The following is an 86422-nucleotide window of genomic DNA, read 5'->3' on the forward strand; positions in this document are numbered from 1 at the left end:
CGGCGTTCACAGTCGTAGCCCTAATCCTGGGCGCAGTCACACTCCGTCGGCGTACTGGTTAGCCCAGGGGGGCGACCCCCTGGAACCCCCGCCAGCGACGCAGGCGATCCTCACGCCGCCGTTGCGGTCGCTGTGCCCGTTGCGTTTTGCGTGGCGTCGCTGCGGTCGCCTGCGTCGCCGGGCATGCCCGCTCCGGGCGCTAGAGCGCCCTCCGCGTGCCTGCCCGTGGCCGCCGCTTCGGTCTGCGCGCCGGCTCGGGTCTGGTCCAAGAGGGTGTGAATTGTGCTCGTCCAAGAGGTGTCGGGGGTGTGGCACTGGTGTTGGGTGCGGTGGCGCTCCGCCGGCGTATTGCGTGTATCTAGGGGGCGACCCGTGAAGGGGGGTTCTGGTTTACCTGGGTGGGGGTGTTGCGCCTTAATCGGACAGGTGGGTTGAAGTGGGCCATCCCTGGTCGATCGTGCTGGTAGCTTCTGCGCCATGACCGCGCCAGATCATCCCGGACCGCGGCCGCCGCAGCGGGCCGACCAGGGCCCGCAGGCACCGGCGGCCGCTCAGGCCACCGAGGCCCCCGCGGGGCCCGACAACTCCGGCGGCGACGCCGGCGACGCGTTCTGGGCGGCTGCCGACGGTGCGGAGCGCAAGCGCAAGCGGCGGTGGCCGCGCGTCCTGATCGCGATCGGGGTGTTCGTCGCGCTGCTCGTGGCCGGCGTCGGCGGGCTGCTGTGGCAGCGCCAGTCGTCCTACAACGGCAACATCGACCGGATCAAGGGCGTGATGCCGACCGACCAGGCGAACCGCCCGGGGCCGAACGTGGAGGGCACCGAGAACTGGCTGCTCGTCGGGTCGGACTCGCGGGCCGACGCGCCGACGACCGGGGAGGGCAACCAGGTCTGGAAGCCGGGGCAGCAGCGCACCGACACGATCATGCTGCTGCACCTGCCGGCGGACCGGAAGAAGGCGTACATCATCTCGTTCCCGCGCGACTCGTGGGTCGAGATCCCCGGCTACGGCAACCAGAAGATCAACGCGGCGTTCTCGTTCGGCGGGCCGAAGCTGCTGATCGAGACGATGGAGAACCTCACCGGCATCCGGATCGACCACTACGGCGCGATCGACTTCGAGGGGTTCAAGGCGATGACGGACGCGCTCGGCGGCGTCACCGTCAACATCAAGCAGAGCGTGTACGACCCGGCGCGCAAGAAGCAGTGGACGGCCGGCAAGCAGAAGCTGAACGGCGAGGAGGCGCTCCTGTTCGTCCGGCAGCGCTACAACCTGCCCAACGGCGACTTCGACCGGATCAAGCGCCAGCAGGCGTTCCTCAGCGCGCTCGCCAAGCAGGCCGCCGCCCGCGGCACGCTCACCAACCCGCTGAAGCTCGACCGGTTCCTGTCCGCGCTGTCCAAGTCGATCAGCGTGGACGAGGGCGTGTCGGCGGGCGACCTCCGCTCGCTGGCGCTGAGCATGCGCAGCGTCCGGGTGTCGGACGTGACGTTCATGACGCTCCCGCACAAGGGCACCGGCATGCGCGGCAAGCAGAGCGTGGTGTTCGTGGACGGCGCGAAGGCGAAGCAGCTGTTCGACGCCGTCAAGACCGCGCAGATGCAGGACTACGTCAAGCAGCACGGAGGCGGCGACAACCTCGGCACCGTTTCGTGATCGCCGGGCTTAACCTGGGACGAGGAGGTCCAGGGAGCAAGGGGTGCGCACAGTGCTTCGACAGGCGTTGCTCGTCGCGTCGCGCAGTGACGGCGCGCGCAAGGTCGTGGAGACCGCGCCGTTCACCGGCGACGTCGTCCGCCGCTTCATCGCGGGCGAGACGATCGAGGACGCGGCGCGCGTCACCGACCGGCTGACCGGCGAAGGGCTGCTCGTCACCCTGGACATCCTCGGCGAGGACACGCACGACAAGGGACGCGCCGAGGCGAACGTCGCCCAGTACATCGAGCTGCTGGAGCGGCTCGGCGCCGCCGGGCTCGGCACGCGCGCCGAGGTGTCGCTGAAGCTCTCGGCCGTCGGGCAGACCTTCGACGAAGACCTCGCCATGGAGAACGCGAGGCGGGTGTGCGAGGCCGCCAGGTCCGCCGGTACGACGGTCACGCTCGACATGGAAGAGCACACGACCGTCGACTCGACCCTGCGGATCGTCCACGAGCTGCGGCGCGACTTCCCCGATGTGGGCGCTGTCGTCCAGGCGTACCTGCGGAGGGCGGAGGAGCACTGCGCGGAACTGGCCTATGAGGGGTCGCGGGTGAGGCTGTGCAAGGGCGCGTACTCGGCGCCCGCGGCGGTGGCCTTCACCGACCGGGAAGAGGTCGACAAGTCGTTCGTCCGCTGTATGAAGGTCCTGATGACGGGCAAGGGCTACCCGATGCTCGCCACGCACGACCCCCGGCTCATCGACATCGCCGGAGCGCTGTCGGTCCTGCACGAGCGCGACGCCGACACGTTCGAGTACCAGATGCTCTACGGCGTCCGCCCGCAGGAGCAGCGCCGGCTGGCCGCGCAGGGCGCGCAGGTCCGCGTCTACGTCGCCTTCGGGCGCGAGTGGTACCCGTACCTCATGCGGCGCCTGGCCGAACGCCCCGCCAACCTCCGCTTCTTCGTGCGCTCCCTCGCCGGACGGTCGTGACCCGCCCGGCACTAAGCTGGACCGGTCGTTGAAGCCGCACGTCAAGGTAAGCCGATGATCGCGATTCTGGGTGCCGGGAAGATGGGCGAGGCGCTGCTGTCCGGGGTGCTCCGGGCCGGCCGCCGCCCGTCCGAGCTGATGGCGACCGCGCGCCGGGAGGAGCGGGCCGCGCTGCTGCGCGAGCGGTACGGCATCGAGATCGTGCCGAACGCGGAGGCCGCGGCGAAGGCCGAGACGCTGGTCCTCGCGGTCAAGCCGCAGGACATGGGCGCCCTGCTGGACGAGATCGGCGCGCACGTCCCGCCCGGGCGGCTGGTGATCTCGATGGCGGCGGGCATCACGACCGGGTTCATCGAGGCGCGGCTGCCGGAGGGCGTGCCCGTCGTCCGCGTCATGTCGAACACGCCCGTGCACGTGGACGAGGCGATGAGCGTGATCTCGCCCGGCTCGCACGCGGCGGAGGAGCACCTGAAGCTGGCCGAGGAGCTGCTCTCCCCGGTCGGGAAGGTGCTGCGCATCCCCGAGTCGCTGCAGGACGGCGCGACGGCCCTGTCCGGCAGCGGCCCGGCGTACTTCTACTACCTGGTCGAGGCGATGGTGGACGCGGGCATCCTGCTCGGCATGCCGCGCGCCGCCGCGCTGGAGATGGTGATCCAGTCGGCCGTCGGCGCGGCGATCATGCTCCGCGACTCCGGCGAGCACCCGGTGCTGCTGCGCGAGGCGGTCACCTCCCCGGGCGGGACGACGATCTCGGCGATCCGCGAGCTGGAGCGGCACGGCGTCCGCGCGGCCGTCCTGGAGGCCATCGAGGCCGCCCGCAACCGGGGGCGCGAACTCGCGAGCGGCTGAACCGGTTCCCACGAAAAGTTCATCTTTGAACTGAGCCGGTGCGGGGGGTCCGTTCGTGTTAGGGGTATGGGACTCATACTCCGCCTGATCGTCGCCGCCGGGCTGGCGGCGGACGCCATCGTGCACTGGATGTTCGCGCCCGACATGGCCTATGTCGAGGGCGGGTCCATCGGCGGCGACGATCTCTTCCGGATCCAGGCGGCGGTCGCCGGGGTGGTCGCCGTCGTCGTCCTCACCTACGGCACCCGGTGGGCGTACGCGCTGGCGCTCCTGGTGGCGGGGAGCGCGGCCGGCGCCGTCGTCCTCTACTACTACGCCGACCCCGGGGTGCTCGGGCCGCTGCCCGACATGCACGAGCCCGTCTGGTACCTCGACAAGACGATCAGCCTCGTCGGCGAGGGCGGCGCCGCGCTGGCCGCCCTCGCCGGGTTCTTCGTCGCGGGCGGCCGGCGCCGCGAGGAGGAGGACGAGATGTTCGAGCGCGAGCCCGCCGGCCGGTTCTGACCGCACCCGCCTTCGACAGGGGCAGGGCGGGTGCGGGCGGGATCAGGCCGCCTCGGTCCGGCCGGGGGAGGTGTGGTGCGTGACCGAGCAGATGAACTCGGCCGCCTCGCGCATCGCCTCGCCGGCCTCGGGCAGCACGCGGTTCAGGATCTGGAAGACGTGCATCTGGCCGTCCCAGACCTGGAGGTCGCAGTCGGCGCCGGCGCTGCGCAGCGCGTCCGCGAACGCCTCGGCCTCGGTGCGCAGCACCTCGGCGCCGCCGACCTGGATGAGGACGGGCGGCACGTCCGTCCAGGCGCAGGTGAGCAGGGCCAGCCGCGGGTCGTCGAATCCGGCCGGCCCCACCACGAGGCGGGCGACCCGGCGCGCCGACGCGGCGCTGATGTACGGGTCGCGGGCGCCGTCCTGCGCCTGAGCGGAGAGCTCGCAGGTCAGGTCGACCCACGGGGAGAACAGGGCGAGCCCGGCCGGGGCCGGCAGGTCCAGCCGGCAGATCTCCCCGGCGAGCACGGCGGCGAGGTGCCCGCCGGCCGAGTCGCCCGCGATCACGATGCCGGACGCGGGGACGCCGCGCGCGAGCAGCCAGCGGTAGGCGGTGACGGCGTCCTCCAGCGGCGCCGGGAACGGGTGCTCGGGCGCCAGCCGGTACCGGGGGGCGAGGACCGGCAGGCCCGTGTCGTGCGCGAGCCGCGACGTGATCGGCCGGTGGGTGCGCGGCGAGCAGGCCACGTATCCGCCGCCGTGCAGGTAGAGGACGGCGCCGCCGGGCGGTCCCTCGGGGGCGTCCCGGGGGAAGAGCCACTCGCCTTTGACCGGGCGTTCGCCGAGGTCCCCGCCGGGCCGCTCGTTCAGCCCCTCGATCCGCACCCCTCCGCAGGGCCGCATCAGTAAGGAGGCCGCGTCCACCGTGGAGCGGGCCGTCCGGATCCCGGTGGCATGGCCCGGGAGGTAGTGCAGGAGAGGCCGGACGCCCAGCCGCAGAGCGCTGCTGATCGCACGGCTGCGCACGCTCGGGCTGTCCATGTACCCCCCTTTGGTATTTTGACGTCGTGCGGTCGGTATGCCCGTTTTTGGGCAGTAATTCACGTCACAGTCCGGATCGGCGGCCCGCGTGAGCCGGGTCACGTGACGCTCGCGATACCGTGAGGCCATGAGCAGTACCGATTCGTCCCGGTCCTCCCCGCCCGAGAACTGCGGACTCGAGATCTTCTGGGACGAGCGGCTCATCTCCTACGACTTCGGCCCCGGCCACCCCATGAACCCCGTCCGGGTCGAGCTGACGATGGCGCTGGCCCGCGAGCTCGGCGTGCTGGACCGTCCCAACGTGCGCGTGTCGCCGTTCGAGGCGGCCGGCGACAAGCTGCTCGGGCTCGTCCACGAGGAGTCCTACATCGCGGCGGTCAAGCACGCCGGCGCGACCGGGCTGCCCGACGCCCGGCACGGCCTCGGCACCACCGACAACCCGATCTTCCTCGGCATGCACGAGGCGTCGGCGCTGGTCGCGGGCGCGTCGGTGGCCGCGGCCGAGGCGGTGTGGAACGGCGGGGCCGAGCACGCCGCCAACATCTCCGGCGGCCTGCACCACGCGCTCAGCGGCGCAGCCAGCGGGTTCTGCGTCTACAACGACCCGGCCATCGCGATCGCGTGGCTGCTGGAGAACGGCGCCGAGCGCGTCGCGTACGTCGACATCGACGTCCACCACGGCGACGGCGTCCAGGCCGCGTTCTACGACGACCCGCGCGTGCTGACGATCAGCCTCCACGAGACGCCGCGCACCCTGTTCCCCGGCACCGGCTTCCCCGACGAGACGGGCGCGGAGGGCACGTCCGTCAACATCTCGCTGCCGCCCGGCACCGGAGACCGGCCGTGGCTGCGCGCGTTCGACGCGATCATCCCGCCGCTGCTGCGCCGGTTCCGCCCCGACGTCCTCGTGACGCAGCAGGGCGCCGACGGGCACGCGCTCGACCCGCTCGCGCACCTCATCCTCAGCGTGGACGGGCAGCGCACGGCGTACTCGCTGCTGCACCGGCTGGCGCACGAGACCGCGGGCGGCCGGTGGGTGCTCACCGGAGGCGGCGGCTACGAGCTGGTCCAAGTGGTGCCGCGCGCCTGGACGCACCTGCTCGCCGAGGCGGCGGGCGGGCCGATCCCGCCGGGCACGGCGACCCCGGAGGAGTGGCGCGACTTCGTCCGGGAGCGGACCGAGGAGATCGCCCCGCGCCGGATGACGGACGGCACGGACGTGGTGGAGGTCAACCGCTGGGGGGACGGCTACGATCCGGCGAGCCCGATCGACCAGGCGATCCTGGCGACGCGCCGGGCGGTGTTCCCCGAGCACGGCCTCGACCCGATGACCGACGAGTGAGGCACGCACCCGTGGAACCCGCCCCCGTGAAGCCCGCGCCGACCCGTGACGAGCTGCGCGCCCACCTCGTCCGGACGATGATCGCCGGCGACGTGGCGACGCCGCGCCAGAACAACCTGCTGCACTACCGGCGGATGGCCGCCGGGCACCCGTACTACCAGTTCGGCCTGGAGCTGAAGCCGACGTGGACGGAGCGGACCGTCCTGGAGATGATGGTCGAGCGCTGCGGCGTCAACCCCGACCCCAGGCACCTGTACGGGGACGACACCATCGACCCCGACATCACGCTCGACACCCTTGAGGCGATGGGCGACCGCATCGGCCTCGCGGCCCGCCGCAAGGAGAACGTGGTCCTCGCGACCGGCCATCCGGCGACGCTGACGCCCCTGTACCGGGCGATAGCGCGGGCGCTGGACGAGGCCGGCTGCCGGGTGCTGGCGCCCGCGGCGGGCTGGACGTACGAGATCGAGACCGGCTACGGCGGTGCGGACCTGCGCCGCATCGTCTACGCCGAGCCGGGCGTCGCGATGCTGGAGGGCGACGACTACCGGACCCACCACACGCACGACCCGCACCCGATGGAGGCCATGCTCCGGGAGCTGGCTTCTAGCGCCTCTGACGGATCTCCGGAGGCTAAACCTGATATTTGGCCGGATCTGGCCATCGCCGATCACGGCTGGGCCGGAGCCGCCGGCCAGGCGGGCATCGACACCGTGGGGTTCGCGGACTGTAACGACCCGGCGCTGTTCGCCGGCGCCGCCGAGGGCAAGATCGACGTGGTCGTGCCGCTCGACGACGGCATCTCCGCGCAGCACTACGCGCCGCTGACCGCCTACATCCTTGATCGTGCCGGTCTGTCCACTTTCGACTGACTTCCCTTACCTGCGGGCCGGGCCGCTCTGGCGCCCGGCCGTCCTGTCACTGCGTGTGACAGGGCTGCCGTAACGGGGCGCATGGGCTTGCGCAGCGCCATCGAGAACGGCGGAACCGCAGGTCAGCGCGGGGTTGTGGTTGACAACCGTTCGCCCTGGCACGCGTAGTGCCGTCACGTTCGCGCTGCGTACGGGCTCAGCACTGTCACCCGCGAGTCAGGTCAGGATACGGAAATGTGCGGAACTCCCCTCTTGCGACTGCCGATACGCGATTTACGCTGGAGGAAGTACACGTGCGTGATCAAAGTCACCCGAAGGGCCGGTGCGCGGCACGTGTGGAAGAGGGCGTCCGATGACCTCAGGCGAGCGACCTCTGAGTGAGGTCAGGTTCCTGACCGTGGCCGAAGTGGCGGCGGTCATGCGGGTGTCCAAGATGACCGTCTACCGCCTCGTCCACTCGGGCGAGCTCCCCGCGATCCGCGTGGGGCGCTCGTTCCGGGTTCCCGAGCAGGCCGTTCACGACTACCTGCGCGACGCGTACATCGAAGCCGGATAGCGGGTAAGGGCGGGGCATGAGCAACGACCCCGCCGCATACTCACCACCCGGCCGTGCAGGGGGCGTCGGAGCGATCCCCCCGGACCGCTCCGAAGCTGGGGATGCAGGACGAGGACCGGCCGGCGGCCGCCGAGCCGCCGGAGCCGGCGTCGGGGGAACGGGGGCTGCGCCTCCGCCCGCCCCGATCCGGCGAGTCGGTCCGGACACCGAGCGGGACGGGCAGCCGACGCGGGTGCCCGCCCCGGTGCGACGGTGCCCGGCGCCGTACGACGCGCGGTGCCGGACGCCGCGTCGCGAACGCGCCGTGCGCCGGTACGGGACGGGCCGCGGCGTGATCTCCGTTCGTTCGGCGGTAGTCTTGGGCGGCGGACCGTGCGCGCTCACCGAGCCCTGCTCTTCTGCGGGCTTCTCCGCGGCACGTTCGTCTCCTGCACATCACCCGATTCGCCGAGCGAGGTCCCGTGGGCTCTGTCATCAAGAAGCGCCGCAAGAGGATGGCCAAGAAGAAGCACCGCAAGCTGCTGAAGAAGACGCGTATCCAGCGCCGCAACAAGAAGTGATCACGCCGGCAACTCAGCCGTGAAGGGGTGGGGCGCACAGTGTCCTCCATGCCCGCCGCCGCGGCCCGTGTCGTCCTCGTCACGGGCGTCTCCCGTTTCCTGGGGGCGCGGGTCGCGAACGCCCTGCAGGCGGACCCGGGCATCGAGCGGGTCATCGGCGTGGACACGGTGCCGCCCGTGGAGTCCCTGGGGCGCACCGAGTTCGTCCGCGTGGACATCCGCACGCCCGGCATCGCGAAGATCATCGCGTCGGCCGGGGTGGACACGGTGGTCCACCTCAACCTGGTGACCTCTTCGAGCGCCCCTCGGGCGAAGGTGAAAGAGCTCAACATCATCGGCACGATGCAGCTGCTCGCGGCCTGCCAGCGCTCGCCCGACATGCGCAAGCTCGTCGTGCGGTCCTCGGCCGCCGTGTACGGGTCGTCGCCGATGGACCCGGCCGTCTTCACCGAGCGGGACGAGCCCGTCGAGCCGCCGAGGACGGGCTACGGCAAGGACGCCGTCGAGGTGGAGGGCTACGTCCGCGGGCTGATGCGGCGCCGCTCCGACCTCACCGTGTCGGTGCTGCGGTTCGCGAACTTCCTCGGCCCGGGCGTCGACTCCCCGTTCACCCGGTACCTGCACCTGCCGGTCGTCCCGACCGTGCTGGGCTTCGACCCGCGGCTGCAGTTCGTCCACGAGGACGACGGGGTCGAGGTGCTGCACCGCATGACCACCGAGGACCACCCCGGCTGCTACAACGTCGCCGGGGACGGCGTGCTGCTGCTCTCCCAGGCGCTGCGGCGCGCCGGACGGCCCTACGTGCCCGTCCCGGCGCCGTCGCTCTCGGTGCTCGGCGACATGGGCCGCCGGTTCGCGGGCCTGTCCGGGTTCTCGCCCGAGCTGCTGCGGTGGCTGACGTACGGCCGGGTCATCGACACCACCGCGCTGGAGAACGAGCTGTCGTGGCGTCCCAAGTACAGCTCCGAGGCGGCCTTCGCCGACTTCGCCGCGGCCCAGGGCCTCGGCCGCGGCCGGCTGACGGGCCTGCTCGGACGCACCTGAAGGGGGACCGCGGATGATGAACGCCCACCACGCCGACGACGGGGACGAGGGCGCGCAGGTCATCCGGCTGGCCACCGGCCACCACCGGGAGGAGTCCGCCGACTCCGAGCCGGAGCAGAGCCCGCTGGAGCGGACCCTCGCGTCCGGGCTCGCGTTCCTGCGCCGCCGGCTGGCCGGCGAGTACGAGGTGGACGAGTTCGGCTTCGACCCCGAGTTCAACTCCACGATCCTGCTGCCGTTCGCCCGCGCCCTGTACGAGCACTGGTTCCGCGTCGAGCTCGCCGGGCTGGAGAACGTCCCGGAGGGCGGCGCGCTGCTCGTCGCGAACCACTCGGGCACCATCCCGCTCGACGCGCTGATGCTGACGGTCGCGCTGCACGACAACGCCGACCGGTGCGTCCGGCTGCTCGGCGCCGACCTCGTCTACCAGATCCCGGTGCTCGGCCACCTCGCCCGCAAGGCCGGCCACACCCTCGCCTGCCAGGCCGACGCCGCCCGCCTCCTCGGCAAGGGCGAGCTGGTCGGCGTCTTCCCGGAGGGCTTCAAGGGAATCGGCAAGCCGTTCGCCGAGCGGTACAAGCTGCAGCGCTTCGGCCGCGGCGGCTTCGTCGGCACCGCGCTGCGCGCCGGCGTCCCCATCGTCCCCTGCGCCATCGTCGGCGCCGAGGAGATCTACCCCAAGATCGCCGACCTGCGCCCGCTGGCCCGGCTGCTCGGCCTCCCGTACTTCCCGATCACGCCGACGTTCCCGCTGCTGGGCCTCGGCGGCCTCGTCCCGCTGCCGTCCCGCTGGGTGATCCAGTTCGGCGAGCCCATGACGCTGGACGAGTACGACCCCGGCGACGCCGACGACCCGATGACGGTGTTCGAGATCACCGACCACGTCCGCGAGAACATCCAGCACATGCTGTACGAGGCGCTGCTGCGCCGCGGCCCCGCGTTCCTGTGAACCGGCCCGAGAGCCGGCGCAGCGGGAGGACGCGACCGATCGGTCAGCTGGCGCGGTAGTGGCGGCGGAGGGCGATTCCGGCCGCCACGCCGCCCGCGAGGGCGCCCGCTCCGGCGGCGGCCGGGAGCGCGACCATCGTGACCTTGCGGCCGGTGCGGAAGTCGTGGATCGGCCAGCCGTTCTCCTTGGCGTGGGCGCGCAGCTCGGCGTCGGGGTTGACGGCGTGCGGGTGCCCGACGGCCGTCAGCATCGGCAGGTCGTTGATCGAGTCGCTGTAGGCGGAGCAGCGGGCGAGGTCGAGGCCCTCGCGGTGGGCGAGCGCGCGGACGGCCTCCGCCTTCGCCGGCCCGTGCAGCAGGTTCCCGACGAGCCGCCCGGTGTAGACGCCCTCGCGGGTCTCGGCGACGGTGCCGAGCGCGCCGGTCAGGCCGAGGCGGTGCGCGATCGTCCGGGCGACCTCGACGGGCGTGGCGGTGACGAGCCACACCTGCTGGCCGGCGTCGAGGTGCTGGAGGGCGAGGGTGCGGGTGCCGTGCCAGATGCGGTCGGCCATGACCTCGTCGTAGATCTCCTCGCTGAGCGTGACGATCTGGTCGACCCGCTGCCCGGCGACGAACGCGAGCGCGGCCTCCTTGGCGCTGCCGATGTGCTCGGAGTTCTCGGTGCCGCGCATCCGGAACAGGGCCTGCCCCCACGCGAACATCGCGAGGTCGCGCATGGTGAACAGCTTGCGGGCGGCGAGCCCGCGCGCGAAGTAGTAGATGGACGCGCCGCGCATCATCGTGTTGTCGACGTCGAAGAACGCGGCCGCCGCGGGGTCGGGCGCGGGGAGCGGGCCCGGAGGGGCCGCGGCCGCGGCGGCGGCCTCCCCGGCGCTCTTGTGGTCCACGTCGCGCTGCCAGAATCGCCGCATGAGGCGAACTCTAGTCAACCGCCTCCCCGCGGCCGCCGTCCCGGCGGTGATTGCGACACTCTTCACTTCTGTCGTTCGCGGCCGCCATCAGCCGTTCGCGCAGCACTTCACGGAACCGCGGATCCGGCCCCGTCCCGCCGACCCGCAGCCGGGCCAGCGCGTTCCCCCGCTCGACGCCTCTTCCTCGCCTCGTCTTCACAGCCCGGTTCTCATCGGCCGCTCCCTTGCGGAATCCGGGCGCAACGCGCCCCTGCCCGCACAAACGAGCGGGCGGCGCGGCGGGTTACGGCCCGGCAATCAATTGGTAGATAGTCTAATAAGGTTCCGCCGCCGCGCGTCAACGGCGCAGGTCGTCGGGGAGCATGCGGCCGAGCGACCGGACCGCGCGGTACTGCAGCGCCTTGATCGCGCCCGGCTTCTTGCCCATGATCAGCGCGGTCTCGGCGACCGACAGGCCGTGCAGGAAGCGCAGCACGACGCACTCCTGCTGCTCGGACCCGAGCCGCCGGACGGCCAGCAGCAGCGTCCGGTTGGTCATGGCGTCCAGGACGGCCCGCTCCGGCCCCTCCTGGTGGCGGTCCCCGTTCCGGCGTTCCGGCTCGATCAGCTCGGCGGTGCAGACCTCCAGCCGGTAGCGGCCGGACTTGAAGTGGTCGGCGACCAGGTTCCGGGCGATCGTCACCAGCCAGGCGCCGAAGTCCTTGCCCTGCCAGTGGAAGTCGCAGATCCGGCGGAGCGCGCGCAGGAACGTCTCGCTCGTCAGGTCCTCGGTGAGGGAGTGCGTTCCGACCCGGTAGTAGATGTACCGGTAGACGAGTTCGACGTAGTGGTCGTACAGGGAGCCGAAGGCGTCGGCGTCGCCGTCCCGGGCGCGGAGCACCAGCGCCTTGAGGACCTCCGCCCGGTCGGCCCCGGGCTCGCCGGGGCGGGCGTCGCGGGGCCGGGTACGCCAAAGAAGCGGGACGACCCCGGCGTCGAGGGTCAAGCTGCTCATGCAGTTCTCCTCGGGGCGTACGCGACCTCCGGCGTGATCTGCCACTCTAGATACCGGAAGGTACGGGAGGCAATGGCCGTTCCACGGCCCGACCCCCCGCCCCGCGCGCCTCTTCGGCGGCGCGGTTACCCGTCGGCCCCCGCCATCGGGCACCATTAGGCGCGATGGTCGATGCTCTTCTCGCGCTTCTGGCGACCCTTGGTGCCCTGGCGGCCACCGGGTTGCTGATCCAGCGCGCCCAAAAGGACCGGCTGCTCTACCTCATCGCCTGGTCGTTCACCCAGGTCGGGCTGACGCTCGCGCTGCTGTGCATGGCGGTCGGCTTCATGGCGGGGTTCAATGGCGCGCTGTTCCGCGTCATGGAGCTCGGCGCCGCGCTGATCGGGCCGGTCTGGCTCGCGCTCGGCATGATCGAGCTGATCGCGCGGTACGTGCAGGTGCGGTTCGCCGCCTGGCTGTTCGCGATCTCCTACACGGTCGTCGCGATCGTCATCCTGATCCTGGACCCGCTCAAGGGCTCGCTGTCCAAGAGCCTGCCCAAGCCGAGCGCCACCTACGACGCGCTGCCGCTGCTGCTGATCGACGGCGCGCACGTCGTCGCGGTGATCTCGCTGGCCGCGTGCACCGGGGTCACCGCGTGGCTGGCGAGCAAGCAGGACCAGGAGGCCGCCGAGCTGCTCATCCCGGTCGCGCTGGTCGCGCTCGCGGGCGTCCTCATGGTCAGCGGCACCCGCGGGTTCCTGCCCGCGCCGCTCGCGGTGATCGCCGTCGGCGCCGCCGCGGGCCTGGTCTGGTACGGCGCGATGCGCACGATCCCCGTCTACGACGAGGACGAGGGCTACGACGACTACGCCGGCCAGGGCGGCTACGCCGACGAGCCCGCGACCGGCTACGAGGAGCAGGCGTACGCGGGCAAGGCCGAGCCCGTCCCCGCGCCGACGCCGTCCCCGGAGCCGCGGCGCGGGGAGCTGCGGTTCCCCGAGCCGGCCGCCGAGGAGCTGCGCTTCCCGTCCGGCAACCCGGCCGGGCCCACCGCCGTCGACGGCCTGGGCGCCGCCGGGGCACCCGCCGGCGCGCCGCCGGTGGGCGGGGAGCTGGCGAACGCGTGCGGCCAGATCACCGTCTACACGCTGCTGGACGGGCGCGAGGAGGCCTTCGACCGGCTCGCCGCCGACCTGGTGAAGGCGGCGCTCGCCACCGAGCCGGACACGGTGATCTTCGCCTGCCACGAGGTGGTCGGCGGCCCCACGCAGCGGATCTTCTACCAGCTGTTCCGGGACGAGGCGGCGTTCGCCGCGCACCGCGGGCAGGCGCACCTGCGCCGATTCCTCGCCGAGTCGCGCACCCACGTGCTGGCCACGAACGTGATCGAGCTGAGGCTCGGCGCCGCCAAGGTGCCGCTGCCGGCGCCCGACTTCCCGGGGCGGTGACATGGCGGACGAGATCGTGATCACACTGCTCGGCAAGCCGGGCTGCCACCTGTGCGACGAGGCCCGCGCGGTGATCGAGCGCGTCGCGGCCGACATGGGCGTGGCGTGGGAGGAGCGCGACATCACCCGGTCGGAGGCCGACTACGAGCGCTACTGGGAGCAGATCCCGGTCACGCTGGTCAACGGCGTCCAGCACGACTTCTGGCGCGTCGACGAAGCCCGCCTCCGCGGCGCCGTCGCCGCGCTCCGCTGAGCCGCGGGTGTCGCGTCGGTCACATCCGAACGACATTCGGATTGCCTGCGCCTACGCTGTAAGTCCCTAGTGGGCGGCCGTTCCGCGGTGCCGTCCGGGCCCTGCGACCGGGGGGTGACTTTGTGCGCGTGTTCACAAAGGCTTAACCTGGTGGGCAGCCCTGGGGCGGGCGGGCCGCGGTCGTCCGGCCGCGTCGAGCCGCGCGAGCCGGGGCGAGGGGTGCGCCGATCACCCCGTCCCCAGCGTCGAGCCCGAAGAGCAGGCCGTGACACCTCGACAGAACCGGCACCGCGACCGAGCGGGCCGCGGCATCCCCGAAGCCACCGTGGCGCGGCTCCCCGTGTACCTGCGCGCCCTCACCGGGCTGCAGGAGCGCGGCGTCGCCACCGTCTCCTCCGAGGAGCTGGCGGCGGCGGCCGGGGTCAACTCCGCCAAGCTGCGCAAGGACCTGTCCCACCTCGGCTCCTACGGGACGCGGGGCGTCGGCTACGAGGTCGAGTACCTCGTCTACCAGATCTCCCGGGAGCTGGGCCTCACGCAGGACTGGGTGGTCGCGATCATCGGGGTCGGTAACCTGGGCCGTGCGCTGGCCGGCTACGGCGGTTTCGCGTCCCGCGGCTTCCGCGTGGCGGGCCTGCTCGACGCGGACGACGCCATCGTCGGCCAGGAGATCGCCGGAATGACGGTGCAGCACACGGACCGGCTGGAGGACATCATCGCGACCCACGGCGTGTCCATCGCCGTGATCGCGACCCCCGCGAGCGCTGCCCAGGGGGTGTGCGATCGCGTGGTCGCCGCGGGCGTGACCAGCGTGCTGAACTTCGCCCCCGTCGTCCTGTCGGTGCCGGACGGCGTCGACGTGCGCAAGGTCGACCTGTCCATCGAGCTGCAGATCCTCGCGTTCCACGAGCAGCGCAAGGCGGGCGGGCCGGACGGGCTCGCCCCGCTGGCCGCGGGCGACGCGCCGCCGGGCACGTCCCAGTACGTAGAGACGGTCGAGGCATGAATCGGACGATCCTGAGCGAGGACGCGGCATGAGCATTCTGGTGGTGGGGCTCAGTCACCGCAGCGCGCCCGTGGCGGTGCTGGAGCAGGCCTCGGTGGCCGGAGACGACCTGGTCAAGTTGCTGCACGCGGTCCACGACTCCGCCAACATCGCGGAGGCCGCGATCGTCTCGACGTGCAACCGGGTCGAGATCTACGCGGTGGTCGACAAGTTCCACGGCGGCGTCTCGGCGATCTCCGAGCTGCTGGCGCTGCACTCCGGCGTCCCGCTGGACGACCTGGCGCGGCACCTGTACGTCCACTACGAGGAGCGGGCCGTCCAGCACGTGTTCGCGGTGGCGTGCGGGCTGGAGTCCATGGTCGTCGGCGAGGGGCAGATCCTCGGCCAGATCCGGCAGGCGTTCAAGCTCGCGAAGGACGAGGGCACGCTCGGCCGCGACCTGCACGACGTCCTGCAGCAGTCGCTGCGGGTGGGCAAGCGCGCCCACCACGAGACCGGCATAGACAAGGCCGGCGCGTCGCTGGTCAGCGTGGGGCTGGACGTCGCCGCCCGGCACCTCGGCCCGCTGGACGGCGTCCGCGCGCTGGTCGTCGGCGCCGGTTCGATGAGCTCGCTGGCCGCGGCCACGCTGTCCCGCGCGGGAGCGCGGGAGGTGGTGGTGGCCAACCGCACCCACGGGCGGGCGGTCCGCCTCGCCGAGTCGCTGGACGTCCCGTCCCGCGCGATCGAGCTGTCCGCGCTGGACGTCGCCCTGGCGGACGCCGACCTCGTGGTGTCGTGTACCGGCGCCACCGGCCTGGTGGTGACGGCCGGGCAGCTGACCGCGCGCGGCGTCGGGGACGACGGGCGACGCCGCTTCTTCCTCGACCTGGCGCTGCCGCACGACGTCGAGCGCGCCGTCCGCGACCTGGACGGCGTGGAGCTGGCCGGGCTGGACGACCTGCGCACCGAGCAGGAGGCGGCGAAGGCGATCGGCCCGGCGGCCGTGGACGCGGTCCGGCGGATCGTGTGCGAGGAGGTCGAGGCGTTCCTCAGCGCGGCCCGCGCCGCGGCGGTCGCGCCGACCGTCGTCGCGCTGCGCAGCATGGCCGCCGAGGTGGTGGACGCGGAGCTGTCCCGGCTGGCGGGCCGGCTGCCCGACCTCGGCGACCGGGCCCGCGGGGAGATCGAGCAGACCGTGCGGCGCGTGGTGGACAAGCTGCTGCACGCGCCGACCGTCCGGGTCAAGGAGCTGGCGTCGGCGCCGGGCGGCGACTCCTACGCCGACGCGCTGCGCGAGCTGTTCGACCTGGACCCGAAGGCGCCCGAGGCCGTGGCCCGCGCCGATGTGAACGTGGAGACGGTGAACGCCAGTGCCGCCGGCGTCCGGGCGGTCAGCGCCCGGGACACGGCCCCGGCGCGCGAAGGAGACGAGACGTGACTACAGGCAAGGGCCCGCTGCGGCTCGGCACCCGCAAGAGCCTGATGGCGACGACGCAGTCGCAGGGCGTCGCGGACGCGTTGACGCGGCTGACCGGGCATGCCGTGGAACTGGTCGGGGTGACCACGCAGGGTGACGTCTCCAAGGCCCTGCTCGCCCAGATCGGCGGGACGGGCGTGTTCGTCAACGCGCTGCGCGACAAGGTCCTCTCCGGTGAGGTGGACTTCGCCGTGCACTCGCTGAAGGACCTGCCGACCACGGAGACGCCGGGCATCGCGCTCGCCGCCACCCCCCTGCGCGACGACCCCCGCGACGCGCTGTGCGGCCCCTGCAAGCTCGCCGACCTGCCGCGCGGCGCCCGCGTCGGCACCGGCTCGCCGCGCCGGGTGGCGCAGCTGCGCGCGCTCCGCCCCGACCTGGAGATCGTCCCGATCCGCGGCAACGCCGACACCCGGCTGCGCAAGATCACCGACGGCGAGCTGGACGCGGTCGTGCTGGCCCACGCGGGCCTGAAGCGGATCGGCCGGCTGGCGGAGGTCGGCGAGGTCTTCGACCCCGGCCAGATGCTGCCCGCGCCCGGGCAGGGCGCGCTCGCCCTCGAATGCCGCGCCGACCGGGACGACCTCCGCGAGCTGCTTGGAACGGTCGACGACGTCGCGACCCGGCGCGCCGTCACCGCCGAGCGGACGATCCTCTCGGTGCTGGAGGCGGGTTGCTCCGCGCCCGTGGGAACGTACGCTGCCGAGATAGATGAAGAGCTGCATCTGACCGCCACCGTCGCGGCGATCGACGGGAGCAGGCAGATCAGGCTGTCCGCAAGCGGCCACCCGGACGCCGCCGAGCAGATCGGACGCGACCTCGCGGACCGGCTGTTCGCCCAGGGGGCCGACCAGTTGATGGGGGAGCGCGAGTGAGCCCCGCCGCGAAGACCACCGCCAAGAGCACCACCGCCGAGAAGACCACCGCCGAGAAGACCACCGCCGCCGGCAGGGCCGCCGCGGCCAGGAGCAGGAGCACGGCGCCCGCCCCGGCGCCGAGCCGCACCACCGACCCGGGCACGGTCGCCATCGTCGGCATGGGGCCGGGCGACCCGGGGCTGCTGACGCTGCGCGCCGCCGCCGAGCTGGAGCGAGCCGACACCGTCATCGTCAGCCGGGCGCACTGCCCCGCCGACGTCCTCGCGCACTGCCGCGCGGACGCGGAGATCCTCGACACCGCCGAGGGCGACGCGGTCAGGCTCGCCGTCCGCGCCGCGAAGGCCGGGCGCCGCGTCGTCCGGATGTTCGCCGGCGACCCGGGCGTCGCCTGCGGCCTGGCCGCCGAGGGCGCCGCGCTGCACAAGGCGGGCGTGCCGTTCGAGGTCGTCCCGGGCGTGTCCGCCGTGACCGGTGTGCCGGGGTACGCGGGCATCCCGCTCACCGACCCCGAGCACCGCGAGGTCCGGTTCGTGGACGCGTCCGCGGGCGGCGTCGACTGGGAGGAGTTCGCCGGGTCCGGCGCCACGCTCGTCATCGCGGGCGCGGAGGGCGCGGTCGCCGAGGTCGCCAAGGGCCTCGTCGCGGCCGGGCGCGCCGACTCCACCCCCGCCGCCATGACGAGCCTCGGCACCACCACCGAGCAGGAGACCGTCGTCTCCACGCTGGGCAAGCTCGCGTCCGACACCAAGGGCATGGAGTCGCCCGCCCTGATCATCGTCGGGGACGTGGTCAAGTGGCGCGACAAGCTGTCCTGGTTCGAGACGAAGCCGCTGTTCGGGTGGCGGGTGCTGGTGCCGCGCACCAAGGAGCAGGCCGCGTCCCTGTCGGACCAGCTGCGCGGGTACGGGGCCGTCCCGGACGAGGTGCCGACGATCTCCGTCGAGCCGCCGCGCACCCCGCAGCAGATGGAGCGGGCCGTGAAGGGCCTCGTCACCGGACGCTACGAGTGGGTGGTGTTCACCTCCACCAACGCGGTGAAGGCCGTCCGGGAGAAGTTCACCGACTACGGCCTCGACGCCCGCGCGTTCGCCGGGCTGAAGGTCGCCGCCGTCGGCGAGCAGACCGCCGCCGCGCTCGTCGAGTTCGGCGTGCAGCCCGACCTCGTCCCGTCCGGGGAGCAGTCCGGCGAGGGCCTGGCCCGCGAGTGGCCGCCCTACGACGAGGACCTCGACCCGATCAACCGGGTGCTGCTGCCGCGCGCCGACATCGCCACCGACGTGCTCATCGCCCGGCTGACCGAGCTGGGCTGGGAGTGCGAGGACGTGACCGCCTACCGGACGGTCCGGGCCGCGCCGCCGCCCGCGCCGATCCGCGAGGCGATCAAGGGCGGCGGGTTCGACGCCGTGCTGTTCACCTCCTCGTCCACGGTGAAGAACCTGATCGGCATCGCCGGCAAGCCGCACAACGTGACGGTGATCGCCGTGATCGGGCCGCAGACCGCGAAGACCGCGCAGGAATACGGGCTGCGCGTCGACGTCATGGCGGAGAAGCCGTCGGTATCGGCCCTCGCCGAGGCGCTGGCGGAGTACGGTGCGAAGCGGAGGGCGGCCCAGATCGAGGCGGGAGACCCGCTCCGCAAGCCCAGCCAGATGCGCCGGGGGGCCCGGCGCCGGAAGTAGAGCCGTACAGAGGGATTCCATGTCCGCACAGTTCCCCGTCGCGCGCCCGCGGCGGCTGCGCCGCACGCCCGCGCTTCGCCGGATGGTCGCCGAGACGCGGCTCGCGCCCGCCGATCTCGTCCTGCCGCTGTTCGTCAAGGAGGGCATCACCGAGCCGCAGCCCGTCGCGTCGATGCCGGGCGTGTTCCAGCACACCCGCGACAGCCTGCGCAAGGCGGCGCACGAGGCGGCCGAGGCCGGCGTCGGCGGCCTCATCCTGTTCGGCGTCCCGGCGGTGAAGGACGGCACCGGGTCCGCCGCCGACGACCCCGACGGCATCGTCCAGGTCGCGCTGCGCGACCTGGTGTCCGACCTCGGCGACGCGACCGTCGTCATGACGGACCTGTGCCTCGACGAGTACACCGACCACGGCCACTGCGGCATCGTCACCGACTCCGGTGAGATCGACAACGACGCCACGCTGGAGCGGTACGCCTCCATCGCGGTCGCGCAGGCCGAGGCGGGCTCCGCCGTGGTCGGCCCGTCCGGCATGATGGACGGCCAGGTCGGCGTGATCCGCCGGGCCCTCGACGAGGCGGGCTTCACCGACACCGCGATCCTGGCGTACTCGGTGAAGTACGCGTCCGCCTACTACGGCCCGTTCCGCGACGCCGCCGAGTGCGCTCCGCAGTTCGGCGACCGCTCCACCCACCAGCAGGACCCGGCGAACGCCGAGGAGTCGCTGCGCGAAGTCCTCCTCGACCTGGAGGAGGGCGCCGACATGGTCATGGTGAAGCCCGCCGGCGCCTACCTCGACATCCTCCGCCGCGTCCGCGACACCGTGGACGTGCCCGTCGCCGCCTACCAGGTGAGCGGCGAGTACGCGATGATCGAGGCCGCCGCCGAGAAGGGCTGGATCGACCGCGAGCGCACCATCATGGAGTCGCTGACCGCCATCCGCCGCGCCGGCGCCGACATCACGCTCACCTACTGGGCCACGGAGGTGGCCCGCCGCCTGTCCTAGGGGCTCTTAGGACGCCCTCTAGTCACTTAGGGTCGTTTCCCGGGGGTCGCCGTGTCTGGGCGTGAGCTCGGCGGGCATCATCGATAACCGAGGAACCCACGCGCGACCTTGGGCTATTGGGGGGCGAGATGCTGGCGGTCACGGGGCACAGGCGGCAGAAGGCGGCACGGAACCGGATGGCCGCGGCGGCGCGGGAGTACGCCGATCTCGGGTGGCCGTGCTTTCCGGGCGCGCACGTCGGCGGTGACAGGGCGTGTTCGTGCGACCGGATCGGGTGTCCCGACCCGGGCGCGCACCCGGTCTCGGCGGCGTGGGCGCACCAGGCCACCGTCGACGCCGAGGTGATCGAGCGCTGGTGGGCGAAACGCCCGGAGGCGAACATCATCCTGCCGACGGGGCGGGTGTTCGACGTGTTCGACGTGCCGGCCGCCGCCGGCGCCGCCGCCCTCGACCGGATCGAGCGGGAGGACCTCCCCGTCGGTCCGGTCGCGTCGTTCGGGGACGAGCGGCACCTGTTCTTCGTCGCGACCCGCGGCGCGCCCGCCGACGAGGACGAGTGGTGGTCGTGCCACCTCGACACGCTGCCGGAGGACGTCGCCGAGACGCCCGGCATGCGGTGGCACTGCCGGGACAGCTACGTGGTCGCCCCGCCGTCCGTCCTGCCGTACGGGCGCGAGGTGGTCTGGCTGCGGGCTCCGGGCCGGGGCCGGGGCCGGGACGCGCTGCCCGACCCGCTGCGGCTCCTGGAGGTCCTGGCGGACGCCTGCGAGGACGCCTAGCGGCTCGGCGCCTTCACGGCGGGCTTCGCGCCCCACTTGGAGTAGGAGCCGCGCTGGATCTGGTTGCGGCCCTTCTCCGGCCCGGCGCGGACCCAGAACTTCACGGGCCGGTGGCCCGCGTCGAGCTTGATGGCGAAGGCGATCTGCTGGGCGCCGGTCGCCTGCGCCATCCGCGCGTACATGGGGCCGACGCCGGGGGCCTGCGCCAGCGCCGCGGCGGGCGCCTCGCCCTCGTAGATCGCGCCCGACCGGGTCAGCCGCGTCGCCGCCCGCAGCAGCGCCGTGAGGTTCGCGACCGAGCTGCCCTGCCGGACCTGGTCGGCCGCCGCCGGGTAGCCGCGCCCGCCGAGCGCCGAGGACTTCCACTTCTTGCCCACGCGCACGTACAGCCGGTCCTGGACGACGAGGGCGCGCACCGGCTTGCGGGCCGCCCCGGAGCCGGCCAGCGTCATCGAGTAGGACGCCTGCCCGCCCTGCAGCCCGAACGTGCCGCGGCTGCTCACCGGGAAGCCGCAGCAGCCCGTCTGCCGGTAGGTGAACGCGGCGCCGGGCGCCCGCGCGACGGCCCCGTCGATCTGCGCGATGAGCGGCGCCGGGTCGACGCCGCCGGCGGGCAGCGTCGGCTGCGGGGTGCTGCTCTGCGCCGGGCTCGGCTCCGGCGGCGGCTTCTTGTCGTCCTTCCGCAGCAGCGTGGCCGCGCCCGCGCCGGCCCCGGCGAGCACCAGGACGGCGACGGCCGCGACCACCCAGGGCGTCCGGGACCGGCCGCCGGGCTGCTTGCCGGCGACGATCGGGTTGCGGCCGCTGCTGCGGGCGGGCTTGGGCTTCGGGGGCTCCGGCTGCAGCGCGGCCTGCGCGGCGAGCTCGGTGAGGCGGCCGCGGCCCTGCGCCTCCCACGACGGCCCGTAGGCGGAGACGGCCGCGTCCTCCAGCGCGCCGAGGAAGTCGGCGGCGGACTTGGGGCGCTTCGCCGGCTCCTTCGCCAGGCCCTGGTGGACGAGCTCGCGCAGCGGCCCCGGGACCTCCTCGGCGGGGATCGCCGCCTCGCGGTGCAGCCGCGCCATGTTGCGGCCCGCGTACGGGGGGCGCCCGGTGAGGCACTCGAAGAAGATCGCCGTCGCGGCGTACAGGTCGGTGGCGACGGTGGCGGGCTCGCCGTCCCACAGCTCCGGCGCCGCGTACTGCGCGCCGAACCGCACCTCGGTGCCGGCGGGCGCGGTCGCGAAGTCGGTGAGCTGCGCGTTGCCGTCGGCGTCCACGAGGATGTTCGCGGGCCGCAGCGCGCCGTGCACGACGCCGCGGTCGTGCGCGGCGGCGAGGCCGAGCAGGATGCCGCCCAGCATCGACAGCGCCGCGAGCGGGCCGGTGGGGCCCTGCGCGGCCAGCACCCGCCGCAGGCTGACGCCCTCCACCCACTGCATCACGATGGCGGCGCCGTCCGCCGACTCCACGAAGTCGTAGAAGTCGACCACGTTGGGGTCTTCGAGTTGGGACAGGGGGCGCGCCGCCGTGCGGAAGCGCGCGAGGAAGGCCTCGTCGGCCGCGAGCGCGCCGTCGAGGTACTTGATCGCGACCTTCGTGCCGGTCTGGTCGTCGACCGCCAGCATCACCCGGCCCGAGGCTCCCCCGCCCAGCTCCCGCTCGTGGGTGAAGCCCGGGACCGTCCAGCCGTCAACCACGTTGAAAGCCCATCCCTCCGATGTCGTACTTGGTGGAATATCGGCCCGTACGCCGCGAGGTCAAGGCAAGTCGCCGAACTGCAACTGAGAGACTGAAAACGTGACAGGTATCGATCACTCCCAGCAGTTGTTCGACCGTGCCTCCGGGGTCGTCCCCGGCGGGGTCAACTCACCGGTGCGGGCCTTCGGCGCCGTCGGCGGGACGCCCCGCTTCATGGCGTCCGGGCGCGGCCCGTACCTGACGGACGCCGACGGGAACACCTACGTCGACCTGGTGTGCTCCTGGGGCCCGCTGATCCTCGGGCACGCGCACCCGGCCGTGGTCGAGGCCGTGCGGGACGCGGCAGGGCGCGGCACGTCCTACGGGGCGCCGACGCAGGGCGAGGTGGAGCTCGCCGAGGAGATCGTGTCGCGGACGCCGGTGGGCAAGGTCCGGCTGGTCAACTCCGGGACCGAGGCGACGATGTCGGCGATCCGGCTGGCGCGCGGCTTCACCGGCCGCACCAAGATCGTGAAGTTCGCGGGCTGCTACCACGGGCACGTCGACTCGCTGCTCGCCGCGGCCGGGTCCGGCGTCGCGACGTTCGGGCTGCCCGACACGCCGGGCGTGACCGGCGCGACCACCGCGGACACGCTGATCCTCCCGTACAACGACGTCACGGCCGTGGAGACCGCGTTCGACGAGCACGGCGCCGACATCGCGTGCGTCATCACCGAGGCCGTCCCGTGCAACATGGGCGTGGTGCCGCCGCTGGCCGGGTTCAACGCCCTGCTGAAGCGGCTGTGCGAGCGGTACGGGGCGCTGCTCGTCGTCGACGAGGTCCTCACCGGGTTCCGCGCGTCCCGGTCCGGCTGGTTCGGGATCGAGGGCGTCGCGGGCGACCTGATGACGTTCGGGAAGGTGATGGGCGGCGGGCTGCCCGCCGCCGCGTTCGGCGGGCGCGCCGACGTCATGGACCACCTCGCCCCGGCCGGTCCCGTCTACCAGGCGGGCACGCTGTCGGGGAACCCGCTCGCGACGGCCGCCGGGCTCGCCACGCTGCGCAACGCCACCGACGAGGTGTACGCGGCGATCGACCGGTCCGCGGAGACCGTGTCGAAGGCCGCGTCGGAGGCGCTGGAGCGCGAGGGCGTCCCGCACTCGGTGCAGCGCGCCGGCAACCTGTTCTCGGTCTTCTTCAGCGAGGCGCCGGTGGGCGACTTCGCCGCCGCGCAGCGCCAGGACTCCAAGGCGTACGCGGCGTTCTTCCACGCCGCGCTGGAGCGCGGCGTGTACCTGCCGCCGTCCGCGTACGAGGTGTGGTTCCTGTCGGCCGCGCACGACGAGGAGGCGCTCGGGCGGGTCCTGGACGCCCTCCCGCACGCCGCCCGCGCCGCGGCCAGGGCGTCCTAGCCCCGGGCGTCCCGGCCGGGCGTCCTAGACCGCCTGGAAGGCCGCCATCGCGGCGGCGACCGACTCGGGACGCGGTGCGCGCAGGGGGGCGCGCACCGCCGGGTCGTCGATCAGCCCGGCCTCGGCCAGGCACGCCTTGAGGACGGCCGGGGAGGGCTCGCCGAACAGCGCCTCCGTCATCGGCAGCAGCCGGTTGTGCACGGCCAGCGCGCCTTCCGCGTCGCCCCGGCGGGCAGCGTCGAACATCGACGCGAAGGCGGCGGGCGCGAGGCACGCGCACGCGGCGACGCCGCCGGCCGCGCCGAGCTGCAGCATCGGGTAGATGTACGCGTCGTCCCCGCACAGCACCGCCTTGCCGGGGTTGGACGCCAGCATCGCCAGAGTGTCGTGGTCGATGCCGCCCGCGCAGTGCTTCATGCCGGCGACGCAGTCGAGCGCGAGGATGTCGAGGAGCGCGCGGGCGGACAGCTCCCTCCCCGTCCGGTACGGGATGTTGTACGGGACGAGCGGGACGTCCACGGCCGCGCCGACCGCGGCGAAGTGCTCGACGACGGCCTCCTCCGACGGGCGCAGGTAGTACGGGACGACGACGAGCAGCGCGTCGGCGAACGCGGCGCGCTCGCGGGCCTGCCGGATCGAGTCGGCGGTGCCCATCGTCCCGGCGCCGACGGTCAGCGGCGTCCCGTGCTCGGCGGAGACGGCGCGGCACACCTCCAGCACCGCGCGCTGCTCGTCCGGGGCCAGCAGGGCGGCCTCGCCCGTCGTGCCGAGCGCGACCAGCCCGTCCGCGCCGTTCGCCAGGCAGTGGGCGGCGAGCCGCTCCAGCGACTTGGCGTCCACCTCGCCGGACGCGGTGAACGGGGTGACGAGCGAAGCGTGGATTCCGTGCATGTCAGCTCACCTCGTTGGTCGGGGCGGGGGCGATGCGCAGGCGGGCCGGCAGCCGGACGCTCCCGGCGGCGACGCCCGCGATGATCAGGGCGGCGCCGGTCAGCCGCGTCGCGTTCACGTGCTCGCCGAGCAGGACGGCCGCCGACAGCAGCCCGAACGGCGGGACGAGAAGCGAGTACATGGCGACCGTGCCCGCCTCGTAGCGGCGCAGGAGCCATCCCCACGCGCCGAAGCAGAGCAGCGTGGCGACGTAGGCGATGAACGCGAGCGAGGCGACCCCGGCGACCGTCAGGTGGCGCGCGGAGCCCGGCAGCGCCCCCGGCCCCTCGAAGACCAGCGACAGCGCGAACAGCGGGACGGGCGGCACCAGCGACATCCAGACCATGAACCCGAACGCGTCGACCGGCTCGCCGGCGACCTGGTTCATCCGCCGCATCCCGACGTTGGCGAGGCCCCAGCCGGCCGCGCCGCCGAGGCAGACCAGGAACGCCGCCACCGGGCTGCCGCCCTCGGCCTGCGCCACGCCGAGCAGCGCGACGCCGGCGAACGCGACGACCATCCCGGCGATCTGCCGGGCGCCGAGCCGCTCGCCCAGCAGCACGCCCGCGAACAGCGCCGTGAAGATCGCCTGGACCTGCAGCACCACGGACGCGAGGCCCGCCGGCATGCCCATGTTCATCCCGATGAACAGCAGGCCGAACTGCCCGACGCCGAGCGGGACGCCGACCAGCACGAACCAGCGCGCGGCGACGGGCGGCCGGCGGACGAGGAACACCGCCGGCACCGCGGCGGCGGTGAACCGCAGCGCGGCCATCAGCAGCGGCGGGAAGTCCTCCAGCGCCACCTTGATGGGCACGAAGTTGAACCCCCACAGCGCCGCGATCAGGGTGGCCAGCAGGACATGGCGCGATCTCATCCCTCGATCGTCGCCGCGCATTTTCTTAAGGACAAGCGAGAAATACTTGACACCTCGTTTTAGTATTACTTCATGCTTGATCTGGAACGGCTGCGCGCCCTCCACTCGGTCGCGACCTACGGCTCGGTCAGCGCCGCCGCCGACGTCCTGCACGTCACCACCTCGGCGGTCTCCCAGCAGCTGGCGAAGCTGGAGCGGGAGACCGGGCAGAAGCTCCTCGAACGCAACGGCCGCGGCGTCCGGCTCACCGACGCCGCCGAACTCCTCGTCGCGCACGCCGAGCGGATCCTGTCCCTCGTCGAGCAGGCGCAGGCCGACCTGGAGGCGCACCGCGGCTCGGTCGTCGGCCAGCTCACCGTCGCCGCGTTCCCGACCGCCGTTCGCGGGCTGATGCCCGCGGCGCTGCGCTCCCTCCGCGCCGACCACCCCGACCTGCGCGTCCAGCTCCGCGAGGAGGACCCGCTGCGCAGCATGCCGCTCGTGTCCCGCGGCGACATCGACATGGCGATCGTCCAGGACTGGAACAACGAGCCGCTGCCCTTCCACGAGGGCCTGCACAAGGGCGTCATCTGCGACGACGTCGCCGACGTGGCGCTGCCCGCCGGCCACCCGCTCGCCGGGCGCGAGACGATCGACCTCAAGGAGCTGGCCGGCGACCCCTGGATCAGCTCCGTGCCGGACAGCATCTGCTGCGACTGGCTGCTGCGCACGCTCCGCGCCGTCGACAGCGAGCCCCGCATCGACCACATGGCCTACGAGTTCGCCACGCAGCTGGCCCTGGTCGCCGCCGGGCTCGGCAACGCGATCCTGCCGCGCCTCGGCCGCTGCGACGTCCCGCCCGGCGTGGTGATCGTGCCGCTGTCGGCGCCGCTGTCGCGCCGGGTGTACGCGGTGTGGCGGGAGGAGGCCGCCCGCCGTCCCGCGATCCGCGCCGCCGTCGACGCGCTGCGCGCGGCCGTGCCCGCCGACGTCCCGTCGGTCGCGCCCGTGCTGAGCTGACCCGTGCTGAGCTGACCCGTGCTGAGCTGACCCGTGCCGAGCTGACCCGTGCCGAGCTGCCGCGTGCCGGGGCTGCCGCGTTTCGTCCGGCTCGCCGTTGATGAACGCCGTTCGGTAGGTTGTCGCGATCATGGAGTCGCGGAGGGCTCATGGACGGTGCGTGGCGGGTCGGCGGGTACACCGAGGTGCGCGAGCTCGGCGCGGGCGCCCAGGGGCGGGTCGTCCTCGCCCGGCACGACGCGTCCGGCACGCCGGTGGCGATCAAGTACCTCGCCGTCCGGGCGGACGAGGCCGACCGGGAGCGGCTCCGCCACGAGGCGCTGATGCTCGGCCGGGCCGGCAGCCCGCACGTGGCGCGGCTGTTCCGGCTCGTCGAGGGCCCGGAGACGGCCGCGATCATCATGGAGGCCGTCGACGGCGTCTCCCTGAAGGAGCTGCTGGAGCGGCACGGCGCGCTCGGCCCCGAGGCGTCGCTGGCCGTCCTCAAGGGCTCGCTGCTGGGCCTCGCCGCCGCCCACGCGGTCGGCGTCGTCCACCGCGACTACAAGCCCGCGAACGTCGTCGTCCCGGCGGACGGGCGCAGCCGCCTCGTCGACTTCGGCATCGCGACCCCCGCCGGGCAGGAGGCGGGCGGCGCCGGAACCCCCTACTACGCGGCGCCCGAGCAGTGGAGCCGGCACGTCGCCACGCCCGCGTCCGACGTCTACTCGGCGACCTGCGTGTTCGTGGAGTGCGTGACCGGGCGGCGGCCCTACGCGGGCGGCCGCGCGGAGCTGATGAACGCCCACCTCACCGGTGAGATCCCGGTCGAAGGCGTGCCGGAGCCGCTGCGCCCGCTGGTCCTGCGCGGCATGGCGAAGGCGCCCGGGGAGCGTCCCGCGGGCGCCGCCGCCTTCGTGGACGAGCTGGAACGCACCGCCCGCGCGGCCTACGGCCGGGACTGGGAGGCGCGCGGCGTGCACGCCCTCGCCGCCGGGGCCGTGGCGCTCGCCGCGCTGTTCCCGCTGGCGGCCTGGCTGGCGCCCGGCGCCGCGGGCGCGGCGTCCGCGGCCGGAGCGGCGGCCGGAACGGGTGCGGGGGCGTCCGCGGCCGGTGCGGCCTCCACCGCCGGGAAGGCCGCCGGAGCCTCGGCGATCAAGGCGTTCTTCGCCGGTGGCGCCGGGCTCGCCGCCGTCGCGGTCGGGACGGTCGCCGCCGTCGGAGCGGGCGCCGTCGCCGTCCACCAGGCCACGAAGCAGGACCCGGCGCCGAAGCCGACCCGGAAGGCCGCGGCCGCCGTCGCGGACGTGCGGCCGTGCGTCGTCGAGGCGCCGGGCGCGGTGACCACGCCGTCCGGCATCCCCGCCAAGGTGACGCTCCCCGCCCGCGTCGAGCCGCCGCCGGGCACCGCCGTGTACGGGTCCGGCCAGGGCATGCTGATCGGTCCCGCGGGCGCCGAGTGCAAGGGGTCCGTCGGCGCGAACGGCGGTTCCAGCACGGTCGGCGGCGCGACCGCGCTCGTCGAGGAGCACTGGCAGGGCTCGGTCGGCGGCATCCGGATCGCGCTCTGCGAGTACTTCCCCGACTCCGAGCAGGCGCGGCGGGAACGCGCGCAGGGCAACGAGTGCACGTCCGCGCAGAGCACGAGGGCGGATCTGCCGACCGGCGTGCCCGGTTACCAGGCGGTGCTCACCCGCGGCCTCGGCACCGACGACCTGCCCTATCCGTCACCCCTCGTGAAGGCCGAGCTGGCGGTCCTGACACCGCGCGCCCAGGTCGTGCCGATCACCTGCACGGCCCCGGCCGCGAACGCCGACATCTGCAAATCGGCGCTGATGTACTGGTTCGTCCAGCACCTGGGGAACGCGAAGCCGTCCGAAGCCGACCTCGACCGCGCCGCCGAACGCATATCCCGGTTCGTCGACTCCACGCGCATCTGACCGGCGATCCGCGCACGCGCCGGCCCCGGGGGCTGCCGGACGGGACGGCCGCGGGGCGCGGGTAATCTGACCGCGATGACTGACACGACGATCGTTCACCTGCTGCGGCACGGTGAGGTGCACAATCCCGAGGGCATCCTCTACGGGCGGCTGCCCGGTTACCGCCTGAGCGAGGACGGCGTCCTCATGGCGAAGGCCGCCGCCAAGTGGTTCGCCGACCGGGACGTGACCGCCCTCTTCTCCTCGCCGCTGCAGCGCGCGCTGGAGACGGCGGCGCCGCTCGCGGACGCGCTCGACCTCCCGGTGACCGTGGACGACCGTCTGATCGAGGCCGACAACCACTTCGAGGGGCTGACGTTCGGGGCCGGGGCCGGCTCGCTGCGCCGCCCCGAGCACTGGCGCCACCTGGTCAACCCCTTCAAGCCGTCGTGGGGCGAGCCGTACAAGGAGCTCGCCGCGCGGATGCGGGCCGCCGTGATCCGGGCGCGGGAGGCGGCGCGCGGCCACGAGGCCGTGTGCGTCAGCCACCAGCTGCCGATCTGGATCCTGCGGCTGCACGCCGAGCGCCGCCGGCTGTGGCACCACCCGAACCGCCGCGAGTGCGCGCTGGCCAGCGTCACGAGCCTGACGTTCGCGGGCAGCCGGCTGGTGGAGGTGGCCTACCGCGAGCCCGCCGCCGGCATCGCGAAGGGACCCAGTGTCGCCGGTGCCTGACCGCACCGCTAAGTTGTGTACTACGTCCTGTAGTAGTAGGAGGGTCCGTTGAGCCCCCGAATCTCCCCGCTGCGGATCGCCGCGGCCGCCGCCGCGCTGTGCGGGCTCCTCGCCGGCTGCGCCGGGACGGGCGCCGCCGGCAGCGGGCCGGACGGCGGCGACAACCGCTTCATCAGCGGCGACGGGAACGTGACGCGGTACGCGCCCGCCGACCGCAAGAGCGTGCAGGACGTCACCGGGGAGCGCCTCGACGGCGAGCCGTTCAAGCTGTCCGACCTCACGGGCAAGGTCGTCGTCGTCAACTTCTGGGCCTCGTGGTGCGCGCCGTGCCGCGGCGAGGCGCCGTCGCTGGAGCAGGTCTACGCCGAGAACAAGGGCAAGGGCGTCGAGTTCGTCGGCGTCAACTTCAAGGACTCCAAGGCCAACGCGAAGGCGTTCGAACGCAAGTTCAAGGTCACCTACCCGAGCCTGTTCGACGCGGACGGCCGGGTCACGCTGGCGTTCCGGGAGGTCCCGCCGAGCGCGATCCCGAGCACGCTCGTCCTCGACCGGCGGGGCCGCGTCGCCGCCCGCGTGATCGGCGCGACGACGTACTCCAAGCTGAACCCCCTCGTCGCCAAGGTCGTCCAGGAGAAGTGAGCGTCAACGAGACGGTCGTCAGCGGGTCGCTGGTGGCGGCGGCGCCGCTGGCGGCCCTCGCCGGGCTCGTCTCGTTCGCCTCCCCGTGCGTGCTGCCGCTGGTCCCCGGCTACCTGTCGTACGTGACCGGGATGACCGGCGCCGACCTCGCCGAGCAGCGGCGCGGCCGGCTCGTCGCCGGCGCGCTGCTGTTCATCGCGGGCTTCAGCGCCGTGTTCGTCAGCTACGGGGTGGTCTTCGGCGGCCTCGGCCGGTGGCTGCTGGAGTACCAGGACACGATCACCCGGGTCCTCGGCGCCGTCACGATCGTGTTCGGGCTCGCGTTCATGGGCTTCGTCCCCGGCCTGCAGCGGACGGTGAAATCGGGGCGGCTGCCGGCGGCGGGGCTCGCCGGCGCGCCGCTCCTCGGCGTGCTGTTCGGGCTCGGCTGGACCCCCTGCATCGGGCCGACCCTCGGCGCCGTGCAGGGCCTCGCGATCACCGAGGCGAGCGCGGAGCGGGGCGCGCTGCTGTCGCTGGCGTACTGTGTCGGACTCGGCCTCCCGTTCGTGCTCACCGCGATCGCCTACCGCAGGGCGCTCGGCGCGTTCGGCGCCGTGAAGCGCCACTACCCCCTGGTCATGCGGGTCGGCGGGGGGATGCTCGTCCTCATCGGGGTGCTGCTCGTGAGCGGCCTGTGGGGGAACCTGACGATCGAGCTGAAGTCGTGGATCAGCGGCTTCGAACCGGTGATTTGAGATGACTGAGACAACGGAAACCGGCACCGAGGCGCCCGCCGCGCGGCAGGCGCCCGAAGAGGTGCCGCGTCCCCGGGGCATCGGGCCGCTCGGCTGGCTGCGCTGGGCCTGGCGCCAGCTGACCACGATGCGCACGGCGCTGATCCTGCTGTTCCTCGTCGCGCTGGGCGCGGTGCCCGGGTCGGTCCTGCCGCAGCGGGGCCAGGCGCCGGAGAAGGTCGTCGCCTACCTGGACGAGCACCGGACGCTGGGCCCCTGGCTCGACAAGCTCTCCATGTTCGACGTGTTCGCCGCGCCCTGGTTCGCGGCGATCTACATCCTGCTGTTCGTCTCGCTGGCCGGCTGCGTGCTGCCGCGCGCGGTCAAGCACTACAGGTCGATGCGGGCCCGCCCGCCGGCGGCGCCCCGCAACCTGGGCCGGCTGCCGCAGCACGCGGAGTACGAGACCGACGCGCCGCCCGAGGACGTCCTCGCCGAGGCCCGCGCGGTGCTGCGCGGGCGCCGGTTCCGGGTGGACGTCTCCGGCGGCGCCGCGTCCGCCGAGAAGGGCTACCTGGGCGAGTCCGGCAACCTGCTGTTCCACCTGGCGCTGCTGGCGCTGCTGTTCGCGCTCGGGCTCGGCAACCTGTTCGGCTACCGGGGGAACGTCCTGCTGATGGAGGGCAAGACGTTCGCCAACTCGCTGAGCCTGTACGACCAGTTCCAGCCGGGGCGGGCGTTCCGGGGCGGGGAGCTGGCCCCGTTCACCATCACGCTCGACGACTTCAAGGCGAAGTACGAGACCCGGGGCGAGAAGCGCGGCATGGGCACCGACTTCGACGCCCGCATCCGCTACCGCACCGCCCCGGACGCCGCGGAGCGGCGCTACGACCTCAAGATCAACCATCCGCTGAAGGTCGGCGGCGCGAAGGTGTACCTGCTCGGCCACGGGTACGCGCCGGTGTTCACCGTCCGCGACGCCAAGGGCAACGTCGCCTTCCAGGACTCCGTGCCGTTCCTGGAGATGGAGCGGCGCAACCTGACGTCCGAGGGCGTCATCAAGGTGCCCGACGCGCAGCCGGACCAGCTCGCCTTCTACGCGATCCTGTGGCCGACCGCGACCGCCAGCGAGGACGGCAGGCAGATCGTCTCGGCGTTCCCCGCGCCGCTCCGCCCGGTCGTCACGATCACCGCGTTCAAGGGCGACATCGGCCTCGACTCCGGCACCCCCCAGTCGGTCTACAAGCTGGAGGGGATCGGCAAGACGCTCCAGCCCGTCAAGGGCGGCCAGAAGCTGCTGGAGCCGGGGGAGACGTTCGAGCTGCCGGGCGGCGCCGGCTCGATCACGTTCGACGGGCTCAAGGAGTGGACGAGCCTGTCGGTCAACCACGACCCCGGGCGCATGCCCGCGCTGATCGCGGCCATCCTCGCCGTCCTCGGCGTGGCGACGTCGTTCATGGTGCGGCGGCGCAGGGTGTGGGTCCGTGCGAGCACCGGAGAGGGCGGGCGTACGGTGGTGGAGGTCGGCGGCCTCACGCTGGGGAACCCGACCTCGGAGTTCGACGACATCGTGGCCGCGCTGCGCGGTCCGGAGGACGAGCCGGACCCGGAGGACGGGCCCGGCCCTGAGCCCGGTCCAGAGCCCGGCCCCGAACCAGGCGAGAGCGATCCCGACGCCGATCAGGAAGACGGGTCGGCCCCCGAACCGAAGGAGTGACGAGGTGAGCACTGCCGACCTCGCGAACCTGAGCGACAAGCTCATGCTGACCACCGTCGTGCTGTACATCGTCGCGATGGTCGCCTACGCCGCCGACCTCGGCTTCGGCCGCCGCCGCGAGGCGGCCGTGGCGGAGAAGGCGGAGGAGAAGGCGGAGGCGAAGGTCTTGGTGGGCGCCGCCGGCGCCGAGACCGCCGCGGCCGGCGCCGGCGCCGGCGAGGCGGAGGAGGACGAGAGCGAGCGCCCCCGGATCGACTGGGCCAACCTCGCCGTCCTGCTGAACGTGCTGGGCTGGGGCGCGCACCTCGGCGTCCTGGCGACCCGCGGGCTCGCCGCCGACCGGTGGCCGTGGGGGAACATGTACGAGTTCCTCACCGCCATCTCGTTCGCGGCCGTCACCGCGTTCATGGTCGTGATGCTCCGGTACCGGGCGCGGTTCCTCGGCGCGTTCGTCATGCTGGCCGCGGTCATCGCGCTCGGCGTCGCCAACATCTGGCTCTACGACTCGGTCGGCCCGGTCACCGCCGCGCTCAACTCCTACTGGATCGCCCTGCACGTCACCGCCGCGATCATCGCGACCGGCTCGTTCACGGTCGCGGGCGCCGCCACGATCCTCTACCTGGTGAAGGACCGCGCCGAGTCGCGCGGCGGCGTCGCGGAGGGCGGCGTCCTGGCCCGGCTGCCGGGCATCGAGAGCCTCGACCGGCTGTCCATGCGGGTCACCACGTTCGCCTTCCCGATCTGGACGGCCGCGATCATCATGGGCGCCATCTGGGCCGACCAGGCGTGGGGCCGCTACTGGGGCTGGGACCCCAAGGAGATCTGGTCCTTCATCACGTGGGTGATCTACGCCTCGTACCTGCACGCCCGCGCCACCGCCGGCTGGAAGGGCCGCAAGGCGGCGGTCCTGTCGCTGATCGCGTTCGCCGCGCTGATGTTCAACTTCTTCGGGGTGAACTACATGTTCTCGGGGCTGCACTCCTATGCGTGAGCGGCGCGAGCCGAGGGGCGCGGGGGTTCGCCCTCCCTTGGACGAGCACGCCTGAGGGGGCGAGCGTTACCACGGGGGATGACGGCGTGTCGGGTTCCGGCTTACCCTGCCTCCGGGGGCCCGGTCCGGCGTGTGCGCCGCTCGACGTCCACGGGGCCCGCAGACAGAGGAGCCCGATGCGCTTCAAAGGCGTCCACCGCAAGTCCCGGGAGCAGCGGACCCGGGAGGCGCCGCGCGGCGGCCGGTTCAGGGCCGACGCGGTCCGCGACGAGATCGCCTACGCCCCGTCCCCGCCCGACTCGGGGCAGGTGCGGCCGCGCAGCAACCAGCCGCGCGACCGGTTCGGCCGGTTCCGCAAGGCGGGCCGCGACGACGACTTCGCGGTGAACGGCCCGGACGCGGTGGACGCCGCCGGGAACGGCCGCTTCGCCGGCAGGTTCCGGCCGCGCGGCCCCGGGCGGCCGCGCGCCGGCGACTACTCGTGGCGCGACTTCGAGCTGGACGACGACCGGGTCCGCGTCGAGCCGTACCCGCCGGGCACGCCGCACGCCGCCGACGGGCGGCGCAACTGCGGGGTGCTGGAGAGCGTCCTGTACCGGCAGTGGGACGTGCGGGACGGGCCGCCGACGCCCGAGGTCATCGGCGCCGTGGACAGCCTCGCGTCGCTGCCGGAGCCGCTGAAGGAGAAGCTCGCGGCCGGGCTGGACGGCATCTACGTGGGGCCCGGCGGCGTCCCGCAGCTGGACGACATGGGGCACCTGCGCGACCGCCCGCTGCCGTCCGGCCGCGCCACCTGGGACATCTGCGCCGGCGCGTACGGCGACCGCAAGATCGTCGTGGGGGACCGGCCGTCCCCGACGCCGGACGTGATGCTGCACGAGGTCGGGCACGCCCTCGACGACATCGACGGCGACGACGGCGAGTGGACGTCCGACAGCCCCGCGTTCCGCAAGCTCTACGAGGAGTGCCGGCCGCACCTGGCGAGCGCGTTCCACCGGCAGCCGGACGCGCTCGGCCGCCGCGAGTTCTTCGCCGACGCGTTCGCCGCGATCTCGTCCCGGCAGCGGCCCGCGCTCGTGGATATGCTCGCCGGCAACATCAGGACGGCCCTCGAGGTCATGCTCTTCTTCAACCGCAGGTACGGGATCTAGGACACCGCGATGGCAGACGGCGAGGGTGATCGACGATGTACGTGATCCGGCTCCCCGACGGCACGCTCCGGGTTCCGCACAGCGTCGTCTCCGCGGCGGACGAGTCCGGGCCGGAGGCGCGCGAGGGACGGATCATCGCCGACGCCTACGTCGAGATCGGCCCCGGCGATCCCGACTACGACCGGCTCCTCCGCGAGTCGCTCACCGAGGAGGAACTGGAGGACAGGCGGCGCCGCTGGCGGGACGAGGACGCGGACCTGCTCCGCCGGTTCGAGGAGTGGAAGGGGGACGCGGAGGGCTGAGCGCGGGAACGTCCCCGGTCAGGTGGCCGTTCAGGGAGGCCGGCCGGAATGGCGGTGGTCGGGTGCGATGCCCCGGCCGCCCGGCTGGAGGGACCGGTCCGTGGCGCGGCGGTCCGGGCGGCCAGAGCCTCGTCAGCGGGCCGAATGCTCGGCGACGGGCTCCTCGCCGCGCAGCAGCGCGTGCACCTCGGACTCGCGGAAGCGCCGGTGGCCCCCAGGAGTGCGGATGCTGCTGATCCGGCCCGCGGCGGCCCACCGGGTGACCGTCTTCGGGTCGACCCGGAAGAGGGCGGCGACCTCTCCTGGGGTCAGCAGGCGCTCGCTCGTGCTCTCCACGTTTTCTCTCCCCCTTTGTCCCGCTCTCGGCGCGGGTGGACTGTTTAACAGTGTGGCGGGTCAAGACCGATTTCTCCCTTGTTTTCGGAAAAGATCACTGACCGTAGTTTCCCGAGCAGGAGCGATCGCGCTCAGTGTTCGCAACCCGCGGCACAGCGGGCACGCTGACCCCGTTTGACCTGCCATGTCACGGCGGAAACGCGCTCCCGCGCGCCCCTCCGCGGCGCCCGAAGTAGTCTTCGAGACCATGTCCGATCTAGTTTCGCTGCCGGAGATCGAGCGGGCCGCCGAGCGCATCGCGGGCGTCGCCGTGCGGACCCCGCTCGTCCCGTTCCCCCGCGACCCCGTCCCCCCGTCCGGCGGCGAGGGCGAGCCCGCGCTGCTGGTGAAGGCCGAGTCGCTGCAGCCGATCGGCGCGTTCAAGGTGCGCGGCGCCTACGCCGCCATCTCCTCGCTCACCGAGGCCGAGCGCGCGGCCGGGGTGGTGACGCACTCCAGCGGCAACCACGCGCAGGCCGTCGCCTACGCGGCCCGCGCCCTCGGCATCAAGGCCGTCCTGGTCATGCCGCACACGACGCCCGGCGTGAAGGTCGAGCGGTGCATCGCGCTCGGCGCCGAGGTCGTCTACGTCGAGCCGACCGCGCAGGCCCGCGCCGAGACCGCCGGCAAGCTCGCCGCCGCGCACGGCTTCACGATGATCCCGCCCTACGACGACGCGCGGGTGATCGCCGGGCAGGGCACCGCCGGGCTGGAGATCGTCCGGGACCGCCCGGACGTCGACGTCGTGCTCGTCCCGATCAGCGGCGGCGGCCTCATCGCCGGCGTCTCCGCCGCCGTCAAGGCGCTGCGCCCCGAGGCGAAGGTGATCGGCGTCGAACCCGAGCTCGCCGCCGACGCCCGCGACTCGATGGCCGCGGGGCGCCCCGTCTCCTGGGACGCGGAGAAGACCGGCCGCACCATCGCCGACGCGCTCCGCGTCCAGCGGGTCGGCGACCTCCCGTTCGCGCACATGCGGGCGCACGTGGACGGCGTCGTCACCGTCACCGAGGACGAGATCCGCCTGACGATGCGCCGGCTCGCCCGCGAGGCCCGCCTGATCGCCGAACCGGGCGGCGCCGTCGCCACCGCCGCCTACCTCTACCGCCGCGGCGAGCTGCCGGAGGGCGCCGCGTACGTCTCGATCCTCTCCGGCGGCAACGTGGACCCGGCCCTCTTCCTGGACGTCCTGAAGTAGCACCCCGGGGAGAGGCCGCGCGGGACCGGGGTTAACCTCGAAGTGCCATGCGTTCCGTCATCCTCTACACCGTCGCGCGGCTCGCGATCTTCGCGGCGACCGCAGGCGTTCTCGCGCTGTTCGGCGCCCGCGGCTTCCTGCTCGTGCTGCTGGCCCTGCTGATCAGCGGCATCGTGAGCTACGTCCTGCTGTCCGCGCAGCGCGACCGCATGTCCGCCGCCGTGACCCGCGGCTTCCGCGCCCAGCGGGAGAGGTTCGAGAAGGCCGTCACCAAGGAGGACGGGGTCCGCCCCGGCGCCGAGTAGCCCCGGCGGCGAGGGCGGTGCGCGCGGCGGACCGCGCCTCCTTCTAGGGTGGAGGCATGACCCGCGCCTCACTCGACAAGCAGCCCGCCGACGTCGCGGCGATGTTCGACGGCACCGCCGAGCGGTACGACCTGCTGAACACGCTGATGACCGGCGGGCGGGACCGGCGGTGGCGCCGGGAGGTCGTCCGGGCGCTGGAGGTGAAACCGGGCGAGCGCGTCCTCGATCTCGCGGCCGGGACGGGCACGTCCTCGGTGCCGTTCGCGGAGATCGGCGCCGACACGGTCGCCTGCGACTTCTCCCTGGGCATGCTGCGCGTCGGGGTGCGCCGGCAGGCGGGCGTGCGGCGGCTGCGCTTCGTGGCGGGCGACGCGCTGCGGCTGCCGTTCGCGGACGGCTCGTTCGACGCCGTCACCATCTCCTTCGGGCTGCGCAACGTCGCCGACACCGGGAAGGCGCTGCGCGAGCTGCGCAGGGTCGCCAGGCCGGGCGGCCGGCTGCTCGTCTGCGAGGTGAGCCACCCGCCGAACGCGCTGCTCGCGCTCGGCCACCGGGCGCACCTGCGGTACGGGCTGCCGCTGCTGGCGCGGGTCAGTTCCAATCCCGACTCCTACCGCTACCTCGCCGAGTCGACGCTGGCCTGGCCCGACCAGGCCGCGCTGGCGCGGCTCATCCAGGACGCGGGGTGGAGCGGTGTGCGCTGGCGCGACCTCACGTTCGGCGTCGCCGCGCTGCACCACGCCGTCAACCCCGGCTGACCGCCGCGGCCGGTGGCCGGACCGGTCCAAACTCAGACCGACCCGGAAGTACCCACCAGTCGTGATAAAGGAATAGACTCCCCTGTCGGATCCTTGTGAAGTGCTTCACAAGCGAACGAGCTTAAAGAGGAACGCCGTGACCGACTCCACCCGACACGCGGACGTGATCGTCGTCGGGGCAGGCCCCGCCGGATCGTCGACCGCCTACTGGCTCGCGCAGGCGGGCCTGGACGTGTTCCTGCTGGAGAAGGCCACCTTCCCGCGGGAAAAGATCTGCGGCGACGGGCTCACCCCGCGCGCCGTCCGCGCGCTCATCGGCATGGGCGTCGACCTCAACGACCCGGGCTGGGGGCGCAACAGGGGGCTGCGCATCTACGGCGGCGGCGTCAAGGTCGAGCTGCCCTGGCCGGAACTGGCGTCGTTCCCCGACTTCGGGCTCGTCCGCAAGCGCACCGACCTCGACCAGCTGCTCGCGGAGCACGCCGCGAAGGCCGGCGCGCAGCTCCTGCAGGGCTGCAACGTGACCGGTCCCATCCTGGACGAGCGCACCGACCGCATCGTCGGCGTCACCGCGCGGCTCGACGGCGAGGAGGTCGAGTTCCGCGCGCCGCTGGTCGTCGCCGCCGACGGCAACTCGACCCGGCTGTCGCTCGCGATGGGGCTGCGGCGCCGCGAGGACCGCCCGATGGGCGTCGCGGTCCGCCGCTACTTCCAGACGCCGCGCCACGACGACGACTTCATGGAGGCGTGGCTCGAACTGTGGGACGGCAAGCGCCTCCTGCCCGGCTACGGCTGGGTGTTCGGCGTCGGCGACGGGACGTCCAACGTCGGGCTCGGCCTCCTCAACACCAGCAAGGCGTTCCAGAGCGTCGACTACCGCGGCATGCTGAAGCGCTGGTGCGCGCAGATGCCGGAGGACTGGCAGTTCGACGAGGAGCACGCGACCTCCAAGATCCGCGGCGCGGCGCTGCCGATGGGCTTCAACCGGCAGCCGCACTACACCCGCGGGATGCTGCTCGTCGGCGACGCCGGCGGCATGATCAACCCGTTCAACGGGGAGGGCATCGACTACGCGCTGGAGTCCGGCCGGCTGGCCGCCGACATCACGGTGCAGGCGCTCGCCCGCCGCACCCCCGCGCAGCGCGAGCGGACGCTCTACGAGTACCCGCGCATCCTGAAGGACGAGCACGGCGGCTACTTCACCCTCGCCCGCCTGTTCGTGCAGGCGATCGGCGACCCGCGCGTCATGAAGTTCCTCACGTCGCACGGCCTGCCGCACCCGACGCTGATGCGCTTCACCCTCAAGCTCCTGGCCAACCTGACCGACCCCAAGGGCGGGGACGCGATGGACCGGGTCATCAACGCGATGCGGAAGGCGGCGCCGGCGGCATGAACGGACGGGCGGCGCGGCCGATCGGATTCAAGCTTCCGCAGGTGAGCGGACTACAGTGCATTACCCGAGCCCCTGAGGGGAGCGCTATTGATCACCTTGGTTAGGGTGGCGGGCCGCGGCCGGCCCGTCCCGTACAGCGTCGTACGTCCCGAGGAGAGGTCGTAGGGATATGGATCTCTATATTCCGATCATCGTGCTCGGTGTGCTCGCTTTCGCCTTCGCCGCGGGCTCGGTGCTGATGGCCGCGTTCACCGGCCCGAAGCGGTGGAACCGCGCCAGGCTGGACTCCTACGAGTGCGGCATCGAGCCGACCCCCCAGCCCGTCGGCGGCGGACGATTTCCGATCAAGTACTACCTGACGGCGATGCTGTTCATCGTCTTCGACATTGAGATCATCTTCCTTTATCCCTGGGCGGTCGCCTTCGACCGGATGGGGCTCTTCGGCCTTGTCGAGATGGTTCTTTTCATCGTCACCGTGCTCGTCGCATACGCCTACATCTGGCGGCGCGGCGGTCTGGAGTGGGACTGACATGGGTCTAGAGGAGAAACTCCCGAGCGGATTCCTGCTGACCACGGTCGAGCAGGTCGCGGGATGGGCGCGCAAGAGCTCGGTGTGGCCGGCGACGTTCGGGCTCGCCTGCTGCGCGATCGAGATGATGGCGACCGGCGACCCCCGGCACGACTTCTCCCGGTGGGGGATGGAGCGCGCCTCGGCGACGCCGCGGCAGGCCGACCTGATGATCGTCGCGGGCCGGGTGAGCCAGAAGATGGCGCCGGTGCTGCGGCAGATCTACGACCAGATGACCGAGCCCAAGTGGGTCATCGCGATGGGCGTGTGCGCCTCGTCCGGCGGCATGTTCAACAACTACGCGATCGTGCAGGGCGTGGACCACATCGTCCCGGTCGACATCTACCTGCCCGGCTGCCCGCCGCGGCCGGAGATGCTGCTGGACGCGATCCTGAAGCTGCACGACAAGATCCAGAACACCAAGCTCGGCGCGCAGCGCGAGAAGCAGATCGCCGAGCTGGAAGAGGCGAAGCGCCGCCGGCTGCCGCTGCTCGGACAGGGGGCCTGACATGAGTTCGCAGCACCCCGAGCAGCAGGCCGAGCAGGCCGCCGACCAGCTCCCGGCGCACGCCGAGGAGGACCGCCGCGAGCAGCCGATCGTCCGCAAGGGCATGTTCGGCGCGAAGACGACCGGCGACACCTCCGGCTACGGCGGCCTCGTCGTCCGGCAGAGCCCGAAGGTGTCGGCGCAGCGCCCGTACGGCGGGCCCGGCGGCGCCGCCGAGCCCGGCGAGTTCGACGAGATCGCCGACGAGCTGGAGCGTGCCTACCCCGACTTCGGGGACGCGATCGAGCGGGTTGTCGTGCACCGCGGCGAGCTGACCTTCCACGTCAAGCGCGAGCGCCTGCGCGAGGTCGCCAAGACCCTGCGGGACGAGCCGTCGCTGCGCTTCGAGCTCTGCTCCGGCGTGTCGGGCGTCCACTACCCGAAGGACGAGGGCGCCGAGCTGCACGCCGTCGTCCACCTGCTGTCGATCACGCACAACCGGCGGGTCCGGCTGGAGGCGAGCTGCCCCGACGCCGACCCGCACGTCCCGTCGCTGGTCCCGGTCTACCCGACGGCCGACTGGCACGAGCGCGAGACGTACGACTTCTTCGGGATCGTCTTCGACGGCCACCCCGCGCTGACCCGCATCGAGATGCCCGACGACTGGGTGGGGCACCCGCAGCGCAAGGACTACCCGCTCGGCGGCATCCCCGTCGAGTACCGAGGAGCGGAGATTCCGCCGCCGGACGAAAGGCGGTCGTACGTATGAGTTCGACGAAGTACACCGAGTACGACGCGTACGCCGCCGAGGAGGCGGCCGAGGGCAAGGTCTTCGACGTCGGCGGGCAGGACTGGGACAAGGTCGTCTCCGCCGCCGAGGACCTGGGCGACGAGCGGCTCGTCGTCAACATGGGTCCGCAGCACCCGTCCACGCACGGCGTGCTCCGGCTGATCCTCACGCTCGACGGTGAGACGGTGAACGAGGCCCGGGTGGGCATCGGCTACCTGCACACCGGCATCGAGAAGAACATGGAGTTCCGCACCTGGACGCAGGGCACCACGTTCTGCACCCGGATGGACTACCTGGCGCCGCTGTTCAACGAGACGGCGTACTGCCTGAGCGTGGAGCGGCTCCTCGGCATCGAGGACAGGATCCCCGAGCGGGCCCAGATCATCCGCGTGATGATGATGGAGCTGAACCGGATCTCCTCGCACCTGGTCGCGATCGCCACGTTCGGGCTGGAGCTCGGCGCGACGACCGTGATGCTGAACGGGTTCATCGAGCGCGAGTACACCCTCGACCTGTTCGAGGAGATCACCGGGCTGCGGATGAACCACGCCTACGTCCGGCCGGGCGGGGTCGCGCAGGACCTGCCGAGCGGCGCCACCAGCAAGATCCGTGACTACCTCGACCGGATGCCGAAGCGGATCCAGGCGCTCCGCAAGCTGCTGGACGAGAACCCGGTCTTCAAGGCGCGCACGCAGGACATCGCGTACCTCGACCTCACCGGGTGCATGGCGCTCGGCGTCACCGGCCCGGTGCTGCGCTCGACCGGCCTCCCGTGGGACCTGCGCAAGTCGCAGCCCTACTGCGGCTACGAGACCTACGAGTTCGACGTCTCGACGCAGGACACCTGCGACGTGTACGGCCGCTACCTCGTCCGGATGGACGAGATGGAGGAGTCGCTGAAGATCGTCGAGCAGTGCCTGGAGCGGCTGCAGGCGGTCAAGGGCCCGGTCATGATCGAGGACAAGAAGATCGGCTGGCCCGCGCAGCTCGCCATCGGCGCGGACGGCATGGGCAACTCGCCCCGGCACATCGCGCACATCATGGGCACCTCGATGGAGGCGCTGATCCACCACTTCAAGCTGGTCACCGAGGGCTTCCGGGTGCCGGCGGGGCAGGCGTACGTGCCGATCGAGTCGCCGCGCGGCGAACTCGGCGCCCACGTGGTCAGCGACGGCGGCACCCGCCCGTACCGGGTGCACTTCCGCGAGCCGTCCTTCGTCAATCTGCAGGCGACCCCGGCGATGAGCGAAGGCGGCATGGTCGCCGACATCATCGCAGCCGTGGCCAGCATCGATCCGGTCATGGGGGGAGTGGACCGATGACGTACGAGCCCGACGTACGCCAGCGGCTGGAGCGGGACGCCAAGGAGATCATCGGCCGGTACCCGCGGCCGCGGTCGGCGCTCCTGCCGATGCTGCACCTGGTGCAGTCGGAGGACGGATACGTCACCCAGCGGGGCGTGGAGTTCTGCGCCGAGATGCTCGGCATCACCCCCGCGCAGGTCATGGGCGTCGTCACCTTCTACACGCAGTACAAGCGGGAGCCGGTCGGCGAGTACCACGTCGGCGTCTGCACCAACACGCTGTGCGCGGTCATGGGCGGCGACCAGATCTGGGACGAGCTGAGCGCGCACTGCGGGGTCGGCCACGACGAGACCACCCCGGACGGCAAGGTCAGCCTGGAGCGCGTCGAGTGCAACGCGGCCTGCGACTTCGCCCCCGTCGTGATGGTCAACTGGGAGTTCTTCGACAACATGACTCCCGAGAAGGCCAAGCAGCTCGTCGACGACCTCCGGGTCGGCAAGGACGTGCTGCCCTCCCGCGGCCCGAACCGCCTCGCCACCTGGAAGGAGGCGTCGCGCGTGCTGGCCGGCTTCCCGGACGGGCTCGCCGGCGAGGGCGTCCAGGCCGGGCCGCAGTCGCTGGTCGGCCTGAAGATCGCGCAGGAGCGCGGCTGGACGGCGCCGCCCGCCGGCGCCGACCGAGAGCGGCCCGACGAGCCGGTCAAGCCGGGCGAGGTCACCGACCCGCCCCCGAACGAGCCCGGAAAGCCCATCGGCGGCGACGTCAAGCCGGGCAGCCAGGAGGGACGGAACAAGTGACCACGCTGACCCCCGTCCTCACCAGGAACTGGGACAAGGCCGACTCGTTCACCCGCGCCGGCTACGAGCGCGACGGCGGCTACCGGGCGCTGCGCAAGGCGCTGCGGATGGAGCCGGACGAGATCGTCCAGGCCGTCAAGGACTCCGGGCTCCGCGGGCGCGGCGGCGCCGGGTTCCCCACCGGCATGAAGTGGGGCTTCCTGCCGCCGTCCAGCCCGAACCCGCGGTACCTCGTCGTCAACGCCGACGAGTCCGAGCCGGGCACGTGCAAGGACATCCCGCTGATGATGGCGAACCCGCACGTCCTCATCGAGGGCGTCATCATCAGCGCGTACGCCATCAAGTCGAACCAGGCGTTCATCTACGTGCGCGGCGAGGTCCTGCACGTGATCCGCCGCCTGCAGCAGGCGGTCGCCGAGGCGTACGAGGCCGGGTACATCGGCAAGGACATCCTCGGCTCCGGCTACGACCTGGACGTGGTCGTGCACTGCGGCGCCGGCGCCTACATCTGCGGCGAGGAGACGGCGCTGCTGGACTCCCTGGAGGGGTTCCGCGGCCAGCCCAGGCTGAAGCCCCCCTTCCCCGCCGTCGCGGGCCTCTACGGCGGACCCACCGTCATCAACAACGTCGAGTCGATCTCCTCGGTTCCCTCGATCGTCGAGAACGGGCCCGAGTGGTTCGCCTCGATGGGCACCGAGAAGTCGCAGGGCTTCGGGATCTTCTCGCTGTCCGGGCACGTCAAGCGGCCCGGCCAGTACGAGGCGCCGCTCGGCATCACGCTGCGGGAGCTGCTCGACATGGCGGGCGGCATCCGCGAGGGGCACCGGCTGAAGTTCTGGACGCCCGGCGGGTCGTCCACCCCGATCTTCACCGACGAGCACCTGGACGTCCCGCTGGACTTCGAGTCCGTCGGCGCCGCCGGGTCCATGCTCGGCACCCGGGCGCTGCAGATCTTCGACGAGACGACCTGCGTGGTGCGGGCCGTCCAGCGCTGGTCGGAGTTCTACGCGCACGAGTCGTGCGGCAAGTGCACGCCGTGCCGCGAGGGCACCTACTGGTACAAGCAGATGTTCGCGCGGCTGGAAGCGGGCGAGGGCACCGACGAGGACCTGGAGACCCTGCTGGACATCTCCGACAACATCCTCGGCCGCGCGTTCTGCGCCCTCGGCGACGGCGCCACCAGCCCGGTCGTGTCGTCCATCAAGCTGTTCCGGGACGAGTACCTCCAGCACTTCGAGCAGGGCGGCTGCCCGTTCGACCCGGCCAAGTCCACCCTCTGGGGAGGTGCCAAGTGACCGTCACCGACGACAAGTCGGCGGTGGAGAAGCGTGAGGAGATGGTCTCCTGCACCATCGACGGCTTCGAGATCGAAGTGCCCAAGGGCACGCTGATCATCCGGGCCGCCGAGCTGCTCGGCATCCAGATCCCCCGGTTCTGCGAGCACCCGCTGCTCGACCCGATCGGCGCGTGCCGGCAGTGCCTGGTGGAGATCCCGGACGCGGGCAACGGCCGCGGGATGCCGAAGCCGCAGGCGTCCTGCACCACCGCCGTGATGCCGGGCATGGTCGTGAAGACCCAGCTCACCTCGCCGGTGGCCGACAAGGCCCAGCACGGCATCATGGAGTTCCTGCTCATCAACCACCCGCTGGACTGCCCGATCTGCGACAAGGGCGGCGAGTGCCCGCTGCAGAACCAGGCCATGTCCAACGGGCGCGGCGAGACCCGCTTCACCGGGACCAAGCGGACCTGGCCGAAGCCGATCCCGCTGTCCAGCCAGGTGCTCCTCGACCGGGAGCGGTGCATCCAGTGCACCCGCTGCACCCGGTTCTCCGAGCAGATCGCCGGCGACCCGTTCATCGACCTGTTCGCGCGCGGCGCGAAGGAGGAGGTCGGGACCGCCGACGGCAACCCGTTCCACTCCTACTTCTCCGGCAACACGGTGCAGATCTGCCCGGTGGGAGCGCTCACCGGCACCGCCTACCGGTTCCGGTCCCGGCCGTTCGACCTGGTGTCGCAGCCGAGCGTCTGCGAGCACTGCGCGTCCGGCTGCGGGCTGCGCACCGACCACCGGCGCGGGAAGGTCACCCGCCGGCTGGCCGGGGACGAGCCGCAGGTCAACGAGGAGTGGAACTGCGACAAGGGCCGCTGGGCGTTCACCTACGCCACGCAGCCGGACCGGCTCACCACCCCGCTCGTCCGCAACGAGGACGGGGCGCTGGAGCCTGCGTCGTGGCCCGAGGCGCTGACCATCGCGGCGCGGGGCCTCGCCGCGGCGCGCGGCTCGGCCGGGGTGCTCACCGGCGGCCGCGTCACCCTTGAGGACGCCTACGCCTACGCCAAGTTCGCCCGGGTCGCGCTCGGCACCAACGACGTCGACTTCCGGGCCCGGCCGCTGTCGGACGAGGAGTCGCAGTTCCTCGCCTCGTCGGTCGCGGGACGCTCCATCGAGGTCTCCTACGCCGACCTGGAGAAGGCGCCCGTCGTCGTCCTCGCCGGCTTCGAGCCGGAGGAGGAGTCGCCGATCGTGTTCCTGCGGCTCCGCAAGGCGTTCCGCAAGAACGGGCTGCCGGTGTACGCCGCCGCCCCGTTCGCGACCCGCGGGCTGACCAAGGTCGGCGGCACGCTGCTGCCGACCCCGCCCGGCGCGGAGGCCGAGACGCTCGGCTCCCTCATCGGGGACGCCGACCGCGCCGACGTCCGGGCGCTGCTGGAGACGCCCGGCGCCGTCATCCTCGTCGGCGAGCGGCTCGCCACCAGCCCCGGGGCGCTGACCGCGGCGGTCCGGCTCGCGCAGGTCACCGGCGCCCGGCTGGCGTGGGTGCCGCGCCGGGCCGGGGAGCGCGGCGCGCTCGAGGCCGGGGCGCTGCCCGGCCTGCTGCCGATCGGCCGCCCGGTCACCGACCCCGCCGCGCGCGCCGAGGTCGCCCGCACCTGGGGCGTCGCGGAGCTGCCCGCCGGGCCCGGCGAGGACACCGCCGGCATCATCGCGGCGGCGGCGCAGGGCCGGCGCGGCGCGCTGCTCGTCGGCGGCGTCGACCCCTACGACCTGCCCGACCCGGAGGCGATGCTGCGGGCGCTGGAGGCGACCCCGTTCGTGGTGAGCCTGGAGCAGCGCCCGTCCGCGGTCACCGACCGCGCCGACGTGGTGCTCCCCGTCGCGGCCGTCGCGGAGAAGTCCGGGACGTTCGTCGACTGGGAGGGCCGCGGCCGCCCGTTCGACATCGCGCTGAAGTCGGCCGGGAAGCTGCCGGACCTGCGGGTCCTGGACGCGCTCGCCGACGAGATGGACGTCCACCTGGGCCTGCCCGGCCCGGAGGCGGCCCGCCGCGAGCTCACCGAGCTCGGCGCCTACCGCGGCGAGCGCCCGGAGCCGCCCAACGTGGCGCAGGAGCTGCCGCCGCACCCCGAGCAGGGCGAGGCGCTGCTCGCGACGTGGCGGCTGCTGCTGGACCGGGGCCGCCTGCAGGACGGGGAGCCGTTCCTCGCGGGCACCGCCAAGCCGGCGGTCGCCCGGCTGTCGCCCGCGACGGCCGCGGAGATCGGCGCGACCGACGCGGTGACCGTGTCGGGGGCGCGCGGCGAGGTGACGCTCCCGCTGGAGATCACCCCGGACATGCCCGACCGGGTGGTGTGGCTGCCGACGAACTCGGCCGGCTGCGCCCTCTACCGGGATCTGGGCACGGCCGCGGGCGACGTCGTCAAGATCGCGAGCGGGGTGCTCGCGACCGCGACCGAGATCGCTGGAGGCACCGAATGAGTCCCCTCGCCGCGGCCCCGGCGGCCGACCCGTCGCTGCAGGACTTCGGCAAAGACCCGTGGTGGCTGATCGGCGGCAAGGTCGTCGTCATCTTCGCGTTCCTCGTCGTGACCGTGCTGCTCACGATGTGGATCGAGCGCCGCGTCATCGGGCGGATGCAGCTGCGCGTCGGCCCGAACCGCGCCGGGCCCTTCGGCCTGCTGCAGGGCCTCGCCGACGGCGTCAAGCTGGCGCTGAAGGAGGACATCATCCCCCGCCAGGTGGACAAGGTGGTGTTCATCCTGGCGCCGGTGATGGCGGCGGTGCCGGCGTTCATCTCGTTCATCATCATCCCGTTCGGGCCGACGGTGTCGATCTTCGGGCACCAGACGGCGCTGCAGGGCACCGACCTGCCGGTCGCGGTCCTGCTGGTCCTCGCGATGTCGTCGATGGGGATCTACGGGGTGGTGCTGGCCGGCTGGTCGTCGATGTCGCCGTACTCGCTGCTCGGCGGGCTCCGCTCGTCCGCGCAGATGATCTCCTACGAGATCGCGATGGGGCTGTCGTTCGTCGCGGTGTTCATGTTCGCCGGCTCGATGTCCACCTCGGAGATCGTCGCCAAGCAGCACGACACCTGGTTCGTGGTGCTGCTGGCCCCGTCCTTCGTGATCTACGTGATCACGATGATGGGCGAGTCGAACCGCATCCCGTTCGACCTGCCCGAGGGCGAGGGCGAGATCGTCGGCGGCTTCCACACCGAGTACTCGTCGCTGAAGTTCGCGATGTTCTTCCTCGCCGAGTACATCAACCTCACCACCCTGTCGGCGCTCGCCACCACGCTGTTCCTCGGCGGCTGGCGCGCGCCCGCGCCGATCTCCACCGTCTGGGCGGGGGCCAACTCCGGCTGGTGGCCGGTGCTGTGGTTCCTGATCAAGATCTTCCTGTTCATCTTCTTCTTCATCTGGCTGCGCGGCACGCTGCCGCGGGTCCGCTACGACCAGCTGATGCGCCTCGGCTGGAAGGTGCTGATCCCGGTGTCGCTCGGCTGGATCCTGCTGGTCGCGGCGATCCGCGCCCTCCGCGGCGAGGGCTACGACACCCGGGAGATCGCCATCGCCACCGCGGTGGTGGCGGCGGTCGTGCTGGTCGCGACGGTGCTGTGGGAGATGCTCCGGGGCGGCGAGGACGAGAAGGAGATCGTCCCCGGCGCGGCCCAGGGCGAGGGGACCGACCCGGCCGCGGGCGGGTTCCCGGTGCCGCCGCTGGACGCGCCGCACTACCACGGCCGCGCCCGCGAGCCGGCCGCCCGGCCCGCCACGATCGAAACGTCCTCCGAGGAGGTCACCAGTGGGTCTCACTGATTTCCTGAACCCGGTCAAGGGGTTCGGGGTCTCGTTCCACCAGATGTTCATGAAGAGCGAGACCGTCCAGTACCCGGAGGTGAAGAAGCCGACCGCCCCGCGCTTCCACGGCCGGCACCAGCTGAACCGCTGGCCGGACGGCCTGGAGAAGTGCATCGGCTGCGAGCTGTGCGCGTGGGCCTGCCCGGCGGACGCCATCTTCGTCGAGGGCGCCGACAACACCGAGGACGAGCGGTACTCGCCCGGTGAGCGGTACGGCCGCACCTACCAGATCAACTACCTGCGCTGCATCCTCTGCGGGCTCTGCATCGAGGCGTGCCCCACCCGGGCGCTCACGATGACGAACGAGTACGAGCTCGCCGACGACAGCCGGGAGAGCCTGATCTACACCAAGGAGATGCTGCTGGCGCCGCTGCGCGAGGGCATGGAGGCGCCGCCGCACGAGATGCGGCTCGGCGACACCGAGGAGGACTACTACCGCCTCGGCCTCCAGTCCGACGAGGCGGCGGGCTCCGCCGAGACGCCCTCGGCCCCGAGAGTGCCGTCCGAGGGCGGCGGCCGGGCGAGCGCCGACAACGCGGTGAAGGCGGAGAAGCGCCGCAAGGGCGGTGAGGGCGAATGAACACCGCCGTCATCGCCGCCGAGGTCGCGGACAAGCAGTCCGGGGAGCCGTTCTTCTTCTGGCTGCTCGCCGTCGTCTCGGTGCTCGGCGCGCTCGGAATGATCTTCATGCGGAAGGCGGTGCACTCGGCGCTGCTGCTGGCGACCGTGATGCTCTCCCTCGCCGCGCTGTACGCGATCCAGAACGCGCCGTTCCTGGCGTTCGTCCAGGTGATCGTGTACACCGGCGCCGTGCTGATGCTGTTCCTGTTCGTGATGATGGTCGTCGGGGTCAGCTCCACCGACTCGCTGGTGGAGACGATCCGGGGGCAGCGCTTCTGGGGTGTGATCGCCGCGATCGGGTTCATCGCCCTGCTGACCGCGGGCATCGGCAACGCCGCCCTCGACGACTCGGCGGGCCTCGCCCAGGCCAACGCCGAGGGCAACGTGTTCGGCCTGGCGCAGCTGCTGTTCTCCAAGTACGTGTTCGCGTTCGAGGCGACCAGCGCGCTGCTGATCACCGCGGCGCTCGGCGCGATGGTGCTGGCGCACCGGGAGCGCACCGAGCCGAAGAAGACGCAGAAGGACCTGTCCAAGGGCCGCTTCCTCACCGGCGAGCACCCGGGCCCGCTGCCGGGCCCCGGCACCTACGCCCGGCACAACGCCGTCGACATGCCGGCGCTGCTGCCGGACGGCACGCCGTCGGAGCTGTCGGTCAACCCGGTCATCGCGGCCCGCACCGACACCGCCGAGCGGCACGCCGACCTGTACGGCGGCACCGAGGAGGAGGCGCTCGAACGGGACGTGGCCGCGGTCAAGGCGGTCACCGCAGAGGCCGAAGAGGCCGACGCCGAGTCGCGCTCCGTGAAGTCGGGGACGCCGGCCGCGGGCGGCGGCGCGAACGAAGGCGAGGCTGGTCAATGAGTCCGGGGCACTACCTGGCGCTCTCGGCGATCCTGTTCACCATCGGAGCGCTCGGCGTCCTCGTGCGCCGCAACGCGATCGTGGTGTTCATGTGCATCGAGCTGATGCTGAACGCGGCGAACCTGGCGTTCATCTCGTTCTCCCGCATGCACGGCAACCTCGACGGCCAGATCATCGCGTTCTTCGTGATGGTGGTGGCCGCCGCGGAGGTCGTGGTGGGCCTGGCGATCATCATGACCATCTTCCGGACCCGCAGGTCCTCGTCGGTCGACGACGCGAACCTGCTGAAGTACTGAGAGGTCGGGAATGCAAGCGGAAGGCATCCAGGCCGCGTCCTGGCTTCTCATCGCGCTCCCGCTCGCGGGCGCCGCGATCCTCCTGCTCGGGGGGAGGCGCACCGACCGGTGGGGCCACCTGCTCGGCTGCGCCACGGCGGTCGCCGCGTTCGGCGTGGGCGTCGCGATGCTCGTGCAGATGCTCGGCTACGACGCCGCGGAGCGCGGCCGGACCGTGCACCTGTGGGACTTCATCGACGTCGGCTCGTTCAAGGTCGGCATGAACCTGCTGGTGGACCCGCTGTCCATCAGCTTCGTCCTGCTGATCACCGGGGTCGGCTCGCTGATCCACATCTACTCCATCGGCTACATGGCCGAGGACCCAGAGCGCCGCAAGTTCTTCGCGTACCTGAACCTGTTCGTCGCGGCGATGCTGCTGCTGGTGCTCGGTGACAACTACCTGGTCATGTTCCTCGGCTGGGAGGGCGTGGGTCTCGCGTCCTACCTGCTGATCGGGTTCTGGCAGCACAAGCCGACCGCGGCGACCGCGGCGAAGAAGGCGTTCGTCGTCAACCGCGTCGGCGACATGGGGATCATCATCGCGATCGCGCTGATGTTCGCCACGTTCGGCACGATCGACTACGGGCCGATCCTCGGCGGCGAGCAGGCGGGCATGGCGTCCCGGCTGAGCACCGGCACCGCGACCGCGATCGGGCTGCTCCTCCTGCTCGGCGCGTGCGGCAAGTCGGCGCAGCTGCCGCTGCAGTCGTGGCTGCTGGACGCGATGGAGGGCCCGACCCCGGTGTCGGCGCTCATCCACGCGGCGACGATGGTGACCGCCGGCGTCTACCTGATCGTCCGGTCCGGGCCGATCTTCGAGATGTCGGAGACCGCGCAGCTGGTCGTCACGATCGTCGGCGCGGCCACGCTGCTGTTCGGTGCGATCATCGGGTGCGCGAAGGACGACATCAAGAAGGCCCTGGCGGGCTCGACGATGTCGCAGATCGGCTACATGACGCTGGCCGCCGGGCTCGGCAAGGCCGGGTACGTGTTCGCCATCGCGCACCTCATCGCGCACGGCTTCTTCAAGGCCGGGCTGTTCCTCGGCGCCGGGTCCGTCATGCACGGCATGAAGGACGACGTGAACATGCGCCACTACGGCGCGCTCCGCGCGGTCATGGTGACCACGACGGTCACGTTCGGGCTCGGGTACCTCGCGATCATCGGGTTCCCGCTGCTGTCCGGCTGGTTCACCAAGGACGCGATCATCGAGGCGGCGTTCGACAAGGGCGGCACGTCCGGGGCGGTCCTCGGCGCCTGCGCGGTCATCGGCGCGGCCGTCACCGCCTACTACATGTCGCGCGTGATGTTCATGACGTTCTTCGGCGAGAAGCGCTGGGCGGACGACGTCCACCCGCACGAGTCGCCGAAGGTCATGACGGTGCCGCTGATGCTGCTCGCGGTCGGCTCGGTCGCCGCCGGCGGGCTGCTGATCCTCGGCGGGTTCTCCGGCTTCCTCGAACCGGTCGTCGGGGCCCCCGAGCACGAGCACGAGTTCAAGTGGCTCACCGCCCCGGGCGCGGCCGTCTTCGTCCTGATGATCATCGGTGCGGCGATCGCGTGGCGGCAGTACGGCGCCCGCAAGGTGCCGCGTGAGGCGCCCAAGGGCTCGTTCGTCACGGTCGCGGCCCGCAAGGACCTCTACGGCGACGCGTTCAACGAGTCGCTGCTCATGCGTCCCGGGCAGTGGCTGACCCGGCTCGCGGTCTGGTTCGACGGACGCGGCGTCGACGGCCTCGTCAACGGCACCGCCGCCGGCGTCGGCGGCAGTTCCGGCCGCCTCCGCCGTGTGCAGACCGGCTTCGCCCGTTCCTACGCTCTCTCGATGCTGGGCGGCGCGGCCCTCGTGGTCGCGGCGCTCCTGGTGGTGAACGTTTCATGAGCGACTTTCCCTGGCTGAGCGTCCTCATCGGACTGCCACTGGTGGGCGCGCTGCTGCTCATCGCCGTCCCGCGCGAGCGGGAGACGCTGGTCAAGCAGTTCGCGCTCGGCGTCTCCCTCGTCGTCGCGGCGCTCACCGGCGCCGTCGCGGCGGGCTTCGACGCGGGCGGGGCGCGCTTCCAGTTCGAAGAGAAGTACTGGTGGATCAAGGAGTTCGGGGTCCACTGGGCGCTCGGCGTCGACGGCGTCGCGCTGACGCTGATCCTGATGTCGGTGATCCTCGTCCCGCTGGTCATCCTCGCGTCCTGGCACGAGGCCGACCGCTCCGGCGGGTCGGACGTCCCGGCGAAGCGGTCGGTGAAGACGTACTTCGCGCTGCTGCTGACGCTGGAAGCGGCCATGATCGGCGTCTTCGCGGCGACCGACGTGTTCCTCTTCTACGTCTTCTTCGAGGCGATGCTGGTCCCGGTGTACTTCATCATCGGGTCCTACGGCGGCGCCCAGCGCTCCTACGCCGCGGTGAAGTTCCTGCTGTACTCGCTGTTCGGCGGGCTGCTGATGCTGGTCGCCGTCATCTGGCTGTACCCGCTGTCGGCCAAGTCCGCCGCGGACGGCGGCGTCGGGCACGGGACGTTCATGTTCGACGAGCTGTCGAAGATGAACATCGACCCGACGACGGCGAAGTGGCTGTTCCTCGGCTTCTTCGTCGCGTTCGCGATCAAGGCGCCGATGTTCCCGGTGCACACCTGGCTGCCGGACGCCGCGCAGCAGTCCCCGGCGGGCGCGCTGGTGCTGATCGTCGGCGTGCTGGACAAGGTCGGCACCTACGGGATGCTCCGGTTCTGCCTGGAGCTGTTCCCCGGCGCGTCCAAGTGGGCGACGCCCGCGGTGCTCGCGTTCGCGGTGGTCAGCATCATCTACGGCGCCATCCTCGCGATCGGGCAGGTCGACATGAAGCGGCTGATCGCCTACACGTCGATCTCCCACTTCGGGTTCATCGTGCTCGGCGTCTTCGCGATGACGTCGCAGGCGCAGTCGGGCGCGGCGCTGTACATGGTGAACCACGGGTTCTCGACCGGCGCGCTGTTCCTGATCGTCGGGTTCATGATCGTCCGGCGGCGGTCGGCGAAGATCTCCGACTTCGGCGGCATGCAGAAGGTGGCGCCCGTGCTGGCCGGGACGTTCCTCGTCGCCGGCCTGTCGAGCCTGTCGCTGCCCGGCCTGTCGCCGTTCGTGTCCGAGTTCCTGGTCGTGGTCGGCACGTTCAGCCGCTACGAGTGGGCCGCCGTCGCGTCCATCATCGCCATCGTGCTCGCCGCCATCTACATCCTGTGGATGTACCAGCGGACGATGGGCGGCCCCACGGTCCCCGCGGTCGAGGGCATGAAGGACCTGTCCGCCAGGGAGAAGTGGGTCATCGCCCCGATCATCGCGATCATCGTGGCGATGGGCTTCTTCCCGCAGCCGGTGCTGCACGTGATCAACCCGTCGGTGGACCACACGCTGGCCCGGGTCGACCGGCACGATCCGGCGCCGGACATCACCGGTAACGTCGCCGAGAACGGAGCCCGTCCATGAGCACCCCTGACCAGGTGATCGCGGTCCTCGCGCAGCAGGACGACATCACCGCGCCGCACATCGAGTACGGCCAGATCATGCCGCTGCTCCTGGTGCTCGGCATGGCCGTGGTGGGCGTGCTCGTCGAGGCGTTCGTCGGCCGCGACTCGCGCTACTACGTGCAGGTGCCGCTCGCGTTCCTCGGGCTCGCCGGCGCGTTCGCGTGGACGGTCGCGCTCGGGTGGAGCGAGGACCCGCACCACGTCGCCGCCGAGGGCGCCCTCGGCGTGGACGGCCCCACGCTGTTCATCCAGGGCACCATCCTGGTGCTGGCGCTGGTCAGCCTGCTGCTGATCGCCGAGCGCGGCGGCGCCCGCGCCGACGGCGCGTTCACCGCGCAGGCGTCCGCGCTGCCCGGCAGCGAGGCCGAGCAGCGCACCGCGGAGGCCGGGGTCGTGCAGACCGAGGTCTTCCCGCTGATGATGTTCGCCGTCGGCGGCATGATCATGTTCCCGGCGGCCAACGACCTGCTCACGATGTTCGTGGCGCTGGAGGTCCTGTCGCTGCCGCTGTACCTGCTGTGCGGGCTCGCCCGCCGGCGCCGCCTGCTCTCCCAGGAGGCGGCGGTCAAGTACTTCCTGCTCGGCGCGTTCTCGTCGGCGTTCTTCCTGTACGGGATCGCGCTGCTGTACGGGTACGCCGGGTCGGTGCGGCTGTCGGACATCTCCGCGCAGATCAGCAAGGACACCGGCAGCGAGACCCTGCTCCTCGCGGGCGTCGCGCTGCTGTCGGTGGGGCTGCTGTTCAAGCTCGGCGGCGTCCCCTTCCACATGTGGAAGCCGGACGTGTACCAGGGCGCCCCCACCCCGATCACGGCGCTGATGGCGTCCTGCACGGTCGTCGCCGCGTTCGGCGGGATCCTGCGCGTCTACTACGTCGCGTTCGAGACGCTCCGGTGGGACTGGCGGCCCTTCATGTGGGGCGTGGCGATTCTCACGATGGTCGCCGGGTCGATCATCGCGATCACGCAGACCGACATCAAGCGGATGCTGGCATACTCGTCGATCGCGCACGCGGGCTTCCTGCTCATGGGCGTGATCGCCAGCTCCCCGCACGGCCTGTCGAGCACCCTGTTCTACCTGCTCGCGTACGGTTTCACCTCGGTCGGCGCGTTCGCGGTCGTGACGATGGTGCGGGACGCGGCCGGCGAGGCCGGGCACCTGTCCCGGTGGGCGGGGCTCGGCAAGCGGTCCCCGGTCGTCGCCGGCGTGATGGCCTTCTTCCTGCTGGCGTTCGCCGGCATCCCGCTCACCAGCGGGTTCACCGGGAAGTTCGCGCTGTTCAAGGCGGCCGTGGAGGAGGGCGCGACGCCGCTGGTGATCGTCGCGGTCGTGTCGTCCGCCGTCGCCGCGTTCTTCTACGTCCGTGTGATCGTCGTCATGTTCTTCAGCGAGCCGGACGTGGACGGGCCGGTCGTGGTGGCCGGGCCGGCGACCGCGGTCGCGGTCGCCCTCGGCGTGACGGCTACTGTGGTACTCGGCGTGCTCCCGCAGCCGGTTCTGGACCTCGCGGGACAGGCCACGACCCACATGTTCGTCCGGTAGGGAGTCTTGGGTGAGCAACCCATCCGCTGAGAGGTCCGGCGGGCCGGCCATCGAGGAGACCGGCCCGTTCGGGCTTCCCATCGACGCCGCGCTCGCGTCCAGCGCCAAGGCGCGGCTGGCCGAGGTCGAGGCCCTGCTGCTCGACTGCGTGCGCGGCGAGGACCCGCTGCTCACCGAGGCGTCGGAGCATCTCGTCGAGGCGGGCGGCAAGCGGTTCCGGCCGATGCTGGTGCTGCTCGCCTCCCACTTCGGCGACCCGGCCGCGTCCGGCGTGGTCCCCGCCGCCGTCGTCGTCGAGCTGACCCACCTCGGCACCCTCTACCACGACGACGTGATGGACGAGGCGACCGTCCGGCGCGGCCAGGAGTCGGCGAACTCCCGCTGGACGAACACGGTCGCGATCCTCACCGGCGACTACCTGTTCGCCCGCGCGTCCGACCTGCTCGCCGACCTCGGCCCGGAGGCCGTCCGGATCCAGGCCCGCGCGTTCGCCCGGCTCGTCCGCGGCCAGATCCAGGAGACCGTCGGCCCCGGCGCGGGCGCCGACCCCCTCAAGCACTACCTGGGCGTCGTGGCCGACAAGACCGCGTCCCTCATCGCGGTGTCCGGCCAGTTCGGCGCGCTGCTGTCCGGCGCCCCGTCCCACGTCGTCGACACGGTCACCTCCGCCTGCGAGAAGATCGGCATCGCGTTCCAGCTGTCCGACGACATCCTCGACATCGACTCCGAGACGGAGGAGTCGGGCAAGACCCCCGGCACCGACCTCCGCGAGGGCATCCGCACCCTCCCGATGCACCACGTCCTCGCCGGGACGGGGTCGGGCCCCGACGACGCCCGCCTCCGCGAGCTGCTCGTCCAGGACCTCACCGACGACGCCCTGCACGCCGAGGCGCTCGCCCTGCTGCGCGCCCACCCGGCCATGGACCGCGCCCGCGCCGACCTCCGCCGGTGGGCGGAGGACGCCCGCGCCGAACTCCTCACCCTCCCCGACATCCCCGCCCGCGACGCCTTCACCAACCTCTGCGACTACGTCGTCTCCCGCACAGGCTGACCCTCCTCCACCGCCGCGCATTGGCAAGCCGGCAGCGGCCGCCGGCGCTTGCGGCGTGGTGCGCCTGTCCGTGCGCCGGAGGAGACCCGGCCCCCGGCGCACGGGGTGCTTCAGGCGTTCTGGGGTTCGGCTTTCTCGGCCAGGCCGCGGTACTTCATCGCGTGCAGGACGAGGTCGATGAGGACCTCCTTGCAGGATTCGAGGCTGCGCGCGTCGCAGAGCATGACGGGGACCTTGGGGCCCAGGTTGAGGGCCATCTGGATCTCCCCGAGGTCGTACTGCTTGGCGCCCTCGAAGCAGTTGACCGCGACGATGAAGGGTGTGCCGCGGCGCTCGAAGTAGTCGACCGACGGGAAGCAGTCGGACAGGCGGCGGGTGTCGGCGAGCACGACGGCGCCGAGGGCGCCGAGGGAGACCTCGTCCCACATGAACCAGAAGCGCTCCTGGCCGGGGGTGCCGAACAGGTAGAGGACGTACCCGTTCCGCATCGTGATGCGGCCGAAGTCCATCGCGACCGTGGTGGTGTCCTTGCGCTCCACGCCGGAGATGTCGTCGACGCCGACGCCCTGGTCGGTGAGGAGTTCCTCGGTGCGCAGCGGCTGCGTCTCGGAGACGGTGCCCACCATGGTGGTCTTGCCGACCCCGAAGCCGCCCGCGATCACGATCTTGACCGCGGTGGGGAGCCGGCGGGCGCGCACGCCCCTAGAGGGCCCGGAGACCATCGATCACCGCCTTGTAGAGCCTGATGTCGTGCATGTCCGCCTCCGGTTCGGGTTCCTGCATGGAGACGAACCCCTTGTCGAGCAGGTCGCCGAGCATGACCCGCACCGTGGCGACCGGCAGGTCGAGGTGCCCGGTGAGCTCGGCGACCGACATGACGTTCTGGCAGAGCCGGATGATGGCGAGGTGCTCGGGGCCGAGGCCGATCGCGCCCTCGGGCTCCGGGCCGTCCGCGACCACCAGGGTGATCAGGTCGAACTTGCCGCGGGTGGGCTCGATCCGGCCGCTGGTCATCACGTACGGCCGCACCATCGGGCCGGCCTGCTCGTCGAGGTACCGGTCGTGGTGGGCGGGCGGCGGCGCCGGGTCGTCCGTCCAGGGCTCCGGCGCGGGATCCTCGGGGGGCATCATGCCTGCCGTCCCTCCCCGGCGGACTCGGACCGCGCGGGCGAGGTCAGGTGGTGGCCCATGGCGGTGACGAGCATCGCCATCTCGTAGGCGATCAGGCCGACGTCGGCGTCCTCCTCGGCGAGGACGGCGAGGCAGGCGCCCTTGCCGGCGACCGTCACCAGCAGGAACGCCGACGCCATCTCGACGATCGTCTGCCGGACGGGCCCGCCGCCGAACCGGGTCCCGGCGCCCTTGGCGAGGCTCTGGATGCCGGCGGCGACGGCGGCGAGGTGCTCCCCGTCGTCCTGGGACATGCCCTCCGAGGACGCCATGAGCAGGCCGTCCGCCGACAGCACCACCGCGTTGCGGGCGTGCGGCAACCGGTGGACCAGGTCGTCCAGCAACCAGCCCAGATCGGATGCGGAACCGGTCTTCTGCGTCACTGCTCTTCCTCGCCTTTCGCTGCGTTGTGGCCGGCGTCGGCGCCGCCCTCGTCGGCGCGCGCCGCCTCGGTGCGGGCCGCGTCGGAGCGGCCCTGGCGGGTGCCGCGCTGGTAGGAGCCCATGATCCGCTGGATTTCTTCGGGGGAGCGGCCCAGGTCCTCCGGCTCGTCCGGCTCCTCGGCGGCGGCGGGCTCGTCGGCCCGCAGGGGTTCGGCAAGGTTCGCCTGCGGCACCCGGACGGGCAGGCCGGACGGTGTGGTGGAGATCTCGGGCACGGGTGGCTGGTCCTCCGGCTCGGTGGGGTGGGGACGCTCGCCGTCCGCGGGCACGTCGTCGTGCGGCGCGGGCGGTTCGGTCCTCGGGGCCTCGGGGTCCGGCTGGGGTGCGGCGTCGCCGCCTGGAGTCGGCGCGGTCGGCGCGGCCGGTTCGGACACGGGTGGGGGCACCGCCACGAGCGCGGGCCCGGCGGCCGGCCGGCCGGTGCTCGCGGGGGGCAGCGTCGCGGTGGCGGCGGCCGCGCGCCCGGGGGCCGGGGCGCCGGCGCCGACGGCGGTCGGGCGGCGCACCTCCAGCCCGTTCTGCGTGGTGGCGCCGGCGGGCACGGGCGCCGGGCCCTGCTCGACGATCAGCTCGCGCGGGATGACGACGACGGCGGTGGTGCCGCCGTACGCGGACCGCTTCAGCGAGACCTGGAGGCCGTACCGCTCGGCGAGCTTGCTGACCACGAACAGGCCGAGCTGCACCGAGCTCTGCAGGTTGAAGTCGGGCGGGTTCGCGATCCGCTCGTTGATCTCGGCGAGCTTGTCGTCGGTCATGCCGAGCCCGCGGTCCTCGATGTCGATCGCGAAGCCGCTGGCGACGAGGTGCCCACCGACCTGCACGACGGTGTCGGGCGGGGAGAACGACACCGCGTTCTCGATCAGCTCGGCGAGCAGGTGGGTGACGTCGCCGACGGCGCGCCCGGCCAGCTCCACCGGGCCGAACGGCAGCACGGTGACGCGGGTGTAGTCCTCGACCTCGCCGACCGCGGCGCGGACGACGTCCACCATCGGGACCGAGTTGCGCCAGCCGCGGGCCGGGAGGGCGCCCGACAGGACGATCAGGTTCTCGGCGTTGCGCCGCATGCGGGTCGCGAGGTGGTCGAGCCGGAACAGCTCCTCCAGCTCCTTGGTCTCGATGTCGCGGCGGCGCTCCATGGTGTCCAGCATGGTGAGCTGCCGGTGCACCAGCGTCTGGGTGCGCCGCGCCAGGCTCAGCAGGACGTCCCGGATGCCGCGGCGCAGCTCGGCCTGCTCGACGGCGGTGCGGATCGCGGTCTCCTGGACGGCGTTGAACGCGCGCCCCACCTGGCCGATCTCGTCGGTGCCGAACTCCAGCGGCGGCGCCTCCAGGGCGACGTCCACCTTCTCGCCGTGGCCGAGCCGCTCGACGACGCCGGGCAGCCGCTGCTCGGCCAGCTCCCAGGCGGCGTTGCGCAGCCGCTCCAGCTGGCGGACGAGGGCGCGGGCGGTGGTGATCGACACGATGATGGACGCGATGACCGCGATGAGCCCGAGACCGCCGGCCAGCAGCAGCCGGATGATCACGCCCGCGGCGATCGGGGTGGCGCGGTCGACCAGCCGGTCACCGGACGACTGGATCTGGTGGCGCATCTCCGCGAGGGCGGGCTCGGTCGCGGAGTTCCACTGGTCGGCGGTCACCGGGGGCCGGTAGGCGCCGCGGGCCTGCTGCGCGGTGAAGGTCCGGCGGTTCTGCATGATCTCGTCTTCGAGCGGCTGGACCTTGGTGATCCGCGCGTTCTTCGTCAGGCCGGTGTACAGCGTGGGGTCCGAGTCCTGAATGGTGATGAGCGCCTGCGCGGTGTTGTGCCGGCGGGTGCCGACCGTCTGGGTGAAGGTGACGAGTTCCTGCGGGGTGATGCGGCCCGCGGCGAGCGAGCCCGCCATCAATGCGTCTTCCTGGGAAAGCTGTTCCCACATGCGGTTCAGTTCGAGGAGCGTCCGGGTGTCGCGGGCGAAATCCTTGTCGTCCAGCGTGGCCAGCGAATCGTAGACGCGGAAAATTGACTCGACGACCTCGGAATACCCGGCGGCGACCCGGGCGCGGTCGGTGCTCCCGGCGTCGACCGCGCGGCGGGTGCCGTCCACCGCCTTCAGCCGGTCGAGCATCTGGTCGACGCGCCGTTCGAGGGTGCCGCCGCCGAACCGCCCGACGTTCCCGCCGCGGGCGAGGCGGACCGCCTCCGCGCGCGTCTTGTCGGTCTGCTCGCGCTGCGCGTTCAACGCCGCCCGCGCGGTGGCGCTCGGCCTCGCCATCTGCACCATGGTGAGCCGGCGCTCACGCTGCAGGTCGGCGAGGAGCGGGTCGGTCGGCTGTGCGAGGGCCTTGTCCAGCGTGCTGACGGTGAGCAGGTTGACGCCCTCGCGCAGGGTGACCCACGCGGCGAAAACCCAGAGTGCCACGAGGGAGAGCAACAGGGCCGTGATCTTGGTCCTCAGGCGCGAGTTGCGGAAACGCATTACTATCGCCCCAACAATATGTGAAATGGCTCGCAACCCGCTTCGGCCAGGATTAAGCCGGGCGGGTGGCGCGTGTGGTGGGTGCAAGGGCGACGGTGGTCCGCCGTTCCATACGGCCTAGAAGACTAGCAACATGACCATAACGCCTCAAGGTGAATCGTCAACGCCGAACACTTTGTCGTATTTGACGGACGTGTCGGGTTGCGCGGGTGTGGCCGATTTCACTTCACCGAAACATTGCGTCCGAGGCGGAAACCGTGCGCGCGAGGTGCAGCGCCGCCAGCACCCCGGCCCGGACGATCGCCGCGGGCCTGTAGAGGTCCTTGTCATGCCACAGCGCGGGCTCGTCCGCGTCGCCGCCGTCCGCCCTGTTCAGCGAGCGGAGCAGGTGCGGGACGGCGCGCGCGACGGCGTCCCGCACGTCCGCGCCGGGCGACGGGTCCGTCAACAGCAGGAGTTGGACCGCGTACGAGGTCTCCTCGGGCGTCCCGCCCCAGCGGCCCCAGGAGCCGTCTTCGCGCTGCGAGCCGAGGACCCACGCGCGCGCCGCGCCGACCGCGGCGGCCGAGCCCGTCCCGCCGAAGCCCGCCAGCGCGATCGCGGCGCACGCCGTCGCGTAGAAGGGGGAGGCGTGCCAGCGGTCGTCCCAGCTGCCGTCCGGCCGCTGCTGCCCGCGGAGCCAGCCCGCGACCTTCGCGACGGCCGCGGCGTGCCGGGCGATGTCCGCGCCGGGCTCGGCGGCGGTGCGGCCGCGGGCGGCGATGTACTGGCCGATCGCCTCCAGCACGTGCGCGTTCGTCGTGACCGACGCGCCCTCCTCGCCGCGCCACGTGCAGAAATGGGTGTCGGTCTCGTAGGCGTAGAGGGGGTCCGGGCGGTGCTGCGCGCCGAGCAGCGCCAGCGCGTACAGGGCGCCGGCGGTGGTGTCGGCGTCCGCCGGCAGGCCCTCCGCCGCCGGGGTGCCCGCCGGGCCGAGCGGCGCGGTCAGGCTGAGGACCAGCTCCGGCGGGACGGCGACCGGGATGCCCGCGCGGACCAGCCACGCCAGCACCCAGCCGCGCTCGAACACCGTCAGCGGGAAGCCGCACGGCACGGGCCCGCCGTGCTGCGCCACCACGGTCTCCAGATACCAGCGGGCGGGGCTGCTCGGGTCGCCGGCCGCCCGCGCGCCCAGCCACACGGCGGTCGCCGCGGGCGACGCGCCGATCGTGCCGGTCGGCTCGGGGCGCAGCCGCGGCGGCCCGGCCGTCCCGTCGCCGACCTCCAGGGCGTGCAGCAGCTTCTGCGGCACGTCCGCGCCGGAGGCGAGCAGCCCCCGGACGAGCGCCAGCTTCGCCCCGTCCAGCCCCGCCGGCGGGCCGAGCTCGCGTCCCGCCCACTCGGCCAGCCCGGGGACGGGGCGCTCGCGCAGCCGCGCCAGCGAGGCGTTGATCCGCTCGGTCAGGGCCGGCGCGATCAGCTCGATCGCGGGCAGGTCGGGCAGCTCCATGTCCGCGGCGGACGGGCCGCACATCCGGGCGGCGATCGCGCGCAGCCCGGCGGCCGCCGACCGCACCAGCAGGCCGGTGTGCACCGCCCCGCCGTCGCTCGCCGCGCGCCGCTCGCCGGTCAGCTCGGCGAGGAGGGCCTCGACCGCGCTCAGGGTCGGGACGAGCGCGTACCCGTCGACCGGCGCCCCCCAGGCGCCGTCCGGCCGCTGCGACTCCACGAGGTAGGCGAGGCGCCGGTCGTGGTCGCGCAGCCAGGGGGCCAGCGTGACGATCCTGCCGGTCTCGTACACCGACGGGGAGACCTGCCCCCACGGGTGCGCGACGAGCCCGCCGATCAGCTCGCGCGCGGCGCCGGCCACGTCGACGCCGCCGGTGGACGGGGACCGGGGGGACGGGACGGTTCGCGGAACAGGACGGTCGTCGACGCTCACAACGTGCCCCAGAAGTCGGTCACTCCGTAGAAGCCCGCGCAGAAGTCCATCTGCCGCTCCATGTAGCGCGCCAGCTCCGGGACGCCTTCGGCGGCGTCCTTGAGCAGCGTCCGGGCCTCGGTGGTCAACTCCCCGATGCGTTCCTCGACCTCTGCGCGCGTCTTGTCGAGCAGCAGGCCGTTCAGGTCGCCCCACTGGACGTCCCGCTCGTACGTGCCGAGGTCGTTCAGCAGCCGGATGACCCGCTGGACGGCCCGGCTCGCCTCGCGCACCAGCGGAACGTTCCCACCGCCGCCCGACGCGATCCAGTGCGAGGCGAACACGAAGGAGAAGCCCAGGTTGTCGGCGTTCGCGAGGTAGCCGTCGAACGACGGGCCGGGCTCGCCCTTCTCCCGCGCGCTCTTCCAGTCCCATTCGAGGGCCATCGCCTCGAGCACGCGCTGCAGCTCGTCGCGCCACACGTCGCGCAGCTCCGGGTAGGCGGGCTCGGCCGCCAGCTCGTCGCGGACGTCGGCGAGGAACCGCGCCAGCTCGTCCTCCGCGGTGGTCCCGTCTCCGGGAGGGGCGCCGTCGGCGACGGCCGCGCACCGGCGCACCAGGCCCGCGACCTCGGCGCGGGACGACGCGGCGTAGTCGATCAGCCAGTCGAGGCCGAAGCACCACAGGCAGACGCGGTTGGCCATGCGCAGCCGGTCGGCGGTGAGCCCGGGGCCGCTGAACGCCGCCGCGAGCGCGAGCGTGCTGAACAGCGCCGGATCGAACGCCTTCGCGTCGTACAGCGCGGGGTGCTCGGCGGCCCAGGCGCGCATCTGCCGCTGCGCCTGGCCCGCGACGGCGCAGACCGTCCCGGCCTGGAGAGCCGTCAGGGGCGCCTCCGCCGTCCGGTGGCCCGGATGCGGAGGCTCGGTCACTTCGCCGGGAACGGCCTCCGTCATCGCGCCGGCTCCAGCTTCAGGTAGAGCGGCTGGTCGGGCCGGAGGGTCGCGCCGATCCGCGCCTCCACGGGGCCGTCCGTCGGCAGCAGCGACGGGCGGTACCGGCTCAGGATGGCGGTGAGGATCAGCTCGGCCTCCATGTGGAACACGTGCCGCCCGATGCACTGGTGCGGGCCGCCGCCGAAGGGGTAGTAGGCGTAGCGGTGCCGGGTGCGGTTCGCCTCGGGGGTGAACCGCCCGGGGTCGAACTCGAGCGGCCGGTCCCAGACCGATTCGAGGCGGTGCGTGAGGAACGGGCTGGTCAGCACCGTCTGCCCGGCCTTGATGGGAACGCCTTCGATGTCGGTGTCGGCGAGCGCGATCCGCGGGAAGATCCAGCCGACCGGGTACAGCCGCAACAGCTCCTGGATGACCTGCTTCACGTAGGGCAGCCGGTGCAGATGGTCGGGCCGGACCTCCTCGTCCCCCACGACCTCGGTGACCTCCGCACGGAGCCGGTCGATCACGTCGGGGTGCTGGGCGAGCATCGGCCACAGCCAGGTCAGCGCCACGGTCGTCGTCTCGGTGCTGGTGGCCCACATGGCGAGCAGGTTGTCGCGGACCCACTCGTCGCCGAGGCCGCTGCCCTCGGTCATCCGGGCCTGGCACAGCACGGTGAAGATGTCGTAGCCCTCGCCGGCGTCGTAGCGGAACCGCTCGACGAGCTCGTAGAGGGTCTCGTCCATGACGCGGAGCCCCTCGGCGAACGCGCGGTCCCCGGGCAGCGGGATCGACTTCGGGACGAACGGCAGCAGGAAGCGGAACGCGATCGAGGTGGCCAGCCGCTCCATCGCCGGGATCATCCGGTCGGCCTCCGCCTGCCGGATCTTGTTGCCGAACAGCACCTTGATCACGGTGTCGTGGACGATGCGCCCCATCTCCGGCAGCACCTCGATGGGCCGGTCCGCGCGGGCCGGCTCGTCCAGCTGCCGGACGGCCTCGTTGATCGCCTGCGCCATGTGGTCGCTGAGGGACCTGATGGTGCGGGTCGAGAACGCGGGCTGCAGGATGCGCTTGCTCAGCTCCCACTCGTCGTACTCGGACATGATGCTGTCGCCGAAGAGGCCGTGCAGGGGGCGCCAGAACGTCCCGTCCCGGACGAAGTTCTGCGACTGCTTCCGGAGCACCTGCTGGACGTGGTCCGGGTGGGTCACCAGGTAGGGATGGGACGCACCGAGGTCCAGCCGCGCGATCTCGCCTCCGGCGGCGGTGCTGATACGGAGGATCTCCCGCAGCGGGTCTCGCACGAGCCTGGAGACCGTGCGGTAGAGCGGGAAGTTCTTGGCTCTCTTGACGGGAACGGCGGCACCAACGTCGACGGACACTTCCGACTGCCCCCCATGTGGGTGAAAGCAAATCGACCCTCCACCGTGACCGCCGCACCGGGTGTGCGGCAGGGGAGCAGAGGGCGATACGAGTTCTCTGTAGACGTCTGCGAAACTTGGGCGATTTGGTTAATTTGGGGGAATTATCACATGATCAATTAACGCGATCAAGGGGGCCGGCGTAAGAAATGTCAGCCTGTTTCGAGTGACGTCTATCACTTGCTGGACGCGTTGTCTCATTTGTTGAGACGTTCTGACAGTGTCCGCGCAGGTGGCAGGGGTAAAAGTCCGTTATGTCAGGACCTCAATACGTATGGTGACGATCACCGAGCGTGGTGATCGGTGGGCAGAATGTCCGGCCATGCCAGCCGACCCGCCACCCGCACCTCGCCGGTCGCCTTCCTCGCCCCGCAGCGCGCCACGACCGAGTAGGTGCTCGGCGCGGCGTCCGCCTTCACGGTCGCGGTCCCGCCCGCGGGCCGCCCGTCCAACACCTCGGACGTCACGCGCGCCCTGCCCCGGCACCCCGGCATCGAGACCCGGACCTGCTCGCCCGGCCGCGCCACGCCCGGCTCCACCACGACGTCCCCGTGCCCGGTCGCCTCACCCGGCGCGGGCGCGAGCATCCCCGCCACGACCAGTGCCGTTCCCAACACACTGACGGTGACCAGACGCAACAGGACTCCTCCGAATCCGGCATTTGACGTCCCGGCACTTTAGCCCTTCAGCGCGGCTCCGGACACCGCTTCCCGCCGTCCCGGGCGCAGCCCCTCCCGCGTCAGCATCATCAACGCCAGCCACACCAGCAGGAACCCGGCCCAGCGGCTCGGCGGCATCTCCTCGTGCTGCACGAAGTACCCGATGAGGAACTGCAGCACGGGCGTCAGGTACTGCAGCATCCCGATGACGCTCAGCGGCAGCCGGATGGCCGCGGCGTTGAACAGCATCAGCGGCACCGCGGTCACGACCCCCGCCCCGACCAGCAGGGCCGCGTGGCCCATCCCGTGGTGCCCGAACGCAGCCTCGCCCCTCCCGTCCAGCACCAGCACGAACGCCAGGGCGGGCACGAACAGCACCGCCGTCTCGACCGCCAGGCTCTCCGCGGACGGCATGCCGGCGAACTTCTTGAGCAGCCCGTACGTGCCGAACGCCAGGGCCAGCACGAGCGCGATCCAGGGAGGCCGCCCGTAGTCGACCGTGAGCACCGCCACCGCCGCGGCCCCCATCCCGACCGCGCCCCACTGCCACGGCCGCAACCGCTCCCGGAAGACGGCGACGCCGAGCACCACGCTGATCAGCGGGTTGATGAAGTAGCCGAGCGCGCACTCGATCGTCCGCCCCGTGTTGACGGCGTAGATGTACGTCCCCCAGTTGACGCTGATGACGATCGCGGCCAGGGCCAGCAGCAGCGCCTGCCGCGCCCCCAGCCGCCGGATCCACCCCCGGCTCCGCCTCGCCGCGAGCACCGCCGCGACGGCGACCAGCGACCACATGATCCGGTGCGCGAGGATCTCGCCGGCCCCCGCCGGCTTCAGCAGCGGCCAGTACAGCGGGAACAGCCCCCAGATCGCATAGGCCGCGACCCCGTACGCCATCCCCCGCTTCGCCACGACGAGCAACCTACCAGCCCGTAATCAGCCATCCACAAGCACGCTCATGACGCCATCGAGTTAACCTAAAGCCATGTTCGGCTTTGCGAAGACCCAGATGGTCTCTCCGGAGAAGGCACTCCCCGGCAGGGACGAGCCCATCCCGGTGCCGCCGCGCCACGAGGTCCTCGACGCCCCGCTGGCCCCGCCCTACCCGGACGGCGCCGAGATCGCGGAGTTCGCCCTCGGCTGCTTCTGGGGCGCCGAACGCAAGTTCTGGCAGACCCCGGGCGTCATCTCCACGGCGTCCGGCTACGAGGGCGGCTACACCCCCAACCCCACCTACGAAGAGGTCTGCAGCGGCCTGACCGGCCACGCCGAGACCGTCCGCGTCGTCTACGACCCCGCCAAGGTCGCCTACGACGACCTGCTCCGCGTCTTCTGGGAGTCCCACGACCCGACCCAGGGCATGCGCCAGGGCAACGACGTGGGCACCCAGTACCGCTCGGTGATCTTCGCCCGCTCCGACGTCCAGCAGAAGGCCGCCGAAGCCTCCCGCGACGCCTACCAGAAGGTCCTCACGAACGCCGGCTACGGCCCCATCACGACCGAGATGACAAGGGCCGCCGACTTCTACTACGCCGAGGACTACCACCAGCAGTACCTGGCCAAGAACCCCGACGGCTACTGCGGCCTAGGCGGCACCGGCCTCACCTGCCCCGTAGGCGTAGCCTCCGCTGAGTGACCTCGCGCGGCGTCCTCTATCACGTCGTCTGCGCCGCTCCAGCGGCGTCCGACGCCGAGACCTTCGTCGACTTGGCCCAGGCTGCGGGGTGGCGTGTCTACGTGATCGCCACCCCCATGGGCCTGCGCTTCATCGACGCCCCCCGCCTCGCCGAATTGACGGGCACACGGGTGCGGAGCGAGTTCCGCATGCCCGACGAGCCGGACGAGTTGCCGACCGCCGACGCCGTGGTGGTCGCTCCGGCGACGTTCAACACGATCAACAAGTGGGCGGCGGGCCTCTCTCCCAAGTAGTGGTGGCCGGTCTGGTCGGACGCTCGGAGAGCCGGCTCAGTCGGGTCGAACGCGGGCGGCGCTCGATCGACAGCCACTCGGTTCTCCTCCGCCTGGCCGAGGTGATCGTAGGTCGTGATGGCCGCCTACGACGGGATCGGCGGGGGTTGAGTCGGTGACGTGCAGGAGGACGGTAAGGCGGCGGCGCGGGGGCGATCTACGTTGCCCATGGAGGGCGGTTCAAGGAGGGCCAGGATGCCTCTTGACCGGCCGGCGCAGAGTTTCATGCGACTCGCGGCTTGAGCGGCAGGTGTGACCTCGGGCGTGTACTCATGGACGCATGGAACTCAAGGCGGGGCTGCGCGGCCAGGTGTCCATCGTCGTCGGGGACGACGACACGGCGATCGCCATGGGAAGCGGCGACGTGCCCGTTCTGGGGACTCCCCGGCTGCTGGCGCTCGCGGAGGCGGCGACGCTTGAGGCGCTCTCGGGGCGTCTCCCGGGCGGCAGGACGTCCGTGGGGACGCGGGCGGAGGTGGAGCACCGCGCCGCGAGCCCGGTCGGCGCGCGGGTGACCGTGGAGGCCGAGCTCGGCGAGGTCGACGGGAAGCGGCTGGTGTTCGGGTTCAGGGCGGTCGACGAGCGCGGTTCCGTGGTGGGGGCCGGACGCGTCGAGCGGGTCGTCGTCGAGCGGGAGCGGTTCCTGGCGCGGCTTCAGTAGGGGAGCAGGCGGCCCGAGGGGGTCCTCAGGTCGGGTTGGCTCGGGGGACGCGGGGGCTTGGGGCGTTTGATGAGCTGCTGCCGTGCCATGGTGATCATCTCCCCCCAACGGGGCGGGCTTAATCGTCGTCACCCCGTACGACGTGGCGGACGCGTCCGAGGTTCGCTGAGCTTATGCGACGAACACCGCCGTTTCGACCGATTTTTAGGAACGGTACATCAGCGGAGAGTTACTTTACGATTGCAGAATGTCGTCGAATTTCAGGAGACAATGTCGCGGGTTCGGAAGCGGCGGAACGCCGCGGCGAACAGAATCAGCGCGTAGGAAACGGATATCGCGGCGCCCTTCGCCATGCCCGTCCATTGGATCTGGGGCTGCAGGGCGTCCATCCAGGAGTACATCCAGTGCGTCGGGAGGAAGTCGCGCCAGGAGCCGAGGGCGGTGACCGCGTCCAGGATGTTGCTGACGATGACGAGGCCGACCGCGCCGCCGACCGCGCCGAGGGGCGAGTCGGTGGTGACGGAGAGCAGGAACGCCAGGGCGGCGACGACGAGCTGGGCGATCAGCGAGTAGCCGATGATGATCGCCATCCGGCCGAGCGCGGTGCCCACCGGGACGGTGCCGCCGGTGGGGAGTTCCACGTCGCCCCAGCCGAAGCCCACCGCCCCGGCCGCCAGCGACATCAGCGGCAGGCCGACGACGGCCACCACCGCGTAGGAGAGCGCGACGATCAGTTTCTGGCGGAGCAGGCGGGCGCGCGGCACCGGCGCGGCCAGCAGGTACCGCAGCGACGACCAGCCCGCCTCGCTCGCGACCGTGTCGCCGCAGAACAGGGCCACCGCGACCACCAGCAGGAAGCCCGTCGAGACGAACAGGGCGAAGAGGGCGAAGTTGAGCGCGGACGACGTGGCGACGTCGACCAGGCTGGGGACGCCGTCCGGGCCGGGGTCGCCGCCCAGCTTGAACGCGAGCACCAGCACCCACGGGAGGACGAGCAGGATCCCGAACGCGATGAGCGTCCGGCGGCGCCGGAACTGGCGGACGGCCTCGACGCGCAGCGGCAGCGTCCGCCGGACGCGGTAGGTCGTCATGACCCCTCCCCGATGATCTCCAGGAACGCGTCCTCCAGGCGGCGGCCGGAGCCGGTGATCTCGCTGACCGGCCCGGCGGCGACGCGGCGCCCGCCCGCCATGACGACCGCGTGCGTGCAGGTCTGCTCGACCTCCGCCAGCAGGTGGCTGGACACGATCACCGTCCGCCCGGCCGCGGCGTACCGGACGAGCACCTCCCGCATCTCGCGGATCTGCGGCGGGTCGAGGCCGTTGGTCGGCTCGTCCAGGACGAGGAGGTCCGGCAGCCCGAGCATGGCCTGCGCTATGGCGAGCCGCTGCCTCATCCCCTGCGAGTAGGTGCGCACAGGTCTGTCCAGAGCGGGGCCCAGGGCGGCTATCTGCAGCGCCTCGTCCAAGTGGGCTTCGTCCAAGGGGCGCCCGGTGGCGCGCCAGTACAGGTCCAGATTGTCGCGCCCGGACAGATGAGGCAGGAACCCGGGCCCCTCCACGAAGGACCCCAGGCGGGAGAGGACGGGTGCTCCGGGAGTGACGCGCTGCCCGAAGATGCGGATCTCGCCCGAGTCGGGGTGGATCAGGCCCATGAGCATGCGCAGGGTCGTCGTCTTGCCTGCGCCGTTTGGCCCCAGCAGCCCCAGCACCTGCCCCTTCTCGACACGGAACGACAGGTCGGCCACGGCCAGATGGCCGTTCTTGTAAGCCTTCGTCAGTCCCGTTATCTCCAGGGGGACGTCGCTCTCCGTGGACGCCCCGCGCCTACGGCGTCCAGAGATGAGGATGCCGACGGCGACGACCGACGCCGCCGGAGGCAGAGCCCACACCCAGGCGGGCAGCGGGGCGGAGGCGGTGGCCAGTGAGGGCACCGTGGGCACGCTCAGCGGCGAGACCACCTGCACCTTGTAGGACGAGGGCGAAGCCGGCGTCGCGAACCCCATGTCGGTCGTCGCGATGACGAGGCGCAGGCGATGGCCGCGGTCGAAGCGGTAGTCCATCGCCGGGAGCGTCACCGTGACCTCGCCGTCCGACACCCGGAACGGCGCCGCGAGCCGCCGCGCCGGAGCGGCGCGTCCGCCGGGCGCGACGTCGTAGAGCTTCGCGAACAGCGGGCCGTCCCCCCGCACCTTCAACCGGACCGTCGCCGCACCGGTGAGCCGCACCGGATGCTCCAGCGGAGCCGTGTCGAATGCGGCGGCCTGCCCCGGCATGTCGGACGGCGCCGACCCGCCGAGCGCGCCGAGGGACCCCAGCGCGCCCAGCCCCGGCATCGCCGAGACCGAGGCCGGCGACCCGCCCGCCGGGTTGAAGATCGTCTGCTCGCCGCCGGTGAGCCGCATCGCCGCCGGGTCAGCGGAGAGCCCCGGATACCGGGACGTGGTCGCCTCCTCTACGACGACCTCCTGCGTGGACGAGTCGAGCCCGCCCGCCCGCGTCACCGTGAACCCGTCCAGGGCGGGGCCGGATCCGCGGAGCCGCGCGTCGAAGAAGTCGCGCACCAGCCCCTCGACTCGCTCCGTCTCCTGGTCGCCGCCGTCGTGCCCGCCCTGGAACCACACCACCGACACCGGCGCGCCGTTCCGGGCGATGGCGCGCGCGTTGGCGTCCGCCTGGTCCAGCGGGAACAGCGAGTCGGCCTGCCCTTGGACGAGCAGCGTCGGCACCGTGATCCGGTCGGCGACCGAGGCCGGGCTCGACCGCCGCAGCGTCTCGATCGCCGCGTCGGTCGGGCGGCCCTTCTCCGCCACCTCCTGGTACATCTCGCACAGCGACGGCAGGAAGCGCCCGCACGCCGTCCGCCCGGCGCCGCTCGTGAAGAACAGCCCCGCCCACAGCTTCTTGAACACGCCCTCCGCCGGCCCGGCGCCCGCGGCGGCGGTCGGGAACAGCGCGTCCGCGAGGCTGTTCCACGTGATCCGCGGCGCGATGGCGTCCACCCGCCGGTCGTACGCGGCGGTCATCAGCGCGATCGCGCCGCCGTACGACTCGCCCGCCATGCCGACGCGCGGGTCGCCCGGCCCGTCGAGGACGACCTCGGGGCGCTTCGCGAGCCAGTCGATGAGCTGCCGGACGTCCTTGACCTCGTAGTCGGGGGAGTTGAGCGCGATCTCCCCGGTCGACCGCCCGAACCCGCGCGCCGACCACGCCAGCACCGCGTACCCGGCGCGGGCCAGGTCGCGCGCCTCGCCCGCGACGTCCCGCTTGGAGCCGCCGAAGCCGTGCCCCAGCAGGACCGCCGGGCCCTTGGAGCGCCCGACGGGCCGGTAGAACGTCGTGTCGAGCGTGACGTGCCGGTCGTCCTTCGGGCCGTCCACCACCGCGATGCGCTGCTCGGACGTCCGGACGCCGGGCGCGTCGCCGGCCCCGGCGCCCCAGGCCGCGCCGCCGCCCGCCAGCACGAGCGCCGCGCCCGCCGCCGTCCAGCGGGCCGTCCGCCCCGTCCTGCCCCAGCGCGCCCGGACGGCGCCCCCCAGCCTCATGGTCAGCAACCCTATGCGCGGCGCGCGGCGCATCGCTCCGACCGGAAGACGATCCCGGCCGCGCCCGCTACGCCTCCCGGCGTACGGGCGCCTCCCGGTGGACGGGCGCCTCCCGGCGGACGGGCGGGGCGAGCGCGGCGGTGAACATGGCGGTGAGCCGGTCGGTGACCTCGGCCGGGTCGGCGGCGCGCAGGTCCTCCAGGCCGAACAGCCGCCGGACCGGGCCGCCGCCCATGATGATCGTGGACGCGAGCAGCGCGCGGGCGCGGGCGTCCGGCCCCTCCAGCTGCGCGATCATCGGCTGGACGATCACTTCCTCCAGGTACCGGAGCAGGATCTCCTTGACCTCGGGGTGGCCCGCCGACCGGTCCAGCATGCGGGACATGGCGGTGACGGGGCGCTGGTCGATCTGCCGGACGAAGTGCTCGGCGAGCCGCCGCGGCAGCCCCTCCGGGTCGCCCGCGATGACGCCGCGGATCACCGACTCCCCGGCCAGGACCTCGCCGAACAGCGCCGCCTTCGACCCGAAGTACCGGTTGACCAGGGCGACGTTCGCCTCCGCCCGCGCCGCGATCATGCGGACGGTGACGCCGTCGTAGCCGTGCTCGCCGAACAGGTCGCGGGCGGCCTCCAGGATGCGGCGCTCGGTCGCCTCGCGGTCCCGTTTGGGCCGGCGGTCCGCGCCCGCGCCGGCGGGCCCCGCGCGCTCGTCCTCGACCCGCATTCCCATCCCCGGCCTGTCGGTAACGGTCAGTGTCCAGTATCCAACGAGTTGCAAGTAAACAAGCGTCTACCTACGATACGTGCACGGCACAGGTAATACCCGTACGTATGGGGGCAGGGTGGCACAGACCAGCGTGACGTCGCACGACCCGGCGGCGTCCGGGCCGGCGAGGCCGCAGTACACGCACCGTCAGATCCTGGAGATCCTCGCCGGCCTGATGATGGCGATGCTGACGTCGATGATCTCGACGTCGGTCGTCGCCACCGCGCTGCCGACGATCGTCGGCGACCTCGGCGGCCAGGACCAGCTCGCCTGGGTCGCGAGCGCGTCGCTGCTCACGATGACCGCGTCCACCCCGCTGTGGGGGAAGCTGTCGGACATCGCCGGGCGCAAGCTGATGTTCCAGACCGCCCTGCTGATCTTCGTGCTCGCCTCGGTGGGCGCCGGGCTGTCGCAGAACATCGGCCAGCTCATCGCGGCCCGCGCGTTCCAGGGCCTCGGCGTCGGCGGCCTGTCCGCGCTCGCCCAGGTCATCCTCGGGGACGTCGTCGAACCCCGCCAGCGCGGCCGCTACGCCGGCTTCATGGGCGCGGTGTTCGGCGTCTCGACGGTCGCCGGGCCGCTGCTCGGCGGGTTCATCGTGGACGCCGACGGCCTCGGCTGGCGCTGGTGCTTCTACGTGTGCGTCCCGCTCGCCGTGGTCGCGTTCCTCGTCATCCAGCGGGTGCTGAAGCTCCCGAAGGTGCGCCGCGACACCCGCGTGGACGTGTTCGGCGCGTTCACCATCACCGGCAGCGCCGCGCTGCTGATGCTCGTGCTGTCCATGGGCGGGACGGAGTTCGCGTGGAGCTCCCGGTGGACCTACCTCCTGCTCGGCGGCGCGGCCGTCCTGCTCGTCCTCGCGGTCGTCGCCGAGCGCGCCGCGCACGACCCGATCCTGCCGCCCCGGCTGTTCCGGAACCGGATGTTCCTGCTGACGTCGTTCATCTCCATCTGCGTCGGCATGGCGATGTTCGGCGCGATGATCTACATGCCGCAGTACCTGCAGATCGCGAAGGGGATGAGCCCCACCGCATCCGGCCTGATGACGCTGCCGCTCGTCCTCGGCATGCTGGTCACCTCGACCGGCTCCGGGCAGGTCGTGACGCGGACGGGCCGCTACAAGCTCTTCCCCGTGATCGGCATGCTGTGCGTCGCGGTCGCGATGTACCTGCTGTCGCGGCTGCACACCGACTCCTCGGACCTGATCGTCGGCGCCGACCTCGCGCTCCTCGGCATCGGGATGGGCCTGACGCTGCAGATCCTGATCCTCGCCGCGCAGAACGCCGCCGCGCCCGCCGACCTGGCCTCGACGACGTCCGGTGTCTCGTTCTTCCGCAACCTCGGCGGCGCGATGGGCGTCGCCGCGTTCGGCGCGATCCTCACCAACCGGGTGGCGCACGAGATCACGGCGGGCTTCCGCGCGGCCGGCATCCCGCTGCCGTCCGGCAAGTCCGGCGGCCTCGGGTCGCCGGAGGAGATCCAGAAGCTGCCCGAGCCGGTGCACGGGATCGTCCAGGACGCGTTCACCAACGCGATGGAGGCCGTGTTCCTGGTCGGCGTCCCGGTCGCGGTGATCGGCTTCATCGCGGTCCTCGCGCTGAAGGAGCTGCCGCTGCGCGGGTCGGCGGGCCGCGGCAAGCCCGCCGCGCAGCCGCCGGACGGCACGCGCGCGGCGACGGCCACGTCCCCGACGCCGGGCTGACCGCCGTCGCCGCGCCCGACCGGGCGGCGCACGCGCGGGACGCGGAGACGCCGCCCCGGGGTGAGCCCTACCGGCCCTTGAGGTCGCGCACGAGCTGGTTCGCCGCCGCCTTGGTCGGCGACCCCGTCACCACGACCTTCCCGTCCGTGATCGCCATGTCGACGCGGGGCAGGGTGACGAGCTTGTCGCGGACGACGAACGCGAGGTCGCGGCCGACCGTCGCGCGGGTCAGGTCGGCGAACGCCTGCCGGTCCACCGGCCGCAGCGTCACCGCCACGTCGTACCCGCCTGGCTTCACCCGCGACTTCTGCACCCGCAGGTCGGCGACCTTGTGGATGGCGATGCCCTGGGTGAGGTGGTAGCACGTCGGGCCGGTCGCGGCCTGCCCGGTGATCCCCTTCGTCCCGGTCGGGCACGGCCCCGGCGTCGCCTGCGCGACGGGGTAGATGTGCAGCGGCGCGGCCAGCGTCACCGGCCGCGTCCGCATCGAGGACGCGATCAGCCCGCCGGTCACCGCGACGGCCGCGATCAGCAGCCCCAGCGTGAGCACCATGACCAGCAGCGCGGACCGGTGCTGGTCGGCGGCCCTGGCCGGCGCCGGCGCCCGCTGCACCCGCGGCCTGCGCCGCCCCGCCCGGCTCCGCTTGACCTCCTGGGCCCGCCGGTGCCGCTCCGCCGCCCGCGCCCGCCGCCGCGCGGCCTCGCCGCCCGCGACCGGCAGCACGGCCGTGGTCGCCTCGGGCCTCGCCCCGCCGCGGAAGCTCTCCTGCCCGAGCGCCTCCGCCGGGTCCCGCCCCGCCGGCATGGGCCGGGTATCGCCCTCCGCGGGGACGTCCCCGCCCGGCCGGCCCGCTCCGCCGGGCACCGCCGGCGGCGTCCTGCCACCGCCCGCACCGGCCGGGGCGCCGAGCCCAGCGGTGGCGCCGGGCTGGCCGGTGGCGCCGGGTTCAGTGGGGCCGCCGGGCTGAGCGGCGGCGCCGGGCTCGGCGGGGGTGCCTGGGTCTGCGGCGGCGCCGGGTTCAGTGGTGGCGCCGGGTTCAGCGGGGGTGCCGGGCTGAGCGGGGGTGCCGGGCTCGGTGGCGCCGGCGGGCCGGGTGCCCGCGCCGCCCTCAGTGCGGGCACCGGGCTGTGCGGCGGCCCCGGGCTCGGCGGGCGCGCCGGGCTCGGCGGCGCCGGGCTCGGCCGGGGCGCCGGGGTCTGCGGGGGAGGGGGTGGGCGCGGGTGCCTCGTCGCGCGGACGATCCTTGCTGCGGCGCGGAATGACCCGCATCGTCACCTCCCCGGCTTCGTGATCACCGTCAGTCTTTCAGGATGAGACGCCGCCCCGCATGGCGTCTCGTCCGAAGACCGCCGCGAATCCGGCCCCTTGGTCATCATGTCCAACCGTGCCCCGTTCGCGGGCGTTCAATACGCGCGAAAAGGCCCGGCCCCGGGCGGACCGGGGCCGGGCCTGCGCGAAGGCGATTAATCGATTCGCCAGGTGTCTCCGGAGGCGAGCAGCGCGGCGAGGTCGCCCTCGCCCTGCTTCTCGACGGCCTCGTCGAGCTGGGCCCGCATCAGCTCGTCGTAGGACGGGCGGTCCACGTCCCGGAAGATGCCGATCGGGGTGTGCTCGAACGCCGGCTGGTCCAGCCGCGACAGCGCGAACGCCTGCGACGGGTCCGGGTTGTGGGCGTCGTGCACGGCGATCTCGGACGGGTCGACGTCCGCGACGCCGACCACCTCGAACGCGCCCGTCGGGGTGCGGCGCAGCGCCTTGTCACGGTCCGCCCCGAAGACGATCGGCTCACCGTGCTCCAGCCGGATGGTGACGTCGTCGCGCACGGACGCGTCCTTCAGCGGCTCGAACGCGCCGTCGTTGAAGATGTTGCAGTTCTGGTAGATCTCCACGAGCGCGGTGCCGCGGTGGTGCGCCGCCGCCCGCAGCACCGACTGCAGGTGCTTGCGGTCGGAGTCGATCGTGCGGGCGACGAACGTGCCCTCCGCGCCGATCGCGAGCGACAGCGGGTTGAACGGCGCGTCCAGCGACCCCATAGGCGTCGACTTGGTGATCTTGCCGAGCTCGGACGTCGGCGAGTACTGCCCCTTCGTCAGCCCGTAGATCCGGTTGTTGAACAGCAGGATCTTCAGGTTGACGTTGCGGCGCAGCGCGTGGATCAGGTGGTTGCCGCCGATCGACAGCGAGTCGCCGTCGCCGGTCACCACCCACACCGACAGGTCCGGGCGGGACGTGGCGAGGCCCGTCGCGATCGCGGGCGCGCGGCCGTGGATCGAGTGGAACCCGTAGGTGTTCATGTAGTACGGGAACCGCGACGAGCAGCCGATGCCGGAGATGAACGTGATGTTCTCCCGGCGCAGCCCGAGCTCCGGCAGGAAGGACTGGACGGCCGCGAGGATCGCGTAGTCACCGCACCCGGGGCACCAGCGCACCTCCTGGTCGGTCTTGAAGTCCTTCAGCGTCTGCCTCTGGTCGGTCTTCGGGACGAGGGACAGCAGCGACTTCCCGTTCCCGTTGACGGCGCCGTTCCCGTTGGAGGAGCCGTTCTCACTCACTGTCGATCACATCCTGGATGACGCCCTGCAGCTCGTCCGCCTTGAAGGGCAGGCCGCGGACCTGGTTGTAGCCGATCACGTCGATGAGGAGCCGGCCGCGCAGCAGCAGGGCGAGCTGCCCGAGGTTGATCTCAGGGACGATGACCTTGTCGTAGGAGCGCAGCACCTCGGGCAGGTTCGCGGGGAACGGGTTGAGGTGGCGCAGGTGCGCCTGCGCGACGTTCCGGCCGGTCGAGCGGACCAGCCGGGCCGCCGCGGAGATCGCGCCGTACGTGCCGCCCCAGCCGAGCACGAGGACGCGGGCCGCGCCGGACGGGTCGTCCACCGCGAGCGGCTCGATGTCGTTCGCGATGCCGTCCACCTTGGCCTGGCGCAGCCGGGTCATGGTGTCGTGGTTGGCCGGGTCGTAGGAGATGTTGCCGGACCCGTCGGCCTTCTCCAGCCCGCCGATCCGGTGCTCCAGCCCCGCCGTGCCCGGGATCGCCCAGGGGCGGGCGAGGGTCTCCGGGTCGCGCTTGAACGGCTGGAACCCGTCCTGCTGCGCTTCCGCGAAGTTCGGCTCGATCGTCGGCAGCTTCGCCACGTCCGGCAGCTTCCACGGCTCGGAGCCGTTCGCGAGGTAGCCGTCCGACAGCAGGATGACCGGCGTGCGGTATTTGACCGCGATGCGGGCCGCCTCGATCGCCGCGTAGAAGCAGTCCGACGGGGACTGCGGCGCGATCACCGGGACGGGCGCCTCGCCGTTGCGGCCGTACATGACCTGCAGCAGGTCGGCCTGCTCGGTCTTGGTCGGCATGCCGGTGGACGGGCCGGCCCGCTGCACGTCGATGACCAGCAGCGGAAGCTCCGTCGCGACGCCGAGGCCGATCGTCTCGCTCTTCAGCGCGATCCCCGGGCCGGACGTCGTGGTGACGCCGAGGGACCCGCCGAACGAGGCGCCGAGCGCCGCGCCGACCGCGGCGATCTCGTCCTCGGCCTGGAACGTCCGCACGCCGAACCGCTTGTGCTTGGACATCTCGTGCAGGATGTCGGACGCCGGGGTGATCGGGTAGGAGCCGAGGAAGATCGGCAGCCCGCTCTGCACACCCGCGGCGACCAGCCCGTAGGCGAGCGCGAGGTTCCCGGTGATGTTGCGGTACAGGCCGGGCTCGTGGTCGGCCGGCTTGACCTCGTACTGCACCGAGAACGCCTCGGTGGTCTCGCCGTAGGACCAGCCCGCCTGGAAGGCGGCGATGTTCGCCTTCATGATCTCGGGCTTGCTGGCGAACTTCTTCTCCAGGAAGCCGAGCGTCCCCTCGGTGGGACGGTGATACAGCCAGGACAGCAGCCCGAGCGCGAACATGTTCTTCGCGCGCTCGGCGTCCTTCTTGGAGATGTCGAAGTCCTCGAGGGCCTTCACCGTCATCGAGGTCAGCGGCAGCGCGTGCACGCGGTACTCGGCGAGCGAGTCGTCCTCGACCGGGTTGGCGTCGTAGCCGACCTTGGCGAGGTTGCGCTTGGTGAACTCGTCGGTGTTGACGATGACGTCGGCGCCGCGCGGCAGGTCCGCGAGGTTCGCCTTGAGTGCGGCCGGGTTCATCGCGACCAGCACGTTGGGCGCGTCCCCGGGGGTCAGGATGTCGTGGTCGGCGAAGTGCAGCTGGAAGCTGGACACGCCGGGCAGCGTCCCGGCGGGGGCGCGGATCTCGGCAGGGAAGTTCGGCAGCGTCGACAAGTCGTTGCCGAACGCCGCGGTCTCCTGGGTGAAGCGGTCACCGGTCAGCTGCATGCCGTCGCCGGAGTCGCCGGCGAAGCGGATGATGACGCGGTCGAGTCGCTGGACCTGTTTGGTCACAGAGGAAGACCTCCTCGACGGGCAGCACCGTCCCGGGGGAGGCACCCGGGATCGTGATGCTACTTAGGCTTGCCTTCATGGTATGTCCGGGATCGGGTGGTGTTATCGGGACGACCGCTCACCGGAAGGTACGACCTGGGGCGGTGCCCTAGTTCATCCCGGAACACAGGCTGCTGCGCTGCCGGCACAGGTCGACGTGCAGGCGCCGGACCAGCCGCGCGGCGCTCGTCGACGAGCCGCGGCTCCCCAGGGGCGTGGAGTTCACGACCCGAAGTGTAGACAGCGTAGGTTTCCGCCGCTGGCACCGCCCCTGGAACGCGCCCGTCACGATCTCCCAGGTGACCGGGACGCGGCGACCTCGGGGCCGTCCGTCCGCTCCGCCGAAGGCCCCTGCGTGCCGGACGGCGCGGACGTCGCCGGATCCGGCTTGAGCACCGCCTTGCGCTCCCGGTCGAGCCGCGCGAGCAGCTCCGGGACGTCCGCCGGGTCGAGCGCCTCGCCGTTGACGCGGGCCGCCGCCTCGTACGGGTAGGAGCCGGGGTGGTCGAGCGCCTTCTGCATCCAGTCGCGCCAGAGCCTGCTGGTGACGGTGCAGCGCAGCACCACCGACCGGTCGGCCTGCACCGGCGCCGACGCCCTGCACGAGCCGAGCGGCTCGCCGCGGGACGAGATGGACGCCCGCAGCGCCGCCCGCGCGCCGTCCGGCACCGAGCCCTGCGGCGCGGTCAGCGTGGCGGGCAGGCTCACGGTGCAGCCGTTGGTGTTCTGGTCGCAGTTCCTGAACGTCAGCGTCCCCGGCCGGAAGGCCAGGTTGGGGTCGGGCGCGCCGCCCAGCGCGGCCACCCTCGGCCGCAGCTCGGTGAACAGCGTCGCGGGCGCGGCGACGGGCGCGGCGGTGAGGCGCGGCGCGTTCTGCCCGGCGACCCGCACCGCCAGCAGCCGGTACGGCGCGGCCGCCGCGACCAGGTAGTCGGCGGCGGACGTCCTGACCCGGTAGGCGCGGATGCCGTTCACGTTCTCGGTCGGCGGCTCCCCGGACGTCTTGCGGAGCGCCGCGGCGATGGCGTCGGGCCCGAGGACGTCCGGCACGTCGAAGCCCGGCACCGACGCGGGCGCCTTCGACCAGCGGTCCGCGTAGTACTCGGGGTGCGCGATCTCCCCGGCGAAGTCGCGCCAGAACGCGAGGCCCGCCTTGAGGTAGGTGGTGCCGTCGATCGCGACGACGTCCGCGGCGAGGGCGCCCGCGACGATCCGCCCGCTCGCCGCCCCCGCCGGCGTCACCCGGATGTGCGCCTGGACGGGCCGCCCCTTCAGCGTCATCGCGCCGTCGTAGCGCAGGCCGGTCCCGGACTTGAGCCGGCGCCCGAGCGCGACCGTCCACGCGGGCGGCGGCGCCGACACGGTGGGCGTGGGCTTCTTCTTCGCCGGCTCGCCCTCCCCGCCGAGCGCGACCGCGGCCACCGCCCCGGCGGCGACCACGGCGACGGCCGCCGCCCCGGCGACGGCCACGGCCCGGGCCTTGCGGCCCTTCCGCTGCCGCCCGCCCTTCCCCGGCGCGACCGGCCCACCCGGCGGCATACCCGGCGGCATCGCGGCACCCGGCGGCATGGCGGCACCTGGCGAGACGGTGCCGCCCGGTGGAGTGGAGCCATGCGGCGGGGCGCCGCCGTTCGCCGAGCTGGGGCCGCCCGGCTGGGCGGGACCGTTCTGCCGGGCGGGACCGTTCTGCCGGGCGGGACCGTTCTGCGGGGCGGGGGGTGTTCCGCCGGTCGCCTGGCGTGGCGGGCCCGAGGCGACCTCGACGTCTCCGGTGTGCGGGCCGGGCCGCGGCTGGGCGGCGCCCGGCCCGGGTGGGAACGCTCCCGGGTCTGCCGGGGTGCCGTGCGGGGTGGAGGACGCCGGTGACGGATCGTCCTGTTCAGCGCTCACTGGGGGCTCACTCTGCTCACTTCCGGGGCCCTGTCTCGGCCCGACCGTCAGACACAAAGCAAGGGTTCGGGAGGCGTCCCCAGAGGGTGCCGGCGAGGCTCGGGACCGGTCCGGGAGGTGAGGGGCGGCCGCCGGGGCCCTGGAGGGCGTCTCCACAGAGCATAAGGGTGCCCGGCGGCACTTTCCCCGGACGGGGAGGAGCGCCACCGGGCACCCGGGCGGCCGAGGGCCGGCGCGCGGGACCGCGCGCCGGGCGCCTCACCTGCGCGTCATTCGCTGTCCAGGCCGTTCTGCAGGGCCTGGACCTCGGCGGACGTGGCGCCGATCACCTTGTACTGGGCGTGCTTGTAGAACGTGCCGCCGGTGGACTTGGCCCAGCTGCGCCAGGCGCTGGTGCTGACCCGGCAGCTCGCCCACTCCGAGGCGGAGGTCCGGATCGTGACCTTGGTCGTGCAGTTGCCCAGGTCGCGACCGGTCAGCGTGCCGGCGGTGAGCCGGTATCGCACCTCGATCGTGACGGGCTTCTCCACGCCGAACGGCGGGCGGATCTTCGCCTGGACGGTGCAGCCGGAGTCGCTGTTGCAGCCGCCCTTCTTCCACTCGTCGACCGAGGGCCGGGCGGAGCTGTTGAAGGAGTCGGTCAGCTCGCCCATGCTCTTGCGCATGTCCGAGATGAGGGTCGAGGCGTCACCGGAGTCCTTCGGGGTGACGTCCAGCGCGACGCGCGGCGTGGTCGCCTCGTAGCGCAGCAGCTTCGCGTCGTCCTCGTCGGTGATGTAGATCGTGGAGGAGAAGGTGCTGAACTTGAGGGCCTTCTTGCCCTGCCACGTGGTCTCGGCCGGCTTGACCCGCAACGTCCGGGCCGAGCGGATCTTGGACGCCAGCGCGGAGGGCGACAGCTGCGTCTTGAAGTCGAGGTTCAGCTCGTCGTCGTCCAGCCGGCCCCACTGCTCACCCGACTTGAGGTAGTACGGGTCGTCGATACTGATCTCCTTCTCCCAGTACGACTTGTCGGCCTTCACGAACAGCTTGCCGTCCGCCGCGAGGACGGTGACGTTGTCGCCGCCCCAGGTGACGGGCCCCATCGCGCGGCCGCCCTTGGTGACGTTCAACTCGCCGCGCAGCGTCTGCGCGCCGCCGAAGGTGCCCTTCAGCTCCACGGCGCGAGCCGTGTCCATGTTCGACGCGGCGGCGGTCAGCTTCTCCTCGGGGGACTTGCCGCCGCTCACGGTCACCGCGTACACGACGACCGCGATGATGATGAGGAAGACGAGGCCGCCGCCGATCAGCCCGATGATGAGGCCGCCGCCTCCGCCGCGCCTCGGCGGCGGCATGGGCGGCCCCATCGGGGCGCCGGGGGGCGGGGGGAAGAAGGGCGGTGGGGTTCCCGGGCCGCCGGGGCCGGGTCCGGTGCCTCCAGGTCCGCTCGGACCGGGGCCGCCCGGCCCCGCTGGCGGCGGCGGAGGCGGCCAGGAGGCGCCGCCCGGGGATTCCCAGCCCGGGGGAGGCGGGGGGTTGCTCATCCGGTCACGTCCTTCCAGGTCAACTTGACCCAATGAAAACCTAGTGTGCAGTAAAACCATGACATTGTGATCCTCCGGGGTGGAGGTACAAGGTCACACTCCCCTGACTCCGCGGCCGGGGATACTGGATCAGACGCACGCGAGGAGGACATGGTGCATAACTATTTCGACACGTATGTCGTTGTGGTCGTGCTGCTCCTCGTGGGCGCGGGGATCGTCGCCGGAGCGCTCGCCGCCAACCGGATGCTGCGTCCGGATCGTCCCACGGCAGAGAAACTGACCACGTACGAATGCGGCGTCGACCCGGTCGGCGAAGGCTGGGCCCACTCCTACGTGCGCTATTACGTCTTCGCCTACCTGTACGTCGTGTTCGCCGTGGACGCGGTGTTCCTGTTCCCCTGGGCGACGATCTTCTCCGCGCCGGGCTACGGGCTCACGACGCTCGTGGAGATGTTCGTGTTCCTCGCGTTCCTCGCGACCGGGCTCGCGTACGCGGGGAAGAAGGGCGTCCTCTCCTGGGTGTGAGCCGCCCGCCGCTGTAACAATGGCGCTGTGGGCACCATCGATCTACCGCCGCCGAGCGTGGGACCGCTGTCGCGGCTCGCGCCCAAGCCGATCAAGTTCGTGCTCAACTGGGGCCGCCGCTACTCGCTGTGGGTCTTCAACTTCGGCCTGGCCTGCTGCGCCATCGAGTTCATCGCGACGTCGATGAGCCGGCACGACTTCATCCGGCTCGGCGTCATCCCGTTCGCGCCCGGCCCCCGGCAGGCGGACCTGATGGTCGTGTCCGGCACCGTCAGCGACAAGATGGCGCCCGCCGTGCGGCGCCTCTACGAGCAGATGCCCGAGCCGAAGTACGTCATCTCGTTCGGCGCCTGCTCCAACTGCGGCGGGCCCTACTGGGACTCCTACTGCGTCACCAAGGGCGTCGACCAGATCATCCCGGTGGACGTGTACGTGCCCGGCTGCCCGCCCCGTCCCGAGGCGCTGCTGCACGGCATCGTCCACCTGCAGGAGAAGATCGCCGCCGAGTCGCTCGGCGACCGCTACGACGGCGGCGACGCGCTCAGCCCGCCGCCCGCGCCGCGCCCGCTGTCGGCGACGGTGCTGCGCCGCCCGCTCCAGCCGCCCCCGCCCCCGCCGGACGAGGACGAGACGTTCGAGCACTGGGACGTCATGGGCGAGGAGGCCCGCCGGGAGGGCGCGGGCGCCGACGACGAGACGAAGCCCGTCCGGCACCTCGGCGACGCCCCCGCCGGATCCGCCGAGCCGGAACCCGCGCCCGTCCGGCCCGACGACGAGACGCGCCCCGTCCAGGCGGTGCCGGACGCCGAGGAGACCCGTCCCGTTCCCGCGGCCGGGGACGAGGAGGCCACGCGCCCGGTCCCGGCCGTGGAGGACCGGACGGCGACGCGGCCCGTCCGGCACGTCGAGCACGATCCGTCGATCATCCCCGGGCTGGTCGACGACGACGAGGACGACGAGCACGACTCCGACGACCACGACTCCGGAAATCACGACCACGGCCACCACGACCCCGACGACCACGACGACCGGATCGGGCGCGACCGGTGAGCGCCGAGCTGGCGGACGCCTGGACGGGCCGGTTCGGCGACGAGGTCACCACCGAGGAGACGTTCGGCGGCCTCGCCGTCGGCGTCCCGCCCGACCGCTGGGTGGAGGCGCTCACCTTCGCGCGCGACGACCTGGCCTGCGGCTTCTTCGACTGGCTGACCGGCGTGGACGAGCTGGAGGACGGGTTCGCCGTCGTCGTCCACGTGTACTCGCTGGAGCGCCGCCACCACCTGCTGGTCCGCACGCGCGTCCCGAAGCGGGCCCCGGTGCTGGCGACGGCCACGGGCGTCTACCGGGGCGCGGCGTGGCACGAGCGCGAGACGTCGGAGATGTTCGGGATCCTGTTCGAGGGCCATCCGAACCTCGTCCCGCTGCTCCTGCCGGACGGATTCGAGGGCCATCCGCTGCGCAAGGACTTCGTGCTCGCCGCCCGCGTCGCCAAACCGTGGCCGGGCGCCAAGGAACCGGGCGAATCGGGCCACGGCGCCCCGAGCCGCCGCCGCGTCCGCCCGCCGGGCGTCCCGGAGGAGGGGCCGTGGGCCGCCGCGGCGGAGCGCCGCCGGCCCCCCGGCGCCCCGGAAGGGCGGGCGCCCGATGCTTGAGGTCGCGGTCAAGCTGGCCCTCGTCGCGGCGGCGTTCGCGCTGCTGCCGCTGCTGGTGGGGCAGGCCGAGCACAAGGTGATGGCGCACATGCAGGGCCGCCTCGGCCCCATGTACGCGGGCGGGTTCCACGGCTGGGCGCAGCTCGTCGCCGACGGGGTGAAGTTCGCGCAGAAGGAGGACGTGGTCCCGCGCGACGCCGACCGGTGGGTGTTCAAGCTCGCGCCGGGCGTGGCGCTCGTCCCGTACCTGCTGGTCCTGCTGGTGGTCCCGGTCGGGCCGGGCGGGCAGGTCGCGCTCGACCTCGGGCCCGGCGTGTTCTTCGCGCTCGCCGTCATGGGCGTCGGCGTGATCGGCGCGATCATGGCGGGCTGGGCGTCGGCGAACAAGTACTCGCTGCTCGGCGGGATGCGGGTCGCGGCGCAGCTGATGTCCTACGAGCTGCCGATGGTGTTCGCGGCGTCGTCGGTGGCGATGGCGGCGGGGACGCTGTCCCTGCAGGGCGTCGTGGAGGAGTGGCGCTGGTGGTGGCTGCCCTGGCAGGCGGTCGGCGGAGTGGTGTTCTTCGTCGCGGGCCTCGCCGAGCTGCGCCGGCCGCCGTTCGACATGCCGGTCGCCGACTCCGAGATCATCTTCGGCCCGTACACCGAGTACGGCGGGCTGCGGTTCGCGCTGTTCCTGCTCGCCGAGTACGCCGGGATCGTGGTGCTGTGCGCGCTCACGACCGTGCTGTTCCTCGGCGGCTGGAAGGGCCCGTTCCTGAACACCGAGCTGGGCTGGCTGTGGACGCTCATCAAGATCGGCGTGCTGGCGTTCTGCGTGATCTGGCTGCGGGTCAGCTACCCGCGCATGCGCGAGGACCAGCTGCAGAAGCTCGCCTGGGCGTGGCTCGTCCCGCTGTCGCTCGCCCAGCTCGCGCTGACGGGCGTCGTCAGGGTCGCGCTCTGAGCGCCCGCGGCGTCTCAGGAAGCCCGTGTCACTTCAGGAAGATGGTGAAGTCGGCCATCAGCGGGAGGACGTCGGGCGGGATGTCGGCGTCCACGGCCATCTCCTCGGCGGACACGAACCCGCCCGTCTCCGCGCGGCGCCGCAGGACGCGGTCGGCCATCTCCGGCGTCATGCCGGGCAGCGCCTCGATGATCTCGCGCGGCGCGTGGTTGACGTCCACCAGGCCGCCGTCGTCGTAGGTGCGGGGCGCGTCGGGCCGCCCGATCCGCAGCTCGCGGGCGAGCGCCGGGTCCTCGGCGGCGAGCGCGCGGGCCTGCTCGCGCAGCGTCCGCCGGTACTTGGCGTACTCGACGGCGCGCTCGTTCTGCCGGTTGCGGGGGGTCTCGCGGGGGAAGACGGTCGTCCGGACGGCGAACGCGTGCCCGGTGCCGGCGAGCCACAGCATCGTCCCCGCGAACATCCCGAGCACGGTGAGGACCGGGTTGCCGGACTGCATCAGCGCCACGACGGCGGCCGTCGCGGCGCCGTATCCCGCGGCGGTGGCGCCGAGGCCCCACGATCCGCGCTTGATCGCCGCGTAGAGGAACGAGAACGGCGTGCCGTAGCCGAGTGTGATGAACGGCACGAAGGCCCACAGGACGCCGCTGGTGGCGTCCGCGGCCGGCATCGGCGCGGGCGGCGGCACCGGAGGCGGCGGGACGGGCGGCCCCGGAAGGTAGGGCGGGCGCCATCCGGCCGTCCCGTACGGGCGCGGCGCCGAGTGCCGGCCCGGCTGCGTGCGGCCGGGTTGCGGGCGGCCCGGCGGCAGGTGGCCGGGCGATATGCGGCCCGGCTGGGCGTGGCCCGGGGAGGGGTGCGGCGGGCGGCCCGGCTCGGGCTCGTGCGGGCGCTCTGCGTGATGACTCACATGCCCTCCCTGCCCGTAAGCGCGCCACATACCACACGGCCTACTCCTGGTAGGACGAATGCCGGGCCCATCGCGTTCCCCCGGGGCGCAACGTGCGCAATCATGGGGCGCGTGGGACGGCTACCAGGAGGCGGGCTGGCCAAGGGGCTGGCGGTCACGTTGCGGACGATGACGCGGCGGTCCATAACGCGTCAGTACCCCGAAGTGAAGCCCGATCTGCCACCGCGCAGCAGGGGCGTCATCGCCCTGTTCGAGGAGAACTGCACCGTCTGCATGTTGTGCGCCCGCGAATGCCCCGACTGGTGCATCTACATCGACTCCCACAAGGAGACCCTCCCGGCGGAGGGCGGCGGGCGCCCCCGCACCCGCAACGTCCTCGACCGGTTCGCGATCGACTTCGCGCTGTGCATGTACTGCGGGATCTGCATCGAGGTGTGCCCGTTCGACGCGCTGTTCTGGTCGCCGGAGTTCGAGTACGCCGAGTACGACATCGCGGAGCTGACGCACGAGAAGGAGCGGCTGCGCGAGTGGATGTGGACCGTCCCGCCGCCGCAGGCCCACGACCCCGGCGCCGAGCCGCCGAAGGAGATCGCCGCGGCGGAGAAGGCGGCGGCGCGGGCCGCGCGCCGGTCCCCGGGGACGCCCGGATGAGCGGCCAGGAGATCGTGTTCACGCTGCTCGGCGTGGCCGCGGTCGGGTCGGCGGTCCTGGTGGTGACGACGCGGCGGCTCGTCCACGCGGCGCTGTGGCTGGTGGTGTCGTTCGGGGCGCTCGCGGGCGGCTACCTGGTGCTGACCGCGGAGTTCGTCGCCTGGGTGCAGGTCCTGATCTACGTCGGCGCGGTCATCGTGCTGCTGCTGTTCGGGATCATGCTGACCCGGGCGCCGATCGGCGAGTCCGCCGACCTCGACTCCGGCAACCGGTGGGCGGCGCTGGCCGTCTCCGCGGCCACCGCCGCCGTCCTGGTCACCGTGATGGTCATGGGGTTCCGGGACGAGCGGATGCCGCTGCGGGCGGGCGGCGGGTCGGCGGAGGAGCTGGGCGCCGCCGTGTTCCGGACGTGGGTGCTCCCGTTCGAGGTGCTGTCGGTGCTGCTGCTGGCCTCGCTGGTCGGCGCCATCGTCCTGTCGCGCTCCGACATCGGGCCGGGCG

General features: G+C 72.5%; 81 protein-coding genes and 2 pseudogenes. 58 read left to right on the top strand and 25 right to left on the bottom strand.

What is annotated here, in order from left to right:
• The first annotated feature begins 477 nt into the window (after nucleotides 1-477).
• The 4 genes and pseudogenes from ACIWVC_RS08395 to ACIWVC_RS08410 all read left to right on the top strand — a co-directional run bounded on the left by ACIWVC_RS08395 (nucleotide 478) and on the right by ACIWVC_RS08410 (nucleotide 3982).
• Nucleotides 478-1656, top strand: coding sequence for an LCP family protein (locus ACIWVC_RS08395; RefSeq protein ID WP_396446258.1), 1179 nt, complete (start codon nucleotides 478-480; stop codon nucleotides 1654-1656).
• A gap of 52 nt (nucleotides 1657-1708) precedes the next feature.
• Nucleotides 1709-2629 carry a proline dehydrogenase family protein gene (locus ACIWVC_RS08400; RefSeq protein ID WP_396446351.1) on the top strand — a complete coding sequence of 307 codons (921 nt, stop codon included), beginning with the start codon at nucleotides 1709-1711 and terminating at the stop codon, nucleotides 2627-2629.
• Nucleotides 2630-2680: 51 nt separating this feature from the next.
• Nucleotides 2681-3478 (top strand): annotated as a pseudogene (gene proC / locus ACIWVC_RS08405) (pyrroline-5-carboxylate reductase); the annotation flags it as partial.
• A 66-nt stretch (nucleotides 3479-3544) separates the two neighbouring features.
• Nucleotides 3545-3982: a hypothetical protein gene (locus ACIWVC_RS08410; RefSeq protein WP_396446259.1), complete on the top strand. Its 438-nt coding sequence runs from the start codon at nucleotides 3545-3547 to the stop codon at nucleotides 3980-3982.
• A 42-nt stretch (nucleotides 3983-4024) separates the two neighbouring features.
• On the opposite strand, the gene ACIWVC_RS08415 is transcribed toward ACIWVC_RS08410, so the two are convergent.
• Complete coding sequence (locus ACIWVC_RS08415) at nucleotides 4025-5005, bottom strand: alpha/beta hydrolase (protein WP_396446260.1); 981 nt, start codon at nucleotides 5003-5005, stop codon at nucleotides 4025-4027.
• Nucleotides 5006-5132: 127 nt separating this feature from the next.
• On the opposite strand from ACIWVC_RS08415, the gene ACIWVC_RS08420 reads away from it, so the two are divergent.
• From ACIWVC_RS08420 to ACIWVC_RS08445, 6 genes are all read left to right on the top strand, one after another.
• Complete coding sequence (locus tag ACIWVC_RS08420) at nucleotides 5133-6347, top strand: acetoin utilization protein AcuC (protein WP_396446261.1); 1215 nt, start codon at nucleotides 5133-5135, stop codon at nucleotides 6345-6347.
• Between the two features lie 11 nt (nucleotides 6348-6358).
• Nucleotides 6359-7219, top strand: coding sequence for a phosphatase (locus ACIWVC_RS08425; protein WP_396446262.1), 861 nt, complete (start codon nucleotides 6359-6361; stop codon nucleotides 7217-7219).
• Between the two features lie 352 nt (nucleotides 7220-7571).
• Nucleotides 7572-7775 (top strand): helix-turn-helix domain-containing protein, encoded by a 204-nt coding sequence (locus ACIWVC_RS08430; protein ID WP_021591693.1) that lies wholly within the window; start codon nucleotides 7572-7574, stop codon nucleotides 7773-7775.
• A 461-nt stretch (nucleotides 7776-8236) separates the two neighbouring features.
• A complete protein-coding gene (locus ACIWVC_RS08435) occupies nucleotides 8237-8335 on the top strand; it encodes a 30S ribosomal protein bS22 (protein ID WP_018654693.1) in 99 nt (32 codons plus the stop codon).
• Nucleotides 8336-8383: 48 nt separating this feature from the next.
• On the top strand, nucleotides 8384-9379 hold the full coding sequence (locus ACIWVC_RS08440) for an NAD-dependent epimerase/dehydratase family protein (RefSeq protein ID WP_396446263.1): 996 nt from the start codon (nucleotides 8384-8386) through the stop codon (nucleotides 9377-9379).
• 13 nt (nucleotides 9380-9392) lie between these two features.
• Nucleotides 9393-10328, top strand: coding sequence for a lysophospholipid acyltransferase family protein (locus tag ACIWVC_RS08445; protein ID WP_396446264.1), 936 nt, complete (start codon nucleotides 9393-9395; stop codon nucleotides 10326-10328).
• 43 nt (nucleotides 10329-10371) lie between these two features.
• Here ACIWVC_RS08445 and ACIWVC_RS08450 read toward each other — a convergent pair whose 3' ends face one another.
• Both ACIWVC_RS08450 and ACIWVC_RS08455 read right to left on the bottom strand, forming a co-directional pair.
• Complete coding sequence (locus ACIWVC_RS08450) at nucleotides 10372-11241, bottom strand: HAD family hydrolase (protein ID WP_396446265.1); 870 nt, start codon at nucleotides 11239-11241, stop codon at nucleotides 10372-10374.
• A 337-nt stretch (nucleotides 11242-11578) separates the two neighbouring features.
• A complete protein-coding gene (locus tag ACIWVC_RS08455; protein WP_396446266.1) occupies nucleotides 11579-12235 on the bottom strand; it encodes a sigma-70 family RNA polymerase sigma factor in 657 nt (218 codons plus the stop codon).
• A 164-nt stretch (nucleotides 12236-12399) separates the two neighbouring features.
• Between ACIWVC_RS08455 and ACIWVC_RS08460 the strand changes: the two genes are divergently transcribed.
• The 8 genes from ACIWVC_RS08460 to ACIWVC_RS08495 all read left to right on the top strand — a co-directional run bounded on the left by ACIWVC_RS08460 (nucleotide 12400) and on the right by ACIWVC_RS08495 (nucleotide 20722).
• Nucleotides 12400-13665, top strand: coding sequence for a putative quinol monooxygenase (locus ACIWVC_RS08460; protein WP_396446267.1), 1266 nt, complete (start codon nucleotides 12400-12402; stop codon nucleotides 13663-13665).
• 1 nt (nucleotide 13666) lies between these two features.
• Entirely contained in the window at nucleotides 13667-13918 is a 252-nt protein-coding gene (locus ACIWVC_RS08465) for a glutaredoxin family protein (RefSeq protein ID WP_396446269.1), read from the top strand.
• 265 nt (nucleotides 13919-14183) lie between these two features.
• The gene (locus tag ACIWVC_RS08470; RefSeq protein WP_396446270.1) at nucleotides 14184-14924 is read left to right on the top strand and encodes a redox-sensing transcriptional repressor Rex; all 741 of its coding nucleotides are present in this window, start codon (nucleotides 14184-14186) and stop codon (nucleotides 14922-14924) included.
• A 28-nt stretch (nucleotides 14925-14952) separates the two neighbouring features.
• Nucleotides 14953-16344 carry a glutamyl-tRNA reductase gene (locus tag ACIWVC_RS08475; RefSeq protein WP_396446271.1) on the top strand — a complete coding sequence of 464 codons (1392 nt, stop codon included), beginning with the start codon at nucleotides 14953-14955 and terminating at the stop codon, nucleotides 16342-16344.
• A complete protein-coding gene (hemC, locus tag ACIWVC_RS08480) occupies nucleotides 16341-17258 on the top strand; it encodes a hydroxymethylbilane synthase (RefSeq protein ID WP_396446272.1) in 918 nt (305 codons plus the stop codon). Before ACIWVC_RS08475 ends, hemC begins: the two co-directional genes overlap by 4 nt.
• A 152-nt stretch (nucleotides 17259-17410) precedes the next feature.
• A complete protein-coding gene (locus ACIWVC_RS08485) occupies nucleotides 17411-18940 on the top strand; it encodes a uroporphyrinogen-III synthase (RefSeq protein ID WP_396446352.1) in 1530 nt (509 codons plus the stop codon).
• 19 nt (nucleotides 18941-18959) lie between these two features.
• A complete protein-coding gene (hemB, locus tag ACIWVC_RS08490; protein WP_396446273.1) occupies nucleotides 18960-19943 on the top strand; it encodes a porphobilinogen synthase in 984 nt (327 codons plus the stop codon).
• A gap of 128 nt (nucleotides 19944-20071) precedes the next feature.
• Nucleotides 20072-20722, top strand: coding sequence for a bifunctional DNA primase/polymerase (locus ACIWVC_RS08495; protein WP_396446274.1), 651 nt, complete (start codon nucleotides 20072-20074; stop codon nucleotides 20720-20722).
• On the opposite strand, the gene ACIWVC_RS08500 is transcribed toward ACIWVC_RS08495, so the two are convergent.
• The gene (locus ACIWVC_RS08500) at nucleotides 20719-22401 is read right to left on the bottom strand and encodes a serine/threonine-protein kinase (RefSeq protein ID WP_396446275.1); all 1683 of its coding nucleotides are present in this window, start codon (nucleotides 22399-22401) and stop codon (nucleotides 20719-20721) included. The genes ACIWVC_RS08495 and ACIWVC_RS08500 overlap by 4 nt on opposite strands.
• Nucleotides 22402-22501: 100 nt before the next feature.
• Between ACIWVC_RS08500 and hemL the strand changes: the two genes are divergently transcribed.
• The gene (gene hemL / locus ACIWVC_RS08505; protein ID WP_396446276.1) at nucleotides 22502-23794 is read left to right on the top strand and encodes a glutamate-1-semialdehyde 2,1-aminomutase; all 1293 of its coding nucleotides are present in this window, start codon (nucleotides 22502-22504) and stop codon (nucleotides 23792-23794) included.
• Nucleotides 23795-23818: 24 nt separating this feature from the next.
• Here hemL and ACIWVC_RS08510 read toward each other — a convergent pair whose 3' ends face one another.
• Nucleotides 23819-24685 carry a dihydrodipicolinate synthase family protein gene (locus tag ACIWVC_RS08510; protein WP_396446277.1) on the bottom strand — a complete coding sequence of 289 codons (867 nt, stop codon included), beginning with the start codon at nucleotides 24683-24685 and terminating at the stop codon, nucleotides 23819-23821.
• Between the two features lies 1 nt (nucleotide 24686).
• A complete protein-coding gene (locus tag ACIWVC_RS08515) occupies nucleotides 24687-25601 on the bottom strand; it encodes an EamA family transporter (RefSeq protein WP_396446278.1) in 915 nt (304 codons plus the stop codon).
• 72 nt (nucleotides 25602-25673) lie between these two features.
• On the opposite strand from ACIWVC_RS08515, the gene ACIWVC_RS08520 reads away from it, so the two are divergent.
• From ACIWVC_RS08520 to ACIWVC_RS08560, 9 genes are all read left to right on the top strand, one after another.
• Nucleotides 25674-26600, top strand: a complete 927-nt coding sequence (locus ACIWVC_RS08520; RefSeq protein WP_396446279.1) for a LysR substrate-binding domain-containing protein — start codon at nucleotides 25674-25676, stop codon at nucleotides 26598-26600.
• A 149-nt stretch (nucleotides 26601-26749) separates the two neighbouring features.
• Nucleotides 26750-28519: a serine/threonine-protein kinase gene (locus ACIWVC_RS08525; RefSeq protein WP_396446280.1), complete on the top strand. Its 1770-nt coding sequence runs from the start codon at nucleotides 26750-26752 to the stop codon at nucleotides 28517-28519.
• 75 nt (nucleotides 28520-28594) lie between these two features.
• Entirely contained in the window at nucleotides 28595-29233 is a 639-nt protein-coding gene (locus ACIWVC_RS08530) for a histidine phosphatase family protein (protein WP_396446281.1), read from the top strand.
• A gap of 48 nt (nucleotides 29234-29281) precedes the next feature.
• Nucleotides 29282-29872: a TlpA family protein disulfide reductase gene (locus tag ACIWVC_RS08535; protein WP_396446282.1), complete on the top strand. Its 591-nt coding sequence runs from the start codon at nucleotides 29282-29284 to the stop codon at nucleotides 29870-29872.
• Nucleotides 29869-30609, top strand: a complete 741-nt coding sequence (locus ACIWVC_RS08540; RefSeq protein ID WP_396446283.1) for a cytochrome c biogenesis CcdA family protein — start codon at nucleotides 29869-29871, stop codon at nucleotides 30607-30609. Before ACIWVC_RS08535 ends, ACIWVC_RS08540 begins: the two co-directional genes overlap by 4 nt.
• Nucleotide 30610: 1 nt before the next feature.
• Complete coding sequence (locus tag ACIWVC_RS08545) at nucleotides 30611-32305, top strand: cytochrome c biogenesis protein ResB (RefSeq protein WP_396446284.1); 1695 nt, start codon at nucleotides 30611-30613, stop codon at nucleotides 32303-32305.
• A gap of 4 nt (nucleotides 32306-32309) precedes the next feature.
• The gene (gene ccsB / locus ACIWVC_RS08550; RefSeq protein ID WP_396446285.1) at nucleotides 32310-33296 is read left to right on the top strand and encodes a c-type cytochrome biogenesis protein CcsB; all 987 of its coding nucleotides are present in this window, start codon (nucleotides 32310-32312) and stop codon (nucleotides 33294-33296) included.
• A gap of 176 nt (nucleotides 33297-33472) precedes the next feature.
• Nucleotides 33473-34447, top strand: coding sequence for a hypothetical protein (locus tag ACIWVC_RS08555; protein WP_396446286.1), 975 nt, complete (start codon nucleotides 33473-33475; stop codon nucleotides 34445-34447).
• A 35-nt stretch (nucleotides 34448-34482) separates the two neighbouring features.
• The gene (locus ACIWVC_RS08560) at nucleotides 34483-34749 is read left to right on the top strand and encodes a hypothetical protein (RefSeq protein WP_396446287.1); all 267 of its coding nucleotides are present in this window, start codon (nucleotides 34483-34485) and stop codon (nucleotides 34747-34749) included.
• Between the two features lie 132 nt (nucleotides 34750-34881).
• Here ACIWVC_RS08560 and ACIWVC_RS08565 read toward each other — a convergent pair whose 3' ends face one another.
• The gene (locus ACIWVC_RS08565; RefSeq protein WP_021593176.1) at nucleotides 34882-35085 is read right to left on the bottom strand and encodes a BldC family transcriptional regulator; all 204 of its coding nucleotides are present in this window, start codon (nucleotides 35083-35085) and stop codon (nucleotides 34882-34884) included.
• Between the two features lie 247 nt (nucleotides 35086-35332).
• On the opposite strand from ACIWVC_RS08565, the gene ACIWVC_RS08570 reads away from it, so the two are divergent.
• The 19 genes from ACIWVC_RS08570 to ACIWVC_RS08660 all read left to right on the top strand — a co-directional run bounded on the left by ACIWVC_RS08570 (nucleotide 35333) and on the right by ACIWVC_RS08660 (nucleotide 55770).
• Nucleotides 35333-36319: a threonine/serine dehydratase gene (locus ACIWVC_RS08570; protein ID WP_396446288.1), complete on the top strand. Its 987-nt coding sequence runs from the start codon at nucleotides 35333-35335 to the stop codon at nucleotides 36317-36319.
• Nucleotides 36320-36366: 47 nt separating this feature from the next.
• Complete coding sequence (locus ACIWVC_RS08575; RefSeq protein WP_396446289.1) at nucleotides 36367-36624, top strand: DUF4229 domain-containing protein; 258 nt, start codon at nucleotides 36367-36369, stop codon at nucleotides 36622-36624.
• Nucleotides 36625-36680: 56 nt separating this feature from the next.
• A complete protein-coding gene (locus ACIWVC_RS08580) occupies nucleotides 36681-37382 on the top strand; it encodes a demethylmenaquinone methyltransferase (protein ID WP_396446290.1) in 702 nt (233 codons plus the stop codon).
• Nucleotides 37383-37518: 136 nt separating this feature from the next.
• Nucleotides 37519-38775 (top strand): geranylgeranyl reductase family protein, encoded by a 1257-nt coding sequence (locus ACIWVC_RS08585; protein ID WP_396446291.1) that lies wholly within the window; start codon nucleotides 37519-37521, stop codon nucleotides 38773-38775.
• A gap of 169 nt (nucleotides 38776-38944) precedes the next feature.
• Nucleotides 38945-39304 carry an NADH-quinone oxidoreductase subunit A gene (locus ACIWVC_RS08590; RefSeq protein ID WP_396446292.1) on the top strand — a complete coding sequence of 120 codons (360 nt, stop codon included), beginning with the start codon at nucleotides 38945-38947 and terminating at the stop codon, nucleotides 39302-39304.
• A gap of 1 nt (nucleotide 39305) precedes the next feature.
• A complete protein-coding gene (locus tag ACIWVC_RS08595; RefSeq protein ID WP_396446293.1) occupies nucleotides 39306-39851 on the top strand; it encodes a NuoB/complex I 20 kDa subunit family protein in 546 nt (181 codons plus the stop codon).
• Between the two features lies 1 nt (nucleotide 39852).
• Nucleotides 39853-40599: an NADH-quinone oxidoreductase subunit C gene (locus ACIWVC_RS08600; RefSeq protein ID WP_396446294.1), complete on the top strand. Its 747-nt coding sequence runs from the start codon at nucleotides 39853-39855 to the stop codon at nucleotides 40597-40599.
• Complete coding sequence (locus ACIWVC_RS08605; RefSeq protein WP_396446295.1) at nucleotides 40596-41942, top strand: NADH-quinone oxidoreductase subunit D; 1347 nt, start codon at nucleotides 40596-40598, stop codon at nucleotides 41940-41942. Before ACIWVC_RS08600 ends, ACIWVC_RS08605 begins: the two co-directional genes overlap by 4 nt.
• Complete coding sequence (gene nuoE / locus ACIWVC_RS08610; RefSeq protein WP_396446296.1) at nucleotides 41939-42721, top strand: NADH-quinone oxidoreductase subunit NuoE; 783 nt, start codon at nucleotides 41939-41941, stop codon at nucleotides 42719-42721. Before ACIWVC_RS08605 ends, nuoE begins: the two co-directional genes overlap by 4 nt.
• Nucleotides 42718-44016 (top strand): NADH-quinone oxidoreductase subunit NuoF, encoded by a 1299-nt coding sequence (gene nuoF, locus ACIWVC_RS08615; protein WP_396446297.1) that lies wholly within the window; start codon nucleotides 42718-42720, stop codon nucleotides 44014-44016. The genes nuoE and nuoF overlap by 4 nt, the downstream gene beginning before the upstream one ends.
• Nucleotides 44013-46478, top strand: coding sequence for an NADH-quinone oxidoreductase subunit G (locus tag ACIWVC_RS08620; RefSeq protein ID WP_396446298.1), 2466 nt, complete (start codon nucleotides 44013-44015; stop codon nucleotides 46476-46478). Before nuoF ends, ACIWVC_RS08620 begins: the two co-directional genes overlap by 4 nt.
• The gene (gene nuoH / locus ACIWVC_RS08625) at nucleotides 46475-47818 is read left to right on the top strand and encodes an NADH-quinone oxidoreductase subunit NuoH (protein ID WP_396446299.1); all 1344 of its coding nucleotides are present in this window, start codon (nucleotides 46475-46477) and stop codon (nucleotides 47816-47818) included. Before ACIWVC_RS08620 ends, nuoH begins: the two co-directional genes overlap by 4 nt.
• Nucleotides 47805-48440 (top strand): NADH-quinone oxidoreductase subunit NuoI, encoded by a 636-nt coding sequence (nuoI, locus tag ACIWVC_RS08630; RefSeq protein WP_396446300.1) that lies wholly within the window; start codon nucleotides 47805-47807, stop codon nucleotides 48438-48440. Before nuoH ends, nuoI begins: the two co-directional genes overlap by 14 nt.
• Nucleotides 48437-49342, top strand: a complete 906-nt coding sequence (locus ACIWVC_RS08635; RefSeq protein ID WP_396446301.1) for an NADH-quinone oxidoreductase subunit J — start codon at nucleotides 48437-48439, stop codon at nucleotides 49340-49342. Before nuoI ends, ACIWVC_RS08635 begins: the two co-directional genes overlap by 4 nt.
• On the top strand, nucleotides 49339-49638 hold the full coding sequence (gene nuoK, locus ACIWVC_RS08640) for an NADH-quinone oxidoreductase subunit NuoK (RefSeq protein ID WP_396446302.1): 300 nt from the start codon (nucleotides 49339-49341) through the stop codon (nucleotides 49636-49638). The genes ACIWVC_RS08635 and nuoK overlap by 4 nt, the downstream gene beginning before the upstream one ends.
• Nucleotides 49639-49648: 10 nt before the next feature.
• Complete coding sequence (gene nuoL / locus ACIWVC_RS08645; RefSeq protein WP_396446303.1) at nucleotides 49649-51559, top strand: NADH-quinone oxidoreductase subunit L; 1911 nt, start codon at nucleotides 49649-49651, stop codon at nucleotides 51557-51559.
• Nucleotides 51556-53136: an NADH-quinone oxidoreductase subunit M gene (locus tag ACIWVC_RS08650; RefSeq protein ID WP_396446304.1), complete on the top strand. Its 1581-nt coding sequence runs from the start codon at nucleotides 51556-51558 to the stop codon at nucleotides 53134-53136. Before nuoL ends, ACIWVC_RS08650 begins: the two co-directional genes overlap by 4 nt.
• Nucleotides 53133-54719 carry an NADH-quinone oxidoreductase subunit NuoN gene (gene nuoN / locus ACIWVC_RS08655; protein ID WP_396446305.1) on the top strand — a complete coding sequence of 529 codons (1587 nt, stop codon included), beginning with the start codon at nucleotides 53133-53135 and terminating at the stop codon, nucleotides 54717-54719. Before ACIWVC_RS08650 ends, nuoN begins: the two co-directional genes overlap by 4 nt.
• Nucleotides 54720-54768: 49 nt before the next feature.
• On the top strand, nucleotides 54769-55770 hold the full coding sequence (locus ACIWVC_RS08660) for a polyprenyl synthetase family protein (protein ID WP_396446353.1): 1002 nt from the start codon (nucleotides 54769-54771) through the stop codon (nucleotides 55768-55770).
• A gap of 110 nt (nucleotides 55771-55880) precedes the next feature.
• Here the strand turns inward: ACIWVC_RS08660 and ACIWVC_RS08665 are convergent, their stop codons facing one another.
• From ACIWVC_RS08665 to rarD, 9 genes are all read right to left on the bottom strand, one after another.
• A complete protein-coding gene (locus ACIWVC_RS08665) occupies nucleotides 55881-56492 on the bottom strand; it encodes a GTP-binding protein (RefSeq protein WP_396446306.1) in 612 nt (203 codons plus the stop codon).
• Nucleotides 56473-56901 carry a DUF742 domain-containing protein gene (locus tag ACIWVC_RS08670; protein WP_396446307.1) on the bottom strand — a complete coding sequence of 143 codons (429 nt, stop codon included), beginning with the start codon at nucleotides 56899-56901 and terminating at the stop codon, nucleotides 56473-56475. Before ACIWVC_RS08670 ends, ACIWVC_RS08665 begins: the two co-directional genes overlap by 20 nt.
• Nucleotides 56898-57323 (bottom strand): roadblock/LC7 domain-containing protein, encoded by a 426-nt coding sequence (locus ACIWVC_RS08675; RefSeq protein WP_396446308.1) that lies wholly within the window; start codon nucleotides 57321-57323, stop codon nucleotides 56898-56900. Before ACIWVC_RS08675 ends, ACIWVC_RS08670 begins: the two co-directional genes overlap by 4 nt.
• Nucleotides 57320-59785, bottom strand: coding sequence for a nitrate- and nitrite sensing domain-containing protein (locus ACIWVC_RS08680; protein ID WP_396446309.1), 2466 nt, complete (start codon nucleotides 59783-59785; stop codon nucleotides 57320-57322). The genes ACIWVC_RS08675 and ACIWVC_RS08680 overlap by 4 nt, the downstream gene beginning before the upstream one ends.
• A gap of 283 nt (nucleotides 59786-60068) precedes the next feature.
• Nucleotides 60069-61763 (bottom strand): prenyltransferase/squalene oxidase repeat-containing protein, encoded by a 1695-nt coding sequence (locus tag ACIWVC_RS08685; RefSeq protein ID WP_396446311.1) that lies wholly within the window; start codon nucleotides 61761-61763, stop codon nucleotides 60069-60071.
• Nucleotides 61760-62698 carry a terpene synthase family protein gene (locus ACIWVC_RS08690; protein WP_396446312.1) on the bottom strand — a complete coding sequence of 313 codons (939 nt, stop codon included), beginning with the start codon at nucleotides 62696-62698 and terminating at the stop codon, nucleotides 61760-61762. The genes ACIWVC_RS08685 and ACIWVC_RS08690 overlap by 4 nt, the downstream gene beginning before the upstream one ends.
• Nucleotides 62695-64062: a cytochrome P450 gene (locus ACIWVC_RS08695; protein WP_396446313.1), complete on the bottom strand. Its 1368-nt coding sequence runs from the start codon at nucleotides 64060-64062 to the stop codon at nucleotides 62695-62697. The genes ACIWVC_RS08690 and ACIWVC_RS08695 overlap by 4 nt, the downstream gene beginning before the upstream one ends.
• 323 nt (nucleotides 64063-64385) lie before the next feature.
• Entirely contained in the window at nucleotides 64386-64715 is a 330-nt protein-coding gene (locus tag ACIWVC_RS08700) for a hypothetical protein (RefSeq protein ID WP_396446314.1), read from the bottom strand.
• 63 nt (nucleotides 64716-64778) lie between these two features.
• Complete coding sequence (gene rarD, locus ACIWVC_RS08705; RefSeq protein ID WP_396446315.1) at nucleotides 64779-65672, bottom strand: EamA family transporter RarD; 894 nt, start codon at nucleotides 65670-65672, stop codon at nucleotides 64779-64781.
• 73 nt (nucleotides 65673-65745) lie between these two features.
• Here rarD and msrA point away from each other — a divergent pair, with 73 nt between their 5' ends.
• The 4 genes from msrA (at nucleotide 65746) to ACIWVC_RS08725 (ending at nucleotide 67389) form a co-directional block, all read left to right on the top strand.
• A complete protein-coding gene (gene msrA / locus ACIWVC_RS08710; protein ID WP_396446316.1) occupies nucleotides 65746-66396 on the top strand; it encodes a peptide-methionine (S)-S-oxide reductase MsrA in 651 nt (216 codons plus the stop codon).
• Nucleotides 66393-66689 carry a flavoprotein gene (locus tag ACIWVC_RS08715; protein WP_396446317.1) on the top strand — a complete coding sequence of 99 codons (297 nt, stop codon included), beginning with the start codon at nucleotides 66393-66395 and terminating at the stop codon, nucleotides 66687-66689. The genes msrA and ACIWVC_RS08715 overlap by 4 nt, the downstream gene beginning before the upstream one ends.
• On the top strand, nucleotides 66662-66847 hold the full coding sequence (locus tag ACIWVC_RS08720) for a helix-turn-helix domain-containing protein (protein ID WP_396446319.1): 186 nt from the start codon (nucleotides 66662-66664) through the stop codon (nucleotides 66845-66847). The genes ACIWVC_RS08715 and ACIWVC_RS08720 overlap by 28 nt, the downstream gene beginning before the upstream one ends.
• Before the next feature lie 161 nt (nucleotides 66848-67008).
• On the top strand, nucleotides 67009-67389 hold the full coding sequence (locus tag ACIWVC_RS08725; RefSeq protein ID WP_396446320.1) for a thioesterase family protein: 381 nt from the start codon (nucleotides 67009-67011) through the stop codon (nucleotides 67387-67389).
• 260 nt (nucleotides 67390-67649) lie between these two features.
• On the opposite strand, the gene ACIWVC_RS08730 is transcribed toward ACIWVC_RS08725, so the two are convergent.
• From ACIWVC_RS08730 to ACIWVC_RS08740, 3 genes are all read right to left on the bottom strand, one after another.
• On the bottom strand, nucleotides 67650-68480 hold the full coding sequence (locus tag ACIWVC_RS08730; protein WP_396446321.1) for an ABC transporter permease: 831 nt from the start codon (nucleotides 68478-68480) through the stop codon (nucleotides 67650-67652).
• Nucleotides 68477-70933, bottom strand: a complete 2457-nt coding sequence (locus ACIWVC_RS08735; RefSeq protein WP_396446322.1) for an alpha/beta fold hydrolase — start codon at nucleotides 70931-70933, stop codon at nucleotides 68477-68479. The genes ACIWVC_RS08730 and ACIWVC_RS08735 overlap by 4 nt, the downstream gene beginning before the upstream one ends.
• 67 nt (nucleotides 70934-71000) lie before the next feature.
• Entirely contained in the window at nucleotides 71001-71657 is a 657-nt protein-coding gene (locus ACIWVC_RS08740) for a TetR/AcrR family transcriptional regulator (RefSeq protein ID WP_396446323.1), read from the bottom strand.
• A gap of 118 nt (nucleotides 71658-71775) precedes the next feature.
• Here ACIWVC_RS08740 and ACIWVC_RS08745 point away from each other — a divergent pair, with 118 nt between their 5' ends.
• Nucleotides 71776-73401 carry an MDR family MFS transporter gene (locus ACIWVC_RS08745; RefSeq protein ID WP_396446324.1) on the top strand — a complete coding sequence of 542 codons (1626 nt, stop codon included), beginning with the start codon at nucleotides 71776-71778 and terminating at the stop codon, nucleotides 73399-73401.
• A gap of 67 nt (nucleotides 73402-73468) precedes the next feature.
• On the opposite strand, the gene ACIWVC_RS08750 is transcribed toward ACIWVC_RS08745, so the two are convergent.
• From ACIWVC_RS08750 to ACIWVC_RS08770, 5 genes are all read right to left on the bottom strand, one after another.
• Nucleotides 73469-74671 (bottom strand): SecDF P1 head subdomain-containing protein, encoded by a 1203-nt coding sequence (locus ACIWVC_RS08750; protein ID WP_396453962.1) that lies wholly within the window; start codon nucleotides 74669-74671, stop codon nucleotides 73469-73471.
• Nucleotides 74672-74865: 194 nt separating this feature from the next.
• Nucleotides 74866-75954, bottom strand: coding sequence for a 2-oxoacid:ferredoxin oxidoreductase subunit beta (locus ACIWVC_RS08755; protein ID WP_396446326.1), 1089 nt, complete (start codon nucleotides 75952-75954; stop codon nucleotides 74866-74868).
• The gene (locus ACIWVC_RS08760) at nucleotides 75947-77788 is read right to left on the bottom strand and encodes a 2-oxoacid:acceptor oxidoreductase subunit alpha (protein WP_396446327.1); all 1842 of its coding nucleotides are present in this window, start codon (nucleotides 77786-77788) and stop codon (nucleotides 75947-75949) included. The genes ACIWVC_RS08755 and ACIWVC_RS08760 overlap by 8 nt, the downstream gene beginning before the upstream one ends.
• 324 nt (nucleotides 77789-78112) lie before the next feature.
• Nucleotides 78113-79396, bottom strand: a complete 1284-nt coding sequence (locus ACIWVC_RS08765) for a hypothetical protein (RefSeq protein ID WP_396446328.1) — start codon at nucleotides 79394-79396, stop codon at nucleotides 78113-78115.
• Between the two features lie 590 nt (nucleotides 79397-79986).
• Nucleotides 79987-81051 carry a hypothetical protein gene (locus tag ACIWVC_RS08770; RefSeq protein WP_396446329.1) on the bottom strand — a complete coding sequence of 355 codons (1065 nt, stop codon included), beginning with the start codon at nucleotides 81049-81051 and terminating at the stop codon, nucleotides 79987-79989.
• A gap of 339 nt (nucleotides 81052-81390) precedes the next feature.
• Between ACIWVC_RS08770 and ACIWVC_RS08775 the strand changes: the two genes are divergently transcribed.
• From ACIWVC_RS08775 to ACIWVC_RS08790, 4 genes and pseudogenes are all read left to right on the top strand, one after another.
• Entirely contained in the window at nucleotides 81391-81765 is a 375-nt protein-coding gene (locus ACIWVC_RS08775; RefSeq protein ID WP_396446330.1) for an NADH-quinone oxidoreductase subunit A, read from the top strand.
• Nucleotides 81766-81822: 57 nt separating this feature from the next.
• Nucleotides 81823-82275, top strand: a pseudogene (locus tag ACIWVC_RS08780) (NADH-quinone oxidoreductase subunit B); the annotation flags it as partial.
• 536 nt (nucleotides 82276-82811) lie between these two features.
• Nucleotides 82812-83417, top strand: a complete 606-nt coding sequence (locus ACIWVC_RS08785) for an NADH-quinone oxidoreductase subunit C (RefSeq protein ID WP_396446331.1) — start codon at nucleotides 82812-82814, stop codon at nucleotides 83415-83417.
• Nucleotides 83410-84363 (top strand): NADH-quinone oxidoreductase subunit H, encoded by a 954-nt coding sequence (locus ACIWVC_RS08790; RefSeq protein ID WP_396446332.1) that lies wholly within the window; start codon nucleotides 83410-83412, stop codon nucleotides 84361-84363. The genes ACIWVC_RS08785 and ACIWVC_RS08790 overlap by 8 nt, the downstream gene beginning before the upstream one ends.
• 28 nt (nucleotides 84364-84391) lie before the next feature.
• Here the strand turns inward: ACIWVC_RS08790 and ACIWVC_RS08795 are convergent, their stop codons facing one another.
• Nucleotides 84392-85270, bottom strand: coding sequence for a helix-hairpin-helix domain-containing protein (locus tag ACIWVC_RS08795; RefSeq protein ID WP_396446333.1), 879 nt, complete (start codon nucleotides 85268-85270; stop codon nucleotides 84392-84394).
• A gap of 111 nt (nucleotides 85271-85381) precedes the next feature.
• On the opposite strand from ACIWVC_RS08795, the gene ACIWVC_RS08800 reads away from it, so the two are divergent.
• The gene (locus ACIWVC_RS08800) at nucleotides 85382-85921 is read left to right on the top strand and encodes a NuoI/complex I 23 kDa subunit family protein (protein ID WP_396453963.1); all 540 of its coding nucleotides are present in this window, start codon (nucleotides 85382-85384) and stop codon (nucleotides 85919-85921) included.
• A partial coding sequence (locus tag ACIWVC_RS08805) for an NADH-quinone oxidoreductase subunit J (protein WP_396446335.1) occupies nucleotides 85918-86422 on the top strand: 505 nt, incomplete at its 3' end. The genes ACIWVC_RS08800 and ACIWVC_RS08805, both read left to right, overlap by 4 nt.

This window comes from Actinomadura sp. (genome assembly GCF_044508335.1).
Classification (GTDB): Bacteria; Actinomycetota; Actinomycetes; order Streptosporangiales; family Streptosporangiaceae; genus Spirillospora.

Excerpts from the sequence above, each read along its gene's own strand:
- ACIWVC_RS08395 (WP_396446258.1), top strand. The coding sequence starts at position 478 with ATGACCGCGCCAGATCATCCCGGACCGCGGCCGCCGCAGCGGGCCGAC.
- ACIWVC_RS08410 (WP_396446259.1), top strand. The coding sequence starts at position 3,545 with ATGGGACTCATACTCCGCCTGATCGTCGCCGCCGGGCTGGCGGCGGAC.
- ACIWVC_RS08415 (WP_396446260.1), bottom strand. The coding sequence starts at position 5,005 with ATGGACAGCCCGAGCGTGCGCAGCCGTGCGATCAGCAGCGCTCTGCGG.
- ACIWVC_RS08420 (WP_396446261.1), top strand. The coding sequence starts at position 5,133 with ATGAGCAGTACCGATTCGTCCCGGTCCTCCCCGCCCGAGAACTGCGGA.
- ACIWVC_RS08430 (WP_021591693.1), top strand. The coding sequence starts at position 7,572 with ATGACCTCAGGCGAGCGACCTCTGAGTGAGGTCAGGTTCCTGACCGTG.
- ACIWVC_RS08440 (WP_396446263.1), top strand. The coding sequence starts at position 8,384 with ATGCCCGCCGCCGCGGCCCGTGTCGTCCTCGTCACGGGCGTCTCCCGT.
- ACIWVC_RS08445 (WP_396446264.1), top strand. The coding sequence starts at position 9,393 with ATGATGAACGCCCACCACGCCGACGACGGGGACGAGGGCGCGCAGGTC.
- ACIWVC_RS08450 (WP_396446265.1), bottom strand. The coding sequence starts at position 11,241 with ATGCGGCGATTCTGGCAGCGCGACGTGGACCACAAGAGCGCCGGGGAG.
- ACIWVC_RS08455 (WP_396446266.1), bottom strand. The coding sequence starts at position 12,235 with ATGAGCAGCTTGACCCTCGACGCCGGGGTCGTCCCGCTTCTTTGGCGT.
- ACIWVC_RS08460 (WP_396446267.1), top strand. The coding sequence starts at position 12,400 with ATGGTCGATGCTCTTCTCGCGCTTCTGGCGACCCTTGGTGCCCTGGCG.
- ACIWVC_RS08465 (WP_396446269.1), top strand. The coding sequence starts at position 13,667 with ATGGCGGACGAGATCGTGATCACACTGCTCGGCAAGCCGGGCTGCCAC.
- ACIWVC_RS08475 (WP_396446271.1), top strand. The coding sequence starts at position 14,953 with ATGAGCATTCTGGTGGTGGGGCTCAGTCACCGCAGCGCGCCCGTGGCG.
- hemB (WP_396446273.1), top strand. The coding sequence starts at position 18,960 with ATGTCCGCACAGTTCCCCGTCGCGCGCCCGCGGCGGCTGCGCCGCACG.
- ACIWVC_RS08495 (WP_396446274.1), top strand. The coding sequence starts at position 20,072 with ATGCTGGCGGTCACGGGGCACAGGCGGCAGAAGGCGGCACGGAACCGG.
- ACIWVC_RS08510 (WP_396446277.1), bottom strand. The coding sequence starts at position 24,685 with ATGCACGGAATCCACGCTTCGCTCGTCACCCCGTTCACCGCGTCCGGC.
- ACIWVC_RS08515 (WP_396446278.1), bottom strand. The coding sequence starts at position 25,601 with ATGAGATCGCGCCATGTCCTGCTGGCCACCCTGATCGCGGCGCTGTGG.
- ACIWVC_RS08520 (WP_396446279.1), top strand. The coding sequence starts at position 25,674 with ATGCTTGATCTGGAACGGCTGCGCGCCCTCCACTCGGTCGCGACCTAC.
- ACIWVC_RS08525 (WP_396446280.1), top strand. The coding sequence starts at position 26,750 with ATGGACGGTGCGTGGCGGGTCGGCGGGTACACCGAGGTGCGCGAGCTC.
- ACIWVC_RS08530 (WP_396446281.1), top strand. The coding sequence starts at position 28,595 with ATGACTGACACGACGATCGTTCACCTGCTGCGGCACGGTGAGGTGCAC.
- ACIWVC_RS08545 (WP_396446284.1), top strand. The coding sequence starts at position 30,611 with ATGACTGAGACAACGGAAACCGGCACCGAGGCGCCCGCCGCGCGGCAG.
- ACIWVC_RS08555 (WP_396446286.1), top strand. The coding sequence starts at position 33,473 with ATGCGCTTCAAAGGCGTCCACCGCAAGTCCCGGGAGCAGCGGACCCGG.
- ACIWVC_RS08560 (WP_396446287.1), top strand. The coding sequence starts at position 34,483 with ATGTACGTGATCCGGCTCCCCGACGGCACGCTCCGGGTTCCGCACAGC.
- ACIWVC_RS08570 (WP_396446288.1), top strand. The coding sequence starts at position 35,333 with ATGTCCGATCTAGTTTCGCTGCCGGAGATCGAGCGGGCCGCCGAGCGC.
- ACIWVC_RS08575 (WP_396446289.1), top strand. The coding sequence starts at position 36,367 with ATGCGTTCCGTCATCCTCTACACCGTCGCGCGGCTCGCGATCTTCGCG.
- ACIWVC_RS08580 (WP_396446290.1), top strand. The coding sequence starts at position 36,681 with ATGACCCGCGCCTCACTCGACAAGCAGCCCGCCGACGTCGCGGCGATG.
- ACIWVC_RS08590 (WP_396446292.1), top strand. The coding sequence starts at position 38,945 with ATGGATCTCTATATTCCGATCATCGTGCTCGGTGTGCTCGCTTTCGCC.
- ACIWVC_RS08595 (WP_396446293.1), top strand. The coding sequence starts at position 39,306 with ATGGGTCTAGAGGAGAAACTCCCGAGCGGATTCCTGCTGACCACGGTC.
- ACIWVC_RS08600 (WP_396446294.1), top strand. The coding sequence starts at position 39,853 with ATGAGTTCGCAGCACCCCGAGCAGCAGGCCGAGCAGGCCGCCGACCAG.
- ACIWVC_RS08605 (WP_396446295.1), top strand. The coding sequence starts at position 40,596 with ATGAGTTCGACGAAGTACACCGAGTACGACGCGTACGCCGCCGAGGAG.
- nuoE (WP_396446296.1), top strand. The coding sequence starts at position 41,939 with ATGACGTACGAGCCCGACGTACGCCAGCGGCTGGAGCGGGACGCCAAG.
- nuoH (WP_396446299.1), top strand. The coding sequence starts at position 46,475 with ATGAGTCCCCTCGCCGCGGCCCCGGCGGCCGACCCGTCGCTGCAGGAC.
- ACIWVC_RS08635 (WP_396446301.1), top strand. The coding sequence starts at position 48,437 with ATGAACACCGCCGTCATCGCCGCCGAGGTCGCGGACAAGCAGTCCGGG.
- nuoK (WP_396446302.1), top strand. The coding sequence starts at position 49,339 with ATGAGTCCGGGGCACTACCTGGCGCTCTCGGCGATCCTGTTCACCATC.
- nuoL (WP_396446303.1), top strand. The coding sequence starts at position 49,649 with ATGCAAGCGGAAGGCATCCAGGCCGCGTCCTGGCTTCTCATCGCGCTC.
- ACIWVC_RS08650 (WP_396446304.1), top strand. The coding sequence starts at position 51,556 with ATGAGCGACTTTCCCTGGCTGAGCGTCCTCATCGGACTGCCACTGGTG.
- nuoN (WP_396446305.1), top strand. The coding sequence starts at position 53,133 with ATGAGCACCCCTGACCAGGTGATCGCGGTCCTCGCGCAGCAGGACGAC.
- ACIWVC_RS08665 (WP_396446306.1), bottom strand. The coding sequence starts at position 56,492 with ATGGTCTCCGGGCCCTCTAGGGGCGTGCGCGCCCGCCGGCTCCCCACC.
- ACIWVC_RS08670 (WP_396446307.1), bottom strand. The coding sequence starts at position 56,901 with ATGATGCCCCCCGAGGATCCCGCGCCGGAGCCCTGGACGGACGACCCG.
- ACIWVC_RS08690 (WP_396446312.1), bottom strand. The coding sequence starts at position 62,698 with ATGACGGAGGCCGTTCCCGGCGAAGTGACCGAGCCTCCGCATCCGGGC.
- msrA (WP_396446316.1), top strand. The coding sequence starts at position 65,746 with ATGTTCGGCTTTGCGAAGACCCAGATGGTCTCTCCGGAGAAGGCACTC.
- ACIWVC_RS08725 (WP_396446320.1), top strand. The coding sequence starts at position 67,009 with ATGGAACTCAAGGCGGGGCTGCGCGGCCAGGTGTCCATCGTCGTCGGG.
- ACIWVC_RS08730 (WP_396446321.1), bottom strand. The coding sequence starts at position 68,480 with ATGACGACCTACCGCGTCCGGCGGACGCTGCCGCTGCGCGTCGAGGCC.
- ACIWVC_RS08735 (WP_396446322.1), bottom strand. The coding sequence starts at position 70,933 with ATGAGGCTGGGGGGCGCCGTCCGGGCGCGCTGGGGCAGGACGGGGCGG.
- ACIWVC_RS08740 (WP_396446323.1), bottom strand. The coding sequence starts at position 71,657 with ATGCGGGTCGAGGACGAGCGCGCGGGGCCCGCCGGCGCGGGCGCGGAC.
- ACIWVC_RS08750 (WP_396453962.1), bottom strand. The coding sequence starts at position 74,671 with ATGCGGGTCATTCCGCGCCGCAGCAAGGATCGTCCGCGCGACGAGGCA.
- ACIWVC_RS08765 (WP_396446328.1), bottom strand. The coding sequence starts at position 79,396 with ATGCCGCCGGGTGCCGCGATGCCGCCGGGTATGCCGCCGGGTGGGCCG.
- ACIWVC_RS08770 (WP_396446329.1), bottom strand. The coding sequence starts at position 81,051 with ATGCCGCCGCCGAGGCGCGGCGGAGGCGGCGGCCTCATCATCGGGCTG.
- ACIWVC_RS08775 (WP_396446330.1), top strand. The coding sequence starts at position 81,391 with ATGGTGCATAACTATTTCGACACGTATGTCGTTGTGGTCGTGCTGCTC.
- ACIWVC_RS08790 (WP_396446332.1), top strand. The coding sequence starts at position 83,410 with ATGCTTGAGGTCGCGGTCAAGCTGGCCCTCGTCGCGGCGGCGTTCGCG.